95 protein-coding genes, 1 tRNA gene, 4 pseudogenes and 1 CRISPR repeat array (2 of these 101 cut by a window edge) are annotated in these 115,343 nt (G+C 70.3%); of the genes and pseudogenes, 35 read left to right on the top strand and 65 right to left on the bottom strand.

Annotated elements, in window-relative coordinates; translation table 11 throughout:
- A protein-coding gene (locus ACFY6S_RS17225; RefSeq protein ID WP_388817253.1) for an AraC family transcriptional regulator crosses the window boundary here: on the top strand, window positions 1-315 show its 3' end. 678 nt of this gene lie to the left of the window's left edge; the window shows 315 of its 993 coding nt (coding positions 679-993); its start codon lies beyond the left edge, outside the window; it ends in the stop codon at window positions 313-315.
- A 352-nt stretch (window positions 316-667) separates the two neighbouring features.
- Here the strand turns inward: ACFY6S_RS17225 and ACFY6S_RS17230 are convergent, their stop codons facing one another.
- The 14 genes from ACFY6S_RS17230 to ACFY6S_RS17295 all read right to left on the bottom strand — a co-directional run bounded on the left by ACFY6S_RS17230 (window position 668) and on the right by ACFY6S_RS17295 (window position 15,217).
- Window positions 668-1,261 carry a Uma2 family endonuclease gene (locus ACFY6S_RS17230; protein ID WP_388817257.1) on the bottom strand — a complete coding sequence of 198 codons (594 nt, stop codon included), beginning with the start codon at window positions 1,259-1,261 and terminating at the stop codon, window positions 668-670.
- Window positions 1,262-1,438: 177 nt separating this feature from the next.
- Entirely contained in the window at window positions 1,439-2,098 is a 660-nt protein-coding gene (locus tag ACFY6S_RS17235) for a response regulator (RefSeq protein WP_388817260.1), read from the bottom strand.
- Window positions 2,095-3,345 (bottom strand): sensor histidine kinase, encoded by a 1,251-nt coding sequence (locus ACFY6S_RS17240; RefSeq protein WP_388818063.1) that lies wholly within the window; start codon window positions 3,343-3,345, stop codon window positions 2,095-2,097. The genes ACFY6S_RS17235 and ACFY6S_RS17240 overlap by 4 nt, the downstream gene beginning before the upstream one ends.
- Window positions 3,346-3,717: 372 nt before the next feature.
- Window positions 3,718-4,605, bottom strand: coding sequence for an alpha/beta hydrolase (locus ACFY6S_RS17245; protein WP_388817264.1), 888 nt, complete (start codon window positions 4,603-4,605; stop codon window positions 3,718-3,720).
- Between the two features lie 206 nt (window positions 4,606-4,811).
- Window positions 4,812-6,020, bottom strand: a complete 1,209-nt coding sequence (gene kynU / locus ACFY6S_RS17250) for a kynureninase (protein WP_388818066.1) — start codon at window positions 6,018-6,020, stop codon at window positions 4,812-4,814.
- Between the two features lie 238 nt (window positions 6,021-6,258).
- The gene (locus tag ACFY6S_RS17255; protein ID WP_388817268.1) at window positions 6,259-7,104 is read right to left on the bottom strand and encodes a tryptophan 2,3-dioxygenase family protein; all 846 of its coding nucleotides are present in this window, start codon (window positions 7,102-7,104) and stop codon (window positions 6,259-6,261) included.
- 119 nt (window positions 7,105-7,223) lie between these two features.
- Window positions 7,224-8,018, bottom strand: coding sequence for a DUF3152 domain-containing protein (locus ACFY6S_RS17260; protein ID WP_388817271.1), 795 nt, complete (start codon window positions 8,016-8,018; stop codon window positions 7,224-7,226).
- Between the two features lie 204 nt (window positions 8,019-8,222).
- Window positions 8,223-8,636, bottom strand: a complete 414-nt coding sequence (locus ACFY6S_RS17265) for a DUF3151 domain-containing protein (RefSeq protein ID WP_388817274.1) — start codon at window positions 8,634-8,636, stop codon at window positions 8,223-8,225.
- 81 nt (window positions 8,637-8,717) lie between these two features.
- Entirely contained in the window at window positions 8,718-10,346 is a 1,629-nt protein-coding gene (locus ACFY6S_RS17270; RefSeq protein WP_388817277.1) for an MFS transporter, read from the bottom strand.
- 231 nt (window positions 10,347-10,577) lie between these two features.
- Window positions 10,578-11,609 (bottom strand): class II fructose-bisphosphate aldolase, encoded by a 1,032-nt coding sequence (gene fbaA / locus ACFY6S_RS17275; protein ID WP_388817280.1) that lies wholly within the window; start codon window positions 11,607-11,609, stop codon window positions 10,578-10,580.
- Between the two features lie 294 nt (window positions 11,610-11,903).
- Window positions 11,904-12,443, bottom strand: coding sequence for an orotate phosphoribosyltransferase (pyrE, locus tag ACFY6S_RS17280; protein WP_388817283.1), 540 nt, complete (start codon window positions 12,441-12,443; stop codon window positions 11,904-11,906).
- 154 nt (window positions 12,444-12,597) lie between these two features.
- Window positions 12,598-13,392 carry an aldose 1-epimerase gene (locus ACFY6S_RS17285; protein WP_388817287.1) on the bottom strand — a complete coding sequence of 265 codons (795 nt, stop codon included), beginning with the start codon at window positions 13,390-13,392 and terminating at the stop codon, window positions 12,598-12,600.
- 9 nt (window positions 13,393-13,401) lie between these two features.
- On the bottom strand, window positions 13,402-14,382 hold the full coding sequence (locus ACFY6S_RS17290) for a carbon monoxide dehydrogenase (RefSeq protein WP_388817290.1): 981 nt from the start codon (window positions 14,380-14,382) through the stop codon (window positions 13,402-13,404).
- 316 nt (window positions 14,383-14,698) lie between these two features.
- Window positions 14,699-15,217 (bottom strand): DUF2617 family protein, encoded by a 519-nt coding sequence (locus tag ACFY6S_RS17295; protein WP_388817293.1) that lies wholly within the window; start codon window positions 15,215-15,217, stop codon window positions 14,699-14,701.
- Between the two features lie 1,165 nt (window positions 15,218-16,382).
- On the opposite strand from ACFY6S_RS17295, the gene ACFY6S_RS17300 reads away from it, so the two are divergent.
- Window positions 16,383-17,537 carry a pyridoxal phosphate-dependent aminotransferase gene (locus tag ACFY6S_RS17300; RefSeq protein ID WP_388817296.1) on the top strand — a complete coding sequence of 385 codons (1,155 nt, stop codon included), beginning with the start codon at window positions 16,383-16,385 and terminating at the stop codon, window positions 17,535-17,537.
- Window positions 17,538-17,593: 56 nt separating this feature from the next.
- Complete coding sequence (tpx, locus tag ACFY6S_RS17305; protein WP_388817299.1) at window positions 17,594-18,097, top strand: thiol peroxidase; 504 nt, start codon at window positions 17,594-17,596, stop codon at window positions 18,095-18,097.
- Between the two features lie 156 nt (window positions 18,098-18,253).
- Here tpx and ACFY6S_RS17310 read toward each other — a convergent pair whose 3' ends face one another.
- The 4 genes from ACFY6S_RS17310 to clpB form a co-directional block, all read right to left on the bottom strand.
- Entirely contained in the window at window positions 18,254-18,571 is a 318-nt protein-coding gene (locus ACFY6S_RS17310) for a hypothetical protein (RefSeq protein WP_388817301.1), read from the bottom strand.
- 470 nt (window positions 18,572-19,041) lie between these two features.
- A complete protein-coding gene (locus ACFY6S_RS17315; RefSeq protein ID WP_388817304.1) occupies window positions 19,042-19,572 on the bottom strand; it encodes a YbjN domain-containing protein in 531 nt (176 codons plus the stop codon).
- A gap of 147 nt (window positions 19,573-19,719) precedes the next feature.
- On the bottom strand, window positions 19,720-20,460 hold the full coding sequence (locus ACFY6S_RS17320) for an SDR family NAD(P)-dependent oxidoreductase (RefSeq protein ID WP_388817307.1): 741 nt from the start codon (window positions 20,458-20,460) through the stop codon (window positions 19,720-19,722).
- A 232-nt stretch (window positions 20,461-20,692) separates the two neighbouring features.
- Entirely contained in the window at window positions 20,693-23,338 is a 2,646-nt protein-coding gene (gene clpB / locus ACFY6S_RS17325; RefSeq protein WP_388817310.1) for an ATP-dependent chaperone ClpB, read from the bottom strand.
- 401 nt (window positions 23,339-23,739) lie between these two features.
- Between clpB and ACFY6S_RS17330 the strand changes: the two genes are divergently transcribed.
- On the top strand, window positions 23,740-24,144 hold the full coding sequence (locus tag ACFY6S_RS17330; protein WP_388817313.1) for a pyridoxamine 5'-phosphate oxidase family protein: 405 nt from the start codon (window positions 23,740-23,742) through the stop codon (window positions 24,142-24,144).
- A gap of 175 nt (window positions 24,145-24,319) precedes the next feature.
- Here ACFY6S_RS17330 and ACFY6S_RS17335 read toward each other — a convergent pair whose 3' ends face one another.
- Window positions 24,320-24,640 carry a (2Fe-2S)-binding protein gene (locus ACFY6S_RS17335; RefSeq protein ID WP_388817316.1) on the bottom strand — a complete coding sequence of 107 codons (321 nt, stop codon included), beginning with the start codon at window positions 24,638-24,640 and terminating at the stop codon, window positions 24,320-24,322.
- Window positions 24,641-24,939: 299 nt separating this feature from the next.
- On the opposite strand from ACFY6S_RS17335, the gene ACFY6S_RS17340 reads away from it, so the two are divergent.
- The gene (locus ACFY6S_RS17340) at window positions 24,940-25,950 is read left to right on the top strand and encodes a helix-turn-helix transcriptional regulator (protein WP_388817319.1); all 1,011 of its coding nucleotides are present in this window, start codon (window positions 24,940-24,942) and stop codon (window positions 25,948-25,950) included.
- A 188-nt stretch (window positions 25,951-26,138) separates the two neighbouring features.
- On the opposite strand, the gene ACFY6S_RS17345 is transcribed toward ACFY6S_RS17340, so the two are convergent.
- From ACFY6S_RS17345 to dnaK, 4 genes are read right to left on the bottom strand one after another with little or no spacing between them, the layout of a single operon-like run.
- On the bottom strand, window positions 26,139-26,603 hold the full coding sequence (locus ACFY6S_RS17345) for a heat shock protein transcriptional repressor HspR (RefSeq protein WP_388817322.1): 465 nt from the start codon (window positions 26,601-26,603) through the stop codon (window positions 26,139-26,141).
- A gap of 4 nt (window positions 26,604-26,607) precedes the next feature.
- The gene (dnaJ, locus tag ACFY6S_RS17350) at window positions 26,608-27,801 is read right to left on the bottom strand and encodes a molecular chaperone DnaJ (RefSeq protein ID WP_388817325.1); all 1,194 of its coding nucleotides are present in this window, start codon (window positions 27,799-27,801) and stop codon (window positions 26,608-26,610) included.
- 42 nt (window positions 27,802-27,843) lie between these two features.
- Window positions 27,844-28,506, bottom strand: coding sequence for a nucleotide exchange factor GrpE (gene grpE, locus ACFY6S_RS17355; protein ID WP_388817327.1), 663 nt, complete (start codon window positions 28,504-28,506; stop codon window positions 27,844-27,846).
- Complete coding sequence (gene dnaK / locus ACFY6S_RS17360) at window positions 28,503-30,356, bottom strand: molecular chaperone DnaK (RefSeq protein ID WP_388817330.1); 1,854 nt, start codon at window positions 30,354-30,356, stop codon at window positions 28,503-28,505. The genes grpE and dnaK overlap by 4 nt, the downstream gene beginning before the upstream one ends.
- A 395-nt stretch (window positions 30,357-30,751) precedes the next feature.
- On the opposite strand from dnaK, the gene ACFY6S_RS17365 reads away from it, so the two are divergent.
- The 3 genes from ACFY6S_RS17365 (at window position 30,752) to ACFY6S_RS17375 (ending at window position 34,958) form a co-directional block, all read left to right on the top strand.
- Complete coding sequence (locus ACFY6S_RS17365) at window positions 30,752-31,381, top strand: sugar transferase (protein WP_388817333.1); 630 nt, start codon at window positions 30,752-30,754, stop codon at window positions 31,379-31,381.
- 65 nt (window positions 31,382-31,446) lie between these two features.
- Window positions 31,447-33,720: a (Fe-S)-binding protein gene (locus ACFY6S_RS17370; protein ID WP_388817335.1), complete on the top strand. Its 2,274-nt coding sequence runs from the start codon at window positions 31,447-31,449 to the stop codon at window positions 33,718-33,720.
- Window positions 33,721-33,953: 233 nt separating this feature from the next.
- Complete coding sequence (locus tag ACFY6S_RS17375; RefSeq protein ID WP_388817338.1) at window positions 33,954-34,958, top strand: Yip1 family protein; 1,005 nt, start codon at window positions 33,954-33,956, stop codon at window positions 34,956-34,958.
- A gap of 198 nt (window positions 34,959-35,156) precedes the next feature.
- On the opposite strand, the gene ACFY6S_RS17380 is transcribed toward ACFY6S_RS17375, so the two are convergent.
- The 3 genes from ACFY6S_RS17380 to ACFY6S_RS17390 form a co-directional block, all read right to left on the bottom strand.
- Window positions 35,157-35,654, bottom strand: a complete 498-nt coding sequence (locus ACFY6S_RS17380; protein WP_388817341.1) for a phosphoribosyltransferase — start codon at window positions 35,652-35,654, stop codon at window positions 35,157-35,159.
- Window positions 35,655-35,661: 7 nt separating this feature from the next.
- A complete protein-coding gene (gene dcd, locus ACFY6S_RS17385; RefSeq protein ID WP_388817344.1) occupies window positions 35,662-36,237 on the bottom strand; it encodes a dCTP deaminase in 576 nt (191 codons plus the stop codon).
- A 73-nt stretch (window positions 36,238-36,310) separates the two neighbouring features.
- The gene (locus ACFY6S_RS17390) at window positions 36,311-36,559 is read right to left on the bottom strand and encodes a hypothetical protein (protein ID WP_388818091.1); all 249 of its coding nucleotides are present in this window, start codon (window positions 36,557-36,559) and stop codon (window positions 36,311-36,313) included.
- 244 nt (window positions 36,560-36,803) lie between these two features.
- On the opposite strand from ACFY6S_RS17390, the gene ACFY6S_RS17395 reads away from it, so the two are divergent.
- Window positions 36,804-36,877 (top strand) — tRNA-Gly (locus ACFY6S_RS17395).
- Window positions 36,878-37,249: 372 nt separating this feature from the next.
- A pseudogene (locus tag ACFY6S_RS17400) lies at window positions 37,250-38,539 on the top strand (mobilization protein); the annotation flags it as partial.
- Between the two features lie 35 nt (window positions 38,540-38,574).
- Here ACFY6S_RS17400 and ACFY6S_RS17405 read toward each other — a convergent pair.
- Complete coding sequence (locus ACFY6S_RS17405) at window positions 38,575-39,417, bottom strand: DUF1932 domain-containing protein (protein WP_388817347.1); 843 nt, start codon at window positions 39,415-39,417, stop codon at window positions 38,575-38,577.
- Between the two features lie 297 nt (window positions 39,418-39,714).
- Here ACFY6S_RS17405 and ACFY6S_RS17410 point away from each other — a divergent pair, with 297 nt between their 5' ends.
- The 7 genes from ACFY6S_RS17410 to ACFY6S_RS17440 all read left to right on the top strand — a co-directional run bounded on the left by ACFY6S_RS17410 (window position 39,715) and on the right by ACFY6S_RS17440 (window position 49,805).
- A complete protein-coding gene (locus ACFY6S_RS17410; RefSeq protein WP_388817350.1) occupies window positions 39,715-40,944 on the top strand; it encodes a helix-turn-helix domain-containing protein in 1,230 nt (409 codons plus the stop codon).
- A 178-nt stretch (window positions 40,945-41,122) separates the two neighbouring features.
- Window positions 41,123-41,446 carry a hypothetical protein gene (locus ACFY6S_RS17415; RefSeq protein WP_388817353.1) on the top strand — a complete coding sequence of 108 codons (324 nt, stop codon included), beginning with the start codon at window positions 41,123-41,125 and terminating at the stop codon, window positions 41,444-41,446.
- A gap of 391 nt (window positions 41,447-41,837) precedes the next feature.
- Window positions 41,838-43,070 carry a hypothetical protein gene (locus ACFY6S_RS17420; protein ID WP_388817356.1) on the top strand — a complete coding sequence of 411 codons (1,233 nt, stop codon included), beginning with the start codon at window positions 41,838-41,840 and terminating at the stop codon, window positions 43,068-43,070.
- A gap of 108 nt (window positions 43,071-43,178) precedes the next feature.
- A complete protein-coding gene (locus ACFY6S_RS17425) occupies window positions 43,179-44,501 on the top strand; it encodes a UDP-glucose dehydrogenase family protein (RefSeq protein WP_388817359.1) in 1,323 nt (440 codons plus the stop codon).
- 26 nt (window positions 44,502-44,527) lie between these two features.
- Window positions 44,528-44,857: a MazG-like family protein gene (locus ACFY6S_RS17430; RefSeq protein WP_388817362.1), complete on the top strand. Its 330-nt coding sequence runs from the start codon at window positions 44,528-44,530 to the stop codon at window positions 44,855-44,857.
- Between the two features lie 439 nt (window positions 44,858-45,296).
- Window positions 45,297-46,730 (top strand): HEPN domain-containing protein, encoded by a 1,434-nt coding sequence (locus tag ACFY6S_RS17435; RefSeq protein ID WP_388817365.1) that lies wholly within the window; start codon window positions 45,297-45,299, stop codon window positions 46,728-46,730.
- 549 nt (window positions 46,731-47,279) lie between these two features.
- Window positions 47,280-49,805, top strand: a complete 2,526-nt coding sequence (locus ACFY6S_RS17440; RefSeq protein ID WP_388817368.1) for a DEAD/DEAH box helicase — start codon at window positions 47,280-47,282, stop codon at window positions 49,803-49,805.
- Between the two features lie 969 nt (window positions 49,806-50,774).
- A CRISPR array of direct repeats spans window positions 50,775-51,232; the repeat unit is 29 nt; unit sequence GGGCTCATCCCCGCAGGCGCGGGGAGCGG.
- A 1,024-nt stretch (window positions 51,233-52,256) separates the two neighbouring features.
- On the opposite strand, the gene ACFY6S_RS17445 is transcribed toward ACFY6S_RS17440, so the two are convergent.
- The 16 genes from ACFY6S_RS17445 to ACFY6S_RS17520 all read right to left on the bottom strand — a co-directional run bounded on the left by ACFY6S_RS17445 (window position 52,257) and on the right by ACFY6S_RS17520 (window position 73,649).
- Window positions 52,257-52,970: a GAP family protein gene (locus ACFY6S_RS17445; protein WP_388817371.1), complete on the bottom strand. Its 714-nt coding sequence runs from the start codon at window positions 52,968-52,970 to the stop codon at window positions 52,257-52,259.
- Window positions 52,970-55,585 (bottom strand): class III lanthionine synthetase LanKC, encoded by a 2,616-nt coding sequence (gene lanKC / locus ACFY6S_RS17450; RefSeq protein ID WP_388817374.1) that lies wholly within the window; start codon window positions 55,583-55,585, stop codon window positions 52,970-52,972. The genes ACFY6S_RS17445 and lanKC overlap by 1 nt, the downstream gene beginning before the upstream one ends.
- Window positions 55,586-55,640: 55 nt before the next feature.
- Window positions 55,641-56,207 (bottom strand): flavoprotein, encoded by a 567-nt coding sequence (locus ACFY6S_RS17455; RefSeq protein ID WP_388817377.1) that lies wholly within the window; start codon window positions 56,205-56,207, stop codon window positions 55,641-55,643.
- 115 nt (window positions 56,208-56,322) lie between these two features.
- The gene (locus ACFY6S_RS17460; protein ID WP_388817380.1) at window positions 56,323-56,763 is read right to left on the bottom strand and encodes a hypothetical protein; all 441 of its coding nucleotides are present in this window, start codon (window positions 56,761-56,763) and stop codon (window positions 56,323-56,325) included.
- Between the two features lie 34 nt (window positions 56,764-56,797).
- The gene (locus ACFY6S_RS17465; RefSeq protein ID WP_388817383.1) at window positions 56,798-57,550 is read right to left on the bottom strand and encodes a thioesterase II family protein; all 753 of its coding nucleotides are present in this window, start codon (window positions 57,548-57,550) and stop codon (window positions 56,798-56,800) included.
- Window positions 57,547-64,758, bottom strand: a complete 7,212-nt coding sequence (locus tag ACFY6S_RS17470) for an amino acid adenylation domain-containing protein (RefSeq protein ID WP_388817386.1) — start codon at window positions 64,756-64,758, stop codon at window positions 57,547-57,549. The genes ACFY6S_RS17465 and ACFY6S_RS17470 overlap by 4 nt, the downstream gene beginning before the upstream one ends.
- Window positions 64,758-65,924 carry a glycine amidinotransferase gene (locus ACFY6S_RS17475; RefSeq protein ID WP_388817390.1) on the bottom strand — a complete coding sequence of 389 codons (1,167 nt, stop codon included), beginning with the start codon at window positions 65,922-65,924 and terminating at the stop codon, window positions 64,758-64,760. The genes ACFY6S_RS17470 and ACFY6S_RS17475 overlap by 1 nt, the downstream gene beginning before the upstream one ends.
- Window positions 65,921-66,817: a hypothetical protein gene (locus tag ACFY6S_RS17480; protein ID WP_388817393.1), complete on the bottom strand. Its 897-nt coding sequence runs from the start codon at window positions 66,815-66,817 to the stop codon at window positions 65,921-65,923. The genes ACFY6S_RS17475 and ACFY6S_RS17480 overlap by 4 nt, the downstream gene beginning before the upstream one ends.
- Window positions 66,807-67,718: an ACP S-malonyltransferase gene (locus tag ACFY6S_RS17485; RefSeq protein ID WP_388817396.1), complete on the bottom strand. Its 912-nt coding sequence runs from the start codon at window positions 67,716-67,718 to the stop codon at window positions 66,807-66,809. The genes ACFY6S_RS17480 and ACFY6S_RS17485 overlap by 11 nt, the downstream gene beginning before the upstream one ends.
- Entirely contained in the window at window positions 67,715-68,473 is a 759-nt protein-coding gene (locus ACFY6S_RS17490; protein WP_388817399.1) for an SDR family NAD(P)-dependent oxidoreductase, read from the bottom strand. The genes ACFY6S_RS17485 and ACFY6S_RS17490 overlap by 4 nt, the downstream gene beginning before the upstream one ends.
- On the bottom strand, window positions 68,466-69,095 hold the full coding sequence (locus ACFY6S_RS17495; RefSeq protein ID WP_388817402.1) for a GNAT family N-acetyltransferase: 630 nt from the start codon (window positions 69,093-69,095) through the stop codon (window positions 68,466-68,468). The genes ACFY6S_RS17490 and ACFY6S_RS17495 overlap by 8 nt, the downstream gene beginning before the upstream one ends.
- A gap of 8 nt (window positions 69,096-69,103) precedes the next feature.
- On the bottom strand, window positions 69,104-69,346 hold the full coding sequence (locus ACFY6S_RS17500) for a hypothetical protein (RefSeq protein WP_388817405.1): 243 nt from the start codon (window positions 69,344-69,346) through the stop codon (window positions 69,104-69,106).
- A complete protein-coding gene (locus tag ACFY6S_RS17505; protein WP_388817408.1) occupies window positions 69,343-70,359 on the bottom strand; it encodes a 3-oxoacyl-ACP synthase III family protein in 1,017 nt (338 codons plus the stop codon). The genes ACFY6S_RS17500 and ACFY6S_RS17505 overlap by 4 nt, the downstream gene beginning before the upstream one ends.
- Window positions 70,360-70,634: 275 nt before the next feature.
- Window positions 70,635-71,255 carry a hypothetical protein gene (locus ACFY6S_RS17510; protein WP_388817412.1) on the bottom strand — a complete coding sequence of 207 codons (621 nt, stop codon included), beginning with the start codon at window positions 71,253-71,255 and terminating at the stop codon, window positions 70,635-70,637.
- 367 nt (window positions 71,256-71,622) lie between these two features.
- Complete coding sequence (locus ACFY6S_RS17515) at window positions 71,623-72,636, bottom strand: ParB/RepB/Spo0J family partition protein (RefSeq protein ID WP_388817415.1); 1,014 nt, start codon at window positions 72,634-72,636, stop codon at window positions 71,623-71,625.
- 284 nt (window positions 72,637-72,920) lie between these two features.
- Window positions 72,921-73,649 (bottom strand): 4'-phosphopantetheinyl transferase, encoded by a 729-nt coding sequence (locus tag ACFY6S_RS17520; RefSeq protein ID WP_388817418.1) that lies wholly within the window; start codon window positions 73,647-73,649, stop codon window positions 72,921-72,923.
- Window positions 73,650-74,022: 373 nt separating this feature from the next.
- On the opposite strand from ACFY6S_RS17520, the gene ACFY6S_RS17525 reads away from it, so the two are divergent.
- From ACFY6S_RS17525 to ACFY6S_RS17545, 5 genes are all read left to right on the top strand, one after another.
- Window positions 74,023-75,048, top strand: coding sequence for a beta-ketoacyl-ACP synthase III (locus ACFY6S_RS17525; RefSeq protein WP_388817421.1), 1,026 nt, complete (start codon window positions 74,023-74,025; stop codon window positions 75,046-75,048).
- A gap of 95 nt (window positions 75,049-75,143) precedes the next feature.
- Window positions 75,144-75,383 carry an acyl carrier protein gene (locus tag ACFY6S_RS17530; protein WP_388817424.1) on the top strand — a complete coding sequence of 80 codons (240 nt, stop codon included), beginning with the start codon at window positions 75,144-75,146 and terminating at the stop codon, window positions 75,381-75,383.
- Window positions 75,383-76,603 (top strand): beta-ketoacyl-[acyl-carrier-protein] synthase family protein, encoded by a 1,221-nt coding sequence (locus tag ACFY6S_RS17535; RefSeq protein ID WP_388817427.1) that lies wholly within the window; start codon window positions 75,383-75,385, stop codon window positions 76,601-76,603. The genes ACFY6S_RS17530 and ACFY6S_RS17535 overlap by 1 nt, the downstream gene beginning before the upstream one ends.
- A 43-nt stretch (window positions 76,604-76,646) precedes the next feature.
- Window positions 76,647-78,515 (top strand): acyl-CoA dehydrogenase, encoded by a 1,869-nt coding sequence (locus ACFY6S_RS17540; RefSeq protein ID WP_388817430.1) that lies wholly within the window; start codon window positions 76,647-76,649, stop codon window positions 78,513-78,515.
- A gap of 2 nt (window positions 78,516-78,517) precedes the next feature.
- Window positions 78,518-79,027 (top strand): acyl-CoA thioesterase, encoded by a 510-nt coding sequence (locus ACFY6S_RS17545; RefSeq protein WP_388817433.1) that lies wholly within the window; start codon window positions 78,518-78,520, stop codon window positions 79,025-79,027.
- Window positions 79,028-79,106: 79 nt separating this feature from the next.
- On the opposite strand, the gene ACFY6S_RS17550 is transcribed toward ACFY6S_RS17545, so the two are convergent.
- Together ACFY6S_RS17550 and ACFY6S_RS17555 are read right to left on the bottom strand one after the other, a co-directional pair.
- Window positions 79,107-79,445 carry a thioredoxin family protein gene (locus ACFY6S_RS17550; RefSeq protein WP_388817436.1) on the bottom strand — a complete coding sequence of 113 codons (339 nt, stop codon included), beginning with the start codon at window positions 79,443-79,445 and terminating at the stop codon, window positions 79,107-79,109.
- A gap of 81 nt (window positions 79,446-79,526) precedes the next feature.
- The gene (locus ACFY6S_RS17555) at window positions 79,527-80,945 is read right to left on the bottom strand and encodes a DEAD/DEAH box helicase (RefSeq protein WP_388817439.1); all 1,419 of its coding nucleotides are present in this window, start codon (window positions 80,943-80,945) and stop codon (window positions 79,527-79,529) included.
- 266 nt (window positions 80,946-81,211) lie between these two features.
- Here ACFY6S_RS17555 and ACFY6S_RS17560 point away from each other — a divergent pair, with 266 nt between their 5' ends.
- Window positions 81,212-81,427: a DUF6243 family protein gene (locus ACFY6S_RS17560; RefSeq protein WP_388817442.1), complete on the top strand. Its 216-nt coding sequence runs from the start codon at window positions 81,212-81,214 to the stop codon at window positions 81,425-81,427.
- A 248-nt stretch (window positions 81,428-81,675) separates the two neighbouring features.
- Window positions 81,676-82,509, top strand: coding sequence for a PIG-L family deacetylase (locus ACFY6S_RS17565; protein WP_388817446.1), 834 nt, complete (start codon window positions 81,676-81,678; stop codon window positions 82,507-82,509).
- A gap of 66 nt (window positions 82,510-82,575) precedes the next feature.
- Here ACFY6S_RS17565 and ACFY6S_RS17570 read toward each other — a convergent pair whose 3' ends face one another.
- The 3 genes from ACFY6S_RS17570 to ACFY6S_RS17580 form a co-directional block, all read right to left on the bottom strand.
- Window positions 82,576-83,241, bottom strand: a complete 666-nt coding sequence (locus ACFY6S_RS17570; protein ID WP_388817449.1) for an O-methyltransferase — start codon at window positions 83,239-83,241, stop codon at window positions 82,576-82,578.
- Window positions 83,242-83,339: 98 nt separating this feature from the next.
- Entirely contained in the window at window positions 83,340-84,233 is an 894-nt protein-coding gene (locus tag ACFY6S_RS17575) for an SDR family oxidoreductase (RefSeq protein ID WP_388817452.1), read from the bottom strand.
- A 113-nt stretch (window positions 84,234-84,346) separates the two neighbouring features.
- Window positions 84,347-85,846, bottom strand: coding sequence for an MFS transporter (locus ACFY6S_RS17580; RefSeq protein ID WP_388817455.1), 1,500 nt, complete (start codon window positions 85,844-85,846; stop codon window positions 84,347-84,349).
- 165 nt (window positions 85,847-86,011) lie between these two features.
- Here ACFY6S_RS17580 and ACFY6S_RS17585 point away from each other — a divergent pair, with 165 nt between their 5' ends.
- The gene (locus ACFY6S_RS17585) at window positions 86,012-86,590 is read left to right on the top strand and encodes a TetR/AcrR family transcriptional regulator (protein ID WP_388817458.1); all 579 of its coding nucleotides are present in this window, start codon (window positions 86,012-86,014) and stop codon (window positions 86,588-86,590) included.
- A 327-nt stretch (window positions 86,591-86,917) separates the two neighbouring features.
- On the opposite strand, the gene ACFY6S_RS17590 is transcribed toward ACFY6S_RS17585, so the two are convergent.
- From ACFY6S_RS17590 to ACFY6S_RS17610, 5 genes are all read right to left on the bottom strand, one after another.
- On the bottom strand, window positions 86,918-88,348 hold the full coding sequence (locus tag ACFY6S_RS17590) for a PA14 domain-containing protein (RefSeq protein ID WP_388817461.1): 1,431 nt from the start codon (window positions 88,346-88,348) through the stop codon (window positions 86,918-86,920).
- A 262-nt stretch (window positions 88,349-88,610) separates the two neighbouring features.
- A complete protein-coding gene (locus tag ACFY6S_RS17595; RefSeq protein WP_388817464.1) occupies window positions 88,611-89,366 on the bottom strand; it encodes a TlpA family protein disulfide reductase in 756 nt (251 codons plus the stop codon).
- Window positions 89,363-89,803 carry a hypothetical protein gene (locus tag ACFY6S_RS17600; RefSeq protein ID WP_388817467.1) on the bottom strand — a complete coding sequence of 147 codons (441 nt, stop codon included), beginning with the start codon at window positions 89,801-89,803 and terminating at the stop codon, window positions 89,363-89,365. The genes ACFY6S_RS17595 and ACFY6S_RS17600 overlap by 4 nt, the downstream gene beginning before the upstream one ends.
- Window positions 89,804-89,892: 89 nt before the next feature.
- On the bottom strand, window positions 89,893-91,146 hold the full coding sequence (locus tag ACFY6S_RS17605) for a hypothetical protein (protein ID WP_388817470.1): 1,254 nt from the start codon (window positions 91,144-91,146) through the stop codon (window positions 89,893-89,895).
- 224 nt (window positions 91,147-91,370) lie between these two features.
- Complete coding sequence (locus tag ACFY6S_RS17610) at window positions 91,371-91,895, bottom strand: RICIN domain-containing protein (RefSeq protein WP_388817473.1); 525 nt, start codon at window positions 91,893-91,895, stop codon at window positions 91,371-91,373.
- 226 nt (window positions 91,896-92,121) lie between these two features.
- On the opposite strand from ACFY6S_RS17610, the gene ACFY6S_RS17615 reads away from it, so the two are divergent.
- Window positions 92,122-92,598 carry a DUF3515 family protein gene (locus ACFY6S_RS17615; RefSeq protein ID WP_388817476.1) on the top strand — a complete coding sequence of 159 codons (477 nt, stop codon included), beginning with the start codon at window positions 92,122-92,124 and terminating at the stop codon, window positions 92,596-92,598.
- Window positions 92,599-92,745: 147 nt separating this feature from the next.
- On the opposite strand, the gene ACFY6S_RS17620 is transcribed toward ACFY6S_RS17615, so the two are convergent.
- The 3 genes from ACFY6S_RS17620 to ACFY6S_RS17630 form a co-directional block, all read right to left on the bottom strand.
- Window positions 92,746-93,051 (bottom strand): LuxR C-terminal-related transcriptional regulator, encoded by a 306-nt coding sequence (locus ACFY6S_RS17620; protein ID WP_388817479.1) that lies wholly within the window; start codon window positions 93,049-93,051, stop codon window positions 92,746-92,748.
- A gap of 252 nt (window positions 93,052-93,303) precedes the next feature.
- Window positions 93,304-93,750 carry an SRPBCC family protein gene (locus ACFY6S_RS17625; protein ID WP_388817482.1) on the bottom strand — a complete coding sequence of 149 codons (447 nt, stop codon included), beginning with the start codon at window positions 93,748-93,750 and terminating at the stop codon, window positions 93,304-93,306.
- 230 nt (window positions 93,751-93,980) lie between these two features.
- A complete protein-coding gene (locus ACFY6S_RS17630) occupies window positions 93,981-95,510 on the bottom strand; it encodes a cryptochrome/photolyase family protein (protein ID WP_388817485.1) in 1,530 nt (509 codons plus the stop codon).
- Between the two features lie 477 nt (window positions 95,511-95,987).
- Between ACFY6S_RS17630 and ACFY6S_RS17635 the strand changes: the two genes are divergently transcribed.
- Window positions 95,988-97,166: a spore photoproduct lyase family protein gene (locus ACFY6S_RS17635; RefSeq protein WP_388817488.1), complete on the top strand. Its 1,179-nt coding sequence runs from the start codon at window positions 95,988-95,990 to the stop codon at window positions 97,164-97,166.
- A 134-nt stretch (window positions 97,167-97,300) separates the two neighbouring features.
- Here ACFY6S_RS17635 and ACFY6S_RS17640 read toward each other — a convergent pair whose 3' ends face one another.
- Window positions 97,301-98,848 (bottom strand): helix-turn-helix domain-containing protein, encoded by a 1,548-nt coding sequence (locus ACFY6S_RS17640; RefSeq protein ID WP_388817491.1) that lies wholly within the window; start codon window positions 98,846-98,848, stop codon window positions 97,301-97,303.
- A gap of 164 nt (window positions 98,849-99,012) precedes the next feature.
- On the opposite strand from ACFY6S_RS17640, the pseudogene ACFY6S_RS17645 reads away from it, so the two are divergent.
- Window positions 99,013-99,761 (top strand): annotated as a pseudogene (locus ACFY6S_RS17645) (DUF4232 domain-containing protein).
- 456 nt (window positions 99,762-100,217) lie between these two features.
- Here ACFY6S_RS17645 and ACFY6S_RS17650 read toward each other — a convergent pair.
- From ACFY6S_RS17650 to ACFY6S_RS17670, 5 genes are all read right to left on the bottom strand, one after another.
- Entirely contained in the window at window positions 100,218-101,597 is a 1,380-nt protein-coding gene (locus ACFY6S_RS17650; RefSeq protein WP_388817494.1) for a serine hydrolase domain-containing protein, read from the bottom strand.
- A gap of 13 nt (window positions 101,598-101,610) precedes the next feature.
- Window positions 101,611-102,339 (bottom strand): oxygenase MpaB family protein, encoded by a 729-nt coding sequence (locus ACFY6S_RS17655; RefSeq protein ID WP_388817496.1) that lies wholly within the window; start codon window positions 102,337-102,339, stop codon window positions 101,611-101,613.
- A complete protein-coding gene (locus ACFY6S_RS17660) occupies window positions 102,336-103,865 on the bottom strand; it encodes an MAB_1171c family putative transporter (protein ID WP_388817499.1) in 1,530 nt (509 codons plus the stop codon). Before ACFY6S_RS17660 ends, ACFY6S_RS17655 begins: the two co-directional genes overlap by 4 nt.
- Window positions 103,858-104,364, bottom strand: coding sequence for a hypothetical protein (locus tag ACFY6S_RS17665; protein ID WP_388817502.1), 507 nt, complete (start codon window positions 104,362-104,364; stop codon window positions 103,858-103,860). Before ACFY6S_RS17665 ends, ACFY6S_RS17660 begins: the two co-directional genes overlap by 8 nt.
- 68 nt (window positions 104,365-104,432) lie before the next feature.
- Entirely contained in the window at window positions 104,433-105,089 is a 657-nt protein-coding gene (locus ACFY6S_RS17670) for a helix-turn-helix domain-containing protein (protein WP_388817505.1), read from the bottom strand.
- Between the two features lie 509 nt (window positions 105,090-105,598).
- On the opposite strand from ACFY6S_RS17670, the gene ACFY6S_RS17675 reads away from it, so the two are divergent.
- Complete coding sequence (locus ACFY6S_RS17675) at window positions 105,599-107,380, top strand: sulfatase (RefSeq protein ID WP_388817508.1); 1,782 nt, start codon at window positions 105,599-105,601, stop codon at window positions 107,378-107,380.
- A gap of 133 nt (window positions 107,381-107,513) precedes the next feature.
- Here ACFY6S_RS17675 and ACFY6S_RS17680 read toward each other — a convergent pair whose 3' ends face one another.
- Window positions 107,514-108,272 (bottom strand): CDP-alcohol phosphatidyltransferase family protein, encoded by a 759-nt coding sequence (locus ACFY6S_RS17680; protein ID WP_388817511.1) that lies wholly within the window; start codon window positions 108,270-108,272, stop codon window positions 107,514-107,516.
- Window positions 108,273-108,381: 109 nt separating this feature from the next.
- On the opposite strand from ACFY6S_RS17680, the gene ACFY6S_RS17685 reads away from it, so the two are divergent.
- The 5 genes and pseudogenes from ACFY6S_RS17685 to ACFY6S_RS17705 all read left to right on the top strand — a co-directional run.
- Window positions 108,382-109,371: a zinc-binding alcohol dehydrogenase gene (locus ACFY6S_RS17685; RefSeq protein WP_388817514.1), complete on the top strand. Its 990-nt coding sequence runs from the start codon at window positions 108,382-108,384 to the stop codon at window positions 109,369-109,371.
- A 171-nt stretch (window positions 109,372-109,542) separates the two neighbouring features.
- Window positions 109,543-109,941: a 6-pyruvoyl tetrahydropterin synthase family protein gene (locus ACFY6S_RS17690; RefSeq protein ID WP_388817517.1), complete on the top strand. Its 399-nt coding sequence runs from the start codon at window positions 109,543-109,545 to the stop codon at window positions 109,939-109,941.
- 167 nt (window positions 109,942-110,108) lie between these two features.
- A complete protein-coding gene (locus ACFY6S_RS17695; protein WP_388818069.1) occupies window positions 110,109-111,254 on the top strand; it encodes a glycosyltransferase family 4 protein in 1,146 nt (381 codons plus the stop codon).
- Window positions 111,251-112,195 (top strand): SAM-dependent methyltransferase, encoded by a 945-nt coding sequence (locus tag ACFY6S_RS17700; protein WP_388817520.1) that lies wholly within the window; start codon window positions 111,251-111,253, stop codon window positions 112,193-112,195. The genes ACFY6S_RS17695 and ACFY6S_RS17700 overlap by 4 nt, the downstream gene beginning before the upstream one ends.
- Window positions 112,196-112,383: 188 nt before the next feature.
- A pseudogene (locus ACFY6S_RS17705) lies at window positions 112,384-113,319 on the top strand (lysylphosphatidylglycerol synthase transmembrane domain-containing protein); the annotation flags it as partial.
- Between the two features lie 168 nt (window positions 113,320-113,487).
- Here ACFY6S_RS17705 and ACFY6S_RS17710 read toward each other — a convergent pair.
- Window positions 113,488-114,216: pseudogene (locus ACFY6S_RS17710) on the bottom strand (RibD family protein); the annotation flags it as partial.
- Window positions 114,213-115,025 carry a creatininase family protein gene (locus tag ACFY6S_RS17715; RefSeq protein WP_388817523.1) on the bottom strand — a complete coding sequence of 271 codons (813 nt, stop codon included), beginning with the start codon at window positions 115,023-115,025 and terminating at the stop codon, window positions 114,213-114,215. The pseudogene ACFY6S_RS17710 and the gene ACFY6S_RS17715, both read right to left, overlap by 4 nt.
- Before the next feature lie 153 nt (window positions 115,026-115,178).
- Between ACFY6S_RS17715 and ribA the strand changes: the two genes are divergently transcribed.
- A protein-coding gene (ribA, locus tag ACFY6S_RS17720; RefSeq protein WP_388817525.1) for a GTP cyclohydrolase II crosses the window boundary here: on the top strand, window positions 115,179-115,343 show its 5' portion. Its footprint extends 492 nt past the window's final position; 165 of the gene's 657 nt are visible here — the first part of the coding sequence; the start codon lies at window positions 115,179-115,181; the stop codon falls past the right edge of the window.

Consider the following 115,343-nt stretch of genomic DNA (forward strand, 5'->3'; position numbering starts at 1 on the left):
GACCCGAGCCTCACCGCGAGCGCGGTGGCCGCTTCGCACCACATCTCGAACAGCTATCTGCACGGGATGTTCCGCGGTGAGGAGACCACCGTCTCGGCCTGGATCAGACAGCTGCGGCTCGAACGCATCCGCCGGGACCTGGCCGACCCCTCACAGCTCTCGCTGCCCATCAGCCATATCGCCGCCCGGTGGGGCTTCACGCACTACGCCGTCTTCTGCCGCGCCTTCCGCGCCGCGTACGGACTCCCGCCCCGGGACTACCGTCACCTGTCCCACGACGCCGCCGCCTCGTCGGCCGCAACTGTGGACGCCTGATCAACACGTAGTGCACGCAGCGTCAACGACAGCGGGGCCCTGGGTAATTAAAGTGGCTCGTGAGACAGAGGGTGATCGCGGCGGAACAGGCGGCGGTCCTGATCACGTGGTCCCACGTCCTCTGCGCTCACCAGTCAATCGCCGGTACGGGGGTACGGCGAACGGCTTCCCGAACGGCCCGTCGCTCCATGGACGGGCCGTTCGGGCTTTCCCCCGCACACCGCACACCGCGAACCGCATACCGCGCACCGCGAACCGCGCGCCGCACACCGCGCGCCGCGCCGATCCACCCGGTCCACCACGCCGGGTCGGCGCGTCACCGTGGACCCGGAGCACCCACGGGCCCCGGGGCTCAGCGGATGTAGTTCTTCAATTCCTCGGTGTCGAGTTCGACGGAGACCGGCCCCGGCACCATGAGCTTCATGCCGAAGTCGGCCACTTGCCGAAAACCGTAGCCACCGGGCGTCGGCTCGCTGTGCGCCGTGACCGTGCCGTGGCCACGGTCGATCAGCGGAAAGACCGGAATCCCCGCCGCCGCATAGCCGGCCGGCTTCTCCTCGCGGTCCCGCCGGTCGGTGTCCCAGTCGTACGAGGTGACCTCGACGGTCATCAGCACAGGCGCCGGATCCGCCCAGTCGCCCGCTCCGGCGAAAGCCTTGTCCGGCGCCAGAAGGGCACCCGGTTTGGCCCGGCCGTTGCGGTACTCCTCGACCAGAATCCCGATCTCGCCGCCCGCGTACAGCCACAGGTCCGGCCGGGCCTGCTTACAGCGCTTCTGGAGCCACCGGATGATCTCGGCGTGATCGCCGTCCGTCATACCCTTGAATCCGATCCGTCCGTTGGTGAACTCCAACCTGACGGCGTCGGACTCCCGCTCGACGAGCCGGCCGATCCTCTCGAACTCCTCGACGGGCATCTGACCGGCGCGCTCTGTCATGACTGTCACGGTGCACCTCCTGCCAGGCGGACACCAGCATGACCCAGCCGTGATCAGCCGAAACGGTCCTCCGCGATCCGATCATCCGAGTGAGTGATCACATGACCGGCGCCCCGGCGGCCCCGGTGGTCGACGGTGGTCCCGCGATCCCCCGGCGGCCCCGGCGGCCCCGGCGGCCCTCGTCGCTCACGCCGGCGTCACCAGCCGCGCCTCGTACGCGAAGACCGCCGCCTGCGTACGGTCGCGCAGCCCCAGCTTCACCAGGATGCGGCTCACATGCGTCTTGATCGTGGACTCCGCGACGACCAGGTGCTCGGCGATCTCCGCGTTCGACAGGCCCTGCGCGATCAGCACCAGGACCTCCGTCTCGCGCTCCGTGAGATCGCCGATCCGGGCCATCGCGGGCGGTCGCGGAGCATCCGCGATCTTGGAGAACTCGGTGATGAGGCGGCGGGTGACGGTCGGGGCGAGCAACGCCTCACCGGAGGCCACCACCCGTACCCCGTCCGCCAGTTGCCGCGCCGAGGCGTCCTTCAGCAGGAAGCCGGAGGCGCCGGCACGCAGCGCCTGGTAGACGTACTCGTCCAGGTCGAAGGTGGTCAGGACCAGCACCTTCGCGTCGGCGTTCGCCGCGACGATCTCCCGGGTCGCGTCGATGCCGTTCAGCTCCGGCATCCGGATGTCCATCAACACCACGTCGGGGTGGAGCGCCGCGACCTGGCCCACGGCCTCGCGGCCGTTCACCGCCTCGCCCACGACCTCGATGTCCGGCATCGCGTTCAGCAGCACCGAGAAGCCCTCGCGGACCATCACCTGATCGTCCACGATCAGCACCCGGATGGTCATGACGCGTCCCCGTCCCTCACCACGGCCACCGGAATGAAGGCCGCGACCTCGTAGCCGCCGTCCTCGGTCGGAGCGGCGGTCATCTCACCGTTCAGCATCGTGACACGCTCCCGCATCCCCGTGACGCCGTGCCCCGCGCCCGGCGACGGCTTGACCAGGCGGCTCGGCGCCGTGTTGACGATGCGCAGGCCCAGACCGCTCAGTACGTAGCCGATTTCGACGCTCGCGGTCGATCCCGGCGCGTGCCGCATCGCGTTGCTCAGCGCCTCCTGGACGATGCGGTACGCCGACAGCTCGACGCCCTGCGGCAGCTCGCGCACCGCGCCGGTGACCGTCTTCCGTACGGTCAGTCCGGCGTCGCGGACGTTGTCGAGCAGCCCGTCAATGTCGGCGAGGGTCGGCTGCGGGGCGTCGGGTGCCTCGTAGTCGTCCGCCCGTACGACCCCGAGGATGCGGCGCAGCTCGGTCAGCGCGGCCACGGCGTTCTCGCGGATCGTGACGAACGCCTGCTCCAGCTCGGGCGGCGGATTCTCCACCCGGTACGGGGCGGCCTCGGCCTGGATCGCGACGACCGACATGTGGTGGGCGACCACGTCGTGCAGCTCGCGGGCGATGGTGGTGCGCTCCTCCAGCAGCGTGCGCCGGCCGCGTTCGACGGCGGTGACGCTCTGCTGCGCGGCGACCTCCTGGTCCGCCTCGCGACGGACGTGCAGGATGCTCACGGTCAGCAGGACGAGCGCGGAGCAGAAGAGCATCGGGAGGGTGGTGGAACCGCCGTAACTGTAGCTGCGGTTCAGGAACGCCTCGGAGAACATCGCGTACCCGGCCGTCACCCCCCACATCCAGGCGGCGGTGCGCGGGCCGGTCCTGATGGCCACCACCGTGATCACGGCGAAGTAGCCGACGAAGGAGGTGGGGGTCCAGGGCCAGTCGTGAAAGCTGAAGACATTGGTGACCAGCGAGACCGCCAGCGCCAGCCACCAGGCGCCGACGGGCCTGATCAGCGTCAGGAGCAGCGGGAACACCGGCAGGAGGTTGAGCAGACCGCGATCCTCGACGGCGTAGGCGAACATGATCAGCGCCACCCCGACGATCAGCGCGTGCGGCGTCCAGACCGCGAACTGGCGTATCGGTCCGGGCAGCCGACGGGTGAAGCGACCGTCCGTACGCATGGGGCGGAGCGGGCGGTAGGCGAAGGCGTCGTGGAAGAGTTCGTGGCGCAGGCCGCTGAGCGCGCCCGTGGCCATGCGGAACTCACTGTTCCGGGACTGCCCGGTTTCGGTATCGGTCACGCTTCCAAGGTATGGGGCGGCGGAAGCGCGGTCGTCAGCACGGAAGCGGATTGTTCCCGGTCCGTCCCAGGTACTACGCGGTCCACCAGGTACGACAGGCGCGGAGAGGGCGGGCGGGCCGAGTGCGGAGGGGCCGGGTACGGGCGGCTCGACCGGGGCACGGGACGGGTGCGGACGGGCCGGGTACGGGCGGCTCGACCGGGGCGGGACGGGTACGGACGGCGAGGGCCGCCCGCCGCCGCCCGCACGCGGCTGCCTGCGCCCGCACTCAGCACTCGGTCATCGCCGCTCATCGCCGGTCACCGCTCACCGGTCACCGCTCACCGCTCACCAAGCCAGCTGTGCGATCTCCTCCGCCACCACCGCACAGGCGTCCGCCGCCGGGTCGATCAGCGGGAAGTGGCCGACCTCCTCCAGCAGCGTCAGCCCCACCATCTCGCCGGCCCGGCCCGCCGCGTCCACGAACGCCTCGGCGACCTCGTACGGCACGGTGAGGTCCGTACGGCCCTGGACCACGGCCGTCGCGATCCCCGTCGGCAGCAGCACGGCCGGGTCCGTGCTCTCCCGGCGCGGCTTGAACTCGTCCTGGCCCCCCAGCAGCTCAAGGATGGCCCCGCCGCACACCCCCAGCTCGACCGCGCGCGCCAGATCAGCGATCGGCGCGAGCGCGACGACTCCGCGCAGCTCCGGCGCCCGGTCCAGGCGCCAGGGCGAGCCCAGCGGCAGCACATGGCGGGCCGCCGCCCAGAGGGCGAGATGGCCGCCGGCGGAGTGGCCGGTCACCACGGTCCGCCGGGGATCGGCCTGCGGCAGCGCGTCCGCGGCCAGCCCGGGGAGCGCGTCCATCGCGGCTGCGACATCGTCGAACGTCTCGGGCCAGCGCCCCGCCACCGGATCCCCGTCGCCGCCCTGCTGCGGGATCGCGGGCCCCCGCCGGTACTCGACGTTGGCGACGGCGAAACCGCGCCGCGCCAGGAAGTCGGCGAACGGCGTGAGGTGCGCGCGGTCGTACGGGGCGCGCCAGGCGCCGCCGTGCAGGACGACCACGAGCGGTACGCGCTCCTGATTGCCCCGGGGGGCGTAGAAGTCGATGACCTGATCAGGGTGTTCGCCGTACGCGGCGGTCGCGTCGGGCCGGACGACCGGATGGGCGAAGACCGCTTCGGTCTCAGCGGCGTCACGAGCAACGGCGTCGTGCGCGGCGGGCTCCGGCATCTTGCTCCAACCTTTCGGTGCGGGGGCCGAATTGACCTGATCAGCGGGACGCTATCAGCCCTGGCGGGGGTCGCTCACCCGCCGTGAGCCGGGCGGCTCCCCGGCCCGCGCACCGGAGCGGGGGAGGCCCTGCTCCCCCGCTCCGAGCCGCCCGCGTTCGGTCCCTCCCGTACCTCCCCCGCCTCCCGTACCTCGCACCACCCGCGTCACACGTGCCCCGCGGGCACCTCCGTCAGTACCTCTCCGAGCACCCGCGCCGCGCGTTCCGCGTCGGCGAACCCCGTGTACAGCGGGGTGAACCCGAAGCGCAGCACATCCGGCCTGCGCAGGTCCCCGACGATTCCGCGCGCGATGAGCGCCTCCATCACGGCCGGCGCCTCCGCGCACCGCAGCGCGACCTGGCTGCCGCGCTCGGCGTGCGCGGCGGGCGTCAGCGACTCGACACGCCCCTTCGGCGCGTACACCTCGACGCACTCCAGGAAGAAATCGGTGAGGGCGAGGCTCTTCTCCCGTACCGCGTCGAGCCGTACCCCCTCCCAGACGTCGAGGGACGCCTCCAGCGCCAGCATGGAGAGGATGTCGGGGGTGCCGACCCGGCCGCGTACCGCGCCGTCCGCCGCCGCGTACTCCCCGTCCATCGCGAACGGGTCGGCGTGTGAGTTCCAGCCCGGCAGCGGGGAGTCGAAGCGCTGCTGGTGGCGCTCGGCGACGTAGAGGAAGGCGGGCGAACCCGGCCCGCCGTTCAGGTACTTGTACGTACATCCCACCGCGAGGTCCACGCCGTGCGCGTCCAGCCCCACCGGCAGGGCGCCCGCGCTGTGGCACAGGTCCCAGACGACGAGCGCGCCCGCCTCGTGCACGGCCGCGGTGATCGCGGGCAGGTCGTGGAGGCGTCCCGTACGGAAGTCGACATGGTTGAGGAGCACCACGGCGGTGCGCGGCCCGAGCGATCCGACCAGCAGCTCCGGGTCCACGGGGACGACCGGCATCCCGGTCATCCTGGCCGCCGAGGCGGCGATGTACCCGTCGGTGGGAAAGGTCGTGGCGTCCACGAGGATCTCGTCGCGGGTCGGCTCCGCCGGGTCGAGCAGCCGTGCGGCGCCCACCACGGCCTTGAAGATGTTGACGCTGGTGGAGTCGCCCACCACGATCCGGCCCGGCCCCGCGCCGACGATGGGCGCGATCCGGTCGCCGATCCGCTCGGGCGCGGTCCACCAGCCGCTCTCGGTCCAGGAGCGGATGCGCAGCTCGCCCCACTGACGGTCGATCACATCACGTACGCGGTCGGGCACATGGCGGGGCAGGGCGCCCAACGAGTTGCCGTCCAGGTAGGTGGTCGCCTCGTCGAGGACGAACAGATCGCGCAGCGGGGCCAGTTGGTCGGCGGCGTCGAGGGCGGCGGCGCGCTCGGTCATCGAGCGGTCGGCCGTCCCGGTCGCCACGTTCTCGGTCTCCGTGTTCTCGGTCTCCGTGTTCCCGGTTTCCGTGTTCTCCGTCGCCACGGCCTTGATCCCCTCGGTCTCGATCTCGGTCCCGTTCCCCGAGGTCCGGGGCTCAGCGGTCCGGGGCTCAGCGGTCCGGGTCTCAGCGCTCCCGTTCCCCTCTGTCCCGTTCCTCTCTGTGCCATTCCCCCCTGTCCCGTTCCCCGCCCGCTCAGACATGGCTGCGCGCCGTCCACAGCTCGGGGAACACGTTCTTCGTCGCGCGCTTCTCCAGCCACGCGACCCCGGCGGAACCGCCCGTGCCCGTCTTGGAGCCCATCGCGCGCCTGGTCGCCACCAAGTGGTCGTTGCGCCAGCGCCACACCAGCTCACCGACGTCCGTCAACGCCTCGCCCAGGCGGACCAGTTCGGCGTACCGGTCGGGCTCGGCGTAGATCCCGGCCCAGACCTCCTCGACCTCGGGCGACGGCTCGTACCGCTGCCCCAGGTCGCGGTCGAGGACCGCGCGCGGCACCGGCAGCCCGCGCCGGGCGAGCAGCCGCAGCGTCTCGTCGTACAGGCTCGGCTCGTGGAGTGCCTTCTCCAGCTCGGCGTGGACGCGGGGCGCGCCCCGGTGCGGTACGAGCATCGACGCGGACTTGTCACCGAGCAGGAACTCCATCCGCCGGTACATCGCCGACTGGAAGCCGGAGCCCTCGCCGAGGGCGCCTCGGTACGCGTTGAACTGCCCGGGGGTCAGCCGGCCGAGCGGCTTCCAGGAGGCGTTGAGCGCCTCCAGCTCGCCGGCGGAGCGCTTGAGGGCGTCCATCGCCCCGGGAATCCGGTCCTCGCGCAGCGCGCGGGACGCGGTCTCCCACTCGTGGACGATGACCGTGAACCACAGCTCCATGACCTGGGTGGTGACGAGGAAGACCATCTCGCCGGGGTCGTCGGAGCGCAGCTGCTGCAAATGAGTGAGGACGTCGGCCTGGACGTAGTCCTCGTACGGGGTGGTCCCGGCGAAGTCGAGGTTCGGGGCATCCGAACCGGCTCCGGGAACATCGGGGGCGTGCGACATCTCTGTCTCCTCGATATTGCTGCCGGGTAGCGGTCCGCCCCTTTCCGTGTGGTTACGGAGCCCCGGTCCCCTCATCGCATCATAGGACGACCGTACGAGGGACGGTCGTCCTGTGCCCGTCAGATCAGCGGGCCCTCGATGTACGTGCCGTCCTCTTCGTAGGGCCACGCGTTGGACCTGCATCCGTCGAGGCCCTTGATCTGCTGCATCATCACCGGGGCGGGCTGGCCGGGGCCGCCGCAGCCCATGTGCCGGCGGATGCCGATCTCGTGCCCGACCTCGTGGTTGATGATCAGGTGCCGGTACTCGGAGGGCGGTCCGTCGAAGGTCGGCGACCCCTCCACCCAGCGGCGCAGATTGACCACGACGCCTTCGGTGGTCTCGCAGTTCAGCTCACGGTGGGTGTCGAGCCCCTGGGCCAGACAGAGCTTGTCGGCCGTGGCCGGGGTGGCGATACGGATGACGAAGTCCGCGCCCTCGGAGACCAGCCGGAAGGAACCCCGGCCGTGGGCGGCCCAGCCGCGCGGGTGGGCCAGGATCCGCTGGATATCCGCGGCGGCGTCGGCGGCGGAGATGTCGACCCCGTCCTCGACCTGCACGCTGTAGCGGCGCAGCGGCCCCGAGCCCGTCCTGTCACCGTCGGCCCGCGCCGTGGTGAAGGTGCCGGGCCCCGACTCGGGGACCCGGGGCGACACGGACGGGGAAGGGGACTTTTCGGGAGCGGGCGCCTCGGGAGTGGCCGGGCTCGCCGTGGACGACGCGGTTTCGCCGTCCGGGCCGGCCTTGGAGTCCGGGTCCGTGGCGGGGGCCGCGTCCGGGGCAGTGGTCGGGCCGGAGCCCCGCCAGGAGGCTATGGCCGCGCCGCCGCCGACGATCGCGGTGGCCAGGACGACCCCGGCCAGGGTCAGGAACACCGGGGACCGACCGCGCCGGGGCCGGCGTATTCGGCGGGACGGGCGGATTCGGCTGGACGGGCGGATTCGGCGGACGAAGGCACGCTGGCCCACAGCAGGGTTCTCCTTGCTCGACAGAGCGTGCGATCGAACAAACGAAGGCCCGCGCCCTGGTCAGACGGGCGGGGCCTTCGAAAGGTTCCACAGGCACGTATGCGGGATCGATCAGCCGAGCGTATCGGCCGCCAGCGGCGAGGAGTCGCGGAGGAACGTAGCGCAGCGCTCGTATTCGGCCTGCTCACCGATCGCCTGCGCGGCGCGCGCGAGCGCGTGCAGGGCGCGCAGGAAGCCCCGGTTCGGCTCGTGCTCCCACGGCACGGGGCCGTGCCCCTTCCAACCGCTGCGGCGCAGCGAGTCGAGGCCGCGGTGGTAGCCGGTCCTGGCGTACGCGTACGACTCGACGACCCGGCCGTTCTCGAACGCGCCGTCGGCGAGCTGCGCCCAGGCGAGCGAGGAGGTCGGGTACTTCGCGGCGACGTCGGCGGGCGGCGTGCCGTTCGCGAGCAGCTCACGGGGCTCGGGGTCGTCGGGGAGCCGGGTGGGGGGCGGTCCCCCCAGGAGGTCTTCGTGGATGGCCATGGTTACAGTCTGCCTTGCCCGGCCCCCGCGCCCGCACGACCACCCGTACCTGAGCCGGGCTCGACCGCCGGCGCGGGTCCGCTACCCCCCTCCGGCTCCGCCGCCCGGGCCGGCAGCCGTGTCCGGACCACCTGCCGTACCCCCACCTCCAGCACCACCTGTGCCTCCTCTACCTCCCGCCTCTCTCGCACCTCCCGCACCTCCCGAGGCTCTCGGCTCCAGCGGAGGCGCGGCGAGCCCGCAGTTGAAGCGGCACTCGGGCCGCCCGGCCTCCACCGCCACCTCCGCCGCCGGCACCCCCGCAGCCTCCTGCTCCGCGACCTCCGCCCGCTCCGCCACCGGCCCGGCCGCCGGCCTCGGCGTCCGCACCGTCGACCAGGCGATCAGCGCGCCCAGCACCAGCACCCCCGCGCACATCGGCATCGCGCGCCGGAAGGTGTGCCCGAACTCCGTCGCGGAGCGGTACGCCTCCGGGCCCATGCCCGCCAGCAGCGGCAGCGCGGCCACCGCGAGCAGCCCGGCCGCGCGGGCGGCGGCGTTGTTGATGCCACTGGCCAGCCCGGCTCGCGCGGTGTCCACGGAGCCCAGGACCGTCGCCGTCAGGGGCGCGACCAGGGAGACCATGCCCATCCCCATCACCACCAGCGCGGGCAGCACATCCGTGAGGTACGCGGCGTGCTCGCCCACCCGCAGCATCAGCAGCATGCCGGCCGCGCACAACAGGGGCCCCACGGTCAGCGGGATACGCGGCCCGATCCGCTCCGCCAGCGCACCGGAGCGGGCGGAGAGGAGCAGCATCAGCACCGTCGTCGGCAGCAGCGCGGCGCCCGCGCGCAGTGCCGAATACCCGGCGACCACCTGGAGTTGGAGCGTGGTGAGGAAGAAGAAGCCGCCGAACGCCGCGTACACGCACAGCGTCACCGCGTTCACCGCAGTGAACAGCCGGGAACGGAAGATCGACAGTGGCAGCATCGGATCGGACCGGCGCCGCTCCACCCGTACGAACGCCACCGCGACCAGCACACCCACGGGCCCCGCCCAGATCGCCCTGCCGATCAGCGCGTACGTGATCAGCGCCAGCGTCGCCGCGCCGAGCACGGCCCCCAGGATGTCGAACCGGCCGTGCGCCGCCGGGTCCCTGGTCTCGGGTACGTGGCGCAGCGCCACCGGCACACACACCGCCGCCAGCGGCACGTTGATCAGGAAGACCCAGCGCCAACCGGGCCCATCCACCAGCCAGCCGCCCAGGAACGGCCCGATCGCGGCCCCGACCCCACCGAGCCCGGACCAGACCCCGACGGCCCGCGCCCGGTCCTCCGGATGGAAGCTCGCCTGGATGATGGCGAGCGAGCCGGGCACCAGCAGCGCCCCGCCCACGCCCTGCAACGCGCGGGCGATGATCAGCACCACCGCGTCGGGCGCGATCCCGCACAGCAGCGAACCGAGCGCGAACCACACCACCCCGAGCACGAAAACCCGCCGCCGCCCGTACCGGTCCCCGAGCGAGCCCCCGAGCAGGATCAGTCCGGCGAGCGTGAGCATGTAGGCGTTGACGGTCCACTGGAGGACCGCGAGATCCGCGTTGAGGGACGCCCCGATGTGGGGCAGCGCGACATTGACGACGGTGGAGTCGAGCATCGCCATGCTCGAACCGAGGACCGTCGTCAGAATGACCCACCGCCCCCTGCCCGAGGACAGCCTGATGTCCATACGGGGATCATCCCCGCCGGACGGGAAGGCGGCGAGTGGGCGAACGGCCGGCTGTTTGCCTGTGACGTCGAGGTCGCGATGCGCGGGCTGCGCTCACCGCCGCACCTTCCAGTCGTGGAGCGGCCGGAAATTCGGTTGCCGGGACCGTTGTCACGCCAAAGAAAAGCGCCGGTCCGCTCATCAGCGGACCGGCGCAGACGCCGAGCGGGCCCCGGAAGGCCCGGCCAGTTACTACTTGATCTTGGTGCCGGTGGAACGCAGGGCGGCGCACGCCTCGGTGACGCGCTTGGCCATGCCCGCCTCGGCCAGCTTGCCCCAGGTGCGCGGGTCGTACGTCTTCTTCGAGCCGACCTCGCCGTCGACCTTCAGCACACCGTCGTAGTTGCGGAACACGTGGTCCACGACGGGCCGGGTGAAGGCGTACTGGGTGTCGGTGTCGAGGTTCATCTTCACGACGCCGTTCTCCAGCGCGGTGGCGATCTCCTCGGCCGTGGAGCCGGAGCCGCCGTGGAAGACGAAGTCGAAGGGCTGGCTACCGGCGGGCTTGCCGTACTTCGAGCCGACGCCCTCCTGGAGGTCCTTGAGCAGCTCGGGACGGAGCACCACGTTGCCCGGCTTGTAGACGCCGTGCACATTGCCGAAGGAGGCGGCCAGCAGGTAGCGGCCCTTCTCGCCCAGGCCGAGGGCCTCGGCGGTACGCAGCGCGTCCTCGACGGTGGTGTACAGCTCGTCGTTGATCTCGTGCGTGACACCGTCCTCCTCGCCGCCGGTCGGGGTGATCTCGACCTCAAGGATGATCTTCGCGGCGGCGGCCTTGGCGAGCAGCTCCTCACCGATGGCGAGGTTGTCGGCCAGGGTCTCGGCGGAACCGTCCCACATGTGCGACTGGAAAAGCGGGTTACGGCCGGCCTTCACCCGCTCGGCGGAGATGTCGATCAGCGGACGGACATAGCCGTCGAGCTTGTCCTTGGGACAGTGGTCCGTGTGCAGCGCGACGGTGATGTCGTACTTGGCGGCGACGATGTGCGCGAACTCGGCCAGGGCGACCGCGCCGGTCACCATGTCCTTGCTGTACTGACCGCCCAGGAACTCCGCACCACCGGTGGACATCTGGATGATGCCGTCGCTCTCGGCCTCCGCGAAGCCGCGCAGCGCGGCGTGCAGGGTCTGGGACGAGGTGACATTGATGGCCGGGTAGGCGAACTTGCCCGCCTTGGCCCGGTCAAGCATCTCGTTGTAGACATCTGGGGTTGCGATGGGCATCGAGCCGCTCCTTGTGATGTGCGGGTGTGAGGTGCTTGTCCCTGACCTAGGGGGCGTCCCCTGGGGGCGACGTCATCGTCGCCCCCATCTTTCCAGACTCCCGCGCGGGGTCCACCGGGGTCCTGGCTGTTTCACGTGAAACGGCCAGGCGGCGAGGGAGATCCCAGCTCGGAGCCGGTGCGAGAGCCGGTGCGAGAGCCGGTGCCGACGAGGGCGGCGGGGACGGTGGGAACCGCGGGAACCGCGACGGGAGGCATTGGCGGGGGTGCCGTGGTGCCGTCCCGGCGGTGGGACTCAGTCGAGACCCAGCTCGTCGAGCGCGTAGACGTTGAGGTACGGAAGCCCCGCCTCGGCGATGGCCGGGGCGGCGCCCCGCTCGACGATGACCGCGACGGCAACGACCTCGCCGCCGGCCTCCCGTACCGCCTCGACGGCGGTCAGCGGCGAGCCGCCGGTGGTCGAGGTGTCCTCGACCACCAGGCAGCGGCGGCCCTTGACGTCCGTGCCCTCGATCCGGCGCTGTAGGCCGTGCGCCTTCTGCGCCTTGCGGACGACGAACGCGTCGAGCCGCTTCCCCCGCGCGGCGGAGGCGTGCAGCATCGAGGTCGCGACCGGGTCGGCGCCGAGGGTGAGCCCGCCGACGCAGTCGAAGTCCAGGTCGGCGGTGGCGTCGAGCATGACCTGACCCACCAGCGGTGCGGCGTGGCCGTCCAGGGTGATCCGGCGCAGGTCGATGTACCAGTCGGCCTCAAGCCCCGAGGAGAGGGTCACCTTGCCGTGCACCACGGCCTTGTCCTTGATCAGCTGGAGCAGCTCAGCCCGTACGTCAGTCATGGCCAAGAGCTTACGTCCGCACCGGGCCGCCTCCCCTCGGAGCCGTGTCAGTGCCGCCTCAGCGCTACCTCAGAGCCGCCTCAGCGCCACCTCAGAGCCGCGTCAGTGCCGCGTCAGTGCCGACTCAGCGCCGTCTCAGGGCCGTCTCAGTGCGTCAGAGCCGTCGCCAGCTCCAGGTCGCGGCCAGCTCCAGCGGCTCCAGCGGGGTGACCAGCCGGGGCGCGGTGTTGAGCCCGTTCGGCGGCCCCGACTGCGGCTCCACACAGACCGCCTCGTCCTGCTCGTCGTAGACCACCACCCACTCGGCACGGCTCGCGACCTTCAGCTCCAGCTGTCCCGGCCAGGTGACGGTCACGTCCACCCCGTCGGGCATCCCGAAACAGTCGTCCCATGGCCCGGGCAGCGGCGGGACCCGCCGACCGGTCGGCAGATGGTCCGCGCCACGCTCCTCCTGCCACTCGGCGGTGAAGTCCAGGCGAGCGTCGCTCCCGCCGAGGTTGCGGAGGAACCACGGATGCCATCCGGCCTGCGCGGGGAAGGACGTCTCGTACGTCTCCACCCCCAGCCCGAGCGTGAGCGAGTCCTCGGTCAGCTCGAAGGTCTGGGTGACAAGACCTCGGTACGGCCAGGGCTCGGTCAGCTCGTACGAGAACGACGCCGCGCTGTCGCCCGCGCTCACCGTGTTCCACGCCGTGTCGCGGCCGGTGCCGTGGATGGCGTGCGGTGGGGAGTTGAGCGGCATCTGGTGCGGCACCGCGCCGTTCTTGAACTGCCCGTGCTCGATCCGTCCGCACCAGGGCACCATCGGGAAGCAGCCGTACCGCTCCCCCTGGCGCAGCAGTTCGGTCCCGCCGATGCGCAGACTGCCGATCCGGCAGCCGTTCGCCGGGGTGATGGTCAACTCGGCGTCGCCCGCCGCCAGTCGGATGCTCTCTTCGCTGCTACTCACACCACGACATTACTTGCGCCGCCGCAGCACCCGTCCGACCACCACGGCGGAGGCGAGCGCGAGTACGGCGGCAGGGGCGATCCAGCGCAGCGTGGCGCCACTGCCGACGGCGTCGGGCGCGGGTACCGGAGCGTAGCGACCGCGCGGCGGCGCGTGGTCGACCTCCTCGGCGCTGCGCCCGATCATGGTGCGCCGCGCGTGCGCGGCCTCGGCGGGCGGTTCGTCGAGAGGGCCGCCGAGGAGGTGGAAGTCCCCGGTGCTGTAGACGGTCTCGCTCTCCGGCGATTCGGGGATGTCAGGCACATCGGGGATATCGGGGACATCCGGGATGTCGATTCCCTCAAGCCCTTCGAGCCCGTCCTGAGCCGAAGGGTCAACGTCACCCGTCGCGGAGTCGGCGGGTTCGGACGTGGCCGGCGCGGCGGGATCGGCAGGCGCGGCGGGTTCGGACGTGGCCGGCGCGGCGGGATCGGCAGGCGCCGGGCCGCCCGGCGCGGTGGGAGCGCTGGTCGCGTCCGGCGCCGATTCCTCGGCCAGCGCCGCGACGAACCGGTCCAGCAGCCGGCGGGCGGCGGCGGTGACGGCCTCGGCGGGGAGTTCCGTCAGCCGGCCGTCGGCGCGCGTCCCGCCGGTGAAGGCGACCGTCGTCCCCGTAAGCGCGTCACCACCACCGTCGGCGTCACCGGTCGGGCTCGGGGCGGGTGTTTCCGTCAGCCGGATGGTGAGCGTCAGCTCGGCGGAGCCCGTACCCCGGACTTCCGCGCCCTCGCCCTCCGCCGCGAAGACCCCGTCTCGCTCGGCGAGCGTCAGCGCACCCCGGTAGGTGATCGTGTGGCCACCGATGCGGACCTTGATACGCCCGGAGAGCGGCCCCGCCGTCTCCTCCGCGTCCTGTTGGAGCCCCGGGACACAGCGGGCGACCCGGGCGGGGTCCCGCAATGCCTGCCGTAGCGCCCCTGCCGAGACCGGAACGAACACCTCATGCTCCATGGAACCCGAGCGTAGTGCCGCCGGGCGGGAGTGTGGGTCTTCTCGGCACAGCTTCCTCGCCCCGCCGGGCCACCGGGCGCCCGCGAGGACCGCCACGGAGGGGACGACCGACGATCGACGCCCGCACGCCGGAGCCCCGATCGGATACGAGGCAGATACGAGGCGAGCGCGACCTGCTCCTGCTCCTGCACCAGCCCACGACACGGACACCTGTTCCTGATCGATCGGGCCCGGCTCGATCGCGTCCTGCTCGATCTCGCCAGTAACGCTACGTCACAGTTTGAGTTCCATTTGTCACTCGAACGGGCACTTGCGATCAGGCCACAGCAGGCATGCGCACCCCGACCCGGGTCCTGGTGGCGACGAGTCGGCCCTCCTGCGGGTAGGCGTGCCAGGTCCGCCAACGGATCTGCCCCTCGTCGCGCTGCGCCAGCATCGCGGTGAACGCGTTGGGCGAGCCGGGAAAGGTGCCGGCTAATCCGTTCGGGTGATCCGCGACCAGCGCCAGCAACTCCTGCGCCCTCCCCGCGAACGAGCTGTGCGAGAGCGTCTCGACGCGCGCGGCGAATTCGTACTCCCACTCCCCCAGCCGCTTGGAGACCCCGAGCGGCAGCGGTGTGGTGCTGCCCGGGATGCAGGCGACGGTCTCGGAGCAGGTGACCCCCTCCTCCTCCAGAATCACCTGGTGGGAAGCGCCGAGCAGCCGCAGCTGGAGCCCGGCGCCGGCGAGATCGAGATCGAGTACGGCCAGAGCCGGGACGGGGCCCCGGCCCAATGCCCAGGCCAGATCGGCTGCACGGGTGTCGGTGTAGGCGGTATTGAGGGTGGTGAGCATGGATCGGCTCCGCAGAACACGCTTGACGGGTGGGCCGGGGACGTCCCGGACAATGAGCGAGAAACTTGTGGGGGTGAGATCGCCGGCTCGGCGCCATAGGAGGTCCTAGGGGGTCCGAGGGCTGGAAGCTCTCAGCAATGAGGGAATCACGAGGTACGCGCCGCTCGCAGTGTTTTTACCCAACTTGACGGGGTTTCCATTCCCCTGGGGGCCCATGAGTTCAACTGTTCACAAGAATCCGGCGTACGCCGGGCGCATTTCGCGTGTGCGGGCAGGGATGCCGCCGGGCATCGCCGCCCCCAACACGGCGGTGCCCGGCGGAAATGACTCCGCCGGGCACCGCTCTCCTCAGCGCCGGATCAGCTGCCCCGTGTCAGCCACCTCCGCCGCCGCATCCCCCGCCGCCACCGCAGGACGAACCGCCCCCTCCACAGGAGGAGTGGCCGCCGCCGCAGGACGAATGGCCGCCGCCGCCACAGGAATGGCCGCTCCCGGAGGACGCGTCGCCCCCGGCCACCGCGCCACCGCCCCCGGCGGCCCACCAGCTGCGGTCGCTCGAACGACCGGGCTTCGCACCGGATTTCGTACCGCGGCTCGCACCGGACTTCGTACCGCGGCTCGCACCGGACTTCGTACCGCGCTTCGCACCGGACTTCGTACCGCGGCTCGCACCGGATTTCGTACCGCGGCTCGCACCGGGACTCGCACCGCTTTTCGCGTCGCGGCTCGCACCGCCTTTCGCGTCGCGCTTCGTACCGCGCCCGGCGCCGCCCTTGTTGAGCTTGATCAATGTGATGTCCGCCGCTCCGCCCTTCGACGCGTCGCGGCGAGGTCGCGCCCCGCACTTGTCCCGGCTGCCCACGCTCGCGACGATTCCCGCGAACGCGACGCAGATCAGAACGGCCACCACGGCGACACCCGTGCTCACCATCGTCCTCACCCCGTCCTTCCATCCCCCGGACGTCCCCCGGACGTCCCCCGGACGTCCCCCGGACGTCCCGCGGACGTCCCGCGAGTGCCCCCGAACGTCATCCGAGCGTCCCCCGAACGTCCCTCGGAGCGGGAACCCCGCTCCCCGACGTGCTGTGAGTGGGGTTGTCCCCCCGGCGCCCCCGGCCCAAAGCCGACTTGAGCAACCCCAGAGGTTCGGCACAGGATGGCCGCCATGACCAAAGAATGGCTCGGCGGCACCACGATCTTCGCGGAGATGTCGGCCCTCGCCCAGCGCACCGGCGCGATCAACCTCGGCCAGGGGTTCCCCGACACCGACGGCCCGGAGTCCGTACGGGAGGCGGCGGTACGCGCCCTGCGCGACGGCCGCGGCAACCAGTACCCACCCGGCCCCGGCGTCCCCGAACTGCGCTCCGCCGTCGTGGACCACCAGCTGAGGCGGTACGGCCTGACGTACGACCCCGACACCGAGGTCCTCGTCACCGCGGGCGCCACCGAGGCGATCGCCGCCACGCTGCTGGCGCTGGTCGAACCCGGCGACGAGGTCATCGCCCTGGAGCCGTACTACGACTCGTACGCCGCCTGCGTCGGCATGGCGGGCGGGGTACGGGTGCCGGTCACGCTCCGCCCCCGCGACGGCGCGTACCACCTCGACCTGGACGAACTGCGCGACGCCGTCACCGACCGCACCCGTCTCATCCTCCTCAACACCCCCCACAACCCCACCGGTACGGTCCTCTCCCGCGACGAACTGGCCGCCATCGCGGAACTCGCCGTCGAGCGCGACCTGCTCGTCGTCACCGACGAGGTCTACGAACACCTGGTGTTCGAGGGCGAACACCTCCCCCTGGCGGCCTTCCCCGGCATGCGCGAGCGCACCCTCACCATCAGCAGCGGCGGCAAGACCTTCTCGTTCACCGGCTGGAAGGTCGGCTGGGTCACCGGAGTCCCCGCCCTGGTCACGGCGGTCCGCTCGGCGAAGCAGTTCCTGACGTACGTGGCCTCGGGCCCGTTCCAGTACGCCATCGCCGAGGCCCTGCGCCTCCCGGACACCTACTTCGACACCCTGCGCGCCGATCTGCGCGCCAAACGCGACATTCTCGCGGACGGCCTCGGCGCGGCCGGTTTCGACGTCTACCGCCCGGCGGGCACGTACTTCATCACCACCGACATCCGTCCGCTGGGCGAGACGGACGGCTTCGCCTTCTGCCGCGCCCTGCCGGAGCGCTGCGGGGTGGTCGCCGTACCGAACGCGGTCTTCTACGACCACCAGAAGGAGGGCGCGCCGTTCGTACGGTTCGCCTTCTGCAAGAAGGCCGAGGTGCTGCGCGAGGCGGCGGAACGGCTCCGGAGCCTCGGCGCGGGGTGAAATCCGGAGGCGGTAGCGTCGGAGGCAGTGCGTTTCCCGTAACTCAGGAGGATCACATGCCGAGCACCGTCAATTTCAAGAGCAACCCCGTCAACGTCGACGGCGACTTCCCCAAGGTCGGCTCCGAGGCCCCCGCCTTCGAGCTGGTGGCGGGCGACCTCTCGACGGCCACGCTGGAGACCTTCGCCGGGCAGCGGAAGGTCCTCAACATCTTCCCGAGCGTCGACACCGGCGTCTGCGCCGCGTCGGTCCGTAAGTTCAACGAGGTGGCCGCCGGGCTGGAGAACACCGCGGTGCTCTGCGTCTCGGCGGACCTGCCGTTCGCGCAGGGCCGGTTCTGCGGGTCCGAGGGCCTGGAGAACGTCAAGACCCTCTCCACCTTCCGGAGCCGCGCTTTCGTGGAGAACTACGGCGTCGACCTCGTCGACGGCCCCCTCGCCGGCCTCGCGGCCCGCGCCGTGGTCGTCCTCGACGAGAACGACAAGGTGATCTACACCGAGCTGGTCGAGGAGATCACCCAGGAGCCGAACTACGAGGCCGCGCTCGCCGCCCTGAAGTAACACGAACGCCGCCGTACCCGCCGCCGGGACGGGCGGGTACGGCGGGTACGGCTGGTCCGGCAGGTACGGCTGGTCCGGCGGGTACGGCGGGTACGGCGGATCCGGGGTACGCGGCGGATACGTACGGAGCACGGCGGGTACGGGCGCACCCGGGCGCTACACCGGCGGCGTCCCCGGCGGGCTCTGCGGCTTCGGGCCGGGCGGGAGCGCGGGTCCCTGGTCCGGGGGCATCTTCGGCGGGCCGGGCTTCGCGTGCTTGCCGTCGTACGACGGCACCGTCCGGCGGGTGAGCCGGTGGATCCCGAGCGGCGGAGAGAGGTCCACCCGCCGAGGGAAGTCCTCTTCCGCGCACCGTCCGCACAGCGGGTCCGCCACTCCGTCACCGACCACCCGCGCCCGCGCGACGGGACCGGCCCAGCACGCCTCGCAGCAGCGGCAGTCCGTGGCCGACAGCAGAACAGCCGTTCTTGTCATCCTCGTCGTCCTTTTCCCCCGCGGAGCTGATCCGGAAGTCCTTGCGCACAAGGCGCCTTCGGCCGCCCGCATCAGCGTGAAAAGTAACGTCTCCCCACACCGGCGCCCGTAGATGCGCCCCCCACGCAGAACCAACTGCCAGGGTGTACGGGGGTGATGACGGGCACCCCAAGGACAGGGGCCGAACAGCCTTACGGGCAAGGAGAAATACCCGTACGGTCGGCCCGGCCGGGATGGCGGACAACCGGCGGTCATGCCCCGGATCAGCGGGCCCCCGGGCAGGCGAGCTGCGGGCGCCCCGCGCGGCGGTGAACGACGCCCCGCGGGCACCCCGCGCGGCGGTGAACGACGCCGGCCCGGGACCGCGATCGCGTGGATCACGGTCCCGGGCCGGGCCGCCCGGTCGCCCGGGCGGTGGAGCCGTGGCCTCGGAACCGGCCGCGAAGCCGGCTCCGGAGTCGGCCTCCGGCTCAGGCGTCCTCGGGGTTCTCGTCCCCGGGCTCCAGGCCGAACTGCTCGACGAGCCACTTGTCGAACTCGATCGAGGCGCGGACCCAGCTGACCGTGGACGACACGAAGTGCTCAAGGTTGACGCCCATGCCGATCAGCATCTGCGCCTCACCGATGAGCCGGACGGTCGGCGGACCGTCGCCCTCCTCGTGGACGTGCGTGTAGACCTTGGGCCACAGCGTCCGGCGGTTCCAGTCGTCGATCGCGTCCAGGATCTTGGACTTGTCCGTCACGGGGTGCGGGCGGTCGTAGAAGGTCCGCACCGAGAAGACCTGCTGGTCCTCCTCGCCACGGAACATGAAGTACGTCCGGAAGTCCTCCCACGGCGCCGCGAGGTCGCCCTCGTCGTCGACGACGTACTTCAGCTCCATCTGTTCGAGGAGCTGCTTGACCAGATCCTGGTCAGGGACGACGGGGCCCGCCGGTCCCGCACCCTGCGGTTGGGGCTGGCTGCCCCCGAAATTCGGAATCGAGGACGGGTCGATGCTCACCGTGTATTTCCCTTCGTACGGTTCCTGCCATCCTCTCCCATCCCGGCCCGCCCGTGGCAACCCCCGTCCCCGGCCATTCGGCCGCACGGGCGTCACGAGGGGCCGGGCCGGCCCCACCGGGGCCTCCGCCGACGCCCCTGCCCCCGCTCAGCGCCCGCCCGCCACCCGCAGGATCGTTCCCGTCGCGTACGAGGCGTCGGGCGAGAGCAGCCAGGCGACGGCGCCCGCGATCTCCTCCGGCTGCCCGGGCCGTCCCATGGGGATGCCGTCCGCGAGCTTGTCCGGGCGGGCGGGGTCGGCGTGGAACCCGGTCCTGATGACGCCGGGGGCCACCGCGTTGACCCGGATGCCCAGCCGCGCGACCTCCTTCGACAGGCCGACGGTCATCGTGTCGACGGCGCCCTTGGCCGCCGCGTAGTGCACGTACTCCCCCGGGCTGCCCAGGGTGGCGGCGGCCGAGGAGACGTTCACGATGGCGCCGCCCCCGGTCCGGGTCATGTCGCGCACCGCCCGGCGCGCGCAGAGCAGGTAGCCGACGACGTTCACGTCCAGCGCGCGGCGGATGCCCGCCGGGTCCGCGTCGGCGAGCGGGCCGACCGGGCCGCTGATCCCGGCGTTGTTCACCAGCCCTGTGACCGGGCCGAGTTCGGCCGCCGCCGTCTCGAAGAGGAGGTCGACGCCGGCCTCGTCGGCGGTGTCGACCCGTACGGCCGTACACCGCCGGCCCGCCTCCCGTACGGACGCGGCGACGGCCTCGGCCGCCGCCGCGTCGGAGTGGTACGCGAGCGCCACATGGTGCCCGTCTGCCGCGAGGCGCGCGCAGACGGCGGCGCCGATGCCTCGGCTGCCGCCCGTGACGACGGTGACCGGCACCGGCTGCCCGCTCATGGTGACCCCTGACTCCTGCTTGACTCTCGCCCCGAAGGCGCGAAACGACTCGAACTGCCCGGACGGCCCGGACGACTCGAACTACCCGGACGGCCCGGACGACCCGAACTGCCCGGACGACCCGGACGACCCGAACGGCCCGGACGGCCCGGACGGCCCGGACGGCCCGGACGACTCGAACTGCCCGGACGACCCGGACGGCCCGCCGACGGTTGGTTCCCGGTCGAGAACCCTAGGGCGTCTTCTCCAGCGACGTGGGCCCGGCCCCGTCCTCGTCCGCCTGCTCCGACCCCTCCGGCGCCGTGCCCACGATCAACCCGTTCTCGAACCGGTCCACCCGTACCGTGTCCCCATCCGTGACCTCGCCCGCCAGGATCTCCCTCGCCAGCTGGTCACCGATCGCCGTCTGCACCAGCCGTCGCAGCGGCCGTGCCCCGTACGCGGGGTCGTTGCCCTCGTCGGCGAGCCACTCCAGGGCCGCCGGTGTGACCTCCAGCGTGAGGCGGCGCTCCGCGAGGCGCTTGGCCAGCCGGTCGATCTGGAGGCCGGCGATGTGCGCGAGTTCGTCGCGCGACAGGGCGGAGAAGACCACCAGGTCGTCCAGGCGATTGAGGAACTCCGGCTTGAAGGAGGACCGTACGGTCTGGAGGACCTGCTCCTTCTTCCGCTCGGGACTCGTCAGCGGATCGACCAGGTACTGGCTGCCGAGGTTGGACGTCAGCACCAGGATGGTGTTGCGGAAGTCGACCGTCCGCCCCTGGCCGTCGGTGAGCCTGCCGTCGTCCAGGACCTGGAGCAGCACATCGAAGACCTCCGGGTGGGCCTTCTCCACCTCGTCCAGCAGCACCACGCTGTACGGGCGCCGGCGCACCGCCTCCGTCAGCTGGCCGCCCTCCTCGTAACCGACGTATCCGGGCGGGGCACCGACCAGGCGGGCGACGGAGTGCTTCTCGCCGTACTCGCTCATGTCGATGCGCACCATGGCGCGCTCGTCGTCGAAGAGGAAGTCCGCGAGGGCCTTGGCCAGCTCCGTCTTGCCGACGCCGGTCGGGCCGAGGAAGAGGAACGAGCCGGTGGGGCGGTCCGGGTCCGCGATACCGGCGCGGGTGCGGCGTACGGCGTCGGAGACGGCCTGTACGGCCTCGCTCTGGCCGATCAGCCGCCGGCCCAGCTCCTGTTCCATGCGCAGCAGCTTCTGCGTCTCGCCCTCCAGCAGCCGGCCCGCCGGGATGCCCGTCCAGGAGCCGACCACGTCGGCGATGTCGTCCGGGCCGACTTCCTCCTTGACCATCGTGTCCTTGGCGGCCTCCTGCTCGGCCTCGGCGGCCTCCTCCAACTCCCGCTCCAGGCCGGGGATCTCGCCGTACAGCAGCTTGGAGGCGGTGTCGAAGTCGCCGTCGCGCTGGGCGCGCTCGGCCTGGCCGCGCAGCTCGTCCAGGCGCTCCTTCAGCTCGCCGACCCGGTTCAGTCCCTGCTTCTCCTTCTGCCAGCGCGCGTTGAGGCCGCGCAGCTCCTCGTCCCGGTCGGCGAGGTCGCGGCGGAGCTTCTCCAGGCGCTGCTTGGAGGCGGGGTCGGATTCGTTCTTCAGCGCCAGCTCCTCCATACGGAGGCGGTCGACGGAGCGCTGGAGCTCGTCGATCTCGACGGGCGAGGAGTCGATCTCCATCCGGAGCCGGGAGGCGGCCTCGTCCACCAGGTCGATGGCCTTGTCGGGCAGGAAGCGCGAGGTGATGTAACGGTCGGAGAGGGTGGCGGCGGCGACCAGGGCCGCGTCCGCGATCTGCACCTTGTGGTGGGCCTCGTACCGCCCCTTGAGCCCGCGCAGGATCGCGATGGTGTCCTCGACGGTGGGCTCGGCGACCAGCACCTGCTGGAAGCGGCGCTCCAGCGCTGCGTCCTTCTCGATCCGCTCGCGGTACTCGTCCAGGGTGGTCGCGCCGACCATGCGCAGCTCGCCGCGGGCCAGCATCGGCTTGAGCATGTTGCCCGCGTCCATGGCGGAGTCGCCGCCGGCGCCCGCGCCGACGACGGTGTGCAGTTCGTCGATGAAGGTGATGATCTGTCCGTCGCTGTCCTTGATCTCGGACAGGACGGTCTTGAGCCGTTCCTCGAACTCGCCCCGGTACTTGGCGCCCGCCACCATCGCGCCGAGGTCCAGCGAAACCAGCCGCTTGTTGCGCAGCGATTCCGGCACGTCGCCCTTGACAATGCGCTGGGCGAGTCCCTCGACCACAGCGGTCTTGCCGACGCCGGGTTCCCCGATCAGCACCGGGTTGTTCTTCGTACGGCGCGACAGCACCTGCACGACGCGCCGGATCTCCTGGTCCCGGCCGATCACCGGGTCGAGCTTGCCCTCGCGGGCGGCGGCGGTGAAATCCGTGCCGAACTTCTCCAGGGCCTTGTACTGGCCCTCCGGGTCCGCCGTGGTCACCCTGCGCCCTCCTCTCGCCGCCTCGAACGCTTCGAGCAGCTTCTCGGCGGCGGCGCCGCGCTCCGCGAGCACCGTCCCCGCCTGGCCGCCCCTGGCGGCGATTCCGATGAGCAGATGCTCGGTGGACACGTACTCGTCGCCCAGCTCCTTGGCGCGCCGCGCCGCGTCGGCGATGACGGCGAGCAGCTCACGGTTGGGCTGCGGGGGCGCCACGGTGGAGCCCGTCACGCTGGGCTCGGCGGCGAGCAGCCGCTCGGCGTCCGCGCGCACCGACGCCTGGTCGGCCTCGACGGCGGCCAGCAGGTCGGTGACGTTCTCGTTGTCCTGGCCCTCCAGCAGCGCGAGCAGCAGGTGTGCCGGGGTCAGATCGGGGTGTCCGGCCGACACGGCACGGCTGGTGGCCGCGTTGATCGCGTCCCGGCTCTTGTTCGTCAGCTCGGCGTCCACTGCGCTCTCTCCTCACGTGTGCGACATGTTCCGCGCGGGGCCTCGTACGGCCCCGTACGGCGTGTGACCTGTGCGGTCGGCTGCGACTGGCTGCGATCGCCGGTGCTTCCCCGTCGTGCCGCCGCGATCCCTCGTGGTCCCTTACGGGGATTCCCGGTCCGGGACTCACCCGCACCCCACCACCGCACCGCGTCACACCTGACTCTCACAGCATACGCAAAGTTGAGTCTATTCCACTCAAGCCTGAAACGGGAGCGGTACGGGGCGGCTCGGCGGCATCGCCCCGGCGGCCTCGATACGGGAACACGGGCCCCGGCCGCGCGGAAGCGACCCACGATCCCGGCCGCGCGGAAGCGACCCGCGACCCCGGTCGAAAAACCGCCGACCATAGGCTTCCTTCCATGGCCCAAGACGTACGGAACCCCAGCGCCGATCTTCTCGCGTTCTGGCGGGAACGCCACATCTGCACCCTGACGACCCAGCGCCCGGACGGCAGCCCGCACGTGGTCCCGGTGGGGGTGACCTACGATCCGCCGGCCGGGGTGGCGCGCGTCATCAGCAGCGGCGGCAGCCGCAAGGTCGCCCATGTGCTCGCGGCGGGCCCGGAGGGCGCCAGGGTCGCCGTCTGCCAGTTCGCGAAGGGCCGCTGGTCGACGCTGGAGGGCCGCGCCACGGTCCGCACCGAGCCCGAGGCCGTCGCGGACGCGGAGAGCCGTTACGCGGAGCGGTACGGGCACGCCCCGAGGCCCAACCCGGAACGCGTCGTGATCGAGATCGCGCTGGAGCGGGCGATGGGCCGCTGCTGAGGGGCCGGGGCCCGGGCCCGGGCGACGCACACGCGGGGGCCCGGGTACGGCGGGCGGCTCACGGCCGCCGCGCACCGTACCCGGGCAGCACAACGGCGCCATCGTGTTTCAGGTCCACGATGGCGCCGTTGTGTGGGGGAAGCGCCCGAACGATTTACAACGACGGGGGAATCGTTCAGGCGCTGCGGGGGGTGGCGATATTGGTTTGTGGTCCGACCAGCTGATGGTCACGCCGGTCGAGGTTGACGAAGATCATGCCGTATCGGATGGCGCATCTGACGGGCCGCGGAGCCCCTCGTGGCCGCCGAAGGCATCGGTAGGCACGGACGTCCTCGTCCTCTTCGCGCACGACGACGATCGGCTCTCCGAAGAGAGTGACCATCAGCGAGTCGCCCCGGTGAGGAATGGCCGTGACCAGATCGATGAAGTGCCACCCCGACCGGTAAGCCGTAGCCATCTCTCGCCGGAAGACCCGATCGTCCGGCGGGACGGTCATGCGCTGGTGTCGGCCGGTGCCGTCCAGGCGATATCGCCCGGGACAGCGTTCCACGCGATGTCTCCCGCTTCTGCGGCCTGAGTGGTGGTTCCGGCAGGCGCGTCCCAGGCGATGTCCCCGCCTGCAGCCAGCGCACCGAAGGCCAGAGCCGCAGAGAAAGCAGTGGCAACCACCGCGCGAAGCATTCTCTTATACATAGTCGGCTTCGTCCTCACTTGATGGATTCCTCTCCCCCGCCATGAAGACGATGTCCCATCCGGACACGTCAACACCACCGGGACGAGGCATCATGTTCCTGCATGTTCAAGACCCTGGGGGGTGGAGCTTTGATAATAAATAACGCAAAACAGACACATTCCCACCCCGTCACCCAATTGTGCGATGACGGGAGACGGCTCTACGCCAGCGCGCTGCGCTCGGGGCGTATCGCCCGCAGCGAGGCTGCCCAGGCTCCCTGCCTGATGGAATTCCCCCTGCTGCACCCCGACCCGGACGACTCGGACTGGCTCCGCCCGGTCCCCCCGTCGGCCGCCCTGGCGCAGCGTCTCAACCCGATCGAGCGGGAGATCCAGGAGCGCCGGCACTTCGCCATCGAGCTGACCGATGCTTTCGAGCCGTTCATGGCCATCAGCGCCCAGGACCCGCCCATCACCCACGCGATCACCGTCCTGGAGGGCGACAGCCGGATCAACGCCGCGCTCGACCTGTCCACCGCGGAGTGCAGGACCGAGGTCCTCACCGTCCAGCCGGGCGGCGGGCGCAGTGAACACGTACTCGCCCAGGGCCTGGAGCGCGGCCGGTCGGTGGTGGACCGCGGTGTCAGCATCCGCACCCTGTACCAGCACACCGTCCGGCACAGCCAGGGCACGCTCGCCTACGCGGAGCGGCTGGCCGAGGACGAGGTGGAGATCCGGACACTGGAGGAGCTGACGGAGCGTCTGATCATCTTCGACCGCACCGTCGCGTACATCCCCGCCCGTTCCGACCGGCAGGTCGCCCTCGAACTGCGCCACCCGGGGCTCGTCGACTATCTGGCCCAGGTCTTCGAACTGCTGTGGCGCCGCGCCACCCCCCTGACCGAGCAGGTCGAGTACGAGCCGACTCCCGACGGCATCACCGGCGTTCAGCGGTCCATCGCGAAGCTCCTCGTCGAGGGGTACGTCGACGAGGCCATCGCCCGCCGCCTGGGCATGAACGTACGGACCTGCCGCGCGCACATCGCCAAGCTCGCCACCACCCTGGGCAGCGGCAGCCGCGCGCAGCTCGGCTATCTCATCGCCCACTCGCAGATCCTGGACCGGGAAGGCTGAGGGGACACACCGCGGCCGCCGGGGCCGGGCCGGGCCACGCCGCGCCACCACAACGCGCACCACGGCCCGTGGAGCGCGCCGGGGCGCCGGGGGCGGTGCGAGCGGGGCCGGGGCGCGTCCCGAGGCCGGGACACGCGAAAGCGGGGCCCGGTCTCCCGGACCCCGCTGCCGACCCGCTCCCGCCCGCTTCAGTCCGTCGGCCGCTTGGGCCGCCACACCACCAGGGCGTTCGTCTGCTGCACGTCCTGGTACGGCACCAGGTCCCTGCGGTACGACGCGTGCACCTGCGCCTCGCGCTGGCGCATCGCCGCCGCCGCTCCGTCGACCGCCGAGGACAGCTCGGCTATACGGGCCTGGAGCGCGGCGACCTGGTTCTCCAGCTCGATGATGCGCTTGATGCCGGCGAGGTTGATGCCCTCGTCCTGCGACAGCTGCTGCACCTGCCGGAGCAGCTCGATGTCGCGGGCCGAGTAGCGCCGCCCACGCCCCGCCGTACGGTCCGGGGAGACCAGTCCGAGCCGGTCGTACTGCCGGAGCGTCTGCGGATGCAGCCCGGAGAGCTGGGCCGCCACCGAGATGACGTACACCGGCGTCTCCTCGGTCAGCTGGTACGCCCGGCCGAATCCGGACCGCGCCCGCCCGTCCCTGTCCATCGGGTCATGCTCCCTTCGCCGCCTGGAACAGCTCCGCCCGCGGATCCTCGTCCGCGGTCGCCTTCCGGTACGCCTCAAGGGCGTCGCGTGCCTCGGCGCCGAGGTCCTTGGGTACGACGACCTCGACGGTGACCAGCAGGTCGCCCCTGCTGCCGTCCTTGCGTACGGCGCCCTTTCCCCGGGCCCGCATCGTACGGCCGTTGGGGGTCCCGGGAGGCAGCTTCAGCGTGACCGGCGGACCGCCCAGCGTCGGCACCTTCACCTCGCCGCCGAGCGCCGCCTCCGTGAAGGTGACGGGCACGGTGACGGTGAGGTTGTCGTCCCTGCGGCCGAAGACCGGGTGGGCGTCGACGTGGACGACGACATACAGGTCGCCGCCAGGGCCGCCGCGCTCGCCCGGCGCGCCCTTGCCGCGCAGCCGGATCCGCTGGCCGTCGCTGACGCCCGCCGGGATCCTGACCTGCATGGTCCGCGAGGACCTGGCCCGGCCGCTGCCCTTGCAGACCTCGCACGGGTCCTGGGCGATCAGCCCGCGGCCCTTGCAGTCCACACAGGGGTCGGTCAGCGAGAAGCCGCCGCCGGAGCCGCGCGAGACCTGTCCGGTGCCCACGCAGGTCGGGCAGACCCTCGGGGTGCCGTTCTTGTCGCCCGTGCCCGAACACGCCTTGCAGGGCGCCTGGCTGGACATCCGCAGCGGGACCGTGGCCCCGTCGACCGCCTCGCTGAAGCTGAGCGTGACCTCGGACTCGATGTCCTGGCCGCGGCGCGGCTGCGCGCGCGTGCCGGGACCGCCGCCCCGGTTGAACAGCCCGCCGAAGACGTCCCCGAGCCCGCCACCGAAACCGCCGGCACCGGGGCCGCCCTGCGCGCCGCCGCCCTGGGCGCCGCCGAAGAGGTCGCCCAGGTCGAAGTTGAAGCTGCCGTTGCCGCCCGCTCCCGGCCCCGGGCGGAAGCCGCCGTTGCCGAAGAGCGAGCGCGCCTCGTCGTACTCCTTGCGCCGCTTGGGGTCGCCGAGGACGTCGTTCGCCTCGGAGATCTCCTTGAAGCGCTCCTCAGCCTTGGCGTCGCCCTTGTTGGCGTCCGGGTGGTACTCGCGGGCGAGCTTCCGGTACGCCTTCTTGATCTCGGCCTCGGTGGCGTCCTTGGGGACGCCGAGAACCTTGTAGTAGTCCTTCTCCACGAAGTCCTTGGTGCTCATTCCCGACGTCCCTCCTCTCCGCCTTCACTGCCTGACACCGCGTCAGCCCTCCTCGGGGCCACCGCTCTCCTCGTCCTTGGCCGACCCCGCCTGCTCGTCCCCGGTCTTGGTCTGAGCCCCGGGCTGGGGCTCGGCGACCGCGACCCGGGCGGGCCTGATCGTCCGCTCGCCGAACCGGTACCCCGGCTGGAGGATCGCGACGCACGTCGTTTCCGTGACGTCCGGCGCGTACGAGTGCATCAGGGCCTCGTGGATCGTCGGGTCGAAGGGCTCGCCCTCCTCGCCGAACTGCTGGAGTCCCAGCTTGACCGTGACCGCTTCCAGCGACTCGGCGACCGACTTGAAGCCGCCGACCAGTTCCTCGTGGTCGCGCGCCCGGCCGATGTCGTCGAGCACGGGCAGCAGCTCGGTCAGCAGGCTCGCGACGGCGATCTCCTTGACCGTGACGCGGTCCCGCTCCACCCTGCGGCGGTAGTTCTGGTACTCGGCCTGGAGCCGCTGGAGGTCCGCCGTGCGCTCGTTGAGCGCGGTACGGACCTGGTCCAGCTGCGCGGTCAGGGCTACGTCCTGTACGTCCCCGGCCGGGGCCGCCGACCCGGACTCCTTGGCGGAGTCGGGCTCGGCGGCCTTCGGCGTGGCGTCTTCGGGGTGGGCGCCGGAAGGGACGTCGGGCTTCTCTTCAAAGCCCGGGGTCTCCTCCGTCACGCCGCACCGTCCTTCTTGGGCTTCTCGTCGTCGACGATCTCGGCGTCCACGACGTCGTCGTCGGCCTGGGCGCCCTGCGCCTGACCTGCGCCGGCCGCGCCCTCGGGACCGGCCGCCTGGGCGTCCGCGTACATCGCCTGTCCGAGCTTCTGGGAGACGGCCGCGACCTTCTCCGTGGAGGTACGGATCTCGGCGGTGTCCTCGCCCTTGAGCTTCTCCTTCAGCTCGCCGATCGCCGTCTCGACCTCGGTCTTGACGTCGCCGGGGACCTTGTCCTCGTTGTCCTTGAGGAACTTCTCGGTCTGGTACACGAGCTGTTCGGCCTGGTTGCGGGTCTCGGCGGCCTCGCGGCGGCGGTGGTCCTCGTCCGCGTACTGCTCGGCCTCTTCGCGCATCCGGTTGACCTCGTCCTTCGGCAGCGAGGAGCCACCGGTGACGGTCATCTTCTGCTCCTTGCCGGTGCCGAGGTCCTTCGCGGCCACGTGCATGATGCCGTTGGCGTCGATGTCGAAGGCGACCTCGATCTGCGGCACACCGCGCGGCGCGGGCGGCAGACCGGTCAGCTCGAACATACCGAGCTTCTTGTTGTACGCCGCGATCTCGCGCTCGCCCTGGTAGACCTGGATCTGCACCGACGGCTGGTTGTCCTCGGCCGTCGTGAAGATCTCGGAGCGCTTCGTCGGGATCGTGGTGTTGCGCTCGATCAGCTTGGTCATGATGCCGCCCTTGGTCTCGATGCCGAGGGACAGCGGGGTGACGTCGAGGAGCAGGACGTCCTTGACCTCGCCCTTCAGGACACCGGCCTGGAGGACGGCGCCGATGGCGACGACCTCGTCCGGGTTGACGCCCTTGTTGGCGTCACGGCCGCCGGTCAGCTCCTTGACCAGCTCCGCCACGGCGGGCATACGCGTCGAACCACCGACGAGCACCACGTGGTCGATCTCGGACAGCTGGATGCCGGCGTCCTTGATGACGTTGTGGAACGGGGTCTTGCAGCGGTCCAGGAGGTCCGAGGTCAGCTGCTGGAACTGCGAGCGGGTGACCTTCTCGTCCAGGTGCAGCGGGCCCTCGGCGGACGCCGTGATGTAGGGCAGGTTGATCGTGGTCTCGGTGGACGACGACAGCTCGATCTTCGCCTTCTCCGCGGCCTCGCGGAGACGCTGGAGAGCCATCTTGTCCTTGGCCAGGTCCACGCCGTGACCGTTGGCGAACTGCTTCACCAGGTAGTCGACGAGACGCTGGTCCCAGTCGTCACCACCGAGGTGGTTGTCACCGTTGGTGGCCTTCACCTCGACGACGCCGTCACCGATCTCCAGCAGCGACACGTCGAAGGTGCCGCCGCCGAGGTCGAAGACGAGAATCGTCTGGTCGTCCTTGTCGAGGCCGTACGCCAGGGCGGCGGCCGTCGGCTCGTTGACGATGCGCAGGACGTTCAGGCCCGCGATCTCGCCGGCCTCCTTGGTGGCCTGGCGCTCCGAGTCGTTGAAGTACGCCGGGACGGTGATCACCGCGTCGGTGACCTTCTCGCCCAGGTACGCCTCGGCGTCCCGCTTCAGCTTCTGCAGCACGAAGGCCGACATCTGCTGCGGGTTGAAGTCCTTGCCGTCGAGGTTGATCTTCCAGTCGGTGCCCATGTGGCGCTTGACCGACCGGATGGTCCTGTCGACGTTCGTAACCGCCTGGCGCTTGGCGACCTCGCCGACGAGCACCTCGCCGTTCTTGGCGAAGGCGACGACGGACGGCGTGGTCCTGGCGCCCTCTGCGTTGGTGATGACGGTGGGCTCGCCGCCTTCGAGAACGCTGACGACGGAGTTAGTCGTGCCCAGGTCGATGCCGACCGCACGTGCCATTTCAATTCCTCCAGCTGACTTGAGTGGAACAGACTCAAGGATGCATCACAGATCCCGTGGAGTCAAAGGACCTGAGTCGATAAGACTCAACTAAGGTGCGCCCCTCGTCACAGTCGGCCGTTCTTCCGGGGCGCCTGCCGCGTTCACACCGTTCCAGCATGCGATCGTTTCCGAGCAAAAGCCACAAATCGCTCAGAGAACGGTCGGATGTGACCATGCAGCGACCCGCACCCAGGAACCCACCGCACCCCGGCCGCCCTCCCGGCCCGTACCCCGCGGCCCCTCGCGCCGACCGGCCTCTCGCCCTGATCCCCCCGCGGAAAGCCATCCGGGACGCCACACGGAACGCCACGCGGCACGCCACCCGGAGCACCGCCCCGAACGCCGCCCTGCGCATGGCCCGGCGCCACGGTCGCCGTCTCGCCCGGCATCTGGAACCCAAGCGCCTGCTGGACCTCGCCCTCGGCTCGGCCCTGCTCCTGCTGGCGGCCCCCGCCCTCGCCGCGGCCGCCCTCACCCTGGCACTCACCCGCCCGCCGGGCGGCGTCCGGGTGCGCGACTACCGCACCGGGCTCAACGGACACCCGTTCCTGCTGAGTTCCCTGCGCACCCGGCGGCTGCGGCTCGATCTGCTCTCCCGGCTGCCCCATGTCGTACGCGGCCACCTGTCGCTGGTCGGCCCGGCGCCCCTGGAGTTCGGCACCCCGGCCGCCGCCGCGCCCTGGCGTCAGCTCGTACGGCCGGGACTGACCGGCCTGGCGCAGCTGCGGCGCGGGTCGGCGCTGCCGTGGGACGAGACCCCGCTGCTCGACCAGCACTACGTGGAACACCACTGGATCGGCCTCGACCTGGCGATCCTCGTCCGCACCCCCGCCGCCGTCCTGCTCGCGGCGCCCGCACCCCGCGCCGCGCCCGCCCGCCGCCGCCCGGTGCGCCCGGTCAGGGTGCCCTCAGCGACACAGATCACCGGCCGCCCCGCTACATTGCGGCGGAATAAGTGGGTACCCTCAGCACGAGCTGATTAAGTTACCGCTTAGTACGATCAGTCTGAGTGCGGATTTCCCACCCTCGCAGGCCCGAGGAGCCCCACATGCAACTCGCCGCGATCATCGTGTCGCTGGTACTCGCCGTCGTCGGTGTCGCGCTGTTCGCCCGAGCCGTCGCGCAGATCTACCGCTTCGTACGGCTGGGCCGGCCCGTGCCCGCCGGGACACGTACCGACGAACCCGCACGGCGCACCGCGACCGTGGCCAAGGAGTTCCTCGGCCACACCCGGATGAACGCCTGGGGCGTGGTCGGCGTCGCGCACTGGTTCGTGGCGGTCGGGTTCTTCTCGCTCGTCCTGACCCTGGTGAACGCCTTCGGCCAACTCTTCAAGGCCGACTGGCTGCTCCCGGTGATCGGTGACTGGACCCCGTACGAGGTCTTCGTCGAGCTGATCGGTCTGCTGACCACGCTCGGCATCCTGACGCTGATCGTCATCCGCCAGCTGTCGCTGCCCAGCCGGGCCGGCCGCAAGTCCCGCTTCGCGGGCTCCAACTTCGGCCAGGCGTACTTCGTCGAGGCCGTCATCCTGACCATCGGGATCGCGATCCTCGTCCTGCGCGGACTGGAGGGCGCGCTGCACCACGCGGACTCGTACCAGGCCGCCTATGTCGTCTCGTACCCCCTGGTCCTGGCCTTCAAGGGGCTGAGCCTCGGCACCCTCCAGAACCTCGTCTATCTGGTCGCCATGATCAAGATCGGCGTCTCGCTGGTGTGGATGATCACCGTCGCGCTCAAGACGGACATGGGCGTCGCCTGGCACCGCTTCCTCGCCTTCCCCAACATCTGGTTCAAGCGCGAGGCGGACGGCGGGACGGCCCTCGGCGCGCTCCTGCCGATGACCAGCGGCGGCGAGGCGATCGACTGGGAGGACCCGGCCGAGGACGCGGAGTTCGGTGTCAGCCAGGTCGAGCAGTTCAGCTGGAAGGGCCTGCTGGACTTCTCCACCTGCACGGAGTGCGGCCGCTGCCAGTCGCAGTGCCCCGCCTGGAACACCGGCAAGCCGCTCTCGCCCAAGCTGCTGATCATGTCCCTGCGCGACCACGCGCACGCCAAGGCGCCCTATCTGCTCGCCGGTGGCGGCAAGACCATGGAGGGCGAGGAGAAGGCGTCGGCCGAGGCGCTGAAGGACGTGCCGGCCGCGGCCCTCGCGGAGGCCGAGCGCCCGCTGATCGGGACGCTGGAGGAGAACGGCGTCATCGACCCGGACGTGCTGTGGTCCTGCACCACCTGCGGGGCGTGCGTGGAGCAGTGCCCGGTCGACATCGAGCACATCGACCACATCGTCGACATGCGCCGCTACCAGGTGATGATCGAGTCGGCGTTCCCGTCCGAGGCGGGCACGATGCTCAAGAACCTGGAGAAGAAGGGCAACCCCTGGGGGCTGGCCAAGAAGCAGCGCGTCGAGTGGACCAAGGAGGTCGACTTCGAGGTCCCGGTCGTCGGCAAGGACATCGAGGACCTGACCGAGGTCGACTACCTGTACTGGGTCGGCTGCGCGGGCGCGCTGGAGGACCGGGCGAAGAAGACCACGAAGGCGTTCGCCGAGCTGCTGCACATCGCGGGCGTGAAGTTCGCGATCATGGGCGGCGACGAGAAGTGCACGGGTGACTCGGCCCGCCGCCTGGGCAACGAGCCGCTGTTCCAGCAGCTCGGCCAGGAGAACGTCGCGATGCTGAACATGGCGTACGGCGAGTCCCTCGACGAGGAGGGCAACCCGGACGCGTCGACGAGGAAGCCGAAGGGCTCCAAGAAGATCGTCGCGACCTGCCCGCACTGCTTCAACACGATCGCGAACGAGTACCCGCAGCTCGGCGGCGAGTACGAGGTGATCCACCACACGCAGCTGCTCCAGCACCTGGTGGACGAGGGCAGGCTCGTCCCCGTCACCCCGGTCGAGGGCCTGATCACGTACCACGACCCGTGCTACCTGGGCCGGCACAACAAGGTCTACACGCCGCCGCGCGAGATCATCGCGAAGGTGCCGGGGCTGCGGAACGAGGAGATGCACCGCCACAAGGAGCGCGGCTTCTGCTGCGGCGCGGGCGGGGCCCGGATGTGGATGGAGGAGCGGATCGGCAAGCGCGTCAACAACGAGCGCGTGGACGAGGCGCTCTCCCTGAATCCGGACATCGTGTCGACGGCGTGCCCGTTCTGCCTGGTGATGCTCACGGACTCCGTCAACGGGAAGAAGGGCGAGGGGCAGGCGAAGGAGTCGCTCCAGGTGGTGGACGTGGCGCAGCTGCTGCTGGAGTCGGTGCGCACACCGTCGGCGGAGAGCGAGCCGGAGCAGGAGCAGGAGCCCGAACCGGCGAAGTAGCGAGGGGCCCGGCGCGGCAGCGGGCCGGGCCCGCGCGGGAGCGGTCGGATCCGGAGGGACGGATCCGACCGCTTCTGTGTTCTGTCTTCTGCGTTCTGTCTTCTGTTGTGCTCTGTGCTCCGTGTTCTGTGCGGGCGTCGGGTCCCCTAGGGGATGTCACAGCTCGGCAGCAATGGCCCGCCCGCTCCCCCGCGCAGCCACTGAGCCCCTCGCGAGCGGGTACGTTCGATTGCGTGGCTGGATTCAGGATCGGACGCGGCCGGGACAACCGCACCCCGCAACAACAACCGCAACGGCAACAGCAGCAGCGGCAACAGCCGCGGCAGCAGCAGCCGTACGGACGGCAGGCGCCGCCCCCGAGCTACGGAGGCGGCCCACAGGGCGGCCCCCCGTACGGGCAGCAGCACTGGCCACCCGTGGACGGCGGGCACGGTGAACCGGAGTACTTCGGCGGCGACACGTACGGCCGGCGGCAGCAACAGCCGGGCGGGTACGGCGGTCAGGGCGGCCCAGGTGCTCAGGGCGGGTACGGCGGCCCCGGCGGCCAGCCCGGCCGCGGCGCGCCGCAGGGCGACCCGTACGCCAACAACCCCGGCCACACGCAGGCGTTCAGCATCGACGACGACCCGTACGGCGACGGCACGGCCTACCAGGCGGGCGCTCCCGCGGCGCCGGCCGCGCCGATGGGCCCCTCGGGCCCCCGGCTGCACTGGAAGGACCTGCTGAGCGGGCTGGTGACGCGCCCGGCCGCGACGTTCTACCAGATGCGGGACTACCCCGTCTGGGGCCCGGCGCTGATCGTGACGTTCATCTACGGCCTGCTGGCGCTCTTCGGGCTCGACACGGCCCGCGAAGAGGTGATCAACGCCAAGCTCTCCATGGCCGTCCCGTACGTCCTGACGACGGCGGTGGCCTTCGTCATCGGCAGCCTGATGCTCGGCGCGGTGACCCACACGCTCGCCCGCCAGCTGGGCGGCAACGGAGCCTGGCAGCCCACGGTCGGCCTCTCCATGCTGATCATGTCGATCACGGACGCGCCGCGGCTGCTCTTCGCCCTCTTCCTGGGCGGCGACAACTCCCTCGTCCAGACGCTGGGCTGGATCACCTGGATCGGCGCGGGCGCGCTCTTCACGGTGATGGTGAGCAAGTCGCACGACCTGCTGTGGCCGAAGGCGCTGGGCGCGTCGGCGATTCAGCTGATCGCGCTGCTGTCGCTGCTGAAGCTGGGCACGATCTGACGGAGCGGAAAGAAACGGGAGGCCCCGCGGTCCCGTCCGGAAGGACGGAACCACGGGCCTTTCGCCGCTCCGGGCCCGTGACGGGCAGGTGCGCGACCGACGAGCGGGCGACCGTCAGCACACGCCCGTCACTGCGCGACCGTCTGCACACGACCGTCACTGCGCGACCGTCAGTGCCCGACCGTCAGTGCCCGACCGTCAGGCGTCGAGAACCTGCCCGCCGCGGCGCACCACGGGGGGCTCGACGCTCCAGGGGAAGTTGATCCAGTCGTCGGTGCGCTTCCAGACGTACTCGCACTTCACGAGCGACTGCGTCTTCTCGTAGATGACGGCGCTGCGGACCTCGGCGACATGGTCGACGCAGAAGTCGTGCACGAGCTTGAGCGTCTTGCCGGTGTCGGCGACGTCGTCCGCGATCAGGACCTTCTTGTTGGAGAAGTCGATGGCGTTGGGGACGGGCGCGAGCATGACGGGCATGGCCAGCGTGGTGCCCACCCCGGTGTAGAACTCGACGTTGACCAGGTGGATATTTTTGCAGTCCAGCGCATAGGCGAGCCCGCCGGCGACGAAGACGCCCCCGCGCGCGATGCTCAGCACGACATCGGGCTCGTAACCGTCGTCGGCGACTATCTGTGCGAGATCCCGGACGGCGCGTCCGAACTTCTCGTACGTCAGGTTCTCGCGGGTCTCGGTCATCGCTGCGTCACACCTGCGTCCGGTGGAAATTGAGATAAGAACGGGACGCCGTCGGCCCCCGCTGCCCCTGATAGCGCGAACCGTACCGCTCGGATCCGTACGGGAACTCCGCCGCCGAGCTGAGCCGGAACAGACACAGCTGCCCGATCTTCATCCCCGGCCAGAGCTTTATGGGCAGCGTCGCCATATTCGACAGTTCGAGCGTGACGTGCCCGGAGAACCCGGGGTCGATGAACCCGGCGGTCGAATGCGTCACGAGCCCGAGCCGGCCGAGGCTGGACTTCCCCTCCAGGCGGGAGGCGATGTCATCGGGGAGCGAGATGACCTCGTACGTCGAGGCGAGCACGAACTCGCCAGGATGAAGAATGAACGGGTCGTCGCCCTCCGGCTCGACCGTGCGGGTCAGATCGACCTGCTCGACGGCGGGGTCGATATGCGGATAGCGGTGGTTCTCGAACACCCGGAAATACCGGTCGAGCCGCACATCGATACTGGAGGGCTGCACCATCGATTCGTCGTACGGATCGAGGCGTACGCGTCCGGAATCGAGCTCGGCCCGGATGTCTTTGTCTGAGAGAAGCACGCCCCGAGGATACGCAGAGCGCGCGAGCCCACCCCAATCGGGCAGCCCCGCGCGCCCCCGCGGACGTCTCCGATCAGCCCGACTCGGCCCCGGCCACCGCCGCCGAGGCGGCCGCCCCCGCCTCGTTCTCCACAGACTGCACCGACGGCACAGGCTCCACCGGCTGCACGATCACGGCATGCCGCAACCGCGCACAGCGCGGACACCGGATGAGCCGCCCGGGCCCGATCCGCCCGGCATCGAGCTGCTGCATAGGAAATGTGGCGGTGCTGAACACGTGCCCTTCGGCACAGCGGACGACGGTGCGCTCCATCAAGTCCATCAGGTCCTTTCCCCAACAAACGCGGACAAAGGCCACACTAGGGGATGCCGTCCCACCACCGACCACCGGCACTCCGCACGGCGACCCTACGCCCCAACTCCCGCCCCCGGACCCCCCATCCCCCACGCCACCCCCACCCCACGGGCGCCCGCACAAACCAAACGGACCCCGGGGCACAAATAGCCCGGGGCCCATGATGAGGTAGAGTGTCCGACGACGCGGAGCCACGATGTGGCCCGGCGGCGCGGGTGTAGTTTAATGGTAGAACATGAGCTTCCCAAGCTCAGAGCGCGAGTTCGATTCTCGTCACCCGCTCCACGACGAAGGCCCTGGTCACTGACCGGGGCCTTCACTGTCGTCTAGACCTCTTAGCGGGTGACGTGCCCTCCACGTACCCTATCTCGCGGAAATACCCAGCCCAGAGGGCACGCGGCGCACCACCTTGCACAACCTCGGGCAGCACCCGGGTAGGGGCAGGGAGGCCAGGAGCTGCTGCCAGACCGTCCAGATGCGGAGTCGCTCAAGCCTCGGTGGTGGGGCAAGGCTCTCAGCGCCAATCTGAGCCAGGCCGCAGCTGTGTTGTTGATAGACCAGGTGGGGGCCCGGTCCAGCAGCCAAACTGGCGAATTGCGGAGGACCTGCTACGCGGGCCGCTTGTCTCACGCGCCTCGGAAGATGTCAACCAGGTCTGTAGCGTTCGACCTGCGCACCGCACGCCACTGGAACGACTACCTCACCGCCGACCGCGAACTCGCAGCCGTCGGGAAGGAATACGGCCTCTTCCAAGTCGTACGCGGAGACCGCACCGCCGCGAAACGGCCCACCCGCGCCGAGCAGGAGAAGGCCCGCCGCACCGGCCACGACAAGCCCGCCCGCAAACGCCTGCGCACCCTTGTCCGCACAGCAGCGGCTGCCGCCACCACCACCGAGGAGTTTCTCGCTCTACTCACCCGCACCAGCGGCGTCCTCGTTGAGGTCCTGCACTTTCCCTCCGGAGAACCACGCGGCTACAAAGTCGCCCTGGAGCACGATACGAACGCAGAAGGAGAGCCGGTGTGGTTCTCCGGCTCCACGCTGTCACCGGACCTCTCCCTCCCCAAGATCCAGAGCCGTCTCGCCGCAGCAGTCATCCCGGTCGGCAATCCCCACGGGCATCTACGGCCGCACCCGTGGCATCAAGCCACCGCAGCCACAGAGCGCATCCCCCACCACCTCGGCCGGCCGGACGCCGAAGCCGCCCAGGCCCACCTGGCTGCCCTCGGCGAAGCACTCGACGCCGTGGCCCTCACCGCACCACCGGACATCCGTACCGAACTCCGTGCAGCGGCCTCTGCCTTCGAACGGGCAACCCGTTCACGTATCCACGCCGAACACCACCACGCCCGTGCCCTGCGCGGGGCAATGAAATCTATGCTTCGCGAGCCATCACCCAAGGACGGAGCTCTCCTGGCGATGTTCCTCGATGCCGCGCTCTTGGCCGTCATCGCCGCCGCCCGCTGGCACGACCAACGACAGCACAACCAGCAGGCCGCAGCCACCCACCAGACTCTGCTCCACCTCCAGGCCGCCTGCGAGCGAACCTCATCCGGGCACCTGCTTGCCGCTGGCCAGCATCGACCGCCTCAGAAGGTCGCGGTCCGGTACGCCCAGCTCATCCGCCAGACTGCCCCCGCACACGCCGACGAAATACTCGCCGACCCCGCCACCGATGCGCTGACCACCGCCTTGGCCGCCGCAGAGACCTCAGGCCACGATCCCGGCCGGCTATTGCAGCAGGCGGCAGACGAACGCGCCCTCGACGACGCCCGCTCCCCAGCACGCACACTGGCCTGGCGCGTTCAACGGCTCTCGCAGAGGCCCGCTCCAAGTCGGCAAGCTCAGGCGGCGCAGGCACGTCGCACCGGCCTACGCCCCGTAGCTCACCCGCAGCCTGCGACACCGGCCGCAACCACCGCTACCTCTCGACCTCGGCGTAGGTGATCAGCCCTGGGCAGGCACTCTCAGCGGGAGCAGGGTCAAGCGGTTCTTCCCGACCGGAGCTGAGAGAGGACCTGCGCGACCGGCAAGTCGTACTGGTCCTTGTCCTGCTCCCAGAACGAAAGGGCCCGAGCCGTGGCCTCGGCCATGTCCGCGGGCAGGTCGGCCGCCCGGAGAGTATCGGCGACCTCTTGCATCTCAGGCGCCCAGCGCCAGGCCCTGGCAGCCACGCTCGGCAGGTATCCCGGATCGGAGAGGATCGCAGAGACCATGATCTCGGCTTCAGCCGTGAGCTGGTCGCCGACGCCATGAGCGTGTGCGAGCGCGTGGAAGACCCCCGCGAGAGTACGAGCGGCCTTCTGGTAACTGGCGAAGGCCATCTTCAAAGCGGAAGCGGAACCGATGGCCTCGCCTGCCCGGCGCACATCCAGCGAGGACTTCGCGAACAGCGTCTCCACCAGGTCGACGGCGGGGCCAGTCCCTGCAAGATAGAGCCGTGCCTTGCGACCTTCACCCGGCGGCGGACCGAAGACAGCGCCGTCGACGACCTCGGAGCCAGGGCTAATCTCCTCCGCGATGCGCTGCACGCGCTGGGGACTGATGGCATTGACATCGACGTACACCCCCGCGAAGGCGTGCGCAGCCACGGCCGCTGCCACGTCCTCCGCCGCCTGCGGTGGGCAGACCGAGAGAACGACGGTGCTACGGAACAGCGCTTCCGCAAGGGAGTCGCAGGCCACGGCTCCAGCCTCCCTCGCGCGGCGCCACGTGTTCTCGCTGCGCTCCTTGGGTACCCACAGCACCTCATGGCCGCCGGCGACTAACTCAGCGATGACCGCTGCGCCCATGGATCCCGGGTGCAAGACGGTCACGACGGTCACTGGCTGCCTCCGGCGAAATGCGACGTGGTGTGTTCCTCATCAACATGATCCGCTGTCGTGGAGCAGTAATGGCGGAGGACCGGGCACCTGGCTCGGACGGGCCGGCGGCCGATAGGGCACAAGTCCCCCTGCCTCGTGTCGGCCCTTCATGGCGAAGCAGGCAACCCGGCTGTGGCATCCCTGTCCCGACAGCGGGACTCACGCTCAAGCCGCGTCATGGGTACCGTGCTGGAGACGAACTCTGTACGGACAGACCGGCGATCGCGCCGGATCGTCCGGCGGCCGGGAGGTGTCCTGATGCTGGAGGAAGCCGAGGAGATCGGCAAGCGCGTCCGCAGGGCGAGGCTGCGGTTGGGCATGCCGCAGGCCGACCTTGCGACGGCCCTGGGAAAGTCGCAGGGCTGGGTCTCGAAGATGGAACGTGGCCTGATCGAACTGGACCGGGTCGGGCTGCTCAACCAGGTGGCCGCGGAGCTGCACGTCCATCCGAACGACCTGATCGGGCGGCCATACAGCAGCTCCCCAGACGACAACCAGTGGCAGGTTGCCGCCTCGTCGATCCTGCGCGAGCTGCGCCGCTACGACCTCGTCCCCGTCTTCGACGGGGCTCCGCGGCCCGCATCACAACTGTGGCGTGAGGTAACCCGGCTGCACCGCCTGCGGGACACCGCCTCCAACGTGGCGATTCTCCGGGTTCTCCCGGACCTGTTCCGCGAGGCGCGTGCCCTGGCGGAAGAGTCGGAGGGGCACGAGCGGGAGGAGGCGTATGCCATCTACGCCGTGTGCTGCAAGTTCGCACACACCGCCGCCCACTCCCTCGGGCACCCCGAACTGGTCGCCATGGCCTGCGAGCGGGCCGCATGGTCAGCCAGGTTGTCGGGAGATCCGGTGCTGCCCGCCGTCGCCGATTGGATGAGGGTCTGGGACATGTGGGCAACGGCTGACTGGGCCGACGCACTGACGCTCTCGGACAAGGCGATCACCTCGGTGGAGCAGGAGTACGACCGTGGCGAGCCGCTGGCCATGCGGGCCTGGGGCACGCTGCAGCTACGGGCCGCGGTCTCTGCCGCCCGAGCCGGCCGCGCCTCGGAGGCCGAGGACCGGATCGGACACGCGAAGGACGCTGCCGAACGCATGGACGCGTACGTCGGGGCACCTGTGTACGACCGGCATTCGCTGACGTTCTCCGCGGGGAACGTGCAGATCCACGCGATCAGCGTGGCTCTGGAAATGGGCGAGCAGGGCAAGGCACTGGAGATAAACCGCCGTACCAGCCCGGGACTGGTCGGGTCACTGCCCAACTCCCGTCAGGGACACCACCACATGGACGTCGCGCGCGCCTGGCTGTGGGACGGGAACCGGGGAAAGGCCCTGGCCGAGTTGGAGACAGCCGAGCGCATCGCGCCCCAGCTCGTACGGAACCACCCCATCGCCCGTTCGACGCTTCGCAGCATCGTCTACGCGGAACGAGCAGCCACGCGGGAGAAGCTGCGGCGCATGTCCGACCGCTTTCACCTGGACGGATAAGGGTCGTATTCCTCCGGCTCATATTCGAGGATTGCCCTGTCCCTAACTTCAGGGCATGACGCCACGACGTTCTCCCCACCTTCCCTCGCAGGAATCCGGGTTAAGTACCGCAGCTCCCTTCGTTCCCCGGCTTGGCGACCTCGCCACCGACAGCGCCCGCGAGGACCGTGTGGGGGTCGTGGTCGCTCTCCCCGGTGAGGGCTCCGCCACGACCTACCACCTGCGCCCGCCCGGGGGCGGGACCCAGTGGTCCGCACCCGCCGACGGGACGACGCTCAAGCCCGTGCCGGTGAAGGCCACCCACGCCACGCTGCTGGCCGGCCGGGACGCGGTCTACGACCCGAGGGCCCGGCAGGGGTCGGTTCCCGTCGAGTTCCACTTCGATGACGGCTCGACCCTCAATGGCGCCCTCATCCTCACCACGGCGGAGCTGGAGCGGTTGTACGCGCAGACCAGCCGCCTCTTGGATGCACACGAACGCGCCCTCGGCGGCACCTCGTGACCGGGGCACGGCGCCGCCATGCCCGAATCGCCGCGTCCACAACCGCACGGGCCGACCACAGAGGTCGAATCGCGCTCACGTTCTTGGCCGTCGCCGGCCTGGTCGGACCGGCCTGGGCACTGCGTGAGCACGCCGGCCCGCTCCTTGAAGGAGCTGGCCATCGGCCCACCGCCGTCCCACCGGACGCGAGCCTGCCCTCCGACCGCTGAGGCCGCTCCCGGCACCGCCGCCGTCTGCCCGCGCTCGACCGCCGGAGCCTCCCACGCTGCTCTCTCATCGAGCGGCGCTGAAGAACCGCCCCGCTCAGCGCGGCTTCGGCTGCCCGGAGCGGGACGGCCTGCACCTCGTCAGCCATCCGGAACATCCACGCGTGATTCCCCAGGGAGGGATCATGGACATCCCGTACATCGTCATCGACCAACTCGTCCCCGACCAGCAGCAGGTCTGGAAGACGTACTTCGGCGACGCCGACCGCCCCCGCTACATCGAGGAAGGCATCTGGCGCCGCACCCAGGAGCAGGCCACCGCCGGCCAGTCCGGCTGGGCGGCCTCCGACGACGCACGGCGGCGGATCATCCACTACCGCTACCGGTACGGCCTGGTGCCCACCACGGCTGCGCCGGCCATCGGCTTGACCGACCTGTACCTCTATCACTCCGCATCCGCCCCGGCCGACGAGATCGACGCACACCACGACGCCCTGTGGGATTCGCTCGCCACTGGCGGCTGGAAGGAGGCACCCGGGGGATTCTTATGGACCCGACGGGATCTGAAGTGCCGGATCACCGAGCACGACATCCACCCCCAGGACGCCGCTGCGGGCCGCACCCTCCCAACCGGCTACCGGAGCCTGGACGTGCAGATCTCCTCCGTGTCCTACGCGCCGCCGCCCGCTGTCCGGCAACTGCCGTGGAATGTGCTCTCCACCGGAATCAGGTTCAAAGACCGACCCGGCACGCCGACCCGCGTTCCGGACCTGTCCGTCCTCGCGGACATGCGACCGTTCCAGGTGGAGATCGGATGCGGTACGTCGGTCGAGGCGGGCATCCCGCCCCTGCACCGGCTCCACGAGATCTACCGGGTCACGGACCGCCGGGGCCACGAGCCGCGGGAGCACCGCTTCACCCTCTCCCCAACAGCGGACACACCCCTCCATGAGGTGCTGACGGAGCCGGAGGAGAAGACGGCGGAATTCGTGGAGATGTTCCGTGCCTGCTTCCTGGCCGAGCCGACCCCAGCGATGTGGGCGCTGAAGGAACTGAAGGACGCCGGGCACCTCGTCGGTCCGGTCATCACCAACAACTTCGACGTGCTCGCCGCACGCGCAGGGCTCAATGAGTGCTTCATGCGCCGCTACGACCAGGCCGTACCCGACGTCGAGTGGGTCGACGGCGCCAAGGCCCTCCTCGTCGTCGGCCTGCACGCCGACCGACGCAAGGTCCAGGCTCGCGCCCGTGCTCGCGGCATGCAGATCGTCTACCTGGACCCGGAGGGCTTCTGGCACGACGGCCAGTTCATGCCGTACCCGCTGGAGGGGCCCCAGGACGGTGACCTGGTGTGCCGGACAACCGCCGCTGAGGCGCTACCCGCACTCGTCAATCTCCTGAAGCCGCACGCTGGTTGATTGACCTGCGCGAAGAGGGCCGCGCCGGGTGGTGACGCTAGCGTGACGCACCCGACCGGCCCGGACTCACCGGGCGGGTTGAGAGGCAAGGAAAGGAGCGTCGACCCCATGCGCGTATCCGTCATCGGCTGCGGTCACCTGGGCATCCCCCACGCCGCTGCCATGGCCGAGATCGGCCACGAGGTCATCGGCGTGGACCTGGACCAGGCGAAGATCGACCGCCTCAACGCCGGCGAGTGCCCCATCTACGAGGAGGGCCTCCCGGAACTCCTGGCCACCCACACCGCCACTGGACGTCTGAGGTTCACCACCAGCCTCGAAGAGGCGGCCGAGTTCGCGGACGTCCACTTCCTCGCCGTGGGCACGCCGATCGACGCGGACGGACGGAGCTACGACACCGGACAGGTCTTCGGCGCCGCCCGCGCCCTCGCCCCGCACCTCACCCGTCCGACCGTGATCATCGGCAAGTCCACGGTCACCGTCGGCACCTCCCGCGACCTCGGCGCACTCCTCGCGCGTCTCTCCCCGGCGGGCGAGGACGTGGAGGTCGTCTGGAACCCGGAGTTCCTCCGCGAGGGCCACGCCATCGACGACACACTGCGGCCCGACCGGATCGTCGTCGGCGTCCCCTCGGCACGCGCGGAGGACGCCGTACGACAGGTCTACGCACCACTCCTGGCGAACGGGATCCCGCTATTCGTCACCGACCCCGCCACAGCCGAACTCACCAAGGGCGCCGCCAACGCCTACCTCGGCATGAAGATCTCCTTCATCAACGGCGTCGCCGACATGTGCACCGCCGCTGGAGCCGATGTCCAGCAGCTCACCGAGGCCATCGGCCTGGACCCCCGTATCGGCCGCGGTGGCCTCAACGCCGGCCCCGGTTACGGCGGCGGCTGCCTCCCGAAGGACGTCCGCGCCTTCACCGCCTCAGCCCGCACCCTGGGCGCCGCCGAGGCAGCGGCCATGTTGCGCGCGGCGGAGGAGGTCAACGAATCTCGTCCCACCGCCGCGCTGAGGCTCATCGAGCAGACGCTCGGCCGACCCGTCGACGGCGTACGCATCACCGTCTGGGGCGCTTCCTTCAAGGCCGGGACCGACGACGTCCGCGAATCCCCGGCCCTGGCGGTTGCCGCCCTCATGCACCAGCGCGGCGCGACAGTCACCGTCCACGACCCGCACGCCGTGCCCACGGCCCTGCGCCGGCACCCGGAGCTCGACTACGCCGAAGCCCTCGACGACTCCGTCCAGGGCGCCCAACTGATCGTCCTGGCCACCGAGTGGCCCCACTTCCGAGAGGCCGACCCCAAGGCCCTCGCCCCACTGGTCGCGGACCAGGTCCTCGTCGACCTCCGCAACCTCATCGACGCCGACGCCTGGCGCATGGCCGGATGGACCGTACGCCAGCTCGGACGACCCGCACAGGAATAGCCGAACCCATCGATCGGAGGTCCGACGTGGACACCCTGTGGGACAACATCGAGAAGCTCGCCGCCGTCTGCCGAGCGGCCGGCGCCCACCTGCCCGACGAGGAGCTCAAAGCCCTCCAGGTCGGCAAGGTCGCCGAGGAGGCCGGCGAGGCCATGCACGCCCTCCACGGCCTGAAGGGCCTCACCACCTGCGGCGACGACCACTCCTGGTCCGAGGTCCAGAACGACTTGGTCGGCTCCGTCATCGCGGCCCTCCTGGCCATGCATTACATCGACCCCACCGGCGCCCGCGCCACCTTCGATGAAATCCTCCACCGCCGGACGCGAAGGGGTCGCGAGGCCGCTGCTGTGGCCTGACAAGCTCCGGATCGGGCGTCAGCCGCGCCGACCAGGTGCGGCTGACGGCTGTGTACGGGAACGAACCACGCCGGGTACCTGACTGCGGTATAGAACGACTTCCCCTGCTTCATCAAGCCCAGACCGCGCTCCGCTCCACCGACCTTCGCTAGGACGGCGCCTCACCCGTATCTTGAAATCCAAGATACGGCTTCGTTTCCCAAAGAAAACTCCCCGCTGCAGCCTTGTAGTCGATCAACCTCTGCAGCGCCCCTCGACGCCACTCATCAAACGACACCTCTTGCAGATCGCCGAGACCTCCCACTCCCAAGATTGACGCCTGCCCTCGAAGAACACTCTGGCCACAGATGCAAATCTCACTGTCGAGCCCTCACGCCTACTCTCCAGTAACTTTCTCTTCTTACCAGTCCACACAGCATGACCCCACTAGCATGCGCTCATGAGCAACCGCACCTGGCGTGGACACTGGTGGGATCCCAATTACCCCGAAAATAGCTTTCCTGGCACTCTTCACTGCGATGAAAGTGGAGATCTCAGGCTAGAGCTTATCGGCGGCTTCGACTTTTCCGTCCGGGAAATAGTCCCTGGCATCACAGGCTACCGCGTACACAGAGAAAACCGCGATATAGAGATCATGCACGGAGTGTCAGGAAATGAGCGTTTCACTCTGCTGAGCAGTAGCCCGACACACACTAGTGGCCCCGGCATATTTGATGGGAACATTGCAAAACAGGACTGGAGGCCCAATCGAGCCCTACGAGGAGTCCATCTAGAAAGCGTCAACTCCCCGATCTTCATACGTGCACACTTGCAACTAGAACGACTCATCCACTGGTCAGGCCAGACCGCGTTCAGTTTCACTATCGAAGATGACAAGGAAGGAAGCCGCAAGCGTCGACTAGAGAAGGTGCCGGTAGAGCCTTCCAATGTCGAGCATAAAGAAATGACAGTCTCTCTACGCATACTGGCAAATAATCTGCGATACGACGACCGCATCATCGTCAATGAGAGAGTCGCGGGTGGAAGAGAGTGGGCTGTCCTCACATGCACACCCAAAAGTCCAGCCGCCTGCATGGACTTTGATCAAATACAAAAGGATCTTCAGGATTTGCTCACCCTTTCCTCCTACAATCCCTGCGGCGCCCTGAGCAGGAGCCTCGTATACGAAGCAGGTGAAAGAGTAAGGGAGGTGGAAGTAATGGGGCGACAGATATACCGAACTCCCCCCTCCTCCCGTAAACCCTCAGGGGAAATGATACTTTCACTTTCAGACGTCAACTTCATTGACATTGTCCCAAAATGGCTGGACCTCAAGGATAGAGTGCGCACAGGATGCAATATTCTATTCGGCCTCAGATACATAGAGAAGGGCTACATAGGAACGCGACTATTGGGTGTCGCTACAGCAGCTGAAAGTATGCACTCAGCCCTCCGTTCGGCAACCTCTCCGATACCGAGGTCGGAGTACCGAAGGCTCAAGAAGAAGATACTTGAGGCGATCGCCGACGAGGATGAGGGCTTGATATCCTTTGTCAAAATGGGGTTGCGTAATAATCCCACCTACAACGAACGGATGCTAGAGCTGGCCTCAATCCCTGACAGCGCGTCGGTGGATCTCCTCCTAGGGGATAGGCAGGAGTGGGCTACCGCACTTCGGAGATCGAGAAATGACCTTGCACACGCCAACGAGCGCTCTTCGAATGGTGTCGAAACCTCGCAGGCATTCCACCTGATGGAGGTTACTTATGCCCTCCTTTGCCTAGTTCTACTGTCGGAACTTGGCGTAAGTCCGGAAGTACAGAGGCGAGCAGTCGAAGAAAACGCAAGGATCAGCTTCCTTAGCGGCGAGTACAGAAATGGCCTCATAACGTAGCGGAAGGTCGCGCTACGTATAGGTGCAACGCAGCATCTAGCCAAGCCGCAGCGTGCGGTGCGGTGCGGTGCGGTTGGCAGGGACTGACCTCGCGCGTGGCGATGTCCAGTCAACAGGCGAGGTTGAGCCAGCCCTCGCCAGTGGGCAAGGCGGTGATGTCGCCGTCCGGCTTGGCTCCGGGAGTCTCGTGGGATGTCGCGGCGGATCAGGTCCGGGGAGCTGCTTGGCCTTCAGGAGATGCGTCGGAAGGCGGCGTGGATGACGGTGTTCTGCACACCAGCGGCGCATTGACCTCATGCTTTAGACGGTTCTCTTGTTCGCGACCCTAACTATCAGAGGATCCCTCCGCCATCCTGGCCAACTGCCGCACTGACAGAAGATGTTGGAGAGTGCCCATGGCCGTGGCATGCTGCACTACTTGTAGAGGCTGAGATCAACGCTGAGCTCTTGTCAGCTCAGCGGGGGATGGGAGTGAAGTGGCGTTCAAACTCAAATCCGCTGACGCGGCCATGCCGGACGACCTGTATCGGATTCTTGCCCTGACGAACCATGGGCCAGAATTTGTGTGGGGACACCAACAGGACGTCCTTCGAGACTGGCACGAAAAGAAGTCAGGCATCGGATGTAGCAATTGAGCTGCCGACCGGGGCAGGCAAGACTCTCGTCGGAGGCTTGATCGGCGAGTACTGGCGACGCAAATATGGCGAACGTGTCGCCTATCTCTGTCCGACTCGACAATTGGCGCGGCAGACGGCAGCAAAGTTTGACGAGTACGGCATCCCGAACGTACTGCTCGTCAATCGCGTGAAAACATGGAATCCAGCGCACCAGGCGCGGTACGAGGCAGGGGAAGTCGTCGCCGTCAGCGTCTACAGCCATGTCTTCAACTCGAACCCGGCTATCGACAACGCTGGCATGCTCGTCCTGGACGACGCTCACGCGGCCGAGGGGTACGTGGCCAGTCCGTGGAGCCTCTCCATATCTCGCAAAACCGAGGAGAGTGCGTACCTCGACGTTCTCTCCGCGCTGAAGCCAGCGCTGGATCCGCTGGTCGACACTCGCCTGCGCGCTCCCGAGAGAGAAGGCATGTCGTCGTACGTGTACCTCGCCTCTCCGATCGGTGTCGCCGAGCAGTCCCTCCCTCTCGAACAAGCCGTCGCGGCAGCGGCCCACGGCTCGAAGCTGAGTACAGACGCCTTCCACGCCTGGAAACTCCTTCAGGGACGTCTTGACCGGTGCCTGATCTTCGTCTCGTACGGACAGATCCTCATTCGCCCGCTCATAGCGCCCACGGCGCAACACCATGCCTTCAACAGCCCCGCCCGCCGCGTATACATGAGCGCAACCCTCGGAGACGGCGGCGAGCTCGAACGCTCCTTCGGCCGACGCAAGATCGAACGCATTCCTGTCCCCAAGGGCTGGGAGAGCCGGGGCACTGGGCGACGCTTCTTCCTCTTCCCCGAACTGACCGACGACCTTGCAATATCACCCGAGCGTGTACCCGCCTTCGTCTCCAAGGTCGTCAGCAGCGCCGGACGAGCCGTCGTCCTCACCCCTGACACACGTACCGCCGAGACCTTCGCCAAAGAGTGCCTGCCCAAGGCGTTCCCCGTCGTGAAGGCCAACGACGTCGAAGACAACCTCACCACTTTCACCGCGATGGACGAAGCAGCCCTGCTCCTCACCAACCGCTACGACGGCATCGACCTCCCCGGCGACGACTGCCGACTCGTCGTGCTCGCGGGCCTGCCCGCCCGAGGAGACCTGCAAGAGCGCTTCCTGCACGAATCACTCGGCGCCCTAGAGGTCCTTCAAGAGCGAATCCGCGCGCGCATCGTGCAGGGCTCGGGCCGGGCAACCCGCAGCAACAAAGACTGGGCGGCCGTCATGGTGCTCGGCCGGTCCCTGACGTCATACCTGTCCGGCCCGGACGTCCAGACAGCGCTACATCCGGAAGTCCATGCCGAAGTCGAGTTCGGGCGGGCAAACAGCTTGGGCGCACCCTCAAGTGAGATGCTCGACAACCTTGCTGTATTCCGCAGGCATGAGCAGGACTGGGCAGCCGTCGACGCCCATATCGCTGCCCAGCGGGACCAATACACCCGTACCGTCGCCCCTAGCGCCCGTGAGCTGCATAACGCAGCCCGGCACGAGGTCGCGGTCTGGGAGGCGCTCTGGAACAACCAATGGGACTGGGCACTCACGGCCGTACAGCGTGTTCTCGACCAGCTCAAGGGCGAGCGAACGCCCCAGCGCTACGCCGCGCTGTGGAACTACCTCGGGTACAGCATCGCCGAGCGACTCGCACAACAAAGCGGGGACTCATCGCACCGCGACACCGGGGCCCGCTACTACCGCGAGCTCCAGCGAAAGGCGCAGACCAGCAGCTTTCTCGCTCACATCGCTTCACTCAGCGACCGAGCCCACGCGCCCGTCCCTAGCGACCTCGATCCTATCGATGAAGCCGCCATGCTCGCAGTCATCGCCCGTACCGAACTGCATCACCCTGACCGTTTCGAGCAGACCCTCACCGAAGCGCGGGCCGGCCTCGCAGGCAGCGAGTACCGCGCCTATGAAGCCGGACTCGTCCACCTCGGCACGTTCGCTGGCGCTTCGGAAAGCTACGGCAACGACGACGACGCCAACCCTGCATCGCCTGATGCTGTCTGGATCTTCGACGACGCCCGCTGGATCACCTGGGAGGCGAAGAGCGAGGCCACATCCACCGGCGAGATCGGCCCCGACAGTGTCCGCCAGGCCCAAGGACACCTCAGGTACACAGAGTCCGAGCGAAAAGCCTCTGCGCCCAGCGGCTCCATCGCGCTCCTCATATCCCCCAAACCAAAGATCATGGACGCCGCACGCATGCTCGCCAACGACCAGACCTACCTCGTACGCCCGTCTACGGTCCTGGAGGTCTTGGACCGCCTCATACGGTCGTGGCGGACTGCCCGAGCACGCACGATCACCGTACTGGGCACCACCGAACTCGCCGACATCTTCCGTGGCGAGCAAGCACTGCCATCACAATGGCTGCCTCTCCTTGAATCGACCCCCATCGGCGAACACCTGTAGGTGGCGATCGTCGGTGAGCTGAGGCCGCCGTACGACGGTTCAGGCTCCGGCGACTCGATGTCGCCGGAGTTGATCATCAGGCTGCTTAGACCTCAGCGACCGTGCCCCATCCATGCCCTTCAGAGCGGACAACAGCGGTCAAGAGCAGTGCCCAGAGACCACGCAAGCCTCGACCGCCCCAGGCAAACATGCAGGTCAGAGCCGCTAGAGCCGTTCAAGAACCGTTGATTCCCAAGCTCAGAGCGCGAGTTCGATTCTCGTCACCCGCTCCACGACGAAGGCCCTGGTCGGAGACCAGGGCCTTTCTTGTCGTCTAGATCCCTCGCGGGGTGGCGTGCCTTCCGCGTGCCCTAAGTGCCCGATGAACGCATGGAATCGGGGAGCCCAAGCCTCAATTTCAGCAGTACGCCAGCGAGTCGTCTCGAATCATGAGATGCACTTCATACGGCCTGCACCATTCGCCAGTGGCAACACCGATGCCGCGCAGCAGGGACGCCGTCGGTACCTACCGCCGACGATTGAATCGGCAGCTCACTATGCGGGAATGCCAGAAGCCCGCCCGGGACATCCACGGCAGACGGGCGGCCCGCCAGGTGGGCAGAGCGGCTTCGATTGCCTGACTCCCTAGTCCGTGTCGGGGCGGCCTGGGAGGCAAACGTGTGGTGACGGTGCCGATGGGGGCAATGAGGAAGCTCTCGGAGTTCCAGCGCACGTCACCCGTCATGTTGAGCGGCAGGCCCCGTCAGAAAGACGGGGGCCTTCAGGGTGCGCGTCGAGGTCTGCCTGTGGCTGGCTGGCGCCGAAGCGGACTGCGACGGCGTTGCCCTTACCGGTGTCTCGCTGCTCTCACCGGGCCCGTTGCCCAGCGCCAGCAACACGAGGATCAGCAGGATGAACGGCCCAGCGACCCCGGCAGGCCATGCCCTTCGGGAGCTGCCGGGGCCCTCGGGCAGCCCGAGGGCCGCGTTGAGCTCACTCCCGCCAGGCGCGGGGAACGGGGGCGGGTCGCCAGCTACCGTCACGGCGAGTGGGGCTCATCCCCGCAGGCGCGGGGAGCGGTACGGCCACCGTCGCCATGAAGGAAGACGCCCCGGGCTCATCCCCGCAGGCGCGGGGAGCGGTGACGATACGATCCATGCGGATCGCCTCCCTGGGGCTCATCCCCGCAGGCGCGGGGAGCGGGCTCACGCCCCTTGTGGGAGCTGCTCCGGTCCGGGCTCATCCCCGCAGGCGCGGGGAGCGGGTCGTCGGGTCGTCCTTCTCGATGCGGACGTTGGGCTCATCCCCGCAGGCGCGGGGAGCGGCAGCGATTCGCCGCCAGCGGGTTCAGCAGGGCGGGCTCATCCCCGCAGGCGCGGGGAGCGGGGGGGGTGATCGGGCGGGGGGTACCGGGTCTCCGGGCTCATCCCCGCAGGCGCGGGGAGCGGGCTCCGTGAGCTGCACTTTTATCAAGGGGCAACGCTTGTTTCAGCAAGGATGAGAGAAAAGGGCATACGGGGCAAAAACGGGGATGCTATTTGGCAGAGATGCCCCCACACCACAGGCTACGCGTTCACACCTCGGCGTCTCAGGTGAGGGCGCCACGGGAACCGCCCCACGGATGGCCCGGCAAGGTCGCGCTTCCTTGCTTCTCGTCGAGACTGAGCCGCGAGCGAGCGGAAGAGTTCCACCCCTTCGCGAGAGCACACCGCTCTGTGGCCCCGCGCTCGAAGCCGCCGCACGCCGTACCGGCCCGGGACAGCCGAGCCGGTCGTCGTAGTTGCTCCCCGCAGCCCAGCCCCATCCCAGCCCTTCCGGGCGGTACACGAGGGTCAGAGGCGGTCAGTCCAACCGGCTCCAGCGCAGCTCCAAGGCCCAAGTAATGGCTGGTCAGAGCGGTGCGGCACTCCTGGGCGCCGCTGATTCCCAAGCTCAGAGCGCGAGTTCCATTCTCGTCACCCGCTCCATGTCGAACCTCCAGGTCAATGACCCGGAGGTTGTTTGGTGTCGGGCGCCACTCGGCCTCGCGGGCCCACGTTCCTCGTCCGGTGCAAGGTGCGTGCAGCCCTCCGTCCGTCGCTGCGTCCTTCGGTTGGCGTTGGCCGGGGCCGTCGTTGATTCTCCGGGGTCGGTGGCCGGATTCCTGGGGTGTTTCCTGCGGTCTTGTGTCCGAGCTCGCGGCAGGGCCAGGGGAAGAGGGGACCGGATCGCCGGAGTTCGTAGCGCTGTCCCGGGCAGGAGAACCCCCCACCCGGCGCCTCGACGGGTGCCGGGTGCCGCTCCGTACCGTTCGTCGGGGCTCACAGCGGTCGCCACGGGCAACCGCCGGGCGTCGGCCAGGAGCACATCCGCACAGGGGGTTCGCCGGTCAGTCGTCCGACGTATCCCCGGCGATCAAGCGCCGGGTGATTCCCGCGCTTGGAGCGCGAGTTCGATCGATTCTGTCACCCGCTCCACACCAAAGCCCCGGCGTCAGTCGGACGAGAGGTGGTCCATGATGCTCTCGTACAGCGTGGTGTTCGACAGGATCATGAAACCGGCGAGGGCGAAGAGCCAGGCCGTGTTCTCCTGGGCTCCGTCCCTGAGCCAGCGGTCGATCCTGCGCAGTGGCGAGTGGACAAGGCGTCCGGAGATGAGACGCGCCACGGTGACGAGCGCCGCGGGCACGACCATCACCACGCAGTAGACCGCCAGGACGCCGGCCTGGGACGGCCACCCCAGGCCGCTGCTGCTCAGGGTGCCGATCGCCGCCAGGTACGGGAACATCGTGGCCACTTCGAGGAGCACGGCCAGCAGGGCCACCGTCGTCAGCCCGCGTACCGTGGCGGACCGGCCGACCGCCTGCTCCCGCCAGCGGGAGAGCCGGCCGGAGCCGGGCTTCTCGGTGCGCACCATTCCGTACCAGAGGGCGAGGAGGATCAGGGCCACACCGGCCACGGCCATCGCCTTGTCACCGACCGGTGATTCCAGCGCGGAGCGCAGATCGTCACGTACCGCCGCGAGCGTGCTCAGCAGCAGCAGGCCGAGCAGCAGATAGCCGACCGTGATGAGGACGAGATAGCCGAACACACGGCCGATCCGCAGCCCCGACGGCATGAGCAGGAACCAGACGGGGATGGCGATGGTGGACACGCCGAGCGCGTCGAGTAGGGCCAGTGGCAGGACCTCGACCAGTACGTCGCCCATCACCGGACTCCGGGGAGCCAGTTGTCGCGGCGGCCCTCCGCGAAGGCGACGGCCGTGAGCACCCCGGCGCTGCCGGTCCTCAGGTCGCTGGAAAGCTTGTAGTTACGGGTGCCCGGGTAGCGCAACCGGCCCTCGCGCGGGCGGATCTCGTGCAGACCGAGCTGGTCCATGTGGCGATCGATGAACAACCGGGCGGGCTGTTCGTGTCCCTCACCGGCGAGGGAGGCCAGGCCCGCGATGAATCCCGACCGGCCGCGGAAGAGTCCGCTCTGGACCATCAGCTCGGGGCCGTTCGCGCGCATCAGGTCGGGGATCGCGGCGCCGGTGGGAGACCAGCCCTCGTGCCGGGCGAACTCCGAGAGGGCCAGCGCCGTACCGAGTGAACCGACCTCGACGTAGCCGAGGCTCCGGCGTTCGGCGTCGTTGAACTGGAGGGAGCCGTCGGCGCACCGGACATACCCGGTCAGCTCGAACTCGATGAGTTCGCGGGCCAGGTCCACGGCTGCCGCGTCGTCCATGAGCAACCCGTAACGATGGACGGCGAGGCCGATGCCCGCGACACCGTGCAGGAGCCCGAAATGGGCGACGTCGGGGGTCTCTGTGTTCTTGAGCCGGGTCAGGAACAGCCGGGCGCGGTCGACGAGGTCCGCGCCGAGCTTCTCGGCCACGGCCGTCGTGAGGAGCGGGTCAGGACCGGCCGACATCTCGGCGGCGGCCAGGAAGACGCCCCCGAGGCCGCTGAACACACTGAGGCCGGCGCTGTCGTCCACCTTCGCCATGGCGGCGTCCACCAGCCACTGCGCATGTTCCGGGTGACCGAACCGCCAGAGGGTGTATCCAGCGCCCAGTTCGCTGTCGTACAGGCCGCATTCGAGCCGGACGGCGGCGGACTCCCGGCCGCGCACGGCCATCCAGTCGATCACCTGTTCCACCAGGTGCGGGGCTTCGACGCCGCGCGTGCCGAGCAGTGACCACAGCACACCGGAGGCCCCCGTGGCCAGACACACCGGGGACAGCGAGAATCCCGAGAAGTCGTTCTGGAAAAGCCGGTCCGCGCGCTCCGGAGTCAGGTCGTCCACGAGTCCGGCCACGACCTGGGCGGCCCACTCGTCGAAGCCGAGCGCGTCGTCGAGATGGCTGGACGCCGTACGCGGGGCGACGGGAGCCGCCGGCACGTCACCGGCAGCGGCGCCGCGCGGAGCGCAGAGCCGTGCCACCCGCTCGGCCCACTCGGCCGGCAGGCCGTAGCGCTCCACACTGGTGCGCAGGAGCTGCGGGAGCTTCGTGGCGTCCATCCGTACGAGATGGGTGAGCGGCAGGTAGCAGGACAACTCCAGCATGCCGAGGGCGTACTCGTCCGCCGCCCGCCCGGTGCGGGTGTAGTCGTTGAAGCCGGGAGCACCGGGGAAGGGACGCGTGGCGTCCTCCTTGATGCACGCCTCCAGGTCGATGAACCTGACGTCGAGTTCCGGCGTCACGATGACGTTCCCGGGATGTACGTCCCCGAAAACGTAACCCCGCTCCCACAGAGCCGAGAGGAAGCCGCGGACCTGCGTGAGGATCGAGTCGATCTGCTCGCGGTACTCCGTGATGTCGTCCGTGGTGGGCGGCCGGAACGGGTCGGGGCGCAGCAGATAGGGCTGTTTGGCCGCGCACCACTCCAGGAGCGTGGTACCCCGTACGTACTCCATCACGATGAAGTGGTGACCCTGCCAGGTGAACTTCTCGTGGGCCGCGGGCACGGCAGGCAGATCGGCGAACCTGCGCAGCGCCTCGTACTCCTGCTCGGCGCGCCGGACCGAGTCGCCGCCGATCAGGTCGTAGCCGGCCAGGGGGCGCGCCTCTTTCAGCACGACCTGGCGGTCGGTGTCCGTATGCGTCGCGAGGTACACGCCGCCGCTGTTGGAGAAGTGCAGCGACTTGTCGATCCGGTACGGGGGCACGGGGCCCGCGGCCTCGGCGGGCGGCGGGGCGAAGGCGTCGGGCACGGTGACGAACGACGGCGCGCGGAAGGGAACGGACCTGCGGTCCGGGACGAGGCGCCCCTCCGGGTCCTCCAGCGCGAAGGTGACCTTGCCGTCGGCGTTGCGGCAGTACCGGCGGGTGTAGGCCCCGTACCGGACGTGGACGACGCCGTTGTCGATGCGCAGGTCGGACAGGACGCGCGGCCCCTGCCACGTCTTCAGCAGCTCGGCCAGCTCAGCGGCGAGGGTGAGCGACTGCCGCTCGTCGGCCGGATAGAGGACGATGCCCTTGCCGCTGACCGGGCGCGGCGCGTACTTGGCGTTGACCAGCCAGGCGTACTCGTGGCGCGCGAGGAACTTGAAGGCCACGCCTCGTTCGAAGCAGAACGTGGAGACGATGTCGACCAACGGCGCGAATGTCTCGGGTGTCACCGCGACATGGATCTTCCAGCCCTGGCCGCGCACGGGGTCACGGCCGGGGGTGCAGACAGTCCAGATCCCGTGCTGGGCGCAGTGCCATCCCTCGGCGTGGGAGACGGCCGTCAGGCCGAGGCGTATGCGGTCGAACCGCGGGTCCTGTCTGTCCGCCTTCCAGCGCCCGATGTCGTCGTACGAGTCGGAGTCGGCGAAGGTGTAGAAGAAGTAGTCCATGTGCCCGGCCTCTTGTTGAGCGTTGCTGTCGGAGCGCCCCGTACACCGGCAGGTGTCAGGCGTGTGCGGTCTCCCGCGGACTCGCCGTGCCGTCCGGGGTGCCGACCGCCGTCTCGAACACCGCCATCACGTCCCACAGCGGGGCGGTCACCTCGGTCTCGGCTCCGGTCGAACGGCTCTTCCCCTTATGGGGATTGACCAGGTGGCAGTTCGGCATGCGGTCGAGTCCGCGGAGCATGTCGATGACGAGCGGGTTGTCCGCGACCCCGGGCGGAAAGGTGGGAGCGAGGACAACGGGCGCTGCCGTGCCGAGGGCCGCGAGATGGAAGGGGGAGGCGCCGGAGGCGGCGGCGAGTGCCGAGGTGAAGGCGACGGATGCCGGGAACACGATGATGCCGTCGTAGTCGGCCGCTATGCGGGTGTGGAGGGGCTCCACCCCTCCCGCGACGTCCCAGGTGTTGCGGACCACCGGCGAACCGGTGAGGGCGGCCAGGGCCGACGTGCTCACGAAGTTCCGTGCGGCGTCGGTGACTCCGACCGTCACGTGGTAGTGAGGGCGGTTGGTCGACAGCCAGTTGAGCCAGAAGGGAAGGTGCGCCGTGGACAGCGTGCCTGTGGCCACGAGGAACAGATTCGCCTGCCTCTCCCGGGCCGTTTCGCTTTTGTCGAACTCCGGCATTGCTGGGTGTGCTCCTCTTCCCTCGGTTTCCCTCGGTCGAAATCGCCCACGCACCGATTCAGTCCCGGTAGCGGTCGCGATCCTGGTCTCGATCCCGGTCACCGTCCCGGTACCGGTCGCGGTCACGGTCATCCTCCCGATACCGGTCACGGTCATCCTCCCGGTACCGGTCTCGATCCCGGTCACCGTCCCGGTACCGGTCGCGGTCACCCTCCCGGTACCGGTCACGGTCCCGGTCATCGTCCCGGTAGCGGTCCCGATCGCGGTCCCTGTCACGATCCCGCGAGGAGCGAATTCCGAAGTCCTCGCGCAACTCCTCCATCAGACCCTTCGGCTTGCGGCGGCGCGTACTCTCCAGCAGTTCGATTCCGCCCAGAACCAACAGGATCAGACCGAGCGGACGGCCTTTGAACCACCCGAATTCGAGATCCGCAAAGAAAATGGCGAGTACCGCACCCGCAACAATTGCCGCCAGTCCGAAAACCCGCTTCATGTTCATCCACTCCCCTGGAATACGCTGTACGACAGAGCTCTCAACTCGGCCCCACGGTACGCCACATGGCGGGCTCGCCGCCATAATCGGACGTCTGCATTGTGGACGTCAGGCTGAAAACCGACTGCCGGAGGAGTCCGATGTCCTCGGAGACCAGGAAATGGCCACCCGGCAGGATCCGCACCTCGACATCGCGTCCGAGTTCCGGCCAGCTGTGCACGGCCTCGGTGGAGACCAACGGATCCCGATCACCGGCAAAGACACGAACCGGCATGGCCAACGGGTCGCTCTGCGGCCGGAATCGGTACGCGGCGCACAAACGTGCGTCCTCGCGGAGCCGACCGAGATAGGGTGTGACCCACTCGGGATGCTCGACGACCCACTCGGGGACGCTGCCGATTTCATGAAGATGCCGCACGAGTTCCCGGTCGTCTCCATAGCCTTCTGTGAAATCTCGCCATGGCATGTGCGGTGCACCGAAGCTGGCAATGGCCAGCGCCTTCGGCGGCACATCACCGCATTCGTCGAAATGACGGGTGAGCAGATACGCGAGCAACCCTCCCATGCTCTTCCCGAAGAGGACGAAGTCATCGCCACCGACCTGTTTCCGCACCAGGTCCGCAAGGATGGGTACGAGTTCCTCAAGTCTTCCGGGCCGCGCTCTCCCGCTCTCCCGCCATTCCGCCGGCAAGGAGATGGGGACAACCTCGATTCCGGGCGACGCGTACCGCTGCCAGGGGCGGAAGATCGACGCGCTTCCCCCGGCATGGTGCAGGCACACCAGCTTTGTCATCGCACGTCGCTCCCGTCCTTCATCAGTTTCGACACGTGTTCGGTCAGCGCCTCGACCGTCGGGTGATCGAATACGGCCGACTGACCGAGGCGGCACTTGAGGGCCCGCTGAAGGTTGCGTCTGAGTTCGATGGCCGTCAGCGAGTCCAGCCCTCGGGCGAAGACGTCCAGGCTGTCCGTCGCCTGTCCCGCCCTCTCACCGAGCACCCTGCCCACCTGCTCCCGGACGTGGGACAGCAGCAGCTCCCCGCGCGCGTCCTCGGGGAGCGCGTCCAGCGTGTCCCGCAAACCCCCGCTCTCGGCCGGCGGCTGAGCCGCGCCGGGCATGGTGGCCAGGAAACCGCGCAGCGCGGGGGTGTTCCGGTCCGCGAAGCGTTTCCAGTCCGTGGGCAGCACGGCGACGACCCCGTCGTCGGGCCGCGCGGTGAGCAGCTCCCGCAGAGCGGCGAGTCCGCCCGCGACCGGAATGACGCCTTCTCCCCTGGCCTCCAGTTTCGCGTTCACCCCGGCCCGAGCGCTCATGCCCCTGTCGGCCCATGAGCCCCACTGGACGGAGAGGGCGGGCAACCCGAGTCCGTGGCGGAAGGAGGCGAGGCCGTCGAGGAAGGCGTTGGCCGCCGCGTAGGTCGTCTGCCCCGGCGTGCCGAGCAGCGCCGAGACCGAGGAGAACATGACGAAGAAGTCCAACTGCTCGCCGAGGGTGAGCGTGTGCAGGTTCCACGCGCCGCGCGCCTTGGGGGCCATCACACGGGAGAGCCTCCCCGGCGACTGCAACAGCAGCACTCCGTCGTCGAGCGCCCCGGCCAGGTGCAGCACACCTGCCAGCGGCGGATGTTCCGGATCGTCTGCCGTCTCCGCCAGGGCCCGGGAGAGCTCGTCCAGGTCGGCGACGTCGGCCGTCACCACTCGGACCGCGCAGCCCGCCGCCCGCAGTGCGTCGATCTCCCGCAGGGCCGTGACGCCCGGTGGAGTACGGCCCAGGAGGACAAGGTGACGGGCTCCGGCCTCGCTCAGCATCCGGGCCGCCGACAGACCCAGCCCGCCGAAGCCGCCGGTGATCAGATAGGCGGCGCCGGGACGGAGCCCCGCCCCCGCTTTCGGCGGTGGCACGGCGGTGGCGCGGGCGAGCGTCTCGACATGCCTGACGTGGCCGTCGTAGCCGATGCGGTAGTGCTCCGGCTGCTCCTTCGACGCGCACGCCTGGACCAGCTCGGCGTACAGCAGGGCGGCCTGGACATCGGTTGCGGCGGTGGGATCGAGGTCCACCAGGAGGAGGGGTACGTCGGGCTGCTCGGCCGCCATCGCCCTGCCCAGCCCCCATGTCCCCGCCCCGGCGGGGGCGGTGACGCCCCGGCCGCCCACCGGCCGGGCACCCCGGGTGGCAAGGCAGAGCCGCGGCACGCCGCCGGCCCGTGTCGCCGGCCTCTGGGCGAGCCGGAGCAGCGCGGCGGCCTCGGACACGGCATCCGCCGCGGGGTCTCCGGTCGCCACGGCGGGCGGGCACAGGACCACCAGGTCGTAGTCCCCGATGTCCCCGGTGGCCGCCGGGTCGTCGGCCACGACGTCGCAGTCCACGCCGTGCACCCGGGCGAAGTCGCCGAGGGCGGCGCCCAGCGGTTCCTCCGACAGGACGAGCCAGCGGCCTGCCGCCGCCGCCGGGGCCGGCGGCCCCGTACGGGTCCAGTGGGTCTCGTACAGCCAGTCCCGCCAAGGGTCGCGGGCCGGCGGGATCATCGTCTCGCGGGCCGCGCGCTTGAGCAGCACGCCTTCCATGGCGAGGATCAGCGTCCCGTCCGGGGCCCACAGGTCGATATCGGCGCGGAGGGTCTCGGGGTCCTCCTGGTCGGTGGGCCGGATCCGGGCGTGGCACCATGCCTCGTCGCCCGCGCCGCCGCTGCCGACCCTGATGCGGTCGGCGCCGAGCGGCACGTATGTCCGCCTGCCCAGCTTCTCGGGATAGGCGACGGTGAGGGCGAGGAAGCATGCCTCCAACAACACCGGGTGGATCCGGTGACGGTCCGTCTCCGCGCGTGCGCCGGGTCCCAGAACGATGTGCGACAGCGCCTCGGAGCCGTGGTGCCAGAGCCGGCGGGTCACCTGGAACAGGGGACCGAGGTCGATCTCTCTCTCCCGTTCACGCTGGTAGATCTCCTCCGGGGGCAGCGGATGGTCCTCGAAGGACTTCAGCAGCGCGTCCAGGGTGCCGGGCGGCGCGAGCGGCGCGGGGGCCGTCAGATCCGCGGGCGCGAGCGACCCCGAGGCGTGCAGCGTCCACTCGGCCCTCGGCGGCACGGTGCCGGAGTCGGTGCCGGAGTCGTTCGGCAGCAGGCTGGAGTGGACCTCGAAGAGGTACGCGCCGTCCTCGTCGGGCACCAGGACGACCTGCACGCGCCGCAGGGTGGTGTCGTCCTGGAACACCATGGCCCGGTGGATGTGGAAATCGCGCACCTGGGCGGGGACAGGACCAAAGACTTCGCCGGCCGCCGCGCAGGCGAGGTCCTGGTAGGCGACGCCGGGCATGACGACCGACCCGAACACCTGGTGGTCCCGCAGCCAGGACAGGGTGGGCACCCCGACCGTGGAGGTGAATCGCACACCGTCACCGCCCGCGAGGTCCAGCCGGGAGCCGAGGAACGCGGCAGAGTCCGGCCGGGCGGCTCCCGCGGCAGCTCCGTCCGGCGCGGGGGCGTCGATCCAGTGGCGCTCACGCTGCCACGGGTACGTGGGCAGGGTGACGCGGCGGACGTCCCGGCCGTCGAAGAGGGCGCCCCAGTCCGGAACGAGGCCCCCCACGTACAGCGCGCCCAGTGCCGTGAGCAGGTGGTCTCGACCGCCGCCGGCCCGCATGCTGGGGACGAGCGCGGCCTCGCCCTCGTCGAAGAGGTCCTCGACGAGCTGGAGCAGGGTCGGCTTGGGAGAAATCTCCAGCAGCCTGCGGGCGCCTGCGGCCCGCAGGGCCGTCGCCGCGTCGTGGAAGCGCACCGGCCGGGTGATCTGGTCGACCCAGTAGCGCCAGTCGGCGATCTCCGCGCCGATGAGCGCGCCGGTGACGGTGGAGATGATCTCGATGCGCGGCCGGTGGTAGCGCACCGATCGGGCGACCGCCTCGAACTCCGCGAGCATCGGCCGCATCAGCGGTGAGTGCGAGGCGATGGAGATGTCCAGCCGCCGGTGCCGCAGCCCGCGCCCGGCCAGTGCGGCGCAGGCGTCGGTGATCTCGTCGGCAGGGCCCGAGATCACCGTGGAGCGGGGACCGTTGACCACGGCGACGGAGCTGTTGGGGCCGATCAGCCCGGCCACCGTGACCTCGTCCGCCGCGACGGCGACCATGGCGCCCGACTCGGGCAGTGCCTGCATCAGCCGTCCGCGTGCCCGCACGAGGGTCAGGGCGTCCTCCAGGGAGAGAACACCGGCGAGGCAGGCCGCGGCGTACTCGCCGTGGCTGTGTCCGAGCAGCACGTCGGGCCGCACACCCCAGGACATCCACAGCTGCGCGAGCGCGTACTCGAAGGCGAACAGCGCGGGCTGCGCGTACCGCGTCTCACCGATCGGCGAAGCCTGTTCGTCCGCCGCGAACACCACGGACAGCAGGGGCTGTTCGATGTGGCCCTTCAGGAGTGCGTCGCACCGGTCCAGCGCTGCCCGGAAAACCGGCTCCCGGTCGTACAACTCGCGCCCCATGCCCGCGTACTGGGGGCCCTGGCCCGGAAAGAGGAAGGCGAGGCGGCCCGGCGGACTCGTCACTCCGCCGGGCGCCTCCCTCAACCGCGCCGCGGCGTCGGCGGGGGACACGACGACCGCGGCACGGCGGTAGGGGAAGTGGTGGCGACCGGTCGCGGCGGTGAAGCAGGCGTCCACGAAGGAGGAATCCCCGGGGGCCGCGTCCAGGTGGTCGGCGTAGCGGTGGGACAGCTCCGCGAGTGCCCGCTCGCTCCGCGCGCTCAGTACGAGGAGCTGCGCCTCCGGCGGCTCGGCGCGGCGTGCGGCGGCCTCGGTGTCCGGTGCCTGCTGGACGACCACATGCGCGTTGGTGCCACCGACACCGAGAGAGGTGACTCCTGCGGTGCGCGGGGAGCCACCGGTGTCCCAGCCGGTTGTCGCGGTGCTCACCCGGAACGGGGAGCGGGCGAAATCGATCTCGGGGTTGGGCTCGCGGTAGTGCAGGCTGGGCACGAGCACGCCGTCCCGCACACACAGGGCGGCCTTGATCAGGCCGGTCACACCGGCCGCCTCGTCCAGGTGCCCGATGTTGGTCTTGACCGAGCCGATGGCCGTGGCACCGCCGGTCGCGTCCTCGCCGAACACGCGCGCGAGAGAGGCCAGTTCGATGGGGTCACCGAGAGCCGTACCGGTGCCGTGGGCCTCGATGTAGCCCACCTCCGAGGGCGCGACTCCGGCGCGAGCGAGTGCGGTGCGGACGACATCGGCCTGTCCGTCGACGCTGGGCGCGGTGAAGCTGATCTTCTCGCTGCCGTCGTTGTTGACGGCGGACCCCTTGATGACGGCGATCACCTGGTCGCCGTCCGCCCGCGCGCGGTCCAGCCGCTTGAGGACGACGATTCCGCAGCCGTTGCCGAAGAGTGTGCCGGTGGCGTCGGCGTCGAAGGCCCGGGTACGGCCGTCGGCGGACATGATCATGCCCTCCTCGTGGAGGTAGCCGGCGTCCTGGGGCACGACGATGTGCACACCTCCGGCCAGCGCCATGTCGCTGTCGCCGTCGATCAGGCCGCGGCAGGCCAGATGGACCGCGACGAGTGAGGTCGAGCAGGCCGACTGCACACCCACACTCGGGCCGCGCAGGTTCAGGGCGTACGAGACGCGGGTGGCGAGGTAGTTCCCGTCGTTGCCGAGCTTCAGCTGGAACTGCTCCAGATCGGACTCGGTGAGAGCCTTCGGCCGCCCGTAACCGAAGTGTGGCGCCAGGTTGTTGAGGAGGTAGGTACTCATGCCGGCGCCCGCGAGAACGGCGACCCGGCCGGCCATGGCGTCACCCGGCGGGTAACCGGCGCTCTCCATCGCCTCCCAGGCGCACTCCAGGAACACGCGGTGCTGCGGGTCGAGGAGTTCCGCTTCCTTGCGGCTCAACCGGAAGAACTCGGCGTCGAACCGGTCGATGCCGGGCAGGACGGCGGCAGCGGAGACGAAGTCCGGACTTCCGGCGATGGAGCGGTCGCGCTGTCCGGCGCCGGATGTCGGGACGACGGATTCGACTCCGTGGCGGAGGTTGTGCCAGAACGTCTCCACGTCCGGCGCACCGGGGAAGCGGCCCGACATGCCGATGATGGCGATGTCCTCCGAGCGGCCGTCCGGCCGGCCCTGTCGGTCGCGTGGCCGGACGCGGGTCCGCCCGGCCTCCTCCGCGGACTCCCCGCTGTCCTCGGCGGTCTCCGTCCCGTGACCGGCGGGGCGGGCACGGTCGAGGTGTGCGGCGTGCGCGCGGATCGTGGGGTGCTGGATCAGATCCACCATCGGCACGTCGTGGCCGAACCGGCGGACCAGCTCGCGCCGCACCTGGACCAGGAGCAGCGAGGTGCCGCCGAGGTCGAAGAACCGGTCGTCGACGGAGACCTGCGGCAGTCGCAGAACCTTCCGCCACACCTCGGCCATCACCTGCTCGGTGGCGCTCCGGGCGTGGACGACCTCGGCCGGGGCGAGCCGCTCGAACGTCTCGGGCGGCCTCAGCCGGGCGCGGTCGGTCTTGCCGCTCGCGGTCAACGGCATCTCGGGGAGCAGACAGTACGCCTCGGGCAGCATCAGCCGGGGGAGCTTCGGCCGGAGGAAGCTGTCCAGCAGGCGCGGGGCACCGGCGGTGTCCAGCGCCGGAGTGGGCACGATGTGGGCGACGAGCCAGGTGTGGCCGTCGATCTCGTGGGCGAGCACCGCCGCCTCGTGGACGCCGGGGTGTGCCAGGAGGAGCGTCTCGATCTCTCCCGCCTCGATCCGTACCCCGTGGACCTTGACCTGCGTGTCGATCCTGCCGTGCAGCTCGATCACGCCCTCCCGCCCGACGCTGGCCAGGTCGCCCGTTCGGTAGAGCCTGCCGTCTCCGGACGGGTCGTCCGGGAATCTGCGGGCCGTCAGCTCGGGCAGGCCGAGATAGCCGGGGGACACACCGGCGCCCAGCACGCAGAGTTCACCCTTCTCGCCCGCGGGCACCTCGCCGAGGTCTTCGTCGAGGATCCGGACCCGTACGCCGTCGATCGGCCGCCCGATGGGCACGACAGCGGGCCAGGTGCCGGGGTCGCCCTCCAGGGTGTGGGACGTGGCGTCCTGGAACTCCGTCGCGCCGTAGTGGTTGTGCAGCCGGGCTCCGGTGCGCCGGAACAGGTCCCGGATGTGCGGGGTCGTCCGCAGGCGCTGGCCGGTGGTCACGACCTCGCGCAGCGGCGGGAGTTCGGCGCTCTCCTCGGCGGCCTGGGCCACCTGGTCGAGCAGGGGGACCGGCAGGAACAGCCGCTCCACGCCCTCCTGGACCAGGTGGGCGACGAGCGCGAACGGGTTGCGCCGCACGTCGTCGTCAGCGAACACCAGGGTGCCGCCGAATCCGAGAGTGGAGAAGATCTCGTGGAACGAGAAGTCGAAACTGAGCGCGCACACCTGAGCGGTCCGCATCCGGCAGCTTCCCGGTCGCGCCCGGTCGTGCCAGCTCAGCAGGTTCACCAGAGCGCCGTGCGTCATCGGCGCGCCCTTGGGAGTTCCGGTGGAGCCGGAGGTGAAGAGGGCGTACGCGATGTCCCGGGGGGTGAGTTCGGGGGTGTCCGGTCCGACGGGCGCCGCCGCGCGCGGGGGCTCTCCAGCCGGTCGGCAGTCCTCGTCGAGCTGGAGCGTCCGCACAGACAGACCGTCGGGCAGCGGCTCGTCGCCGGTGATCACCAGGGCGACGTCCGCCGTGCCGATCACGTGCCGGACCCGTTCCACGGGGTCGCCGAGGTCGATCGGCACGTACGCGGCGCCGGCCCGCATGACGCCCAGCATGGCCGCCACGGCCCGGGGCGTGCGCGCCAGGCGGATTCCGACGAAGCCGCCCCGCCCGACGCCGGCCCGGCGCAGGGCGTCGGCCACCCGCCGCGTCATGGCGTCCAGTTCCCGGTAGGTCACCTGCCGGGTGCCGTCCACCATGGCGACGGTGTCGGCCGCCGGTCCGTCGCCATGGCGGATGACCAGCTCGTGGACGGTGGCCCGGGGGGGTGCGGAGGCGGAGTCGGGCATCAGACGACCGGAGTGTAGGAAAGGGAGGGGAAGTAGTCCTCGCACGTGCCGTCCCTGCGGATGTCCCAGGTGGCGCAGTGCAGGGAGCCCCCGTACTCGAAGACATCACGGAACGGGACGGTGAGCACCTCGTAGCCCAGCGATTCCAGCAGGTCCCGGAGCGGCTTCTCCTGCTCCTCGCAGATGACCTTGTCCGGGGAGAGGCTGAGGACGTTCATGGACAGCCACTTGGAGGACTGGCAGTACGGCGGCATGTCGTCGTTGGTGAGCACCGGCTCCGGCGCGTCGACGAGCCGCCAGCCGTTGTCGGTGAACATCCGCCGCTCGGAATCGCGGATGGGCCGGTCGGGGTTGGTCAGGATGAGCCCCGGGCGCAGCGGTACGAAGGTGCAGTCGATGTGGGACGGGAAGTAGTCGAGGGGGAAGTGCACGGGGTGCACTCGGAATCCCTTGGGCTCCAGGGTCCGCTTGAGCCAGCGGATCCCGGCCCGGTTGGTGGTCATCGATTCCTGGACGAGGATGTCCCGGCCGAAGCGGCTCATGTCGGCCGCGTCGAAGAGGACTTGGTCCTGGGTGACGCAGAACTCGGACTCGTGCATGCGGGCGTGGCGTTCCTCGATGGGCCACTCCCAGAATTCCTGCCGGTACATGGAGTCGGCCATCGTCGGCTTGGGCGCCACGGTCCAGCCGACCCGCGGGTCCTTCTCCCAGTACCCGTACACCAGCTTCCGGTAGGGCTCGTACTCGAAGTAGCGGGCCCGGCGCGACATGGTGGCCTCGACGATCTCGTTCCCCAGCGTGATCATCACGTCGCGCGGGCACACCGCGCAGTACTGGTTCTCGACCTCGAAAGCGGGGGTGCGCAGCGGCTGGGAGAAGTCGTACGGCTCGGGGCGCCGGACGATCACGCCCTGTGCGGTGAGCAGGTTCGCCAGGCCCTCCAACTGCTCGTTGGCGCGTTCCACGAGCTCGGGGGGCTTGGGCCCGGTGGGAAAGGGCACATCACCCTGGCCGCGCACCTGGGGGCGGCTGCCCGGCTCGGTGGGCTCGAAGCAGGCTCCCGCGGCGGAACCGACCACCATCTCCCGCAGGTTGTCCCACTCGTTCCACGCGTTCACCACGGGGGTGGTTTCGTTGCTCTTGATCACCTGGGTAGTCCTTCTCATCCGCGGATAGTCAACAGTCGGTGGCCGGCCCGGCCCGCTGTCAGCGCCCGGAGCCGGGAGACGTAGACCGATTTCGACGGACCGACGAGGTCCACGGCGCCGACGGAGTCGATGGCGCACAGCCCGTCGACGAGCCGCGGCAGACTGGCCGTGTCGAACCACTGCTCGGTGAGCATGTGCCGGTACGCCTCCGGGGTGTCGTCCACCCGTGCGCCGGTGCGCGGGTCGACGACGGCCGCCGTGGCCGGACGGAATTCGGTCTCGGCGAGGATGCCCGCGAACCCGTCTCTCTCCGGCAGCGCCCACGGGCAGTGCTCGGCCCGGTCGATCCGGTCGAGTACCGCGGCGCCGTACGGGGCGAGACGGCGGGTGAGGGCTTCGGTGTCACTGCCCCGGAAGCTGACGGCGATCAGCCCGTCGCCGAGGTCGACCGAGAGCCACGGCGGGTCGTCCCACTCCGCCATCAGCTCCAGGAGCCGCTCGGCGTCGCCCCGCGACGACGGCAGGAGGGCGAGCGTGATGCCGTTGGGGCGGGCCCGCTTCGCCGCGATCTGGCTCTCGTTGATGTCATGGATCAGCCGGAAGCAGCTCTCCTCGCTGATCACTCCGGCGGCGAGCAGGCTGGGGAGGCAGCCGGCGCTCATGCCTCCGAACGCGGTCCACCGGGACTGCTCGGCCGATGTGCGGCGCAGCAGCGCCACCGCGAGCAGGGCCTCGTGCGTGGTCGACGACAGGCCGGCGTGCCCCTCCGTCACGTCGAGGCGTGCGGGGTCGAACCCGCAGACGGCGCCGGCCAGTTCGAGCAGTGCGTCGCGTACGTCCAGCACCGCGGCCAGCTCGCTCCGGGTGAGTGGCACCAGCCCCGGGAAGACGAGCGCGCGATCACTCGGCACGGGCGATACCGCCGGTTTCCGGTTCGATGGCGCAGTCCGGGTCCAGCTGAATCGACTTCACGACGAAGGCCGCCGGTTCGAGGACGATGTGCGTGTCCAGTCGCAGGCCCTCGATGTAGCTCAGTATCCCGCGCCAGTCGAGGACGGTGGTGTACTGCTCGACCGCCAGCCGTCGGACGGCCTCGGCGCTCGTATACGGGCGGGCGTCGTGACTGATCAGAGGGATGTCGAGGTTGCGGCACGGGTCGTTGAAGCGCCACTCGTCGGCGAAGGTCTTGCGGACTCCTTCCATCAGGTCACAGTGCCCGGGGTAGCTGAAGGGGATGGGCCTGTACAGGGCGCCGGCCTTCATCAGGGCCGGCTTCATGACGTCCAGGTCCGAGATCCGGCAGGCGGCCAGGAACTGGTTGCTGGAGACGTAGCCGGACAGGTGCAGGAGATGGTCGACGCCTTGGGCGCGCAGCTCCCTGAACACGACTTCGTGGTCGCCGTTGTAGAAGAAGACGCTGACGTAGTCGGTGCCCTCGAACACGTCGATCTCGATGGAGGACATGGTGTGCGACATCCGCACCATGTCCTCAAGGGACACCCAGCCGACGGCGGCGGCGGCGCTGATGAAGCCGAGGCTCATGCCGGTCACGGCCACCGGCTGCACATCGCGGCGGCGGAGGTCCTGCTGGTATCCGACGACACCCATCAGGTTGATGAGCGGGCGGCGGAAGCGCGCGTCGTTCAGCTGGTCCTCGTCGCCTTCGCGGAGCACGTGCCTGAAGTCGATCGCCAGCGTGTCGCTGGCCAGGTCGAGCACGAGCTGCATGGACTTGGACTCCAGGCAGCGCTGCCTTATGTCGGCGTCCAGATAGACCTGCGAGGGGAAGATGTAGACGCCGGTGGCAGTCACAGCGAGGCCCCTTCGTCGACGGTGACGACCTCACCGTTCATGGCGGCGAAATCCGGTCCGGTGATCCGGCGGATGACCGCGGCCACCTTTTCCGGCGGCATCAGCCGCTCCTCGAAGTCGGGGCCCATCACGTCGGCGAACACGTCGAGGGGGACGGAGTTCAGCAGTTTGGTGTCACGGATCGGCCCGGGAGAGACCGTGTTGAAACGCACGCCGAGCCGCGCCCACTCGCGGGCGAAGCCGCGCGTCATCATCTCGATGGCGGCTTTGCTCGTGATGTAGCCGATCGCGCCGGTGATGTAGCGCCTGGTGAGGATCGAGGAGACGTTCACGACGCTGCCGCCGCCCGTGGAGGCCAGGGTCTGCGCACAGATCGCGTTGATCTGGTACGTGCCGAAGACGTTGGCGTCGATGACGGACTTGAAGGCGGCGGCGTTGGAGATCGTCGCCACGGCGGCCTCGTTGGTGACGGCGCAGTTCACCACCGCGTCGCAGGGGCTGACTTCGAGGAGCAGGTCGCGGATGCGCGAGCCGCCGGTGTCCGTGTTGGGCAGTGACAGCTGACGGATCTCCGGAGTGCCGCCGGCCTCCCGGACGGCCGCGGCCGTCTTCTCGGCCTCGTCCCTCCGGCCGTGGTAGGTGATGAAGACCTTCTGCGCCAGGGGGGCGAACTGCCGTGCCACCTCCTGGCCCAGGCCGCTCGTACCGCCGATCACCAGGACGTTGCGGTACTGCGTCGCCTGTTCCTCATCCATGGTTCGTCCTCTCCGGATTCTCTGGATCAGCTGTCGCGCGCCGCACCAGGCTGTCGGCGAGCATCCGTGCGCGGTCCCTGTCGAGTCGCCGCCCCACACGCGGCTGGTAGTGCGGATAGGGGCGGCGGTACTCCTCGCGGGTGAGGGAGGACTTCACCGCCGGGACCGTGCCGTCGGACGTCTGGAAGTAGTCCTCGCAAATCGCTTCGAGGGACAGCCCGTCCGCCAGCGCGAGCTGGAGGGTGCTGTCGTTGTGGAGGCCGGTGGTGAACTCGACGCGGCGGCAGTTCAGTACCTCGAAGAGGTAGTCGACGAGGAGCATCGCCGCTTCGATGCCGATGCCCGTGCCCCACAACCGCTCGTCGCCCGTGGCGCCGCCGACCTCGTACACGCCCTCGCCCAGCGGCCAGAAGTGCGCGACCCCGACGAGGGTGCCCTGCCGGTCGTGGATCAGCGCGGCCCGGCGGTCGTCACCTTCCAGACCCCGGTACTGGGAACGGCGCACCAGCTGACTGGACGTGCCCCGCAGCAGCGTTTCGCACTCGGTGCCGCTCAGCCACTTCGCCACTGTCTCCAGGGAGTCCGCCGAGAACGGAACGAGTTCGCACAGAAGCCCCTTCACAGGTGCGCCTAAGCGGTCTGGAGCTGGTCGTGGACGCTTCGCAGCGAGCTGACGTCCTCGACCCTGAGGTCGTAGACCTTGTCGCCGAAGACCGGCAGGAGCGCGGAGGCGAATCTGAGGGTGTCCATCGACTCCAGGCCGTACTGACTGTCGCGGCCGAAGATCACGGTGTCGTCCCCGGGGACCTGACCACCCGAGCGCTCACCGAAGAGAGTGAGGAAGATGTCGCGCAGTTCATCCATGGTTGTCACGCTTCCATTCGTATGTCGTTGGGCAGCCGGAAGCAGAGGGAACCCCAGAGGAAGCCGGCTCCGATGGCTCCCAGCACGATGACGTCGCCGGCCGCGGCCCGGCCGCTCTCGGCGAGGCACGACAGCGCCGTCAGCGGTGACGCGCCCCCGGTGTTGCCCAGTGTGTCCACCGTGACGGCGACCTTGGCCATGTCCACTCCGGCGGAGCGGGCGATGTGCTCGACGAGTCGCAGATTGGCCTGGTGCAGGGCGAAACCCGCGACGTCCCCGACCTCGACCCCGGCCGCGTCGAGAACCGCGGCGAGCGACTTGGGGACCCTGGTGGTGGCTTCCTGCCACACCGTGGGTCCGTGCATGGTGAGGTAGGGCCCCACCGCCGGCGTCTCGTCGGGGTCCCGGCCGTTCAGCAAAGCGAAGCCGGCCAGGGCGACTTGCGGCGACGGTGTGTTCCCCAGGTCGTAGCTGAGGAGACCGTCGGATCCGGGGGTCTTGGTGAGTACGGTGGCACCCGCCGCGTCCCCGAAGAAGATGCGCACCTGGCGGTCCGCCGGATCGGTGACCCGCGAGGGGCCCTCGGCGCACACCACGAGGGCGTTCTGGAGGCCGGGTTCCTGGAGCAGGCAGGACGCGGTGTAGGCGGCGTAGACGACCGAGGCGCAGGCGTGCTGAGTGATGTCGATGATGCGCGGGGTCTCGATGCCGAGGCGGTCGGCGAGTGTGACGCCGAGGGACGGCATCACCCAGTCCGGGCTGCTGCACGTGACGACGAGGACATCGATGTCCCGCATGCTCAGGCCGGACAGCCGCACGGCCTTGCGCGCACTCTCGACGGCGAGGTCCGTGATGCTCTGCCCGTCGGAGAGAAAGCGACGTTCCCGGATGCCGGTCTTGCGCTCGATCCACGCGGGTGACGTGTTCAGCGTCTCGCAGAGCTCTTCGTTCGTAACGACTCGCTCCGGCAAGGCGATGCCCACGCTGAGCGGGCTTATCGGGGTGAGTTGCCATCTGGGCACGCGGCCTCCTCCGGGGTGGAACGGGTCGGTTACGGACGGATGCGACAGGCGGGCCGACCGCTGCGCGGGGTACGCGCAGCGACCGGCCCGCCCGCGAGTCAGCAGCCCTCGCTGGAACCGCTGGCGGGAAGCTCGACGCCATCGGCGACGATCTCGGTGCCCTGCAGGTCGATCACGTTGGTGAGATCCATGTCTGTTCCTCCTTTCCAGATATCGAATCGGGTGGGATACATCGCCAAGAAGCGCGATGGTCTGTGGGTACGCGAGATCTGCGGTCAGACGCTCCACGACGGGATGTCGTGCGCGGCCGCCAGATCTGCCAGCGTTTTCTTGCGCAACGCGGAGAGGAGTTCCGTGCGGCTTTCCGAACTCAGCTCCCCGCGCTCCTTGAATTCGGCGAGATCGGCCCGGCAAACAATACCCGGCCAGAACTCTCCGTCAATGAAGAAGCGGTCCCTGAGCACGCCCTCAACGATAAAGCCGGTGCTCTCCGTGAGGTATTCGAGCACCACCTCGTTATAGGTGGCGACGAGCAACTCGACCCGCTTCACCTCGGCGGCCCGCAGCAGCATGGACAGAGCCGTGCGGATGGCTCGGTCAGCCACCGCCGGCGTCCACGCCCCGTCGGATCGAGAGGTCAGGACCAGCCGGAAGAAGCCCGGGGTCTGGCCCGCGGACCAGCTGACGGCGCCGATGACCCGCGCCCCGCGGCGTACGAGGACATGCGACTTCCGCTGGTCCTCGATGATCCGCCGGCGCATGGCCGCCGTGCGCCACACCGGCCCTTCCGTGGAAACGTAGGAGAAAGGGGCAGCAAGTACATCGTCGAGCATTTTCTCTTCGTTCTCGGTGATGACCGGAACAAAATCCACCGATGCATTTTCGCCGCTGCCCATTCTTCCCCCCGATTCCCTCACCGCGGTTTTTCGGTGCCATCCGTTCGGTGATGGAACAAACTTAGATCGAGGCCGATTGCAGTGTCAACGGACGCCGTAACAGCGGTTCGAACACCCGCCCAAACGCCTTTCCCGATTCTCAAAAGGCGCGGGATCTGTGCGACCCGTATTCCCGAGGCGTGACCGCCTCGGTGCACAGCCGATTCACCGGCATGAACGGGTGTCCTCAAGGGCTGTTCCGACAACGCGGCCAGGTGCCGTAGCCGTCGTCGCGCGCCCGCCGGGCATCACGGGACAGCCCTCAAGGGGCCGGCGGCGCCTACGGACACCCGTGGCCGCCGCTACGCGCCCGGAGGTGCGGGAGTGCTCAGCCGGTCCAGGACGCGCCCTGGACCTGGCCGCGCTCCTCCAGGGCGGTGGCGAACGCCGTCCACGCCTGGGCGTTGGTCCGGATCAGCTCGGCCACGGTGTCCGCCCAGCGCGGTGGAACGTGGTCGACGATCCGCTCCAGGCTGGACTGCTCGACCGAGCACTGATTGAGCAGGCGCAGCAATTCCCGGCCGTTCTCGTTGAATCTGATCGACGGGTCGTTGCGCAGGTTCTCCAGCGTCGCCACGCAGTCGAGGGGCGTGGCGACCCGCGCGAGGCGCGGACGTTCCCTCGCGGCGGGGCCGCCGGCCGGAGTCGACGCCACCGTCGTCCTGCCGCCCTGCCGGGGCACCACGTCCTCGCCCACACGCAGTCGATCCCTTACGTCCCGCACGGTCGAGGGCGCCACACCGGCGAGCCTGGCCACCTGGCGAAGCGACAACTCGGGCTTCTCCGTGAGCAACTGGCCGGCCCGGCGCCGACCCGGGGCGCTGCTCAGGGGCCGCGCCCGCCCGTCGTGCCCAATGCGACTGTCCAAGTGTCCACTCTGGACGCTCGCACGCTTCCGCAGGGCTCCGACCGTGGTCGCGGACAGCCCGGTGACGCGGGCGATCCGGCGGTCCGACCACGCGCCGTGGGAGACGAGGATGCGGGCGGCCGCCGCGGTGCGGTCCTCCAGCGACAGGGGCAGGCCGTGTGCGGAGTTGAGCTCTACGGAGAGGACGAACGCTTCCTCGTCCGTGCCGTCGAAGAACCGTGCCTCAATCGTTTCGTGGCCGAGCTGCTGTGCCGCCTTGACACGGTGAGCGCCGTCGATCACGCGCAGCGCGTGGCGCTGGACGATGATCGGCGGTGGTGCGGCATCCGATTCGGCCAGCAGTCGCGCGTGAGCGAAATCCAGTCCGCCCCGCCGGGGCGAGCGCTCGACATTCAGCGAGCCGATGGGAACCGTTTCGGACGTACGGCCCACTCGGTCGAGCAGATCGGTACGACATGACGAGGCATCATCCATGGTGCTTCCCCCTGACAAGCAAGACACTCCGGTGCTCAACCATTCTCAGCACCCCCACCCGACGGTCAAGCCTACGCAAAGCACAGCAGTCACAGGCGTTTCATCGTCTCCACGCCTCAGGCAGACAAACATCCGAGGTCGAAAGCGGGATTGCGGGTGTTATTTTCAGCCATGGTGGCGGAAACTTGACCGAAGATGAAGCCCTCCCGATTCCGGAATTCATAATTCCGCCCAGTCGGCACCCGAGAGCTGTTCGGCAATCCCCGGTGATTCAGTGTCCGGCGTCAGCCGTGGGCGGGCCGCCGTACGGGCGGACGACGCCCAACAGTCACGGCCGTCAGCAGGATCCCGTCGCGCAGTTGCCATCTGCCGTGGAAGATCCGTACCCCCTCGGCTCCGGGAGCGGTGGCCCGGGCGCGGAAGGTGCCGTCCTCGGGAGAGAAGTCGACCTCGGCGTCACCGAAGTCCAGCCGCCGGCCGGCCATCGGACTCCACACCTTGTAGACGCTCTCCTTGGCGCTGAACAGCAGCCGCTCCCAGTGCACTTCGGCCCTTGCCGCCGCCAGCTCCGTGAGATGGCGGCGTTCGCCGGGGAGCGAGATCAGAGACAGGATCGAACGGTCGGCAAGCGGAAGATTGGGCTCCGCGTCGAGCCCGAGCCACGCCGTGTCCGCCGATACGGCCACCGCCGCGGCGCGGTAGCCCTCGCAGTGCGTGATGCTGCCGACGACCCCCGCCGGCCAGACCGGAGCGCCCGAGGGGGCCCGCGGAATCGGGACCGCCGGATGGCCGAGGCGGCGCAGGGCCTCTCGCGCACAACTCCGGGCTGTGGTGAACTCCCGCAGGCGCTTGTCCACTGCCCGCGCGACCAGTTGCCTCTCCTCGGGAAAGAGATCGTCCGGCACATCGTGGAACAATTCGACATGGACCACGGACGCCGGAAACAGATGTCCGGCGCCTCTCACCCCACCGGTCGGACTCGAACCTGATCCCCGCACGTTGCCCGTGGTCATGCCCCCGATTATCACGCACGCGACCAGGATCAAAACCGACTGTGCACCCTTTTCACAAGCTTGACAGGCCCACAGCGGCGCGTCACAGTGATCAATGTTCACTATTCATCAGTGGACCGGGACCGACCACGGGGCGGATCGATCATCAACGCCCCGCTTTGCCGTTCGCACGCAAAGACACTGAACCCATTCGCCCATTTCCTGCTCCAAAGAGAACGCGCACACATAAGTTGCCCGTTCGCTTTGCGCTTTGCCGGAACAAATCAACGGACGTCCGGGCGACGGCGTTCGACCGCCGTTGACGGTCCGGTCCGCTCACGGGAAGCATGTAGACGAATGTCGCAGTGAACAATGCCGATTTCACTGGGGAGGGATGGCAATGGCAGCAGTGCTCACGGGCCTCGGGGGATACCTCCCGCCGAAGGTGGTGTCCAATGAGGACCTCTCGGCGACATTGGACACCAGCGACGAGTGGATAACCGTCAGAACGGGAATCAGGCAGCGGCACATGGTGGCCGACGGCATGTCGACCGGGGACCTGGCGGTCGCGGCAGGGGCCAGGGCCCTGAAGTCCGCAGGGCATCCGGCCGTGGACACGGTCGTGGTGGCCACCACCTCACCGGACCGGCTCTGTCCTGCTGTGGCGCCCGAGGTCGCCGCGCGGCTCGACCTCGGGACGGTCGCCGCCTTCGACCTGACCTCCGCGTGCAGCGGATTCGTCTACGGACTCGCCACCGCCGCGGGGCTGATCGCCTCGGAGGCGGCCGACACGGTGCTGTTCATCGGCGCCGAGGCGTTCACCACGCTGGTGAACCCGGCCGACAGGACAACGGCGCCGATCTTCGGCGACGGGGCCGGGGCCGTCGTCCTGCGGCGGGGCGAGCAGGGGGAACCGGGCGCTCTCGGCCCCTTCGACCTCGGCAGCGACGGAGCGCGGGCCGACCTGCTGGCGATCCCCGCGGGCGGTTCACGGCAGCGGTCCGCGACCGGCGGACCGGCCCACGACGCGGTTCCCCACGAGGACTGGTACCTCCGGATGGTGGGGCGCCCCCTCTATCAGCACGCCGTCGAGCGCATGACTCAATCCGCGAACACGGCGCTCAAGAAGGCCGGTTGGGCCGTCACCGACGTGGACTGGTTCGTCGGCCACCAGGCGAACGCACGGATCGTACATGCCGTGGCCGAGGAACTCGCCGTCCCCGAGGAACGTACGGCCGTCAACATCGACCGCGTGGGCAACACGCTTTCGGCCTCCATCCCGCTCCTGCTCAACGACCTCGCGGCCGAGGGCGCCCTGATGCCCGGCCACCGGATCGTCCTGTCCGCCTTCGGCGCCGGCCTCTCCTGGGGTTCGACGGTGCTCACGTGGCCGGACCTGTCCGTCGAAAGCGTCCACTGACACCGGCTCCCCCTTCCGCCCGCCCCGCCACGCCGTCGACGCGCCGTCGCCGGACGACCGTCGCACCACCCACCACACACGTCACGGGAGAGAAAATGAGCAGCATGCACGACTCCGTCGCCGAGGTCATGGCCGACCGCTTCGGCATGGACCGGGACATCATCGTCCCCGAGGCGACGTTCGATGATCTGGGTCTCGACTCGCTCTCCCAGATCGAGCTGGTCACCGCCCTGACGAAGAGGCTGGGAGTGGAACTGACCGACGACGAGATGGCGGAACTCTCCACGGTCGGAGAGATAGTCGCCCTGCTTGAGGACAAGGGCGTCAACGCCTGATGAGCGGCTTCGCAGCGCTCGTCACGGGAGCCGGGTTCATCAGCCCCGCGGGAGCGGGGCTGAAGGCGAACTGGGAGAAGGTGCTCGCCGGCGAACCCACTGCCGCCCATCTGCCCGAACTGGACGGCCTGCCCGTCACGATGGCGTGCCGCGTACCCGACTTCTCTCCGAAGGACCACGGGCTCCGCGGCTCCTGGCAGTGGGATCGCTTCACCCAGTTCGCCGTCGTGGCAGCGCGCGAAGCACTGGAGCAGTCCGGGCTGACCCCGGGCGGGTGGGCGGACGCCTCCCGGGTCGCCGTCATCATCGGTTCCGGAGCCGGCGGCACCGCCACCCTGGAAGCCCAGTACCGGGTCCTGATGGAAGAAGGCCCCTCCTCGGTGTCCCCACTGACCCTGCCGATGGGCCTGGTCAACATGGCGGCGGGCCAAGTGGCGATCGACATCTCGGCCACCGGTCCGTGTCTCGCCCCCTGTACCGCCTGTGCCGCGGGCGCCAGCGCCATCGGCATCGGCCGCGAGCTCCTGCGGCAGGGCGTCGCGGACGTCGTCGTCGCCGGCGGTACCGAGGCCCCCATCACGCCGCTGTACATCTCGTCCTTCGCCCGGATGCGTGCACTGTCCAGGCGCTCGGACGATCCGGCGACCGCGTCCCGCCCCTTCGACACGGACCGGGACGGGTTCGTACTGGGAGAGGGCGCCGGAGTCCTGGTGCTGGAGACCGAGGAGCACGCGGCTGCCCGGGGCGCCCGTCCACTGGCCCGGGTGACCGGGTACGGGGCGTCGTCGGACGCGCACCACGTCACCTCCCCGCACCCGGAAGGGCGCGGCGCCGAGCTGGCGATGCGGGCGGCGCTCGACGACGCCGGGCTGACCGGCGATGAGGTGGATTACGTCAACGCCCACGGGACGTCGACCCCGCTCAATGACGTGACCGAAGCGGGGGTCATCAGCCAACTGCTCGGAAATGGTGTGGCGGTGAGCTCCACGAAGGGCGTGACCGGCCACCCGCTGGGCGCGGCGGGTGCCATCGAGGCGGGCTACTGCGTGCTCGCCGTCCGCGACGGACTGATCCCACCGACGGCGGGCCTCAGCACCCCGGACCCACGGATCGAGGTCGATCTCGTCCGAGGCGCCCCGCGTTCCGGGCACGTCCGCGCGGCCCTGAGCAACTCCTTCGGGTTCGGCGGCCAGAACGCCACGCTCGTCTTCACCCCCTGAACCGCACCGACGACGACCGATGCCCGACCTGACGGAGGTATTCATGGGAACCGCACAGGTCGCGCGCCCGCATGTGGCCGACGGCGTCATCTTTCCCGACCTTTCCGGCCTTCTTTTCGACGGAGAGTACGAGGAGACCCATCGCGACATCCGGGCAGCGCTTCTCGACCCGGTATTCGACCCTCGCGAGGGTCTTTCGCCCAAGGATTCCGGCAAGTTGACGTACGAGCGATCCCGGATGCTGCACAGCGCACTGGAGCGGCCGATCGAAATGCTGCGCCGGCCTCGCCGGTTGTTCGCGCTGGCGGAATGGGCACCCCTGCTGGACCCGGCGATCTTCTCTCTGCTCCTCGTGCACCACAATCTCTGCCTCGGCACCGTCCTCGATCACGGAGCGGACCGGGACGACATCTCCGACTATGTCGCGGAGTTGGACCGGCTCGATTCCTTCGGCCCCTACATGGCCACCGAGTTCGGGTACGGGAACAATGTCGCGGCACTCCGCACCGAAGCGGTTTACCACGCGGATACCGAGACGTTCGTACTCAACACCCCGGACCAGAGCGCGCGGAAGTTCATGTCTCTCAGCGCTTTCGATGACATTCCCAAGCTCGCGGTGGTGCTGGCCCGGCTCAAGTCCGACGGCAGGGACCACGGGGTGTATCCGTTCGTGGTCCGCGTCAGCGACGGGAAAACGCTGTGCGAGGGCGTGGGCGTCGCGGCCTGCCCTGAGCAGCCCGTGCAGGGGCTCGATTACGGATTGACCTGGTTCGACCACGTCAGCGTCCCACGGCGCAATCTTCTGCACGGAAACGCGGAGGGATTCTCGCCCAACGGCACATTCCTCCCCGGCGGTGAGAACATCCGCCGACGCTTTCTGCGCACGATGAGCCGAATTCTCCCCGGCCGCCTGTGCGTTTCGAGCGCCGCGGTCGGGGCCGGGAAGGCGAGCGTCTACACGGCGATCCGTTACGCGGAGAACAGGCTGACCAGCGGTCCGGGCCGCGGCGACATGCCCGTGATGGAGTACCGGAGCCACCAGCGGGATCTGTTTCCCGCGCTGGCCACCGTGTACGCCATGAATCTGCTCCTGAATCTCGCCAAGCGCGCATTCCTGGCTCCTTCCGGGACCTCGCCGGACGAGCTGAACGACCTGATCGCGATCACGAAAGCCCTCTCCACCTGGGAGATGAGCCACGTTGTCGGGATCTGCCGCGAACGCTGCGGAGCGCAGGGCATGTTCCGGGTCAATCGGATCGCCGAGCACGGCTCACTGTTGCAAGGGCTCATCACCGCCGAGGGCGACAACCAGGTGCTGCTGGCGACGACGGCGGGCCGACTGGTCGCCGGGACCGATCCGCAGCGGCATCCGGTGCCGCCGGCGCCGCGCGAGGGCGACGCCGACGACCTGGACTTCCAGATCGAGTTGCTGCGCTACCGGGAGCGATTCCTGCGCCGGGCGGCACGCGCGGCCATGGCGGACTCGGAGGGCACGTACTTCGACGCCTGGAACGGCAGCATGAACACCGCCCTCGACATGGCCCGTACGCGCGGAGCCCGCCTCGCCCTTGAGCAATTCCGCACGGCGGTCTCCGCCCTGGCCGACGAACAGGACCGCACCGCACTCCGCCTGCTGGGATCGCTGTACGGACTCGTCAAGGTCCAGCAGGACGCGGGCTGGTATCTGGCCAAGGCACTTCTGACGGCGGAACAGGTCGACGGGCTGGCCGCCACGGTCGACCGGTACTGCGAGCTGATCCGGCCGCACGCGCGACGCCTGACCGGCGGATTCCGGCTCTCCCCTGAACTGCTGCGCGCCCCGATCGCCTTCGAGGACTACGGAACCGCCTTCCGGCGCCAGGTCGGCGCACCCGACTCCGACGCGGCCTCTCCACGTTCTCCCGGGAAGTGACGATGACACGGCACACATACCACTGCCCGATCCGCTGGTCGGACATGGACCTCTACGGAGTGGTGAACAACGTCTCGCTGCTGCGGTATCTCGAAGAGGCACGGGTCGACTTCATCTTCCGCCTGGCACCCACGGAAGGTGACGCCTTCTTCCGCGGCGGTTCGGTGGTCGTGGAACACCGGATTCGTTACGTGAAGCGGCTGGTGCACCGGCACGAACCCGTGGCGGTCGAGATGTGGGTGTCCGAACTCCAGTCGGCCACGGTCTCCATCGACTATCTGGTCAAGGACGACGAGACGCTGTACGCCACCGCCTCCACGACCATGGCACCGTTCGACTTCTCGCGGGGCCGCCCTCGCCGGATCAGCGACGCCGAGCACGCCTTCCTCGAAAACTACCTCGAACCGTCCGGTCGGTCTCGTCCTTCGATGAGCGGACTGCCGGCCACGACGGGTAGCCGCCTCGCGCGAGCACCAAGACCTCGCCGGGGCACTCTCCGGTTTCGGCGATGAGGAGCCCTGCGTCCGCGGCCACGACGGCGCCCGGGCCGGTCGCTGCGGGCACAAACTCGCCGGCCGGTGTGCGGGCTGCTCACAGATGGGCGTCCAGGAACTCCCCGAGCGCGGTCCCGGACATCGGACCGCTCCCGGCCGCCATCGCCTCGCCCCGATCGATCAGCACGAAGGAGGGCGCGCCGGTGACGCCGTACCGCCGTACGGGACCGGGGCACCTCGCGATGTCGGCCCGCACGACGATCAGCCGGCCCTGGTAGGCGTCGGCGACCTCCCGCACCAGGGGATCCATTTCCTTGCATGCTGCCGCGGCCTTGGGCCACACTCCGTGGAAGTACGCGAGCACCGGCACGTCCGCCCTCGCCAGGATGAACTCGAACTCGGCTTCCTCCTGGGGCCGTTGGACCCTGTTCGCCATCGGCGCTCCTTGACGCTCCACTCGGTGCGAGGCAGTGGGTGCCTCCTTGTGTCTCCCGACCGCTGCGGCGCGTACCGCCCGTCAGCGGGCCTTGCGCGCTCGGGCGGCCCTGCGGGCCTCCGCCATCGTGCGCGCCTCCGCCGCCTTGCGGGATTCCTTCGGCGGGCGGCCCGCGCGGGTGCCCAGACCCCCGAACGCCGCGTTGCCGGTCTTCGCCCTGTCCTGCACCGGCGGACGCTTCGCGCCTGTGATGCTGGTCAGCCTCTCCTCGCCGGAGCGAACCTGAGTGACCGTGGGCCGGATCCCGGCTTCCGACATCATCCGGTTCACGTCCCGGCGCCGGCCGGGCGTGACCAGCGTGACCACCCTGCCGGACTCCCCCGCACGCGCGGTGCGCCCGCCTCGGTGGAGATAGTCCTTGGGGTCGGAGGGCGGATCCACGTTGACGACGAGGTCCAGCTGCTCGATATGGATGCCACGGGCAGCGACGTTGGTGGCCACCAGCACCGTGATCTCGCCGTCCTTGAACTGGGCCAGCGTGTGCGTGCGCTGCGGCTGCGACTTCCCGCTGTGCAGAGCACCCGCCTGTATGCCACTGCTCCGCAGATGGCGGGTGAACTGGTCCACACCGTGCTTGGTGTCCAGGAACATCAGCACCCGCCCGTCCCGGGCCGCGATCTCGGTGGCCGTCACATACTTGTCGGCGGGATGGACGTTCAGTACGTGGTGCTCCATCGTCGCCACCGAGCCCTCCGCCCGGTCGACCGTGGCGAACACCGGCTCACTCAGATACTGCCTGACCAGCTGATCGACGTTGCGGTCGAGCGTCGCGGAGAACAGCATCCGCTGCCCGCCGGGGGGCATCAGGTCCAGGGTCTGCGAGACCTGCGGCAGGAAACCCATGTCGCACATCTGGTCCGCCTCGTCCAGCACCGCGATCCGCACCCGGTCCAGGTGGCAGTCCCGCCGGGCGACGAGATCGGCCAGCCGTCCCGGCGTCGCCACCACGACCTCGGCACCCGCCCGGAGCGCCGCCGCCTGCCTGCCGATCGCCAGCCCGCCGACCACAGTGGCCGAGCGCAGCCCGAGCGCCTCAGCGTAGGGGGCCAGCGCCTCGCTCACCTGCTGCGCGAGTTCCCTTGTCGGCACCAGGACCAGCGCGAGAGGGCGCTTCGGTTCGGCGCGGCGGCCCGCCGTCCGTGCGAGGAGCGCGAGCCCGAAGGCGAGGGTCTTTCCCGAGCCGGTCCGCGCGCGGCCGAGGACGTCCCGGCCGGCCAGCGCGCTCGGCAGGGTGGCCGCCTGAATCGGGAACGGCTCCCGCACCCCGAGCCGCGCAAGCACCCCCATCAGCTCGACCGGCATTTCCAGCTCTGCGAAGGAGCTGGCCGGCGGTAGGCCGGGCGCCACGGTCTCCGGCACCGAGAGCTCGCCCCGCGGGGCCCTCACCTGGTCGGGCCTGCCGGGTCCGGAGCGGCCGGAGGCCGGCGGCTTCGCTTTCATGGGGGTTCCTCGTTTCGGCGCCCTGAACGGACCTGGGCCCGTACCTTGTATGGTACGGGCCCAGGCTCTGCGAGCGTGACCCGACCTCATCGGCGCGGGCCGCGCGCCGGCCGTCCCGCGACCCTGCCGGGCGCCCGGCCCGGGGGATCGTCACGCCGGATTTGCGAGTGAGAGCGTGGTGCGCCCCTGCTGGCGCCCCTCGACGTCGCCGTGCCCGTCCCCACCAATGACCCCGTAGATCACTTCACATCATTCCCGGAGAACCCATGACCGTGAGCAAGAACATCAACAACCCCGTGGGCATGGGTGGCGGCCAGCGCAAGAGGCTGTCCCGCGCCGAACGGCAGAACAACGGCCCGCACCGCAACCTCGACCGCAAGGGCGCGGCCGACCAGAAGGCAGAGCTGGTACGCAAGATGCGCGAGAAGGCGGGCGCAGCCGAGGGCGCCGAGCAGACGGGCGACGACACCGCACAAGGCTGACGCGGCGCCGCGACGTACAGGTGGCGCCCGTACCTCGCTGGCCTTGGGACGACGGCGCCTGGACAGCCGAGCGGCCGCGCCGGGAACAAGCGGTCCGGCCGGCACGGTTGCAAACGGGGACCGGCGCCGTACGGGCGGGGGCACGGAGACCGGAAAGGTCGTCCGCCCCACCAGGACCCGGGCCCGGGATCGTGGTGCGCCCGTCGCGCATGCGGACCAGACGTAGTTCCCCAGGAGGACTGTTTTTCATGACCGACCGGCCCTTGACGCTCATGGCAGTGCACGCCCACCCCGACGACGAGGCCACCAGCACCGGCGGTGTCCTCGCGCGGTATGCCGCTGAAGGCATCCGCACCGTTCTCGTGACCTGTACCGACGGCGGTTGCGGTGACGGGCCGGGGGGTGTCAAACCGGGCGACCCCGGCCACGATCCGGCGGCCGTCGCCTCGATGCGCCGGCAGGAACTCGAGGCGAGCCGTGATGTCCTGAAGATCAGCGATCTGGAGATGCTGGACTATGCCGACTCCGGGATGACGGGCTGGCCGAGCAACGACGCTCCGGGGTCCTTCTGGCAGACCCCGGTGGCGGAAGGCGCGGCCCGACTCGCGGAACTCATGCGGCACTACCGGCCCGATGTGGTCGTCACCTACGACGAGAACGGCTTCTACGGCCACCCCGACCACATCCAGGCCCATCGCATCACGATGGCGGCGCTGGAGATGACCGAGCTGACACCGAAGGTGTACTGGACGACGATGCCCCGCTCGGTGATGCAGCGGTTCGGGGAGACCATGCGCGAGTTCCAGGAGGACATGCCGGAGCCGGATCCTGCCGAGGCCGCCGCGCTGGCCGAGATCGGACTCCCCGACGACGAGATCACCACGTGGGTGGACACCACCGCGTTCAGCGGTCAGAAGTTCGACGCGCTGGCCGCGCACGCCAGTCAGGGCGAGAACATCTTCTTCCTCAAGATGGGCAAGGAGCGGTTCGGCGAGTTGATGGGCATGGAGACCTTCGTGCGTGTCAAGGACGCCACCGGCGCGGCCGTACCCGAGAACGACCTCTTCGCCGGACTGCGCTGATCCGGCCGGCCGGGCCGGTGGGCCGGGGCCCCTCCGGCCGCCGAAGCCGGCCGGAGGGGCGCCGGGTCAGAGGCGGCAGCTGATTTCGAGGCCGTCCTCCACGGGGAAGGTGACGCTCTGGTAGCCGTTGGCGGTGTCGCGGACGTAGTCGAGGTAGGGGCCGAGGTCGGCCAGGTCCACGTCGTCGGCGATGACAAGGGTGCCGGGGGCGATGTGTGGTTCGAGGAGTTGCAGGACGGGCAGGCAGAGGTTCTTCCAGCCGTCCAGGAACAGGAAGTCGACCGGCTGCCGCAGTGCCGCGAGCGTCCGCAGGGCGTCCCCCTCCAGCACGGTGATCACGTCGTCGAGGCCGGTGGCGGCGAAGGTGTCGCGGGCGGCGGCCGCCTTGGTCCGGCTCATCTCCGTGGTGATGACCTGACCTGTGCCGTTGTCGCGGACGGCGGCGGCCAGGTAGAGGGTGGAGATGCCGTACGAGGTGCCGAACTCGACGACATTGGCCGGCTTGGTGGCGCGAACGAGGTTGTAGAGGAGACTGCCACCGTCGGCGGAGACGGGCATGTAGATCTCCTGTGCGGCGTCGGCGAGTTCCTGCGCGCGGGCCGCCCCACGGTCGTGGGGCCGGCCGCTCCACACCCGGGCCGCTGTCTCGTCGTCACGGGCGGAGGCTTCGAACATACGGGTCAGGGCGGCGGAGACACCCGGGTCTGCGAGGGTGTTGTGATGCGTGGGCACGGTGCTGGCTCCTTCGGGCGGTGTGACAGGGGTGGGGGCGGGGGGACGGGAGGGCGGCCTCGACGGGCCGCCCTCCCTCGCTTCGCCGGGGCGTCTCGTCAGGCCGTGTAGGCACCTGCGTCGATGTCCGCGAGCAGGGACGGCCCGGTGGGCTCCCAGGAGAGGAGCCGCCGGGTCGCGTCGCCGGACGCGGTCATGGTGTCGGCGAAGAAGCCGCCGACGAAGCCGAAATGGGCCCCGGCGTCCTGCGGGGCGACGGAGACGACCGGCAGGCCGAGGCTGCGGCCGATCGCCTCGGCGATCGCCTTGGTGGTGACGGCTTCCTCGGCGACGGCGTGCAGGCGCGTCCCCGCGGGTGCCTGCTCCATGCCGAGGCGGATGAGGCGGGCAGCGTCGTCGCGGTGCACCGCCGACCAGGCGGCGGAGCCGTCGCCGATGTAGCCGGAGACTCCCTGCTTGCGGGCGGCCGCGGTGAGGAAGTTGACGAATCCCCAGTCGCCACGGCCGTGAACGCTCGGCGCGAACCGGGTGATCACGGTCCTGACGCCCTGGGCCACGTAGTCCAGGGCAAGGTTTTCGCTGCCGCCCCGGTTGGACTCCGGGCCGACGGCCGGAGAGACATCGTCCTCCGTGGCGGGCCGGCCCTCGACGAGGCCGGAGAGAGGCGCGGCGACGACGAACGGGCGGCCGGTTCCGGCCAGGGCGTCGCCGAGGGTCCGGACAGCGGCGCGCTCGGAGCGGTCGGACTCGGCGGGGTTGCCCCAGTCGTGCTTGTTGGCCAGGTGGATGACCGCGTCCGCCTCGGCCGCGCCCTGCCGCAGCGAGGCGAGATCGTCCAGGTCACCGCGGACGAAGCCGGCGCCCTTGGCGGTGAGAGCCTGCTCGGCCCGGTCGGATCGGGCCAGTCCGATGACCTGGTGGCCCGTCGAGATGAGTTCGTCGACAACGGCGGAGCCGATCCAGCCGGTCGCTCCAGTGACAAATGCACGCATGAGCGTGACCTCCTTCGCCCCGAAAGGGCGGGTGAATGATGGGAAGGGTGGGATGGGGTGGGTGTGCCCTGATCACGGCTTCAGCGCCGCGTCAGGAGGTGTGTGGCCCGCCGCTACCGCGCGGCGGTCCGCTGGGCGCGGCGGGTGCCGGCGACGACAAGGGCGCCGGCCAGGAGTACGACCAGGGCCGCGGCGCGCAGCGCGGTGTTGGCGCCGTGGGTGAACGCTTCGGTGACGGCGGTGTGGTCGGCCGGGGCCAGTGTGAGCGCTTCCCGCACCGTGCGCGGGAGCGGTGTGTGCCGGCTCAGGTCGGCAGGCAGGTGGCGGGTGAAGCCGGCCGTGAGGATGGTGCCGACGACGGCCACGCCCAGCGCGCTGCCGAGTTCGCGGGTCGCCGACTGCAATCCCCCGGCGATGCCCGCCCTCTCCACCGGGAGGGCCGAAGCGATCTGAGCGGTCAGACAGGGCGCGGCCAGCATGATGCCGAGCCCGATGACGACCAGACCGGCCGCGTACACGGGGTAGGCCATGGTCGAGGCGTACGAGAGGCCGAGCAGGCCGGCGCTGGTGAGCAGGAAGGCCGCGGCGAGTGTCGCGGGGGCGCCGACGCGGCGGATGAGGCCGGGAACGTAGCGGGTGCCCACCAGGAGCGGGACGGTCAGCGGGATGATCCCGAGTCCTGCCTGTAGCACGGAGAAACCGCGGCCGTATTGCAGGAGTGAGGCGTTGATGTAGAAAAGCCCGAAGTTTCCGAAGAACGTGATGGTCATGCCGAGGCCGGCACTGCTGAGCGCGGGGTCCCGGAACAGCCGCGGGTCGAGCATGGGATGGGGGACGCGCAGCTCGACACGCACCCAGCACAGGCCCAGCAGGACGGCGCAGGCGAAGGCGGCGAGGACGACCGTACTGCCCCAGCCCTGTTCGGGCCCTTCGATGATCCCGATCAGCAGTGCCACGACGGCCGCCACGAACAACAGCGTGCCGGGCAGGTCGAGGGTGCGCCCGGACCGGGCGCCTCGCGGCGCGGACCAGGCCGCCCACGCCGAGCAGCAGGCCGCGACGAGGGCGACCGCCACGAACAGCGCGCGCCAGGAGCCCGCGCTCAGCACCGCGCCGCCGCCGACGTTGCCGACGACGCCGCCGATGCCGGAGGCCGCCGCCCAGATCGCCAGCGCGTGAGGGCGCCGCTCGGGGGCGGTGGCGTGCAGGAGGATGCCGACGCAGTTGGGCAGTACGCACGCGGCGCCGAGGCCCGTGATGGCGCGGCCGATCAGCATGACCGTCACGTTCGGTGCCACGGCCGACACCACGGCGCCGAGCGCGAATATGCCGAGCCCCGCCATGAGGACGCCCTTGCGGCCGAGCTTGTCGCCGGCCGCACCGGCGGGGATGACCAGGCAGGCGAAGATCACGACATAGGCGTCGACGATCCACAGCAGGTTCGACGAGGACGGTCGCAGTGAACTCGCGGCGAGCTGCGGCACCGCCAGATTGATCGCCGCGACGAATCCGACGACCAGGGCGGTGCACACACTCACGCAGGCGAGCACCGGGCCGGACCTCGGCGCCGGGCGCGGGGCGCCTTCCAGTGGGGGAGCCAGTGTGGAAGCCATTGCTCTCGATTCCTTCTGCGATTGCGGTACCCGAAGCACGGCCGGGCAGCGCCCGGCGGGCCCTGCCCGGAAACGGGCGAGGGAAGGGCGGATCCCCATTTACGAGTCACCGTGCACCGCAAAGGTAACACATACGAGTCACTGTGCCTCGTATACAGTGGCGACATGGTTGATGGAAGTGGCCGCGGACGGCCCCGCAGTGAAAGCGCACGCGCCGCCGTGCTGCACGCCGTCGATGACCTTCTGGTCGAAATCGGGTACGCGGCCCTGACGATGAAGGGCATCGCCGAGCGGGCGGGCGTGGGCCGTCAGACCGTCTACCGCTGGTGGTCCAACAAGGCGGAAGTGCTCTACGAGGCCAGCGCCATCGACGCCCGGCACGAACTGTCCGTGGCCGGCACCGGCGACCCGGGCGAGGACGTCAAGGCATACCTCGACGCCCTCGTCGCCTTCCTGTCCCGCTCCCACGCGGGCACGGCCTACCGCGCCCTCATCGGGGAAGCCCAGCACGACGCGGATGTCGCCGCGCTGCTCGCCTCCCGCGACATCCTCGGGGAGAGCGCCGCAGAGGTCGTGGAGGCGGCGCGGAAGTCGAGCGGCACCACCCTCTCGCTCGAACAGGCGACCGCGCTCCTCGTCGGCCCGCCCTTCTTCCACATCCTGTCCGGGCACAACGCGGAGGACATCGATACCGAGCAGCTCGCGGAGCAGTTCGTGCGCACCCTGAACCATCAGGGGACGTGAGGCGACCCCGGACGCCCGGCACACCCGGCCCCCACCGACCCACCGAGACGCCGTCACACCGGCACACCGGCACACCGGCACACTCGAAGTGGAGCAGCCGGTACGGGAGGCTGTACGGGAGCCGGTGTGCGACCGTACCGGAGCGGTTACGGAGCCTGCCGCCCGCGTCACCCGCTCCAACGGACAAGGCCCGGGTCGGGGACATGATCCCCAACCCGGGCCTTTATGTTGTCCATGGTGTCCAGGGCCGGTCTCAGCGGCACGGCGAGGGTCGCGCGGAGGCGGTCTTCCTCACCTCGGGCCCCTCTCGTGCGTTCCCCGTGACCGTCAGCCGACCGGCACGGTCACGGCACGGATGTCACTGGACGGCGAGTGGTTTCCGGCCCCGTCATAGGTACGGGCCCGGTACTCGTAGGTGTGCCCGCCGGCGAGCGGCGCGTCGCAGACGGTGGCCGTGGCGTAGCCGAGGCGCGGGTCGTAACCCTGGTGCAGGACGACCGACCAGGTGTCCGTCCCCGCCGTACGGCGCTCGATTTCGAGGCCGGTGAAGTCGCGGATCGGAGCCGGTGTGTAGTCGGTGGCGGTCGCCCGGACGCCGCCCGCGCAGGTGCTCAGGGCCAGTTCGGGGGCGTAGGCGGGGGCGATGCCGTCGGGGATGTCGAGCCACAGTTCGTTGGTGGCGGTGGCGTCGAGCCAGCGTGGGTTGTAGGTGGTGGTGCCGCCGGCGTTGGTGACGAGTACGCGGTAGTGGCGGGTCTCGCCGTCGGCCGTGACGGGGCCGGTGGTCCAGGTGTTGCCCTTGGTGGTGCCGAGCGGGACCCACTCCCAGGCGCCGTCCACCAGGTCCTTGCTCAGAACCGTGTAGTGGGCGAAGTGCGGCTCGGTGTTGAGGGGCCACTTCAGGGTGACCTTGCCGGTCGCCTTGGCGTAGGTGCCGGTCAGCGAGGTCACCACGGGCAGTGGACGGACGATGGTGTCCTTGCTGCCCGTTGAGGTGTTGCCCGCCTTGTCCTTGGCGCGGACCTCGTAGTAGTAGGGCGTGCGGTCGTCGGGGTTCACGAGGGGGTCGGTGTGGCTGCGGGCGGTGGTCGTGGTGACCTTCGTCCAGGTGCTGGAGCCGACAGGCCGCCGGTAGAGGACGTAACTCGCGAGGTCCATCTCCTTGTTGGCGGACCAGGAGACCTTCGTCTTGCGGGACTTGGTGTTGTAGGCGGTCTTCACGCCGGTGGGCGCCAGCGGCTTCGTCTTGTCGTGGGCGGCCGTGGTCCGGGGCTTGTACGTGTACTTGACCTTTGCGGCACCGGACCAGTTCACGTAGTCGACGCGGATGGTGTGCTTGCCGGACGGGACGGTGACGTTGGCGCTCTTGGAGCGGGCGGTGTTACCGGTGTTCTTCCACAGGTTGATCTTCCGGACGCCGTCCAGGTACACGCGGATGCCGTCGGTGGCGGAGGCGGCGAACGTGAAGGGGCCGCCGGAGCCGAAGTCCCGGGTCACCGACCAGCGGACACCGAAGTTGTCCGACGGCACGCCGGAGGCCGGTTTGCCTGACCAGCTCTCGCTGATAGCGCTGTCGCAGTCGGTCTTCACCGGGGAGCCGGAGAACGAGGTGTTCTTGTAGAACGTCCGCTTGTAGACGTTGGTCGAGCAGGTGACGTCGGCGGCTGCGGCCTGCGGGGCGGCGGACAGCAGGCTGCCGAGAACGACGGCGGACATGACACCACCGACCCGGGCGACGACGAGACTCTTCTGAGGCACGAGGACCTTTCGCGCTGTGCGGGCAAGACGTACGGCGTGAAGACTCGCGGGGCGGGAAGAAGGTTGCACGGCGCGCCCGCGACACCTGCGTACGGAACCGCTTCCGCTCCAGCTCGGGCCGTACACCGCAGGCACCCGGGGCCCTGTCCGGTGTGTTGTGCCACGGACCCTGACGTCGCGATCCGTGCCCAAGTGGACACTTTCAGCGTGCAGTTGTGCCGCTCACACCGTATCGGCGCTCGTCCCCCGGCTCTCGCCCACCTCAGCCCTCGGGCTCGGCCGACCCGCTCGCGGTCTTCGGCAACAGAGGAGTGATGAGCCCCGCCATCTCCTCCTCGGTCACCATGCCCATCCGGGCAGCCGCCACCTTCCCCGTCCGGTCGATGAGGATCGTGAAGGGGAGGGACTGCGCGTTCACCAGGCCGCGCGGGAGTCTCAGGATCTGCCGCTTGGCCGGATCGTGCAGGGACGGGTAGCTGAGGCGGAATTCCTTCTGGAACGCGAGGGCGTCGGCCCGGCTGTGGTCGTTGTCGATGCCCAGTACGTCGACACCACGGCCGCCCCACTTCTCCTGGATCTTCTTCAGCTCGGGCGCCTCCGCCCGGCAGGGGCCGCACCACGAGGCCCACGCGTTGAGCAGGACGACCTTGCCCCGGTGATCGGACAGGCGAATGCCGTCCCCCTCCAGGGATTTGCCCGTGAGGTCCGGGGCGGTGGGGCGCTCGCCTTCCGCGTAGACCTTGCTCAACGCTTCCCCCGGGGTGGCGTCGCTCACCGGTTCCGGAGCGGCGCAGCCCGCGAGCAGGACGCAGGTGACCAGCAGCGAGCCGGCCCCGAGCGCGGTACGGGCGGTGTGTGCGGTGCGCGCGGTACGGGCGGTACGGGCAGCGCGTGCGGTTCGGCGGACAGTGCGTGCGGTTCGGGCAGCGCGTGCGGTACGGACAGCGGGTGCGGTACGAACAGCGCGTGCGATACGGGCTGTGAGCGCCGTACGGGTCACGGTTGCGGCGGCCGTCACGCGCGCGCCCCGGCGCGGCTGAGGACGATCTCCAGGTGCCGCGAGCGCCACGCCGACAGCAGCCAGGCCGCCGGGAGTTGGAGTGTGAAGAGAGCGAGGATCGCCATGACGAACGCCGCGTCCACCGGCCCCTCGTCACCGGCGGCCCACGCCGAGACACCCGAGCAGAGCAGCAGCACCGCCAGGTAGACCCCGCCGTCGACCAGCGCCACGCGCCAGTTCGGCAGCACCGCCAGCCGACGGCGGACGAGAGTGAGGGCCAGGACGGCGGTCACCACGAAGACGGCGTTCCACGGGTCCGCCACCCAGAACGACGCCCAGGCCCCGAGGCCGCCGGAGGCGGCCCGCCAGGCCAGGTCGACCCCGGCCCCGGTCAGCCAGGACAGAACGACGACGGTGAGCGCGTAGGAGACGGCACTGCGCCAGGTCACAGTCACGTCAACCCCCCTTTCGTCACGGGCCGTCCGACGGCGTCCCGCTTCACGGCTCATTGTCCTCTCCGTACCTGTTGACCGGGGCCCGGGGGTCAGTAGCCCCCGTTGTTGCCGATCGTGCCCCGCTCGCACATCGGCTGGGAGAGGCACAGCAGGCTCGACATCCTCGACTGGTGCACGGTCTTCGTGGAGTGCTTGGTCTTGCTGGTGTACCCGTACAGGTACATCTCGTGGTCCGGGGCCTTCCGGTACTTGCCCGACACGTAGAAGTCCCCGTTGCGGGCCAGCCGCGCGTCGTAGAACACGCCGATACCCGCCCGGTTCACCCCGCCGCTCGGGCAGAACGGGTCCGTCGCCTCGATCTGCCCGTGCACGGCACGGGTCTTGCCGTTGTACTTGGACTTCGTCCTGAAGTCGATGCCCTTCGCGGACGCCTTCCGCTTCTCCACGAACTTGCCGGTGTTGGCCTTGTACACCTTGGTCACGCCGGTCTTCGGGAACAGGTCGTACGAGGACTTCGTCCAGTACACGGTCCCTCGGAGGCCGGCCCGGAACGCGGGGCCGGTCACCTTGTTGGAGAAGCCGCGGTTGTCGCCCGCGTACTTGTACCCCTTGGTGTACTTGCAGCCCGACACCGAGCCGAGCTTGCTCGGAATGGTGGCCCACTTCTGCCGGATGAACGACCGCCACACCACGGTGGTCTTGGTGTACTTCTTCGCCTTCGCCTCGACCTGTTGTGCCGTCTTCGCGAGGGTCGCGGCGTCGTCGGACTTCGGTACGGTCGCGGTCAGCCCCCAGGTGTGCCCGATGCCCCCGACCTCCGCTGTGATGGTGTAGTGGACCTCGCTGCCCGCCGACACTCCGGTGTCCCGCAGGCTGTGGCCGGGCGTGTCCGCGATCTTCGCGCCGTCGCGGTGGACCTCGTACCGGGAAGCCCCCAGATCGGGCCAGGACAGGTCCACGAACCGGGACGATGCCGCCCACCCCGCCCGCTCCGCCTTCGTCGGGGAGGAGGCGAGTGTGATGTCGGCGATCACCTTCTGGCCACCGGCCGCCAGGATCTGCGTGTCGGTCGCCTCACCGAGATACGTCCTGACCCGCGCCACCGCGGCCGACGACGAAGCGGGCAGGGCCGACGACGAAGTCGCCGAGGCCGGCTTCGCCCCGCCGAACAGGCCGGTGTCCGCGTCCAGGACGAATGTGGGCGCGCCGGTGGACGCCGCCGCCCACGCCGCCCCCTGCCCCGCTGCCTCCTGACCGGTGGCGGGGGTCAGCGAGGCGGCCAGCAGGACCGGGGGAATCGCAGCCACCGCGAGCACGCGTGGCACGGGTCGGCTCCACCGCATGAGAACACTCCTTCGGTCGGGGTGAGGGTTGTGGGTTGTGCGTTGGTTCGCCGCGGGCCCTGAACGTGGGCGTGTGCGCCGGGTGTTGGGTGTGCATGGCGGGTGGCGGGTGTTGGGCGTCGGGCGTCGCGTCTCGACCGGCCCGCTCCGGGCGGGTCGCGTCTCGACCGGAGCGGGCCGGTCGCGTGGGAACACCGGCGGACATGAGGCCGCCGGCCCTGGGATCAGGAGAGGCCCCACTCCTGCCGTACCCGCTCGCCGTTCGACGGGCTGGAGTGCCACTTCTCCAGGTACGGCTTCGAACCGGACTTGGTGGACTTAGAGGCGAGCGCCTTGTTCTTCGACTTGCTGATGATGAGTGAGCTGCGCAACGCCCACTGCTGGCTCTTGGACGACGCCTTGCAGGGAGACTGGACGACACGGCTCTTGGAGTCGACCTTCAGGCACTTGCCCGACTTGTCGTTCTTGATGGTCAGCAACGACTTGTTGCCGCTCAGCCGCTTCATCGTCCACCGCTGCGTCTTGTTGCTCTTGGCGCACTTGCCGACGATCAGCCGCGCGTTGCTCTTGGTGCTGCCGCCCATCGACAGGCATACGTTCGGCGCCCACACCCGCTCCAGCCGGGTGTGCGCGTACGGGTCCGCCGCCCGCTGCGCGGCCTGGGCCGGAGCCGCGACCCCGGCCGTACCCCCGGCCACCGCGCCGGCCATCAGCGCGGCGAGTGCGAATGAACTGGCTTTTGTGCGCATGGATTCCCCCTGATCGTCCGATACCGTCGATCTCCTGGACACATCGAACGTAGAGGTGAACGTCGGCTGCCGCCATGTCCGTTGGGGAGGTGTCCAAAGGGGCAATGCCCGAAGGGGCAAGGCGGCAGGAGGAGCGGAGTCCGGGCCGCGTCGCACCGTCCGCCTCGGTGCCCTAACGTTCTGCCCAGCCGCCTCCATACCGGGAAGTCGAGCACCGAGCATGCCCTTGACACGTCGAACCAGAGTCGCCCTGACCGCCGGGGGGTGCGCACTGGCCGCCGGTGCGGCCGTCGCGGCCTACGCCCTCGCCGAGACGGACGCCGGCGTACCGCCTGCCGAGGGGGCGGACGCGCCGCACTGCCTGCGCATCACCAACGACGCGCCCGGGTCCCTCGGGGGACTTTCCCGGCGTGACAACAGCCTTCCCGGCATCGCCGTCTGGGGGGACCGTGGCATTGTGCTGCGCTGCGGAGTCACCCCGCCGGGGCCGAGCACCGACCCGTGTTTCTCCGTCGACGGCGTGGACTGGGTCATCGATCAGGAACAGTCCACGCCGGACCGGAAGGTCATCGTCACCTACGGCCGCAGCCCGGCCACCCAGGTCATCCTCGGTGGCGGGGAGCAGACCGACGCCGCGCTGGTCGGCCTCTCCCGGCTCGTCGCCCCGATCCGGCAGACATCCCAGTGCCTCGCGGCGAACTGAGCACTTGAGTAGTTGGCTCAGCGGCTGAGCGGCTGAGCACCTGGGTAGCTGAGCGGCTGGGTAGCTGAGCGGCTGGGATACCGGGCACTCCGTGCCCCTCCCGCCCGGCGACTGCGGGCGGAATGGGCACGGAGCCGGGTCTCTCGGTCAGGTGGCGGAGGACGTCCACCTCGGCCCGGGCACCACGGGGAGGTGCCGTGTGCACACTGAGTCCGAGCACAGCGTGTCATGGGCGAGAGCGGCGACGATCGCCGCCTGCGTCCGCGTCTGCTGTCCGATCTTGTCCACGATGTTCGCGACGTGCGCCTTCACGGTGCGCTCCGCGATCCTCAACTCCCGGGCCAGTTCACGGTTTCCCAGGCCCGTCCCGAGGAGCAGCAGCACTTCCCGCTCCCTCCCCGTCAGGCTCTCCAGTCTCTCCGCCCCGTACGACGGATTCTGTCCCGTGGGCACACGCGAACGGGTTATGCCCGAGGTGTTTGATGCTGCGGTCGTCATGTTCGACCCTCCTGACCCCGGCTTGTCCCAGCAGACCCCCGTGGTCTGGATTCCGGCCGAGGCCGCCAGCCAATCTACCGCCGGGGAACGGCATAAGCACGCCTTAATGGCGGTTCGGGATGGAGGTTCCCGCCGTGCTCGCGAGGTGGGTACGGCGCTCTCCCACCCGCTTCGCTCTCGCTCTCCGCGGTGGTCGGCGCGGGCCCCTCAGAGGTGTGTCGCCAGATACGCGTTGCGGGACCTGATCAGCCTCGGCATGTACCGGCCCAGGACGGCAGCGTCGGCCAGCCGCCCCAGGGGCCCCAGCGGGGAGGCGAAGTCGATGATGTCCGTCATGCGGGTTCCCCCGGCGCCGTCCGGCTCGAAGCGGTGCTCGTGGCGCCAGTGCCGGAACGGCCCCGCCGTCTGTTCGTCGACAAAGGACCGGGGCGGGTCCCAGGCGGTGATGCGGGCCGTCAGTCTCCATGTGAGGCCGAAGTGCCGGGCCTGGAAGGTGACTGTCTGACCCAGCGTCAGGCCACCTCGTGTCGTACCGCCCACCGCCCGCTCCCCGGAGGCGGCCATCGAGCGGGTGTGGGCCTCCACGTCCAGGGCGGCGTCGAATGCCTGCTGGGGAGGGACGGGCAGCAGGGTGACGATCTCGGAGCGCGGCACGGGTTCCCCTTCCGGGCTGGGGCGGCGGTTGGCCGTCCCCGAAGTGGAGTTCAGCCTATTTGGTGAGACCGCGGTGACAGATCCGTGTCTTTCCCCCTGCCCGCTCCCCTTTCCGTCTCCGTTCCCCTTCCCGAATCCGTTGCCCTCTCCCGTTCCCCTTCTCCTTCCCGAATCCGTTGCCCTCCCCGTTCCCCTTCCCCTTCCCCTTCCTGTGCCCGCCTCGCGGCCGGTCAGGGAGGCGTGTCACCCCGTCGCGCGGTCGCGTCGAGGAGTTCCGGCAGGTCTTTGAGCCGGTCGAGGCCCTTGACGGCGCGGGCGGTGCGGTGGTTGGCGGCGAGTCGGGCGCGGTGGCGGTGGAGGAAGGCCCAGTAGCCGGCGGTGTACGGACAGGCGCGGTCGCCGGTACGGTCGGACGGGCGGTGGGCGCAGGGGCCGCACAGGTCGCTCATCCGGTGGATGTAGGCGCCGCCGGAGGTGTAGGGCTTGGTGGTCATCAGCCCGCCGTCGGCGTACTGGGACATGCCGACGACGTTGGGGAGCATCACCCAGTCGTAGCCGTCGACGAAGCAGCGGTGGAACCAGTCGGTGACGGCCGCCGGGTCCCAGCCGTCCTGGAGAGCGCGGCTGCCGAGCACCATCAACCGGGGGATGTGGTGGGTCCACCCGGTGTCCCGTACCTGTGCGAGCACGGTGGAGAGGCAGTTGGCGGTGACCGCGTCGGCGTCCAGGCCGAGGAACCAGTCAGGGAGCGGAGCGGTGTGACGCAGCGCGTTGCGCTGTCGGTACTCCTCGCCGAAATGCCAGTACAGGTGCCAGACGTACTCGCGCCAGCCGGCGATCTGCCGGACGAAGCCTTCGACGCTGTTGAGGGGCGCGTCACCGGCCCGGTAGGCCCGTACGGCCCGCTCCACGCATTCGGCCGGATCGAGGAGACCGAGGTTCAGGGGCGCGGAGAGCAGGCTGTGGCTCATCACCGGGTCGGCCGCGAGCATGGCGTCTTCGTAGCGGCCGAAGTCCGGCAGCCGGTGGGTGACGAAGTGCCGCAGCGCGGACAGTGCCTCGCGCCGGGTGGCGGGGAAGCGCCGGGGGCCGTCGCGACCGACGAAGGAGACATCGCCGTCGTGCTCCCAGCGGTCGAGGTCGTTACGGACCTCGTCGTCGATGGCGTCCTCGCTCGGTTGCCAGGGGCCGCGGACGCCCAGGGTGTCCTGTCCGCGCGGCGGAGGTTCGCGGTTGTCGTGGTCGAGGTTCCACCGCCCGCCCGCCGGGTCCTCGCCGTCCATGAGCAGGTCGTGCCGCTCGCGCACCCAGCGGTAGAAGCTCTCCAGCCGCAGGCGCGGTCCGGTGTGGCGGCCGGCCCATTCGGCGAAGTCGTCGTGGCCCACCATGAACCCCTTCGCCGGCAGGATCTCCACGCCCTCCAGCGTGCCGACGAAGTCCAGGGCGCGGCGCGAGGTGGGGTGGCAGACCGTCACCCGGCTTGTCCGCCCGACCCGGCTTGTCCGCCCGACCGCCTGTGCCAGGCCCTCGGCGTACGTCTCGGCCCGGACGTAGGTGACACGGTCCCCCAGCTCAGCGGCACGGTGCCGCATCGCGGAGAGCACCAGATGGGCCTTGGCACGGTGGAACCGGCGCCGGCGCAGCACCGCGCGCGCCTCGATCATGACCACCGGCGCCTGCGCGTCGGGGCCGCCGTGGCGCGGATCGAGGAAGTGCGGGCCGAGCTGGTCCCCGAACAGCCAGTGGGGGCGTGGCGTCACGGGATTCCGCCTCTCACGGCCGGCGCCCGCGCGCGGTACGGCGCCGGGGTGACGGCGCGGCCGGGACGAGGGCGGTTCGGGGGTTCGGGGGGTTGGTGGTTCGGGATACCGGCACGGTAGCGGTGCCCATCGGGTGTCCCTCCCGACCGATGCTGCCAGCCACCACCCGCGCCCGCCCGCCGACACTCCGACACTCCGACGGGCGGACGGGCGGACGGGCGGACGGGCCGGCCCTCGCCGCCGCCCTCGCCCTCGCCATCGGCCGCGCCGTCGCCCGGCGCCCCGAGGTCCCGCCACGTAGGGTCGAAACCGTCCGTCACGGCCTCCCGGCGGAGCAGCCAGGCCACCCGTGACCGCAGGACCAGGAGCAAGACCAAAAGCAAGATCAGGACCAGGACCAGGACCAGCATCGGGACCCGGAGCAGCATCGGGACCCGGAGCAGGATCGGCACCAGGACCAGGACCAGGAGCAGCGCTGTGCAAGAGCTTCCCGCCGGGCCCTCCCCCGAGGAGCCCGAGCAGCAGGCCCTCTTCGACTGGGAGGACACGGTGCCCGCCTCCGCGCCGGTCGCCGGCGCGTTCCGGGACAGCCCGCGCGCGAGACGGATGCTGGACGTACGGGAGGTGTACGCGGAACCCGCCGCGCTCGCCTCCCCGCGCGGCCGGCAGATCCTGGCGAGGCTGCCGGGAGTGCCCGTAACCGAGGTGCCCGGCCACTGGCGCATCCCCTCCCTGCACGGCAACGACGGCAACATCGCCCGCTGGACCCGTATCAAGACCGAGACGCTGGTCCTGGGCGTCAAACAGACCCTCACGACCCGCCCCAACGGCAGGTCGGCCGACTGGATCGCCCCCGGCGCCTCCAACGGCTGCGCCATGGCCTGCGCGTACTGCTACGTCCCACGGCGCAAGGGCTTCGCCAACCCGATCACGCTGTTCACCAACATCGAGGCGATCGTCGCCCACGTGCGGCGGCACGTATGGGCACAGGGCCCCAAGCGAGAGCCCAACCAGTGCGACCCCCACGCCTGGGTGTACGACATCGGTGAGAACGGCGACTGCTCGGTCGACGCCCTGGTCTGCGACAACACGGCCGATCTCATCGCCGCGTTCCGTGAACTGCCCACGGCCAAAGCCTCGTTCGCTACCAAGTTCGTCAATCCGGACCTGCTCGCGCTGGATCCGAGGGGCCGCACCCGGGTGCGTTTCTCGGTGATGCCCGCGAACGACTCCCGTCTGCTGGACATCCGCACCAGTCCGGTCGCGGACCGTATCGCCGCCGCGGCCGACTTCCTCGACGCGGGTTACGAGGTCCACTTCAACCTGTCACCCGTGGTGCTGCGCCCCGGCTGGCAGCGCGACTGGGCCGAACTGCTCGTCCACCTCGGCGATGTCCTCCCCGCCCGGGTGAAGGAGCAGTCGGCGGCCGAGATCATCATGCTGACCCACAACCGGCAGCTGCACGAGGTCAATCTCGGCTGGCACCCCAAGGCCGAGGAGGCGCTGTGGCAGCCGGACGCCCAGGAGACGAAACGATCGGAGAACGGTGCCCTCAACGTCCGCTACGCCCGCGAGGTCAAGCGCGAGGCCCTCACCCGTCTGCGGGAGCTGATCGCGGCACGCGCACCGTGGCTACGGATCAGGTACGCGTTCTGAAAGCCCGGCCCCCGGCGACCGGGCGGGAAGACGGGGGCGGGAAGACCGGGGCGGGAGGACCGGGGCGGGAAGGCGGGGCGAAAGACCGGGGCGAAAAGGACGGGGGCCGGGGGCGACGCCCCGCGCGGGGCCGGTCAGCCCTCCCGCTCGATCCACTCGCCGCCGCCCAGCGGGTAGTCGTAACCAGGGCGGCCGGCGCCCGCGCTCGTACGGAACGGGGTGCCGTCGCTGTCGATGCGCACCGTGCCGCGCCGGCTGCCGCTGGACCACTCCAGGCTGAGGTCCCAGCGGACATCGTGGGCCTTGGCGTGTGCGGTGACGTAGAAGACCTCCGGGTCGGACTCGCTGACGCTGTACGGGAAGTCGCGCTGGCCGTTCTTGACGGTGACGGTGGGGCTGCCGTTGTCGAGGTCGATGTCGAACGACTTGGTGTCGACGCCACCTCCGCAGCCGACCCCCATCGCGTAGTCGTTCCAGGCCAACGGCGCGCCCTTGGACACGACCCGTACGTGCAGCGCCTCCAGGACGACCGTGTCCCGCCCGGTGCCCTGGACGGTCAGGGCGACGCGCTGCTCCTCCGAGGAGACCGCGCCGTAGGCGGCTGCCCAGCGCGGCGCGTCCTGTTCGCCGGCGGGCGGGCCGACCTGCTCGGGCGCGCTGTCGACGAGGAAATGCTGGCTGCACGGGCTGTCGTAGATGTAGGGGCGGGTGGCGACGTTGAACGGTACGGCCGTATCGCCACCGGTGGGCCCGGACGCGCCCGGGTCGTCGCCGGTCTTCGAGGTGCCGGGGGCGGTCCTGCCGGATCCGTCGGTGGAGGTGGGGGCGGAGGCGGACGGACCGCCGCTCTCATGGCTCGGGGAAGGGGTGGCGGCGGAGTCGGTCGCCACCGGCCCCGTGGCGTGCGCGGTACCGGCGGTCGCGGCCACGGTGGCACCGGCCCCCCGCTGGTCCTCCACGTCGTCACCACCGCCACCGCCGCCGCCAAAGAGTGCGGGTACGTTAACGGCGAGCACCACGGCGGCGAACACGGCGGCCACCGCGACGGCGGCGGTCAGCGCGTTACGGCGAGCGCGCGGCGGCGCGGACAGGCGCGGCGCGTCGACGACCAGCGGGGCCGGCTCAGCGTGCGTGCCGGGTGCGTGTGTCGTTGCGGAGTCGGCCGGTGCGGCCGCCGCCCCGGTATCCCGATCGGAGCGGGCCTCCGGAGCTGGGCGGACCTCTGGAGCCGAGTGTGCCTCGGAAGCCGAGCCGGTGGCCGAAGCCGAGTCCGAGCCCGCGCCCGGGGCCGGGTCCGAGGCCGGGTCCGGGGCCGGGGCCGGGGCCGGGGCCGAACCCGCGGCCGAAGCCGAGTCCGAGCCCGGGTTCAGGCCCGCGCCTGTGGCCCGGTCCGGCCTGGCGCCACGGGCCGCGTCCGCCAGGATCCACTGCCGGTGCAGCTCCATCAGCTCCTGCGGCGTCGCCCGGCACACGCGTGCGAGGCGCTCCACCGGTGCGTAGTCGTGGGGCACGGCAGTGCCGTTGCAGTAGCGGTGCAGCGTCGACGTGCTCATGTGCAGCCGCTTGGCCAGCGCCCCGTAGCTCAGCCCCGAGCGGTCCTTCAGCTCCCGCAGCAGCGCGGCGAACTGGCCTTTCCCTCCGGCCCCTTTCGCCTCCGGCACTCGTACCACTGTCCCCTCCATGTCCCAGTCATGCGTTCCAGGGACACTGCGTCGGCCCTGGTCAGAGGCCGTCTCAGCGTTCCAGCGTCCCTTATTGTCCGCTGCCCATGGCGGTGGGGACGGATCACCCCACAAGCTCAAGTCATCCAAGCACCGCACTCACCCAGCGCCGAGGGGCACGCCACATGTCGAGCATCCGAAACTCCCGCACCCGCCTTCTGACCGGCGCCGCGACCGCCGCGCTCGCCGCCCTCTCCCTGACCGCGTGCAGCGACGGAACGGGCGTGGCGGACGAGGGCGCGTCAACGAAGTCCTCCACGGCCGTCTCGTCCTCCGCGAACGGCACCGACTCGACGGAGTCCGCCTCCGGAGCCTCCGACCGGGGCACGTCCGCCAAGGACGCCTCCGACCCGGGCACTTCCGCGCAGGGCACCTCCGAGCGCGGTTCCGCCTCCGGCGACGCGAAGCAGGCCGGCGTCACATCGAAGGCCGTCTCGTCCGCCGGCAAGGCGGTCACCTGCGAGGGCTCCAACACCAAGACCGTCGCGGCCCCGCTGAACCGCCCCATCAACCACATGCTCCTCACCGTCACCAACACCGGCAAGAACACCTGCTATCTGTACAGCTACCCGGCCGTCCGCTTCGGTGAGGCCCAGGCGGTCCCCCGGTCATCGAGGACTCCCAGCCGCAGGCCGTCGTCACGCTCGAACCGGGCGAGTCCGGCTACGCCTCCGTGAACCTGTCCTCCGCCGACGGCAGCGGCGCCCACGGCCGCACGGAGAAGTCCTTGGCCGTCTACTTCCACGGCCGCTCCGGCAATGAGAGCGTCGGCACGGGCGCCTTCCCCTCCCTGCCCGCCGGCGGCGTATACATCGACGACTCGCTCAAGGTCACGTACTGGCAGCAGCGGATGGAGGACGCCATCATCTGGTGACCTCCCCGAACACGCCCCCTCGGCTCCCGCCGTGGACCGAGAGGAGAGCCCCTCGGGCGCCATCCACAAAACGAACGAAGTGGTGGCCGGGAACGATCCCGACCACCACTTCACGTTCCGGCGCCCCCACCCGGCAACTTCGGCCCGCGCATCAGCCCGCGCATCAGGTGGGGAATTCGCTCAACCAGCCGCGTACAACACGGTGCTTGGGCAGGTACTCGGGTTCGTCCCCTCCCCCGTGTCCCGCGCTTCCCCCGCGTCCCCCGTGTTTTGCCTATGCAACATAGAACATCCGTCGCCCTCAGCACATCCGGGCAGGCCCACGAATCACGCGCCGGGCGCGCGCAGGGAGGCCGGAGCGGACCGGGGCGGGCCTGGGCCCCTCCGGCCCCTCCGGTCCGGCAGGCCCGGCAGGCCCGGCAGGCCCGGCAAGGTCCAGGCGGGCCGGGCGGATGCTCAGTTCCCGATCAGCTCGCACGGATGGCTGAGGTAGTTCCCGAGCCAGCCGGTCCCTTCGCCGCTCGTCACGGCACGTGCCGCGCCCGTCAATCTCCCCTTCCGGAGGGCCAGTTCCAGCACGAGCAGCGGGCTGTCGATCCGGGCGTCGGCGGTGGGGAGCTGGAGCGGTACCAGTGCACGCAGGTCCCAGTCGGCCGACGCCTCGATGGGGGCGGCGGCGGTGCCCGCGCCGTCGAGCCTTACCTCGATCCGCCGGTCGGCGAGCACGTCGATCCGCAGGGGGATGTCGCCCTCGCGGGTCACGATCCGGCCGGTCCAGCCGCCTTCCGCGAGGGTCGCCGCGCGGCCGGTGGCGGGGATCGCGGAGAGTCCCGCCGGGTCGAAGCCCGGCGCCACGCGGTCGAGTACGTGGTGCAGGATCGCGTCGCGGGCCGCTTTGCCGGTGCTGTTGGTGAGCACGGCCACGGCGCGTTCCCGCTCGGGTATCCGGACGACCATGTTGGCGACCCCGCCCATGCTGCCGCTGTGGCTGTACAGGAGCGGCCCGGCGCCGGTCGACACGCTCCAGCCGAGCCCGTACCCCTGGGCCGGGCCGACCGGCGGGGCGTCGTACACGGCCGCCGCCGTCGACGGTGTGAGGAGCCGGGCGCAGTTCTGGGCGAACAGCGCGACGTCCGAGGCGCTCGCCCAGGCGGCCGTGGCGGCCGGGTGCCCGGACCGGCAGACGGGGTAAGCGCGTCCGTCTGCGGCGTGGCGCACGGCGGCCGGTGCCGGGCCCGGGTAGGTGTCACCGACCCGCAGACTCGACAGGCCGAGCGGCTCCGCGACCTGGACGCGGATCTGCCGGTCGAGGTCGCCCAGCAGCGAACCGAGCGCGCGGTAACCGAGGTTGGCGTATTCGAAGCCGCTGCCCGGCGCGCGGTAGAGATGTCCCGCGTACCAGCTCGTCGGGATCGCCGGAACCGCCGGGTCGCGGTCGCCGTCGCCGGCGTAGCGCCAGTCGTAGTGGCCGCCGAACCCGCCCCGGTGCTGGAGGGTCTGCCGGATCGAAGGCGGCGCGGCCCCGCCGAACTCTCCGGGCAGCGGCGCGTCCAGGTCCAGTACGCCCTCGTCGGCGGCGGCGCAGACGGCGGTCGCGGTGAGCGGCTTGGTGATCGAGGCCAGCCCGTACACGGTGTCCGCCGTGGCGGCCCGCCCGGTCTCACGGTCCGCCAGCCCGTACGCCTCGGCCAGCACCACCTCGTCGCGCTCGACCACCGCCACCGACACCGAGGCGCAGCCGTGCCGCTGAAGCACCCCGGTGCAGAACTCCTCAAGACCGTCCACGGCCACGCCCCCCTGTCGGTCCCGCACGTCGTAGCGGCCGGGCCCGCGCACCGGTCTCGTCACCCTACTGGCGGGAGGGCGACCGGCGGCGGGCACGGCGGCGCAGCGCGTACGCCACCAGGGTGCGGACGGGTGCCGGAGGGCGCCGTACCCCCAGCGCCGTACGCAGCGGCTGGTCCAGCAGTGACGCGGCCACCGCCGGCGCCAGCGGGGCCAGCGGCCCGGGCAGCCTGGCGGCCAGCAGACCGTCGCTGGTGGCCTTCCAGAGCGCGCGGCCCGCCTCGCTCGGCGCGAACCGGCGGCCCTCGAAGTCCCGCATCCAGCGCTCGACGCCCGCCGGCCCGCCGGTCGGCGGTTCGGGCAGGCCCAGGGCGTCCGAGAGCCCCCGGTGGAAGGCGTCGGCGGCGGCGCGTTCCGCGTCGGTGACCGCGCGATGCCCGTGTGCGTCGACGAACCGCAGCGGGCACACGGTGAAGCAGGCCAGCACGTACGCCATCAACTCCGGTGTGATGTCGGGGCGTTCGTGCACATGGCGGAGCCCTGCCACGATCCAGCGTCCCTCGGCGCTGTCCAGTCCGTGTCCGATCAGGCCGAACATGGCCACCCCGGTCGCCTTGGCCCGGCCGCGCGGCTCGTTGAGCATCTTCCCCGTGCCGTGCAGGACATGGGCGATCTCCGGGACGCCGTAGGTACGGACGAAGCCGAGCGTGAGCCCGAGGCGGGACTCCTCCGGCATCGTCTCCAGCACGAGCCGCGCGAAGGCGTCGTGCGGGGCCCGCGTTCCTTCGCTCATCGTGCTCCCTCCGCCACGGCCAGCGCCTCCCCGGTCAGGGGCCCGTGCAGACAGCGGGCCACCCGCACCAAGTGGGTGCGTTCTTCGGCCGGTTCGGTGTCCAGGCCGGGCAGCGGGACCTGGTCCTCGCGCGGCCGGGGCGGCGCTCCCGCCTTCAGGGCCGCCGCCGCGCCGAGCAGGGCGGCGGCCACGGTCAGCGCTGCCCGTTCGTCGTCGTCCAGGCCCGCCCGGTCGGCCACTTCAGCGGCGGCGGTGACCACCGCCGGGTCGACCCACGGGCGCAGGGTCAGCTGACCGTCCCGTATCTCCAGTCCGCGCCGGGCGGTACGCCACTCCAGGTCCTGGAAGGCGAGCCGCTCGGTCCAGGCCGAAGGGGGCGCTTCCAGGGCCAGCCGTTCGTCGGCGCGGTAGGCCAGGTCCCAGAGCGGGCGCAGCGCCTGGTAGTCGCGGCGGCGCCGGGTCCAGGCGACGACGGCCGGCCCGGCGAAGCCCGCGGTGATGAGGACGGCGCCCAGCGCGGCGAAACCGGGGCCGACCGCCGTACTCAGCCACTCCGCGCCCGTGAACCCGGTGAACGCCGCCCCGATGGCGAAGAGTTTGCACAGGACGTAACCGCACGCGACCAGCCCGCCGAGCGCGACCAGCCGGATGCCCCGCCGCAGCGGCCCGGTGGGCAGCCGCGCGGCGTGACCGCCGCACACCCGGCTGATGTCGATCAGCGCGAAACCGAACAGCCCCTGGTAGAGGACGAGGAAGAGGGCGATGCCCGGACGTGTCGCGAAGGTGGTGTCGAACGTGAGTGGTGTCTCCGGGCCGCCGGCTCCCCCGGTGAGGAACAGGACGATCATCACGGGCACCAGTACGGCGAAGGCCGCGAGCCGCCGCCGCACCTGCCGCCAGGGCTGCGCACCCGCCACTTCCCACACCTGCGCCCCGGACCGCTCCTTCGGCGGGGTCCACATCCGCGCCAGCACCACGGCGGCGGCGGAGAAACCGGTGATGCCGAGATAGACCAGCAGCGTCGCCAGATTGCCCCGGTGCGCGAGCCGGTCGACCGCCCGGTACAGCACCGGCGCGGCCACCAGGAACGCGGTCGCGGGCGCCGCGATCGTCAGGGCGACGACGAGCAGTCCGGGCGACGGGTCCCGGCGCCAGGCGCGGATCTTCAGGGCGGCCACGATCCAGGCGACGGTACCGATGGTGAGGTAGACGACGTTGAACAGCGCCTCCGGCGGCGCGGCCGCGAGGGAGTCGGACAGCGCTGCCGGGAGCGCGCCGGAGGGTTCGGGCGCACCGGGCGGTACGAGCGCGTCGGAGGGTACGAAAGCACCGGGCCGCACGGGCGGACCGGGCGGTACGAGCGCGTCGGGCGGTACGAGCGAACCGTGCGATACAAGTGAACCGTGCGGTACGAGCGCGCCCGGCGGTACGAGCGAACCGTGCGGTACGAATGAACCGTGCGGTACGAATGAACCGTGCGGTACGAGCGCACCCGGCGGTACGAGCGGATGCGGGACGTCAGACATGCTGTCCTTTACGGTGTTCCAGCGCGGGCGCCAGCTGGGACGTCGTCCCGGCCCCGGGCGCGAGCACGAGGCCGCGCGTCAGTTCCGCGCCCAGGATCTCCGCCTCCTCCTCCGCCGCGCCGTCGTAGTGCGAGCGGCCGAGGACGAGCCGGATCATGTCGGCGTCGATGGTGGGCAGTTCGACATGGCCGGTCTCCTCGTCCGGGTCCGGGGGCTCGGCCAGGTGTCCGCACAGCAGGTGCGCGAGTTCGTGGCAGATGATGTGGGCGCGGTGCAGCCCCGAGGTCTCCTGCTCGAAGTGGATGACGTCGGCATCGGCCCGGCGCTCGACGAAACCCGAGGGCTCGCCCACCCGCATCCGCCGTGCCACCAGCTCAACCGGCCGCCCCTGCCGGTCGGCGACCGCCGCGCACAGCTCCTCCACCGTGCTCACCCGTGGCAGATCGAGCTGTCTGACCATGGCCCGCATCCGGCGGCGGGTACGTCCCAGGTCTCGCACGTCATCCCTCTCGGCGTAGGTGGACCGCCAGTGTCCCAAGGGCGTGAGTCGGTCCTGGCAGTGGCCGGTCACTCCCCGGACCGGCCCTCCACCCGCCCACCGGACCGTTCGCGGGCCCATCCGCCCGCCCGGTCGCCGGTCCCGCCCTCTGATCCTCCGCCGAACCGATCGCCGGACCGCTCATCGGACGGCCCGTCGGACCGCTCGTCGGACCGCCCGTCGGACCGCCCGTCGCCCTGTCCCTCCGGCAGTCCCACCGCCTTGCGGAGCTGCTCCACCACGGTCAGCGCGGCGTCCTGCATCTCCGGGGGCAGCCCGGCCGCCCGCATGGCGATGCGCTCCACCCGGGAGTCCCTGAGCGCCTCGATCTTCCGCAGGTCGCGTTCGACCGCCTGCGCGGTGGCCGAATCGTTGAAGTAGTCGAGCGGAACGCCGAAGAACTTCGCGATCTTCACCGCGCTCTCCAGGCTCGGCTTCTGGGTGCCCTTGCGGAGGTTCCCGATGTACGTCCCGCTCAGACCGGTGCCCTCGGCGATCTCCGAGTCGCGCCAGGGGCGACCCAGGTCCTTCGGGTAGATCACCGAGATCACGCGACGGAAGCGGCCCGCGAAGTCCGTGGAGTCCGGTGAGCCCGGGGAGTCCGGGGAGCCCGGAGAGTCGGGAGAGTCCCCGTCTTCGCCGGGTCGGGGAGCCGACGCCTCTGCGCGGGGAGAATCGGTGGCCATGGCCCGGATCATAGAACTCTTCGGCCCACCGTGGTCGTCCGCGCGCAGCCCATGGGCAGACCGATGTGAACGATCGTTGTGAACAAATCGCCCAAAAACCCCGGCAGATACGGAATTACCGGGCCTCACCTCATGGCCGATCCACGGTAGTTGACTTACCTCCTGCGGCAGGTACAGGATCGATTTGCGCGGACGCTGGGCACGGCTGCCCCACGGGGGTGGGCAACGGTGCCCAGAAGTCGGCGGGGCACGACGGGGCGCGGCACGACAGGTCGCGGGACACGACGGGTCGCGGGGAACACGGGGAAACCGGCTGCGGCCGAGGGGAGTCGGCGGCGCGCGCCAGGGCCGGCCCCACCCCGCGCCCGCCGCCTGGACCAGCTCTCCCCGCCCGCGACCACGGTCATTGAACTGAACCCGACAGCCGCCCGTACGAGAGTACGGCGACTCCGACCCCCGGGCCCGGGGCGCCGTGCCATCACCGCGCCTCGCACGGAAGGGCCTTCGGGTTGTCACTCTGGACGCGTTCTCACCAACTGCCGCACAAAGATCCGGATACCGGTACGGGTACGGGTACGGATACCGGTACGGGCACGGATACAGGTACGGGTACGGATACCGATACGGGCACGGCTACCGATACGGGCACGGCTACCGATACGCCCGCCCGCCCCGGCGCCGCCCCGATCCTGGCGTACACCGTCACCGCGCTGGCCGCCGCGCTGGTGCTCTGCGCGCTGCTCCTGCCCGATCGGACGGATCTGCTGACGCCCGGGGCGTTCGCGCGGATCCCCGTGGAAGCGATCTTCGGCGCAGCGCTGCTGACGGCCTTGCCGCCGGGGCCCCGGCTGGTCGCCTCGGTGGCGGGCGGGCTGGTGCTCGGAGTGCTGACGCTCATGAGCCTGCTCGACATGGGGTTCCATACGTTCCTCGACCGGCCGTTCGACCCGGTGCTCGACTGGATTCTGTTCGGTGACGCCACGTCGTTCCTGAACGACTCGATCGGCCGGGCCGGCGCGACGGCTGTGACCGCCGGGGTCATCGTGCTCGCCCTCGCCCTGCCCGCACTCCTCACCCTGGCCGTCGTCCGGCTGGGCCGGGTCATGGCGCGCCACAGCGCGGTGGCGACGCGGAGCACGCTCGTACTCGGCACTGTCTGGCTCGTCTGCGCGGCGCTCGGCGCGCGGGTCGCCGGTGTACCGCTCGCTTCGAGCAGTGCGGCAGACCACATCGACAGCAGCGTCACGCTGGTGTCGGACGGCATCGAGGACCGGCGCGTCTTCGCCGATGAGGCGCGCGTCGACGCGTTCGCCGGCACACCGCCGGGCCAACTGCTGACCGGGCTGCGCGGCAAGGACGTCATCTTCGCGTTCATCGAGAGCTACGGCCGTAGCGCGATCGACGACCCCGCGATGGCGCCGCGGACGGGGGCCGTACTCGAACGCGGCACGCGGCAGCTGGAGCGGGCGGGCTTCTCCGCGCGCAGCGGCTATCTCACCTCGCCCGTCTCGGGTGCCGGGAGCTGGCTGGCGCACACCACCTTCCTGTCGGGCATGTGGGTCAAGAACCAGCAGCGCTACCGCAGTGTGACGTCGAGCGACCGGCTCACCCTCACTGACGCGTTCCGGCGTACCGGCGACTGGCGCACGGTCGGCATCATGCCGGGCGTCACCCGGTCCTGGCCGGAGGGGAAGTTCTTCGGCCTCGACCACGTCTACGACTCGCGCCACATGGGCTACCGGGGACCGAAGTTCAGCTGGTCGCCGGTCCCCGACCAGTTCAGCTTGGCGGCCTTCCAGCGGCTGGAGCACGGCAAGCCGGGCCACGAGCCGCTGATGGCGGAGATCGTCCTCGCGACCAGTCACAACCCGTGGGCGCCCCTCCCCGAGATGGTCGACTGGGACGGGATCGGGGACGGCTCGATCTACCACGACATCAAGAAGGCGGGCAAGGACCCCAAGGAGGTGTGGACGGACAGCGCCAAGGTACGCGACGAGTACCGGCGTGCCATCGAGTACGCGGTGAACAGCCTCGTCTCCTACGTGGAGACGTACGGCGACGACGACACCGTCCTCGTCGTCCTCGGCGACCACCAGCCCAACACCACGGTCACCGGACCGGGCGCGGGCCGCGACGTACCGGTCTCGATCGTCGCGCACGACCCGGACGTACTGGACCGGATCTCCGGCTGGAACTGGCAGGAGGGCCTCAAACCCGCGCCGGACGGGCCGGTCTGGCGGATGGACCGTTTCCGCGACCGTTTCCTGACGGCGTACGGCCCGAGGCCCTGACACCGCGCCTCCGGGGCGACCGCCACGCACGTCCCGGAGGCCACCACCGGGTCACCGCAGGCACCGCCGGGCCACCGCAGGCACCACCGGGTCACCGCCGGGTCACCGCAGGCGCCGCCGGGCCACCGCCGGGTCACCGCAGGAGAGCCGGCGCTGCGGCGGCCCGCCGCAGCCCCCTGATGTCGCGGCCGAAGGACCAGCTCAGCAGCGCCAGCGCGCCGAGCACCAGCCCGTGGGCGGCCGGGCGCGGCGGGAGCCCCGAAGCGGCCACGAGCAGCGCGACGCCCTGGAGCGCGGCCACCGTCTTGCGCGCCATGCTCGGCGGAAGCGGCCCGTTCAGCCACGGCACGGCACGCGCCGCCACGACGAAGACGTACCGCATCGCGCCGATCAGCAGCACCCACACGCCCAGCGACAGGGCGACGTACACGCTCAACACCATGATCAGGAAGGCGTCGGCCTCCATGTCGAAGCGCGCCCCCAGCGCGGAGGCCGTGCCGGTGCGCCGGGCGACCCGGCCGTCCACCGCGTCGAGGACCAGCGCCACGGCGGTGAGCGTGACCAGCGCGGCGACGGCGGGCGGCCGGACGAAGGAGTCGGCGACCAGCGCGGTCACACCGCCGATCAGTGTGGTCCGCGCCAGTGTGACCGCGTTGGCGGGACCGAAGGGCCGGGTCCGTGGCCAGGACCGGCCCAGGGCGCGGGTCAGCACGGCCCAGCTCGCGACCGTGAACACCAAGCCCGCGAACCGGCCCAGCGGCCCCAGGGCACCCGCCGTGCCGAGCAGGGCGAGCAGCAGGAGCTGCGCACCCGCGCCCATGGCCGTCTCCTGGCGCAACACCCGTGAGCCATAGGTGTGGTACGTGTCGTATGTGTTGTTCAGGGCGGCCACCGTGCACCCTCCGGGGTGTGTGACAGAGTCGATGAGGGCCGCGTACCGTGTGCGCGGCCTCGTGACTATCAGAACGTGAACCGTTACCCCAGCGTTCAGGAGGACACCCGTGAAGCGCTCCGCCCGCGCCTTCTGGCTCCGCTCCCCCGGCCGCGGTGAGATCCGCGACGCCGTCCTCCCCGCACCGGGCGCGGACGATGTCGTGGTGCGGACGTTGTGTTCCGGTGTGAGCCGCGGCACGGAGAGCCTGGTGTTCCGCGGCGGTGTGCCGGAGAGCCAACACGCCCTGATGCGGGCGCCGTTCCAGGACGGCGAGTTCCCCGGCCCCGTGAAGTACGGCTACCTCAACGTCGGTGTGGTCGAGGAGGGCCCCCGGGATCTCCTCGGCCGTACGGTCTTCTGCCTCTACCCGCACCAGACCCGGTACGTCGTCCCGGCGAGCGCCGTGACACCCGTGCCGGACTCCGTGCCCGCCGGGCGAGCCGTGCTGGCGGGGACCGTGGAGACGGCGGTGAACGCCCTGTGGGACGCCGCGCCGCTGATCGGGGACCGGATCGCCGTCGTCGGCGCGGGGATGATCGGCTGCTCGGTGGCCGCGCTGCTGGCCCGGTATCCCGCCGTACGGGTGCAGTTGATCGACGCCGACCCGCGCCGCGCGGCCGTCGCCGAGGCGCTGGGTGTCGGCTTCGCGCTGCCCGAGGACGCCCTCGGCGGCTGCGATCTCGCCGTACACGCCAGCGCCACCGAGGCCGGCCTCGCGCGCTCGCTGGAACTCCTCGGGCCGGAGGGCACCGTCCTGGAGCTGAGCTGGTACGGCGACCGGCGGATCAGCCTGCCGCTGGGCGAGGCGTTCCACTCGGGCCGGCTGGTGCTGCGCGGCAGCCAGGTGGGGTCGGTGTCCCCGGCCAGGCGCTCCAGCAGGACGTACGCCGACCGGCTCGCGCTCTCGCTCGATCTGCTCGCGGACCCGGTCTTCGACGCGCTGATCACGGGTGAATGCGCCTTCGACGAGCTGCCGGGGGTGCTCGGCAGGATCGCGGGCGGCGAGCTGCCGGGGATGTGCCACCGCGTGGTGTACGGGGCGGAGACGGCGTCCTGACGGGTGTCCACGGCCGCGCGGGACGCCCATGCGGAGCGCCCGCGTGGAGCAGGTCTCGGACCGGCTCCCGCAAGGGATCTTCTCCCGCTTCTTGAACAATCGGCGGGCCGGTGCCGTACTGAATGACGTGGCCGGCGGAGGCCAGCCGTAGCCGGACCTGGAGGTCGACCGTTGTTCAGTGTCACCGTTCGCGAGCACCTGATGATCGCCCACAGTTTTCGCGGTGAGGTCTTCGGGCCCGCCCAGCGACTGCACGGCGCGACGTTCCTGGTGGACGCCACCTTCCGGCGCCCGGAGCTGGATGACGACAACATCGTGGTCGACATCGGGCTGGCCACCAAGGAACTCAGCCTGGTGGTGGGCGAGTTGAACTACCGGAATCTGGACGACGAGCCGGAGTTCGCCGGGGTCAACACCTCGACGGAGTTCCTCGCCAAGGTGATCGCCGACCGGCTCGCGGACCGGGTGCACGCCGGTTCACTGGGCGAGGGCGCGCGCGGGCTCAGCGGTATCTCGGTCACACTGCACGAGTCCCACATCGCGTGGGCGAGTTACGAGCGTACGTTGTGAACGAGCCCGAGCCCGACCCCGAGGCCGACCCCGACCCCGAGGCCGATGCGGCCGAGCCCGAGGCAGTGGCCGACTCCGAAGCCGAGGCCGAGGCCGAGTGCGAGTCCGAGGCCGTGGCCGACTCCGAAGCCGAGCCCGAGGCAGAGGCCGAGTGCGAGTCCGAGGCCGTGGGCCCGCCCCGGCCGCCGCGTGCCGTACGGGTCGTGCTGCCCGGCGCGGTCGACGACCCGGCCACGCCCAGCGGCGGCAACGTCTACGACCGCAGGGTGTGCCGGGATCTTCCGGGCGCGGGCTGGCGGGTCGAAGAGTACGGGGTCCCGGGCGCCTGGCCCCGGCCGGGACTGGGCGCGCGAGCGGAACTGACCCGGGTGCTGGGCGCGTTCCCGGACGACAGCGTCGTCCTCCTCGACGGGCTCGTCGCCTGCGCGGCCCCCGACGTGATCGTCCCCGAGACCGAACGGCTGCGCCTGGCCGTCCTCGTACATCTGCCGCTCGGCGACGAGACGGGGCTCGCGCCGCACCGGGCGGCCGAGCTGGACGCCGGGGAGCGGCGCGTGCTGCGGGCCGTACCGGCGGTCGTGGCGACCAGCCGGTGGGCGGCCCGCCGACTGGTGGAGCACCACGGGCTCGCACCGGACCGGGTCCATGTCGCCGTCCCGGGGGCCGACCCCGCTCCCCCGGCCACCGGTTTCGAGGCGGCGAACGGTGCCGGTTCCGTCCCCCGTCTGCTGTGCGTCGCCTCGGTGACACCGCGCAAGGGACAGCACCTGCTCGTGGAGGCGCTGGCGGGCGTGGCCGGTCTGCCGTGGGACTGCGTGTGTGTCGGCGCCCTCGGGCAGGACCCCGGATATGTGTCATGGGTAAGGGAGTTGATCGCACGGTACGGCCTCGGTGACCGGGTCCGGCTCGCGGGGGCCAGAGGCGGGGACGAGCTGGCCGCGACCTACCGGGACGCGGATCTGCTGGTGCTCCCCTCGTACGCCGAGACGTACGGCATGGCCGTCACCGAGGCGCTCGCCCGCGCGATCCCGGTGCTCGCGACGACGGTCGGCGGCCTCCCGGAGGCGGTCGGGCACGCGCCCGGCGGTGGCGTGCCGGGCCTTCTCGTACCGCCGGGCGACCCGGCGGCGCTGACCGGGGCGCTGCGGGACTGGCTCCGCGAGCCCGGTGTGCGCCGCCGTACGCGGGACGCGGCGCTCGGGCGGCGGACCGCGCTGGCGGGCTGGGAGACGACTTCACGGAGCCTGGCCGAGGCGTTGGAACGGCTCCGATGCGAACAGCGCGAACGGCCCGAACCCAGGAGGACCGTGTGAGCAACACCGAAACACCCACCGAAACACCCACCGGCATCAGCAGTGACAGCGACACCGACACACCGCGCTACGCCCCCGAGTGGCTGGCGCTGCGCGAGGGCGCCGACGCCGCCGCCCGCGCGCCCGGCCTGCTCGGCCCGCTCCGTGCCCACTGGGCGGATCGGCGGGCGGATCAGCGGGCGGATCAGCCCTTGTTGGCAACGGAGTGGGTCATCCGCGATCTTGGCTGCGGCACGGGCTCGATGGGCCGCTGGCTCGCCCCCCGGCTGCCAGGACCCCAGCGCTGGATTCTGCACGACCACGATCCGGATCTCCTCGTACGGGCCGCCGCCTCGATGCCCCGCGCGGCCGACGACGGCAGCCGCGTCACCGCCGCGACGGAGCGCGGCGACATCGCACGGCTGGTCTCGGCCGGTCTCGCCGGTACCTCGCTGGTGACGGCCTCCGCGCTGCTCGATCTGCTCACCCGGGACGAACTGGACGCACTGGCCGCCGCCTGCGCGGGCGCCGGCTGCCCGGCGCTGCTGGCGCTCTCCGTGGCGGGCCGGGTCGACATCACCCCGGCGGAGACGCTCGACGCCGAGATCGCCGAAGCGTTCGACGCGCACCAGCGCCGGGTCGTACACGGCCGCCGGCTCCTCGGTCCCGACGCGGTCGAGGCGGCCTCGGACGCCTTCGCCCGGCACGGCATGGAGGTGCAGGTCCGGGCGAGCCCATGGCGGCTCGGGCCCGGGGACTCCGCGCTGACGGCGCAGTGGCTGCGGGGCTGGGTCGGCGCCGCTGTGGAGCAGCGCCCGGACCTCGCGCCGCGGGCCGAGGCGTACGTGGCACGTCGGCTGACGGACTGCGAGGACGGCGGTGTGACAGCCGTGGTGCACCACAACGATCTGCTGGCTCTGCCCGGCGGGAGCCCGGCCGGTCCCACGGGTGGCGCGTGGTGATCCGGCGGTCGGCGCGGACCCGGCCCGGTGCGGTACAGGCTCGGCGCGGCCCGGCGCTCGGTGCGGTACGGGCTCGGCGCGGCCCGGCGCGGGGTCGGCTCGGCGCGGTACGAGGGCGTCTCGGCCCGGCACAGGGCTGGCGCGGCCCGGCACGAGGCCGCCCCGGTACGGCACGAGGCCGGCTCGGCATGCTGGCGGGAGTTGCCATCCTCGCGGTGGTGGTGTGGCGGCTCGGCACGGGCGCGTTCCTGGACGGGCTGCGGGGGATCGACGTCCCCACGCTGCTCGCCGCCCTCTCCATCGGTCTGCTGACCACCGTGTGCAGCGCGTGGCGCTGGTGCCTGGTGGCCCGGGGGCTGTCCATCCGGCTGCCGCTGGGCCGGGCCGTCCGTGACTACTACCGCGCGCTCTTCCTGAACGCGGCACTGCCCGGCGGTGTGCTCGGTGATGTGCACCGCGCGGTACGCCACGGCCAGAGCGCCGGCGACGTCGGCCGTGGCGTCCGCGCCGTGGTCCTCGAACGGGTCGCGGGCCAGGCGGTGTTGATCGCGGTGGGCGTCACCCTCCTGTTCACCCACCCCGCGCCGGCCCTGGCGCGGGCGCGGGGTCTCCTGCGAGACCTCGTATCCGGGTTGTCCGCGCCGGGCGCCGTGGTGGTGCTCGCCGTGGTGTGCGGGTCGGCTCTCGTCGCCGCCGCACGGCTCCGTACCGGCGGCGGAAGCGGCGCCGCCGCCCCGCGCCTGCGCCGCGCGCTCGGTACCGTACGCGCGGAGGCGCGCCTCGGGCTGTTCGCGCGCGGGAGCTGGCCGGGGGTGGCCGTGTCGTCAGCCGTGGTGCTGGCCGGCCATCTGGGCATGTTCCTGCTCGCCGCCAGGGCGGCCGGATCGACCGCTGCCGCGACCGACTTGCTGCCCCTGATGGTGCTGGCGCTGCTCGCCATGGCGCTACCGCTGAACATCGGCGGCTGGGGCCCCAGGGAGGGTGTCACCGCCTGGGCCTTCGGGGCGGCCGGGCTCGGCGCCGCCCAGGGGCTGAGCGTGGCCGTGGTGTACGGGGTCCTGGCCCTGGCCGCCGCCCTGCCCGGCGCCGGGGTGCTCGTCGCCCCCTGGTTCGCCCGGTTCCGGCGTCCGCAGGTCGAGTTCGAAGAGGGTGTCCGCGCCGAGGACGGAGCGGCGCGTGGGCGGCCGGAGGGCGTCGCGCATCAGCTCGGGGCCGGTGAAGCGGAGCCCGGGGACGCCGTCGCCGAGGAGGACCGGCGCCACAGTCACGTACAGCCGGTGCAGGGCCCGTTCGCGCAGGAAGCGGGAGACGGTGACGCCGCCGCCCTCGACCAGCACCCGGCCGAGACCGCGCCGCGCCAGCTCGCGCACCAGCCGGTGGGGGGCGAACGCGGACCGGTCGGGAAGCGCCAGCACCTCGACGCCGACACCAAGCCCCTCCCGCTCACGCGCCCTCTCCCGCGCCCGCTCGCCTTCGTCGGCGGACCGGGCGCCGGCGGCGGACCGGTCACTGTCGGCGCCCACCACCCACAGCGTCGGCGCTGATCCGTCCGTGAACACCTGGTGGCCTCTCGGTACCCGGCGGTACGGATCGATGACGACCCGCACCGGATTGGCGCCCGCACAGGCGCGGACCGTCAGCCGGGGATCGTCCGCCACCGCGGTGCCGGCGCCGACGACCACGGCGTCCGCGAGGGCGCGCAGCCGGTGCAGATGCTCACGGTCCTCCTCGCCGGTGACGAAGTCGGCGTCCCCCGTACGGCTCGCGATGAACCCGTCCAGGCTCTGCCCCAACTGCGCGAAGGTGAACAGTGGTCCGGCCAGGCACAGCGACAGATAGCGGTCGGCGAGCGCGTCGGCCTCGGGCGAAGCGTCCCGCCACCGCCACCGCCCGTCCGCGCCGCGCGCCGGCCCGGCCCCGGTGGCCCCGGCGTCGGCCACCGACCTTATGGAGCACAGCAGTTGCCATGCGGTCGACGCGTCGAGAGGGGCGGTACGGTGCTCCGCCGCGTCGCCGGTCATCGCGTACCCCGCTGGTCCCGGAGGGGCGACGCCCCGGCCCCCGGGGACTCCGATGGCCCGGAGTCCGCACGCGTCAGCAGCGCGAGATAACCGGCGAACGAGTCGACCAGCCCCGCCAGCAGCTCCCTTCCCTTCTCGGCGGACGCCAGCGAAGGACGGCCGATCACACCGGACTCCGTGTAGGCGCGCATACCGAGCGTCAGCAGATGCTCGCGGTCGTCTGCGAGGAAATCGGACGTCTCGTATCCGGGGCGTACCAGATCCGGGGAGTCATGCAGCAGAATGGATGTCTCCAATTCGCCCGCGTGCATATCGCTGCGCGAAGAGGTCTGCATTCCGGCTCTCTCCCGCGCCGCTTCCCAGTCCGCCGATCCCGGAAAGAGCGCCATGCGCGTACCGGTTCCCGCGGCCTCCTGAACCACATTGCGCAGGACATAGTTCCCACCGTGTCCATTGACCAGAACAAGGCGATGGATTCCGGTCCGACGCAGCGAGGCGGCGATATCCCGCACCATGGCGTGGAGGGTGGCGGCGGAAATGCTGACCGTCCCCGGCCAGTCCGGGTGTTCGTGCTCGTGCGAGCAGGAGATCGTCAGCGGAGGGAGCAGCCGCACCGGATGCGCGGCGGCCACCTCCCTGGCTATGACGGCGGCGACGACCGTGTCGGTCACCAGTGGAAGAAACGGTCCATGCTGCTCGAAGCTACCGATGGGAAGGACGGCGACCTCGGCCGGAGCGGCCCGTACGTCCTCCGTCGTCCCGTACGGCAGCAGGCCCGCTCCCGCCGCGCCCGCCTGCGAACCACTCATGTTTTCCGGCCCTTTCTTTCTTTCGTTCACGTCCACTTGAGCAGGCTACGTGGAAAATGCGCGCCGAGCAGTCGAAAGCGAACAATCCGCAGGCCGACATCCTTTCACCGATTTCTACCGTAAGGGCCGGGGGTTCCGGATATTATGCCGAACATGACGGACAGTGATGACGCACGCCGCGACGGCACTCATACATCTGGTGTCGAAAGGGCGGCTCAGGTCCAGCTGTCCACCGAATACGGGGAGTTCCGCGCCGTGGGCTACCTGGACCTGGCTCGCGGGGATGAGCAAATAGCCCTGGTGTACGGCGATATCGAG

The sequence above is a fragment of the Streptomyces sp. NPDC012835 genome, from assembly GCF_042900885.1.
GTDB lineage: Bacteria > Actinomycetota > Actinomycetes > Streptomycetales > Streptomycetaceae > Streptomyces.

Coding starts and splice junctions, on each gene's coding strand:
- ACFY6S_RS17565 (WP_388817446.1), top strand. CDS start 81,676: ATGACCGACCGGCCCTTGACGCTCATGGCAGTGCACGCCCACCCCGAC.
- ACFY6S_RS17390 (WP_388818091.1), bottom strand. CDS start 36,559: ATGGACTTGATGGAGCGCACCGTCGTCCGCTGTGCCGAAGGGCACGTG.
- ACFY6S_RS17655 (WP_388817496.1), bottom strand. CDS start 102,339: ATGAGCGAAGGAACGCGGGCCCCGCACGACGCCTTCGCGCGGCTCGTG.
- ACFY6S_RS17370 (WP_388817335.1), top strand. CDS start 31,447: ATGCAACTCGCCGCGATCATCGTGTCGCTGGTACTCGCCGTCGTCGGT.
- ACFY6S_RS17670 (WP_388817505.1), bottom strand. CDS start 105,089: ATGGCCACCGATTCTCCCCGCGCAGAGGCGTCGGCTCCCCGACCCGGC.
- ACFY6S_RS17255 (WP_388817268.1), bottom strand. CDS start 7,104: ATGTCGCACGCCCCCGATGTTCCCGGAGCCGGTTCGGATGCCCCGAAC.
- ACFY6S_RS17435 (WP_388817365.1), top strand. CDS start 45,297: ATGAGCAACCGCACCTGGCGTGGACACTGGTGGGATCCCAATTACCCC.
- ACFY6S_RS17475 (WP_388817390.1), bottom strand. CDS start 65,924: ATGAGAAGGACTACCCAGGTGATCAAGAGCAACGAAACCACCCCCGTG.
- ACFY6S_RS17295 (WP_388817293.1), bottom strand. CDS start 15,217: ATGCTCACCACCCTCAATACCGCCTACACCGACACCCGTGCAGCCGAT.
- lanKC (WP_388817374.1), bottom strand. CDS start 55,585: ATGGACTACTTCTTCTACACCTTCGCCGACTCCGACTCGTACGACGAC.
- ACFY6S_RS17410 (WP_388817350.1), top strand. CDS start 39,715: ATGCTGGAGGAAGCCGAGGAGATCGGCAAGCGCGTCCGCAGGGCGAGG.
- ACFY6S_RS17575 (WP_388817452.1), bottom strand. CDS start 84,233: ATGCGTGCATTTGTCACTGGAGCGACCGGCTGGATCGGCTCCGCCGTT.
- ACFY6S_RS17425 (WP_388817359.1), top strand. CDS start 43,179: ATGCGCGTATCCGTCATCGGCTGCGGTCACCTGGGCATCCCCCACGCC.
- ACFY6S_RS17290 (WP_388817290.1), bottom strand. CDS start 14,382: ATGGAGCATGAGGTGTTCGTTCCGGTCTCGGCAGGGGCGCTACGGCAG.
- ACFY6S_RS17535 (WP_388817427.1), top strand. CDS start 75,383: ATGAGCGGCTTCGCAGCGCTCGTCACGGGAGCCGGGTTCATCAGCCCC.
- ACFY6S_RS17515 (WP_388817415.1), bottom strand. CDS start 72,636: ATGGATGATGCCTCGTCATGTCGTACCGATCTGCTCGACCGAGTGGGC.
- ACFY6S_RS17530 (WP_388817424.1), top strand. CDS start 75,144: ATGAGCAGCATGCACGACTCCGTCGCCGAGGTCATGGCCGACCGCTTC.
- ACFY6S_RS17330 (WP_388817313.1), top strand. CDS start 23,740: ATGGCCCAAGACGTACGGAACCCCAGCGCCGATCTTCTCGCGTTCTGG.
- ACFY6S_RS17465 (WP_388817383.1), bottom strand. CDS start 57,550: ATGACAAAGCTGGTGTGCCTGCACCATGCCGGGGGAAGCGCGTCGATC.
- ACFY6S_RS17440 (WP_388817368.1), top strand. CDS start 47,280: ATGGGCCAGAATTTGTGTGGGGACACCAACAGGACGTCCTTCGAGACT.
- dnaK (WP_388817330.1), bottom strand. CDS start 30,356: ATGGCACGTGCGGTCGGCATCGACCTGGGCACGACTAACTCCGTCGTC.
- ACFY6S_RS17270 (WP_388817277.1), bottom strand. CDS start 10,346: ATGGACATCAGGCTGTCCTCGGGCAGGGGGCGGTGGGTCATTCTGACG.
- ACFY6S_RS17335 (WP_388817316.1), bottom strand. CDS start 24,640: ATGACCGTCCCGCCGGACGATCGGGTCTTCCGGCGAGAGATGGCTACG.
- ACFY6S_RS17470 (WP_388817386.1), bottom strand. CDS start 64,758: ATGCCCGACTCCGCCTCCGCACCCCCCCGGGCCACCGTCCACGAGCTG.
- tpx (WP_388817299.1), top strand. CDS start 17,594: ATGCCGAGCACCGTCAATTTCAAGAGCAACCCCGTCAACGTCGACGGC.
- pyrE (WP_388817283.1), bottom strand. CDS start 12,443: ATGACTGACGTACGGGCTGAGCTGCTCCAGCTGATCAAGGACAAGGCC.
- ACFY6S_RS17310 (WP_388817301.1), bottom strand. CDS start 18,571: ATGACAAGAACGGCTGTTCTGCTGTCGGCCACGGACTGCCGCTGCTGC.
- ACFY6S_RS17585 (WP_388817458.1), top strand. CDS start 86,012: ATGGTTGATGGAAGTGGCCGCGGACGGCCCCGCAGTGAAAGCGCACGC.
- ACFY6S_RS17520 (WP_388817418.1), bottom strand. CDS start 73,649: ATGACCACGGGCAACGTGCGGGGATCAGGTTCGAGTCCGACCGGTGGG.
- ACFY6S_RS17380 (WP_388817341.1), bottom strand. CDS start 35,654: ATGACCGAGACCCGCGAGAACCTGACGTACGAGAAGTTCGGACGCGCC.
- ACFY6S_RS17265 (WP_388817274.1), bottom strand. CDS start 8,636: ATGGCCATCCACGAAGACCTCCTGGGGGGACCGCCCCCCACCCGGCTC.
- ACFY6S_RS17300 (WP_388817296.1), top strand. CDS start 16,383: ATGACCAAAGAATGGCTCGGCGGCACCACGATCTTCGCGGAGATGTCG.
- ACFY6S_RS17605 (WP_388817470.1), bottom strand. CDS start 91,146: ATGCGGTGGAGCCGACCCGTGCCACGCGTGCTCGCGGTGGCTGCGATT.
- ACFY6S_RS17460 (WP_388817380.1), bottom strand. CDS start 56,763: ATGAACATGAAGCGGGTTTTCGGACTGGCGGCAATTGTTGCGGGTGCG.
- fbaA (WP_388817280.1), bottom strand. CDS start 11,609: ATGCCCATCGCAACCCCAGATGTCTACAACGAGATGCTTGACCGGGCC.
- ACFY6S_RS17420 (WP_388817356.1), top strand. CDS start 41,838: ATGGACATCCCGTACATCGTCATCGACCAACTCGTCCCCGACCAGCAG.
- ACFY6S_RS17340 (WP_388817319.1), top strand. CDS start 24,940: ATGTTCAAGACCCTGGGGGGTGGAGCTTTGATAATAAATAACGCAAAA.
- ACFY6S_RS17365 (WP_388817333.1), top strand. CDS start 30,752: ATGGCCCGGCGCCACGGTCGCCGTCTCGCCCGGCATCTGGAACCCAAG.
- ACFY6S_RS17640 (WP_388817491.1), bottom strand. CDS start 98,848: ATGGAGGGGACAGTGGTACGAGTGCCGGAGGCGAAAGGGGCCGGAGGG.
- dnaJ (WP_388817325.1), bottom strand. CDS start 27,801: ATGAGCACCAAGGACTTCGTGGAGAAGGACTACTACAAGGTTCTCGGC.
- ACFY6S_RS17525 (WP_388817421.1), top strand. CDS start 74,023: ATGGCAATGGCAGCAGTGCTCACGGGCCTCGGGGGATACCTCCCGCCG.
- ACFY6S_RS17715 (WP_388817523.1), bottom strand. CDS start 115,025: ATGAGTGGTTCGCAGGCGGGCGCGGCGGGAGCGGGCCTGCTGCCGTAC.
- ACFY6S_RS17555 (WP_388817439.1), bottom strand. CDS start 80,945: ATGAAAGCGAAGCCGCCGGCCTCCGGCCGCTCCGGACCCGGCAGGCCC.
- ACFY6S_RS17240 (WP_388818063.1), bottom strand. CDS start 3,345: ATGGCCACGGGCGCGCTCAGCGGCCTGCGCCACGAACTCTTCCACGAC.
- ACFY6S_RS17550 (WP_388817436.1), bottom strand. CDS start 79,445: ATGGCGAACAGGGTCCAACGGCCCCAGGAGGAAGCCGAGTTCGAGTTC.
- ACFY6S_RS17660 (WP_388817499.1), bottom strand. CDS start 103,865: ATGTCTGACGTCCCGCATCCGCTCGTACCGCCGGGTGCGCTCGTACCG.
- ACFY6S_RS17320 (WP_388817307.1), bottom strand. CDS start 20,460: ATGAGCGGGCAGCCGGTGCCGGTCACCGTCGTCACGGGCGGCAGCCGA.
- kynU (WP_388818066.1), bottom strand. CDS start 6,020: ATGACCGAGCGCGCCGCCGCCCTCGACGCCGCCGACCAACTGGCCCCG.
- ACFY6S_RS17610 (WP_388817473.1), bottom strand. CDS start 91,895: ATGCGCACAAAAGCCAGTTCATTCGCACTCGCCGCGCTGATGGCCGGC.
- ACFY6S_RS17560 (WP_388817442.1), top strand. CDS start 81,212: ATGACCGTGAGCAAGAACATCAACAACCCCGTGGGCATGGGTGGCGGC.
- ACFY6S_RS17345 (WP_388817322.1), bottom strand. CDS start 26,603: ATGGACAGGGACGGGCGGGCGCGGTCCGGATTCGGCCGGGCGTACCAG.
- ACFY6S_RS17490 (WP_388817399.1), bottom strand. CDS start 68,473: ATGGATGAGGAACAGGCGACGCAGTACCGCAACGTCCTGGTGATCGGC.
- ACFY6S_RS17245 (WP_388817264.1), bottom strand. CDS start 4,605: ATGCCGGAGCCCGCCGCGCACGACGCCGTTGCTCGTGACGCCGCTGAG.
- ACFY6S_RS17540 (WP_388817430.1), top strand. CDS start 76,647: ATGGGAACCGCACAGGTCGCGCGCCCGCATGTGGCCGACGGCGTCATC.
- ACFY6S_RS17580 (WP_388817455.1), bottom strand. CDS start 85,846: ATGGCTTCCACACTGGCTCCCCCACTGGAAGGCGCCCCGCGCCCGGCG.
- ACFY6S_RS17545 (WP_388817433.1), top strand. CDS start 78,518: ATGACACGGCACACATACCACTGCCCGATCCGCTGGTCGGACATGGAC.
- ACFY6S_RS17510 (WP_388817412.1), bottom strand. CDS start 71,255: ATGGGCAGCGGCGAAAATGCATCGGTGGATTTTGTTCCGGTCATCACC.
- ACFY6S_RS17445 (WP_388817371.1), bottom strand. CDS start 52,970: ATGGGCGACGTACTGGTCGAGGTCCTGCCACTGGCCCTACTCGACGCG.
- ACFY6S_RS17235 (WP_388817260.1), bottom strand. CDS start 2,098: ATGACCATCCGGGTGCTGATCGTGGACGATCAGGTGATGGTCCGCGAG.